93 protein-coding genes (2 of these 93 only partly in view) are annotated in these 115,343 nt (G+C 35.8%); 57 read left to right on the top strand and 36 right to left on the bottom strand.

The genetic code is table 11. The features are described from left to right. The 29 genes from nrdG to DEU39_RS05765 form a co-directional block, all read left to right on the top strand. Positions 1-337: the 3' portion of an anaerobic ribonucleoside-triphosphate reductase activating protein gene (nrdG, locus tag DEU39_RS05905; RefSeq protein ID WP_120231276.1), read on the top strand. Its footprint begins 134 nt before the window's first position; only the last 337 of its 471 coding nucleotides appear in the window; its start codon lies beyond the left edge, outside the window; the stop codon is at positions 335-337. A gap of 246 nt (positions 338-583) precedes the next feature. Continuing rightward, positions 584-1,639 carry an MFS transporter gene (locus DEU39_RS05900; RefSeq protein WP_120231275.1) on the top strand — a complete coding sequence of 352 codons (1,056 nt, stop codon included), beginning with the start codon at positions 584-586 and terminating at the stop codon, positions 1,637-1,639. A gap of 11 nt (positions 1,640-1,650) precedes the next feature. Continuing rightward, positions 1,651-3,882 carry a molybdopterin oxidoreductase family protein gene (locus tag DEU39_RS05895; protein WP_120231274.1) on the top strand — a complete coding sequence of 744 codons (2,232 nt, stop codon included), beginning with the start codon at positions 1,651-1,653 and terminating at the stop codon, positions 3,880-3,882. A gap of 14 nt (positions 3,883-3,896) precedes the next feature. After that, positions 3,897-4,472: a 4Fe-4S dicluster domain-containing protein gene (locus DEU39_RS05890; protein ID WP_042721862.1), complete on the top strand. Its 576-nt coding sequence runs from the start codon at positions 3,897-3,899 to the stop codon at positions 4,470-4,472. A gap of 10 nt (positions 4,473-4,482) precedes the next feature. Next, positions 4,483-5,004, top strand: coding sequence for a ubiquinol-cytochrome c reductase iron-sulfur subunit (locus DEU39_RS05885; RefSeq protein ID WP_042721863.1), 522 nt, complete (start codon positions 4,483-4,485; stop codon positions 5,002-5,004). 23 nt (positions 5,005-5,027) lie between these two features. Beyond that, entirely contained in the window at positions 5,028-5,309 is a 282-nt protein-coding gene (locus tag DEU39_RS05880) for a DUF6755 family protein (protein WP_120231273.1), read from the top strand. Further along, positions 5,293-6,291 (top strand): GTP 3',8-cyclase MoaA, encoded by a 999-nt coding sequence (moaA, locus tag DEU39_RS05875; protein WP_227942459.1) that lies wholly within the window; start codon positions 5,293-5,295, stop codon positions 6,289-6,291. The genes DEU39_RS05880 and moaA overlap by 17 nt, the downstream gene beginning before the upstream one ends. 82 nt (positions 6,292-6,373) lie before the next feature. Further along, positions 6,374-6,976 (top strand): molybdopterin-dependent oxidoreductase, encoded by a 603-nt coding sequence (locus DEU39_RS05870; protein WP_227942458.1) that lies wholly within the window; start codon positions 6,374-6,376, stop codon positions 6,974-6,976. A gap of 15 nt (positions 6,977-6,991) precedes the next feature. Further along, the gene (glp, locus tag DEU39_RS05865) at positions 6,992-8,188 is read left to right on the top strand and encodes a gephyrin-like molybdotransferase Glp (RefSeq protein WP_120232204.1); all 1,197 of its coding nucleotides are present in this window, start codon (positions 6,992-6,994) and stop codon (positions 8,186-8,188) included. A 12-nt stretch (positions 8,189-8,200) separates the two neighbouring features. Beyond that, on the top strand, positions 8,201-8,791 hold the full coding sequence (locus DEU39_RS05860; RefSeq protein ID WP_120231272.1) for a molybdenum cofactor guanylyltransferase: 591 nt from the start codon (positions 8,201-8,203) through the stop codon (positions 8,789-8,791). Continuing rightward, the gene (locus DEU39_RS05855) at positions 8,781-9,014 is read left to right on the top strand and encodes a MoaD/ThiS family protein (protein WP_042721872.1); all 234 of its coding nucleotides are present in this window, start codon (positions 8,781-8,783) and stop codon (positions 9,012-9,014) included. Before DEU39_RS05860 ends, DEU39_RS05855 begins: the two co-directional genes overlap by 11 nt. Positions 9,015-9,028: 14 nt before the next feature. Beyond that, positions 9,029-10,123: a ThiF family adenylyltransferase gene (locus tag DEU39_RS05850; protein ID WP_120231271.1), complete on the top strand. Its 1,095-nt coding sequence runs from the start codon at positions 9,029-9,031 to the stop codon at positions 10,121-10,123. After that, positions 10,110-10,550, top strand: coding sequence for a molybdenum cofactor biosynthesis protein MoaE (locus tag DEU39_RS05845; RefSeq protein WP_120231270.1), 441 nt, complete (start codon positions 10,110-10,112; stop codon positions 10,548-10,550). Before DEU39_RS05850 ends, DEU39_RS05845 begins: the two co-directional genes overlap by 14 nt. Before the next feature lie 3 nt (positions 10,551-10,553). Beyond that, positions 10,554-11,459, top strand: a complete 906-nt coding sequence (moaCB, locus tag DEU39_RS05840; protein WP_120231269.1) for a bifunctional molybdenum cofactor biosynthesis protein MoaC/MoaB — start codon at positions 10,554-10,556, stop codon at positions 11,457-11,459. Between the two features lie 115 nt (positions 11,460-11,574). Further along, positions 11,575-12,531, top strand: coding sequence for a DUF438 domain-containing protein (locus tag DEU39_RS05835; protein WP_120231268.1), 957 nt, complete (start codon positions 11,575-11,577; stop codon positions 12,529-12,531). Positions 12,532-12,610: 79 nt separating this feature from the next. Next, positions 12,611-13,042, top strand: a complete 432-nt coding sequence (locus DEU39_RS05830; protein WP_042721877.1) for an RrF2 family transcriptional regulator — start codon at positions 12,611-12,613, stop codon at positions 13,040-13,042. A 122-nt stretch (positions 13,043-13,164) separates the two neighbouring features. Next, entirely contained in the window at positions 13,165-14,199 is a 1,035-nt protein-coding gene (nirK, locus tag DEU39_RS05825) for a copper-containing nitrite reductase (RefSeq protein ID WP_042721878.1), read from the top strand. Between the two features lie 70 nt (positions 14,200-14,269). Continuing rightward, complete coding sequence (locus DEU39_RS05820; protein WP_120231267.1) at positions 14,270-15,091, top strand: formylglycine-generating enzyme family protein; 822 nt, start codon at positions 14,270-14,272, stop codon at positions 15,089-15,091. Positions 15,092-15,107: 16 nt separating this feature from the next. Next, positions 15,108-15,671 (top strand): SCO family protein, encoded by a 564-nt coding sequence (locus tag DEU39_RS05815; protein WP_042721880.1) that lies wholly within the window; start codon positions 15,108-15,110, stop codon positions 15,669-15,671. Between the two features lie 18 nt (positions 15,672-15,689). Beyond that, a complete protein-coding gene (locus tag DEU39_RS05810; protein ID WP_120231266.1) occupies positions 15,690-16,130 on the top strand; it encodes a c-type cytochrome in 441 nt (146 codons plus the stop codon). A gap of 64 nt (positions 16,131-16,194) precedes the next feature. After that, complete coding sequence (gene ric, locus DEU39_RS05805) at positions 16,195-16,911, top strand: iron-sulfur cluster repair di-iron protein (protein ID WP_042721882.1); 717 nt, start codon at positions 16,195-16,197, stop codon at positions 16,909-16,911. Positions 16,912-16,935: 24 nt separating this feature from the next. Then, positions 16,936-19,179, top strand: a complete 2,244-nt coding sequence (locus DEU39_RS05800; RefSeq protein ID WP_042721883.1) for a nitric-oxide reductase large subunit — start codon at positions 16,936-16,938, stop codon at positions 19,177-19,179. A 56-nt stretch (positions 19,180-19,235) separates the two neighbouring features. Next, positions 19,236-19,688 carry a hemerythrin domain-containing protein gene (locus DEU39_RS05795; RefSeq protein WP_120231265.1) on the top strand — a complete coding sequence of 151 codons (453 nt, stop codon included), beginning with the start codon at positions 19,236-19,238 and terminating at the stop codon, positions 19,686-19,688. Positions 19,689-19,712: 24 nt separating this feature from the next. Then, positions 19,713-19,937 (top strand): hypothetical protein, encoded by a 225-nt coding sequence (locus DEU39_RS05790; RefSeq protein WP_120231264.1) that lies wholly within the window; start codon positions 19,713-19,715, stop codon positions 19,935-19,937. 151 nt (positions 19,938-20,088) lie between these two features. Continuing rightward, positions 20,089-20,841 carry a molybdate ABC transporter substrate-binding protein gene (gene modA, locus DEU39_RS05785; protein ID WP_227942455.1) on the top strand — a complete coding sequence of 251 codons (753 nt, stop codon included), beginning with the start codon at positions 20,089-20,091 and terminating at the stop codon, positions 20,839-20,841. Next, positions 20,842-21,525, top strand: a complete 684-nt coding sequence (gene modB / locus DEU39_RS05780) for a molybdate ABC transporter permease subunit (protein ID WP_042721886.1) — start codon at positions 20,842-20,844, stop codon at positions 21,523-21,525. Then, positions 21,522-22,142, top strand: coding sequence for an ATP-binding cassette domain-containing protein (locus tag DEU39_RS05775; protein ID WP_120231262.1), 621 nt, complete (start codon positions 21,522-21,524; stop codon positions 22,140-22,142). The genes modB and DEU39_RS05775 overlap by 4 nt, the downstream gene beginning before the upstream one ends. Before the next feature lie 13 nt (positions 22,143-22,155). Then, on the top strand, positions 22,156-23,409 hold the full coding sequence (locus DEU39_RS05770; RefSeq protein ID WP_042721888.1) for a hypothetical protein: 1,254 nt from the start codon (positions 22,156-22,158) through the stop codon (positions 23,407-23,409). Then, positions 23,409-25,211, top strand: coding sequence for a hypothetical protein (locus DEU39_RS05765; RefSeq protein WP_120231261.1), 1,803 nt, complete (start codon positions 23,409-23,411; stop codon positions 25,209-25,211). The genes DEU39_RS05770 and DEU39_RS05765 overlap by 1 nt, the downstream gene beginning before the upstream one ends. A 10-nt stretch (positions 25,212-25,221) precedes the next feature. Here DEU39_RS05765 and DEU39_RS05760 read toward each other — a convergent pair whose 3' ends face one another. From DEU39_RS05760 to DEU39_RS05740, 5 genes are all read right to left on the bottom strand, one after another. Next, a complete protein-coding gene (locus DEU39_RS05760) occupies positions 25,222-25,659 on the bottom strand; it encodes an RrF2 family transcriptional regulator (protein WP_050009576.1) in 438 nt (145 codons plus the stop codon). A 161-nt stretch (positions 25,660-25,820) separates the two neighbouring features. Continuing rightward, on the bottom strand, positions 25,821-27,107 hold the full coding sequence (locus DEU39_RS05755; protein ID WP_042721890.1) for an alginate export family protein: 1,287 nt from the start codon (positions 27,105-27,107) through the stop codon (positions 25,821-25,823). 4 nt (positions 27,108-27,111) lie between these two features. After that, a complete protein-coding gene (locus tag DEU39_RS05750) occupies positions 27,112-27,582 on the bottom strand; it encodes a hypothetical protein (RefSeq protein ID WP_147367556.1) in 471 nt (156 codons plus the stop codon). A 19-nt stretch (positions 27,583-27,601) separates the two neighbouring features. Then, positions 27,602-28,933, bottom strand: coding sequence for an MFS transporter (locus tag DEU39_RS05745; protein WP_120231259.1), 1,332 nt, complete (start codon positions 28,931-28,933; stop codon positions 27,602-27,604). A 30-nt stretch (positions 28,934-28,963) separates the two neighbouring features. Further along, the gene (locus tag DEU39_RS05740) at positions 28,964-30,451 is read right to left on the bottom strand and encodes an MFS transporter (RefSeq protein WP_120231258.1); all 1,488 of its coding nucleotides are present in this window, start codon (positions 30,449-30,451) and stop codon (positions 28,964-28,966) included. A gap of 363 nt (positions 30,452-30,814) precedes the next feature. On the opposite strand from DEU39_RS05740, the gene DEU39_RS05735 reads away from it, so the two are divergent. After that, a complete protein-coding gene (locus DEU39_RS05735; RefSeq protein WP_183037382.1) occupies positions 30,815-31,237 on the top strand; it encodes a c-type cytochrome in 423 nt (140 codons plus the stop codon). After that, positions 31,234-32,628 carry a cbb3-type cytochrome c oxidase subunit I gene (locus tag DEU39_RS05730; protein ID WP_120231256.1) on the top strand — a complete coding sequence of 465 codons (1,395 nt, stop codon included), beginning with the start codon at positions 31,234-31,236 and terminating at the stop codon, positions 32,626-32,628. Before DEU39_RS05735 ends, DEU39_RS05730 begins: the two co-directional genes overlap by 4 nt. A gap of 32 nt (positions 32,629-32,660) precedes the next feature. Here the strand turns inward: DEU39_RS05730 and DEU39_RS05725 are convergent, their stop codons facing one another. The 7 genes from DEU39_RS05725 to DEU39_RS05695 all read right to left on the bottom strand — a co-directional run bounded on the left by DEU39_RS05725 (position 32,661) and on the right by DEU39_RS05695 (position 38,597). Beyond that, positions 32,661-33,671, bottom strand: coding sequence for an NAD-dependent epimerase/dehydratase family protein (locus DEU39_RS05725; RefSeq protein ID WP_120231255.1), 1,011 nt, complete (start codon positions 33,669-33,671; stop codon positions 32,661-32,663). Positions 33,672-33,802: 131 nt separating this feature from the next. Beyond that, positions 33,803-34,336, bottom strand: a complete 534-nt coding sequence (locus DEU39_RS05720; RefSeq protein ID WP_262696577.1) for a Crp/Fnr family transcriptional regulator — start codon at positions 34,334-34,336, stop codon at positions 33,803-33,805. 205 nt (positions 34,337-34,541) lie between these two features. After that, positions 34,542-35,180 carry a DUF2490 domain-containing protein gene (locus DEU39_RS05715; protein WP_120231253.1) on the bottom strand — a complete coding sequence of 213 codons (639 nt, stop codon included), beginning with the start codon at positions 35,178-35,180 and terminating at the stop codon, positions 34,542-34,544. Positions 35,181-35,187: 7 nt separating this feature from the next. Beyond that, entirely contained in the window at positions 35,188-36,567 is a 1,380-nt protein-coding gene (locus DEU39_RS05710; protein ID WP_120231252.1) for an MFS transporter, read from the bottom strand. 12 nt (positions 36,568-36,579) lie between these two features. Then, positions 36,580-37,059, bottom strand: a complete 480-nt coding sequence (locus tag DEU39_RS05705) for a DUF2938 family protein (RefSeq protein ID WP_120231251.1) — start codon at positions 37,057-37,059, stop codon at positions 36,580-36,582. 78 nt (positions 37,060-37,137) lie between these two features. Beyond that, complete coding sequence (locus tag DEU39_RS05700) at positions 37,138-38,004, bottom strand: AraC family transcriptional regulator (RefSeq protein WP_120231250.1); 867 nt, start codon at positions 38,002-38,004, stop codon at positions 37,138-37,140. A gap of 326 nt (positions 38,005-38,330) precedes the next feature. Then, complete coding sequence (locus DEU39_RS05695; RefSeq protein WP_120231249.1) at positions 38,331-38,597, bottom strand: hypothetical protein; 267 nt, start codon at positions 38,595-38,597, stop codon at positions 38,331-38,333. Between the two features lie 160 nt (positions 38,598-38,757). Between DEU39_RS05695 and DEU39_RS05690 the strand changes: the two genes are divergently transcribed. The 3 genes from DEU39_RS05690 to DEU39_RS05680 all read left to right on the top strand — a co-directional run bounded on the left by DEU39_RS05690 (position 38,758) and on the right by DEU39_RS05680 (position 42,703). Next, positions 38,758-39,039, top strand: coding sequence for a helix-turn-helix domain-containing protein (locus DEU39_RS05690; RefSeq protein WP_073174892.1), 282 nt, complete (start codon positions 38,758-38,760; stop codon positions 39,037-39,039). A gap of 98 nt (positions 39,040-39,137) precedes the next feature. Continuing rightward, a complete protein-coding gene (locus DEU39_RS05685; protein WP_120231248.1) occupies positions 39,138-40,595 on the top strand; it encodes a DUF3945 domain-containing protein in 1,458 nt (485 codons plus the stop codon). Positions 40,596-40,615: 20 nt separating this feature from the next. Continuing rightward, positions 40,616-42,703 (top strand): type IA DNA topoisomerase, encoded by a 2,088-nt coding sequence (locus DEU39_RS05680; RefSeq protein WP_120231247.1) that lies wholly within the window; start codon positions 40,616-40,618, stop codon positions 42,701-42,703. Positions 42,704-43,879: 1,176 nt separating this feature from the next. Here DEU39_RS05680 and DEU39_RS05670 read toward each other — a convergent pair. The 4 genes from DEU39_RS05670 to DEU39_RS05655 form a co-directional block, all read right to left on the bottom strand. Further along, entirely contained in the window at positions 43,880-45,430 is a 1,551-nt protein-coding gene (locus DEU39_RS05670) for a T9SS type A sorting domain-containing protein (protein WP_120231245.1), read from the bottom strand. A gap of 7 nt (positions 45,431-45,437) precedes the next feature. Continuing rightward, entirely contained in the window at positions 45,438-45,635 is a 198-nt protein-coding gene (locus DEU39_RS05665) for a hypothetical protein (RefSeq protein ID WP_120231244.1), read from the bottom strand. Positions 45,636-46,210: 575 nt separating this feature from the next. Next, entirely contained in the window at positions 46,211-50,128 is a 3,918-nt protein-coding gene (locus DEU39_RS05660; protein ID WP_120231243.1) for an N-6 DNA methylase, read from the bottom strand. Positions 50,129-50,480: 352 nt separating this feature from the next. Beyond that, positions 50,481-50,789: a helix-turn-helix domain-containing protein gene (locus tag DEU39_RS05655; protein ID WP_120231242.1), complete on the bottom strand. Its 309-nt coding sequence runs from the start codon at positions 50,787-50,789 to the stop codon at positions 50,481-50,483. Between the two features lie 649 nt (positions 50,790-51,438). On the opposite strand from DEU39_RS05655, the gene DEU39_RS05650 reads away from it, so the two are divergent. The 3 genes from DEU39_RS05650 to DEU39_RS05640 are packed head-to-tail and all read left to right on the top strand — an operon-like array spanning position 51,439 to position 58,433. Then, positions 51,439-54,459 carry a SusC/RagA family TonB-linked outer membrane protein gene (locus DEU39_RS05650; RefSeq protein ID WP_120231241.1) on the top strand — a complete coding sequence of 1,007 codons (3,021 nt, stop codon included), beginning with the start codon at positions 51,439-51,441 and terminating at the stop codon, positions 54,457-54,459. Positions 54,460-54,484: 25 nt separating this feature from the next. Continuing rightward, on the top strand, positions 54,485-55,888 hold the full coding sequence (locus DEU39_RS05645; RefSeq protein WP_227942430.1) for a RagB/SusD family nutrient uptake outer membrane protein: 1,404 nt from the start codon (positions 54,485-54,487) through the stop codon (positions 55,886-55,888). Further along, positions 55,878-58,433: a prolyl oligopeptidase family serine peptidase gene (locus DEU39_RS05640; protein WP_120231240.1), complete on the top strand. Its 2,556-nt coding sequence runs from the start codon at positions 55,878-55,880 to the stop codon at positions 58,431-58,433. The genes DEU39_RS05645 and DEU39_RS05640 overlap by 11 nt, the downstream gene beginning before the upstream one ends. Before the next feature lie 88 nt (positions 58,434-58,521). Here DEU39_RS05640 and DEU39_RS05635 read toward each other — a convergent pair whose 3' ends face one another. The 7 genes from DEU39_RS05635 to DEU39_RS05610 form a co-directional block, all read right to left on the bottom strand. Beyond that, the gene (locus DEU39_RS05635; RefSeq protein WP_047433487.1) at positions 58,522-59,643 is read right to left on the bottom strand and encodes an aspartyl protease family protein; all 1,122 of its coding nucleotides are present in this window, start codon (positions 59,641-59,643) and stop codon (positions 58,522-58,524) included. A 95-nt stretch (positions 59,644-59,738) separates the two neighbouring features. Beyond that, positions 59,739-60,125 (bottom strand): hypothetical protein, encoded by a 387-nt coding sequence (locus DEU39_RS05630; protein WP_047433486.1) that lies wholly within the window; start codon positions 60,123-60,125, stop codon positions 59,739-59,741. 192 nt (positions 60,126-60,317) lie between these two features. Then, positions 60,318-60,704, bottom strand: a complete 387-nt coding sequence (locus tag DEU39_RS05625) for a hypothetical protein (protein ID WP_120231239.1) — start codon at positions 60,702-60,704, stop codon at positions 60,318-60,320. A 377-nt stretch (positions 60,705-61,081) separates the two neighbouring features. After that, positions 61,082-61,345 (bottom strand): hypothetical protein, encoded by a 264-nt coding sequence (locus tag DEU39_RS05620; protein ID WP_047433484.1) that lies wholly within the window; start codon positions 61,343-61,345, stop codon positions 61,082-61,084. Positions 61,346-61,374: 29 nt separating this feature from the next. Further along, positions 61,375-62,886, bottom strand: a complete 1,512-nt coding sequence (locus DEU39_RS05615) for a MauE/DoxX family redox-associated membrane protein (RefSeq protein WP_120231238.1) — start codon at positions 62,884-62,886, stop codon at positions 61,375-61,377. Between the two features lie 9 nt (positions 62,887-62,895). Next, on the bottom strand, positions 62,896-63,069 hold the full coding sequence (locus DEU39_RS24305) for a hypothetical protein (protein WP_183037380.1): 174 nt from the start codon (positions 63,067-63,069) through the stop codon (positions 62,896-62,898). An 8-nt stretch (positions 63,070-63,077) separates the two neighbouring features. Next, the gene (locus DEU39_RS05610) at positions 63,078-63,281 is read right to left on the bottom strand and encodes a hypothetical protein (protein ID WP_047433482.1); all 204 of its coding nucleotides are present in this window, start codon (positions 63,279-63,281) and stop codon (positions 63,078-63,080) included. Positions 63,282-63,568: 287 nt separating this feature from the next. On the opposite strand from DEU39_RS05610, the gene DEU39_RS05605 reads away from it, so the two are divergent. From DEU39_RS05605 to DEU39_RS05595, 3 genes are all read left to right on the top strand, one after another. After that, positions 63,569-65,245: an AraC family transcriptional regulator gene (locus DEU39_RS05605; RefSeq protein WP_120231237.1), complete on the top strand. Its 1,677-nt coding sequence runs from the start codon at positions 63,569-63,571 to the stop codon at positions 65,243-65,245. 45 nt (positions 65,246-65,290) lie between these two features. Next, the gene (locus DEU39_RS05600) at positions 65,291-66,142 is read left to right on the top strand and encodes an RteC domain-containing protein (protein WP_120231236.1); all 852 of its coding nucleotides are present in this window, start codon (positions 65,291-65,293) and stop codon (positions 66,140-66,142) included. A 107-nt stretch (positions 66,143-66,249) separates the two neighbouring features. Then, entirely contained in the window at positions 66,250-66,537 is a 288-nt protein-coding gene (locus tag DEU39_RS05595; protein ID WP_120231235.1) for a helix-turn-helix domain-containing protein, read from the top strand. A 425-nt stretch (positions 66,538-66,962) separates the two neighbouring features. Here the strand turns inward: DEU39_RS05595 and DEU39_RS05590 are convergent, their stop codons facing one another. Continuing rightward, a complete protein-coding gene (locus DEU39_RS05590) occupies positions 66,963-67,328 on the bottom strand; it encodes a hypothetical protein (RefSeq protein WP_120231234.1) in 366 nt (121 codons plus the stop codon). A gap of 162 nt (positions 67,329-67,490) precedes the next feature. Next, positions 67,491-67,667, bottom strand: a complete 177-nt coding sequence (locus tag DEU39_RS24300; RefSeq protein WP_183037379.1) for a hypothetical protein — start codon at positions 67,665-67,667, stop codon at positions 67,491-67,493. 267 nt (positions 67,668-67,934) lie between these two features. Between DEU39_RS24300 and DEU39_RS05585 the strand changes: the two genes are divergently transcribed. Next, entirely contained in the window at positions 67,935-68,837 is a 903-nt protein-coding gene (locus DEU39_RS05585) for an SDR family oxidoreductase (protein ID WP_047433477.1), read from the top strand. Between the two features lie 46 nt (positions 68,838-68,883). After that, complete coding sequence (locus DEU39_RS05580) at positions 68,884-69,798, top strand: helix-turn-helix domain-containing protein (RefSeq protein WP_120231233.1); 915 nt, start codon at positions 68,884-68,886, stop codon at positions 69,796-69,798. A gap of 443 nt (positions 69,799-70,241) precedes the next feature. On the opposite strand, the gene DEU39_RS05575 is transcribed toward DEU39_RS05580, so the two are convergent. After that, positions 70,242-71,531, bottom strand: a complete 1,290-nt coding sequence (locus DEU39_RS05575) for a chloride channel protein (protein ID WP_228436662.1) — start codon at positions 71,529-71,531, stop codon at positions 70,242-70,244. 498 nt (positions 71,532-72,029) lie between these two features. On the opposite strand from DEU39_RS05575, the gene DEU39_RS05565 reads away from it, so the two are divergent. Both DEU39_RS05565 and DEU39_RS05560 read left to right on the top strand, forming a co-directional pair. Next, positions 72,030-73,523, top strand: coding sequence for a hypothetical protein (locus tag DEU39_RS05565; protein WP_228436660.1), 1,494 nt, complete (start codon positions 72,030-72,032; stop codon positions 73,521-73,523). A gap of 110 nt (positions 73,524-73,633) precedes the next feature. Then, on the top strand, positions 73,634-73,813 hold the full coding sequence (locus tag DEU39_RS05560; protein WP_047433473.1) for a hypothetical protein: 180 nt from the start codon (positions 73,634-73,636) through the stop codon (positions 73,811-73,813). Between the two features lie 606 nt (positions 73,814-74,419). On the opposite strand, the gene DEU39_RS05555 is transcribed toward DEU39_RS05560, so the two are convergent. The 4 genes from DEU39_RS05555 to DEU39_RS05540 form a co-directional block, all read right to left on the bottom strand. Continuing rightward, entirely contained in the window at positions 74,420-74,602 is a 183-nt protein-coding gene (locus DEU39_RS05555; RefSeq protein WP_002978681.1) for a hypothetical protein, read from the bottom strand. Further along, the gene (locus DEU39_RS05550) at positions 74,589-76,076 is read right to left on the bottom strand and encodes a recombinase family protein (RefSeq protein WP_120231232.1); all 1,488 of its coding nucleotides are present in this window, start codon (positions 76,074-76,076) and stop codon (positions 74,589-74,591) included. Before DEU39_RS05550 ends, DEU39_RS05555 begins: the two co-directional genes overlap by 14 nt. A gap of 340 nt (positions 76,077-76,416) precedes the next feature. Beyond that, the gene (locus DEU39_RS05545) at positions 76,417-78,102 is read right to left on the bottom strand and encodes a UvrD-helicase domain-containing protein (RefSeq protein WP_002978683.1); all 1,686 of its coding nucleotides are present in this window, start codon (positions 78,100-78,102) and stop codon (positions 76,417-76,419) included. Beyond that, a complete protein-coding gene (locus DEU39_RS05540) occupies positions 78,093-80,171 on the bottom strand; it encodes an ATP-dependent nuclease (protein ID WP_120231231.1) in 2,079 nt (692 codons plus the stop codon). The genes DEU39_RS05545 and DEU39_RS05540 overlap by 10 nt, the downstream gene beginning before the upstream one ends. Positions 80,172-80,496: 325 nt before the next feature. Between DEU39_RS05540 and DEU39_RS05535 the strand changes: the two genes are divergently transcribed. Beyond that, positions 80,497-82,803, top strand: a complete 2,307-nt coding sequence (locus tag DEU39_RS05535; protein ID WP_120231230.1) for an AAA family ATPase — start codon at positions 80,497-80,499, stop codon at positions 82,801-82,803. Positions 82,804-82,822: 19 nt separating this feature from the next. Here the strand turns inward: DEU39_RS05535 and DEU39_RS05530 are convergent, their stop codons facing one another. Continuing rightward, positions 82,823-83,257, bottom strand: a complete 435-nt coding sequence (locus DEU39_RS05530) for a hypothetical protein (RefSeq protein ID WP_120231229.1) — start codon at positions 83,255-83,257, stop codon at positions 82,823-82,825. Positions 83,258-83,772: 515 nt separating this feature from the next. On the opposite strand from DEU39_RS05530, the gene DEU39_RS05525 reads away from it, so the two are divergent. From DEU39_RS05525 to DEU39_RS05505, 5 genes are all read left to right on the top strand, one after another. Continuing rightward, the gene (locus tag DEU39_RS05525) at positions 83,773-90,228 is read left to right on the top strand and encodes an NACHT domain-containing protein (RefSeq protein WP_120231228.1); all 6,456 of its coding nucleotides are present in this window, start codon (positions 83,773-83,775) and stop codon (positions 90,226-90,228) included. After that, on the top strand, positions 90,182-90,883 hold the full coding sequence (locus DEU39_RS05520; RefSeq protein ID WP_034848630.1) for a hypothetical protein: 702 nt from the start codon (positions 90,182-90,184) through the stop codon (positions 90,881-90,883). The genes DEU39_RS05525 and DEU39_RS05520 overlap by 47 nt, the downstream gene beginning before the upstream one ends. An 83-nt stretch (positions 90,884-90,966) precedes the next feature. Continuing rightward, a complete protein-coding gene (locus DEU39_RS05515) occupies positions 90,967-91,878 on the top strand; it encodes a PIN domain-containing protein (RefSeq protein WP_120231227.1) in 912 nt (303 codons plus the stop codon). After that, entirely contained in the window at positions 91,865-94,807 is a 2,943-nt protein-coding gene (locus DEU39_RS05510; RefSeq protein WP_120231226.1) for a hypothetical protein, read from the top strand. The genes DEU39_RS05515 and DEU39_RS05510 overlap by 14 nt, the downstream gene beginning before the upstream one ends. Positions 94,808-95,703: 896 nt before the next feature. Then, a complete protein-coding gene (locus tag DEU39_RS05505; RefSeq protein WP_120231225.1) occupies positions 95,704-97,014 on the top strand; it encodes a site-specific integrase in 1,311 nt (436 codons plus the stop codon). A 72-nt stretch (positions 97,015-97,086) separates the two neighbouring features. On the opposite strand, the gene DEU39_RS24655 is transcribed toward DEU39_RS05505, so the two are convergent. Then, a complete protein-coding gene (locus tag DEU39_RS24655) occupies positions 97,087-97,269 on the bottom strand; it encodes a hypothetical protein (RefSeq protein WP_228436658.1) in 183 nt (60 codons plus the stop codon). A gap of 992 nt (positions 97,270-98,261) precedes the next feature. Between DEU39_RS24655 and DEU39_RS05490 the strand changes: the two genes are divergently transcribed. The 6 genes from DEU39_RS05490 to DEU39_RS24295 all read left to right on the top strand — a co-directional run bounded on the left by DEU39_RS05490 (position 98,262) and on the right by DEU39_RS24295 (position 110,521). Beyond that, positions 98,262-99,395, top strand: a complete 1,134-nt coding sequence (locus DEU39_RS05490; protein ID WP_120231223.1) for a hypothetical protein — start codon at positions 98,262-98,264, stop codon at positions 99,393-99,395. An 896-nt stretch (positions 99,396-100,291) separates the two neighbouring features. Next, positions 100,292-101,356, top strand: a complete 1,065-nt coding sequence (locus DEU39_RS05480) for a ComEC/Rec2 family competence protein (protein ID WP_120231221.1) — start codon at positions 100,292-100,294, stop codon at positions 101,354-101,356. Positions 101,357-101,358: 2 nt separating this feature from the next. After that, a complete protein-coding gene (locus DEU39_RS05475) occupies positions 101,359-105,765 on the top strand; it encodes a hypothetical protein (RefSeq protein WP_120231220.1) in 4,407 nt (1,468 codons plus the stop codon). Between the two features lie 321 nt (positions 105,766-106,086). Further along, a complete protein-coding gene (locus DEU39_RS05470) occupies positions 106,087-109,476 on the top strand; it encodes an ATP-binding protein (RefSeq protein WP_120231219.1) in 3,390 nt (1,129 codons plus the stop codon). 326 nt (positions 109,477-109,802) lie between these two features. Then, positions 109,803-110,198: a cyclic nucleotide-binding domain-containing protein gene (locus DEU39_RS05465; protein ID WP_120231218.1), complete on the top strand. Its 396-nt coding sequence runs from the start codon at positions 109,803-109,805 to the stop codon at positions 110,196-110,198. 182 nt (positions 110,199-110,380) lie between these two features. Beyond that, positions 110,381-110,521: a hypothetical protein gene (locus DEU39_RS24295; protein ID WP_183037378.1), complete on the top strand. Its 141-nt coding sequence runs from the start codon at positions 110,381-110,383 to the stop codon at positions 110,519-110,521. 142 nt (positions 110,522-110,663) lie between these two features. On the opposite strand, the gene DEU39_RS05455 is transcribed toward DEU39_RS24295, so the two are convergent. From DEU39_RS05455 to DEU39_RS05440, 4 genes are read right to left on the bottom strand one after another with little or no spacing between them, the layout of a single operon-like run. Beyond that, a complete protein-coding gene (locus DEU39_RS05455; RefSeq protein WP_147367555.1) occupies positions 110,664-111,197 on the bottom strand; it encodes a hypothetical protein in 534 nt (177 codons plus the stop codon). Between the two features lie 25 nt (positions 111,198-111,222). After that, complete coding sequence (locus DEU39_RS05450; protein ID WP_120231216.1) at positions 111,223-111,897, bottom strand: DUF6973 domain-containing protein; 675 nt, start codon at positions 111,895-111,897, stop codon at positions 111,223-111,225. Positions 111,898-111,920: 23 nt separating this feature from the next. Further along, complete coding sequence (locus DEU39_RS05445) at positions 111,921-113,120, bottom strand: LicD family protein (RefSeq protein ID WP_120231215.1); 1,200 nt, start codon at positions 113,118-113,120, stop codon at positions 111,921-111,923. Beyond that, a complete protein-coding gene (locus tag DEU39_RS05440) occupies positions 113,104-113,805 on the bottom strand; it encodes a 2-C-methyl-D-erythritol 4-phosphate cytidylyltransferase (protein WP_183037377.1) in 702 nt (233 codons plus the stop codon). The genes DEU39_RS05445 and DEU39_RS05440 overlap by 17 nt, the downstream gene beginning before the upstream one ends. A gap of 137 nt (positions 113,806-113,942) precedes the next feature. Between DEU39_RS05440 and DEU39_RS05435 the strand changes: the two genes are divergently transcribed. Continuing rightward, on the top strand, positions 113,943-115,343 hold the 5' portion of the coding sequence (locus DEU39_RS05435; RefSeq protein WP_120231213.1) for a peptidase domain-containing ABC transporter. The gene runs 816 nt beyond the window's last position; 1,401 of the gene's 2,217 nt are visible here — the first part of the coding sequence; it begins with the start codon at positions 113,943-113,945; its stop codon lies off the right edge, out of view.

Genomic DNA, 115,343 nt, shown 5'->3' with positions numbered 1-115,343 from the left:
AACAGAGCTTACTCATGATATTTTTCGGAATTTAATCACGAAATATAAAAAAACGATTACCTGTGTTCTTTTTATGGGAGGGGAATGGGTAGATTCTGAACTCATTGCTCTGATTTCCATGACAAAAAGAGAAAAGCTAAAAGTCGGTCTTTATACCGGATTGAACGAAAAACAAATGAAAAGGAAACATCCGATTTTACTGGAAAATCTGGATTACTTAAAAACAGGGAAGTGGATCGCAGACTTGGGAGGACTTAACAGCATAAGCACCAATCAGGTATTGAAAGATCTCACCACGGGAAGGATTTTGAATGGCTATTTCCTTAACAATAAATAAATCGAAAAAGTACTGTTTTACAGTACTTTTTTATGGATCTAGATTGGATTTTAGATCTATGATGTAAATCATGTTTGTATTAAATATTTGATTTTCAGTTGAATATAGTGTGTATTCTTCAAAAATTATTTTGAATGAATTAAAATAAGATATTTTTGTCTTATTTTAATATCTGATTACTGTATCTTTGTTACAGAGATTAATTCTGCATGCAACTAAGTGAATGACCATTAAAAACTTATACAGATGTTCAGCATTTTCACAAAGATCAATAAAAAAGCATTTATTAATGCCATCATTGCCACATTAGTGGTCATTGCCGTTACGGTAATAGGATCGGTAAATCTACAGAATTTTGATGCCGCTTTGATCATTTATTTCTTCGGAACGATCAGCATGACTTTCGGAGTTGTCTATCATCATTCGGTATGGAAACAGCGTCCGGCAACACAGAAATACTGGAAGCGTACCTGGGAATTTATTTTCAGTAAAGATTACCCGGTTTATGTAAAAGAAGTGATCCGTTTATCTGTTCGTAACATCATTTTTCAGAAATTCATCGCTCCAAGAGGTAAAACGCGTTGGTTAGGACATTTCCTTTTAGCTACAGGATGTCTCATCTCATTTATGGTCACATTCGGACTTACATTTGGATGGCTGCACTTCACCTTAAAACCAGGAACCATAGATCAGTATGAAACCCATATGATGGGCTTTACTGTGATGACATTTCCTCTCGATACTGCCATAGCCGTTTTCTTTTTCCATATTCTGGTTTGGACCTCGATCATGGTTATCGTGGGTTGTCTCATTATGATGCACAGAAGATTCGTGGATGAAGGTCTTATCGCTACCCAATGGTTTGAAAGAGACTGGCTTCCTTTGATCTTATTGGTAGCTGTTTCTGTGACAGGATTGGGAATTTGGTTTGATTATACCTATCTCGAAGGAAAAATGAGTCAGTTTATGGCTATTACCCATGCCATTACGGTAGCTATGTTCCTTATGTGGATCCCTTTTGGAAAGTTCTTTCACATCTTTCAGCGACCAGCACAAGTGGGAGCAAATATCTATAAAATTGAAGGAAAACGAAGGGGAATGCAGGTTTGTCCGCATACAGGCGACGAATACACCACAAAAATGCATATTGATGACCTGAAGGAAATCACAAAAAAAATGGGCTTTGATTTAGTACGCGAAGATGGCAAAAGCTATTTGGATTACAGCCCCGAAGGAAAAAGAGCAATGCTAGCCAAAGCGCACCTTAAAGCAAGACAAGAATCAGGAAAATATTTTGGTTAAAATAGAATAAAATGGCAAAATTACCCGTATCAGCTGACGAGATCATCAATATATTTGGCCCACATCAACACTATCCTAACAAAGGAACTGTACGATCAAATCCACAAAATCCCGATGCATTGATAAAAACGCATTGTTGTTTTTGCGGTTTGCAGTGTGGAATTCAACTAAAAGTAAAAGACAAAAAAGTTGTTGGCTTTGAACCCTGGAATGATTTTCCGTTCAATGAAGGAAGACTTTGTCCGAAAGGAGTTCAGCGATATATGCAGGACAATCACCCCGATCGTTTGCTTTCACCTTACAAAAGAGTGGATGGAAAAGGTTTTGTTCCGATCGAATGGGATGAAGCGTATGACGTAGTGGTGAAAGAGATTAGAAGAATCCAGGAACAATACGGAAAAAATTCTTTTGCTATGCTTTCCGGGGTATCCCTTACCAACGAGAAAAGCTATATGATAGGGAAATTTGCCCGTGTCGCTCTGAAAACTGCCAACCTTGACTATAATGGCCGCCTTTGTATGGTGAGTGCCGGAGCAGGAAATAAAAAAGCTTTTGGGATGGATAGATCTTCCAACAGTTGGGCTGATCTGGCTCATGCAGAAGTAATCATCATTACTGGAGCCAATGTAAGCGAATGTTTTCCTGTTTTAACACATAAAATCTGGGAAGCCCGCGATAACGGAGCAAAATTAATAGTGATAGATCCGCGTCAGATCCCGATTGCAAGAACTGCAGATATCCATTTGCCAATTAAACCGGGAACAGATTCAGCACTTACCAATACTATGCTGAAAGTTTTAATTGATAACAATTGGCTCGACCATGATTTTATCAATAATCACACTTCAGGATTTGAAGAAGCTGCCGAAGCCGTGAAAGACTGTACTCTGGAATGGGGAGAAGAAGTAACCGGTGTTCCTGCAGAACTGATCTACAAAGCTGCAGAAATGTGGGGAAAAGCTAAAACCAGTTTTTTGATGCATGCCCGTGGGATAGAACATCACTCTAAAGGTGTTCAGAATGTTTCCAGCTGTATCAATCTGGTGTTGGCAACCGGAAGGATCGGGAAACCGTATTGCGGTTACGGAACGATTACAGGACAGGGAAATGGGCAGGGCGGAAGAGAGCATGGTCATAAATGTGATCAGCTTCCCGGAAACAGAGACATTGAAAATCCAGAACACAGAAGATTTGTTGCTGATATTTGGGGCATCAAAGAAGAAGATATGCCGGGAAAAGGCCTGAGTGCTTATGAGATCATTGAAGCCATCAATCGTGGAGAGATCAAAGGTTTATTATCGATATGTTTCAATCCATTGGTTTCCTTACCGAATAACAATAACGTTCGTGCAGCACTGGAAAAACTGGAATTCTATGCAGGAATCGATTTCTTTTTATCAGAAACCTTACGTCACGCCAATATAATTCTTGCAGGCTCCTTGCAGGAAGAAGAAGAAGGAACCACTACATCGGCAGAAGGAAGAGTGATTAGAATTAGAGCTGTGGTAGCTCCTCCGGGAAAAGCTAAGCGTGACAGCGAAATCATTATGGAACTGGCACGAAGATTAGGTGAAGGCGATAAATTCAGCTATAAAAACAGCGAAGAAACCTTCAATGAACTTAGAAGAGCTTCCAAAGGCAGTGCGGCAGACTATTACGGAATCACGTATGGAAGAATAGAAAGAAATCTGGGGATTTTCTGGCCTTGCCCTAGTGAAGAACATCCCGGAACTCCAAGACTTTGGGAAGATAGACAATTCAATACAAATGATAAAAAAGCACATTTTAATCCGACTCCATACAAAAAACCAATGGAGGAGCCGGATGAAGAATATCCGATTGTATTGACAACAGGAAGAGTAGTAAGTCAGTATTTAAGTGGTTCACAGACAAGAAGAATTGGAAAGCTGGTAGATATTTATCCAGAACCATTACTTGAGATCCATCCTAAATTGGCTGCACAATATGGCATTCAGGAAAATGACCTGATCAAAGTGTCTACCCGAAGAGGAAGTGCCTTGTTCCCTGCAAATGTGGTGGAAACAATCAGGGAAGATACTGTTTTCATCCCCTATCACTGGGGCGGTGTGAATTCTGTCAATCAGTTGACCATTGATGCTTTAGATCCTGTTTCAAAGATACCGGAATTTAAAGTTTGTGCCTGCAAATTGGAGAAAACAGGGCGTAAAAAAGGAAAAAATTCAAAAGAATTGGCTAACCAAAGTAGAGATATTCAATATTAAATTTTAAAAAGATTATGGCGGAACAGTTTGAAAAATTTAATGATATGGAATTCTTCGTTGATATGCAGCGCTGCATCGGCTGTCACTCGTGTGAGATGGCTTGTGCAGAATGTGAGACTAACGGAGAAACCTCGATGATTCATATTCATTATGTAGACAGGGCAGAAACTGTTCAGACCACCGTGCAGGTGTGTATGCATTGTGAAGATCCCATTTGTGCGAATGTATGTCCCGCAGATGCTATTACAAAAGATGAATATGGTATTGTGCATACCGCAGATACATCAAAATGTATCGGATGTGCGAATTGTGTTATTGGTTGTCCGTTCGGAGTTCCGCAGATTCCGGATCAAAGTGCGATGCTAATGATGAAGTGCAATATGTGCTACGACAGGACCAGTACGGGTCTTAAACCTATGTGTGCAACAGTTTGTCCTAGTGGGGCCTTAACCTTTGATACCAGAGAGAATGTAGCGAAGAAAAGACCGAACAGCACACCTGTGAACCGCTTTATTTTCGGGAAAGAAGTCGTAAATACAAAAGTAAATATAATGATGCCGAAAGGCAGCGAAGAATTAAAAGTTTTTTAATCATACTAACATGTCAGAAAATCATAAAAAAATCCCCGCCTGGAAAGCCGATTTTCCTATTAAAAAACGTGAGGCAGCATATGTTTCCAGAAAAGAATTCATCAAACTGATCACTTTTTTCTCAGGCACTTTGGCATTTGCCAATGTAGCCGTTCCATTGTTTAATTTTTTCAGAAAAGAGAAAGAAATAAAACCCTATTTTATAGGATTAACGACCGATCTACAGGTGGGAGGAATGAGAACGTTCTATATCAATGAAGATCATCGTAATCCCTATATGCTTATCCGTCTCGCAGAAGATACATGGAAAGTTTTTGAACAAAAATGTACCCATTTGTCATGTTCTGTGCTATACAATCATAATGAACAGCTGATCGAATGCCCTTGTCACCACGGGTTTTTCAATCCGGATGACGGATCTGTTATTCAGGGACCGCCACCGAGACCGCTTCCGCAGTTAAAGGTCGTGATCAAAGAGGATAAAATATATGTGACGGATTTTGAAAAAGAAACCGAAGAAAGCCACGGATAAGTTCAACACAAAAAATTACCGAGATGTCAGTACGAAAGAAACCTATTAAAAAAGTAACATTCAGAATCAATGAAATGCTTGTTGCCATTATCAGCGTCTATATTCTGCTGGTAAGTCTGCAAATGTGGCTTTTGTTTGGAACGATCAACAAGGCTTTGGATAAAGAAAACCTGGACTTTGCAGCCTATTCGGCAATTGGATCAGTGGTTATATTTCTGTGTACACTTTTCTTTTTGAGATATGTACCGGATATTCCTACAGGACAGATTAAAAAATCAGAAGAGGAGAATGACAATGCCTATTGATTTGCTTGATTCTTTTGGCAGAAAACACGATTACTTGAGGCTTTCCATTACGGACAACTGTAATTTCAGATGTCTATACTGTATGCCCGATGAACCGTTCAAAAGTACATCATCCGTAGAACTGATGAGCAGCCGCGAAATTTTCGAAATTGCAAGGGTTTTTGTTCATCATTATGGGATTAACAAGATCAGAATCACAGGGGGAGAACCTTTGGTAAGACATGATTTTGAAAATATCATCCGACAGATTTCCAAGTTAAATGTCAATACAGGAGTTACAACCAATGGGGTTTTGCTTCATAAGTATTTTGATGCGCTGGAAGAATGTAACGTTAAAAATCTCAATATCAGTATTGATTCTCTGGATCGCGAAAAGTTTAAATACATTACCAAAAGAGACCTGTTTCAACCCGTTTGGGACAATATCAAAGAAAGCATCAGAAGAGGGTTTAATGTAAAACTGAATATGGTGGTAATGCGGGGTTTCAATGATGATGAGATCCCGGAATTCATTGCCTTATCCCATCATTATCCGATAGAGTTGAGGTTTATAGAATTTATGCCATTCACCGGAAATTCTTGGGAAAAAGCAAAAGTGATTCCGGTCGCGGAAATGCTTGATTTGGTTTCACAGCACTTTACGTTTGAAAAAATAACGGATCAGAAAAATGATACATCCAGAAAATATCGGATTAGTGAAGAAAGCAAAGGAGTTTTCGGACTGATCTCTACCATGAGCAATGCTTTCTGTGCTGGCTGTAACCGAATCAGGATCACTTCAGATGGGAAAATGAAAAACTGTCTTTTCGGAGCGGATGAATTTGATTTGCTGAAGGCTTTCAGAAACGAAGAAGACCTTCTGGAACTGATTCAATTAGGCATCACCAGAAAGCATAAAGAGAAAGGTGGACAGTTTTCTGAAATGGGAAGTGTAAAAAATCAATCAATTGTTAATCGGAGTATGATAAAAATCGGCGGGTAGTTTTATATTTGGAAAAAAATAAAAACAAAAATTAATAATAACTAAAAAACTGTAATCATTTTAAACACTAATAAATCAAACCGTGAGAAAATTTTTAAAATTCATTTGGGTGGTAGCGATGACCTACCCAATGTTGCAATGCAGTAAACCTGAAGCAGCAAAACCTGAAGTGCAAAGTATGGCTCATATTTCAGAAAACATTTCGGAAAAAGAAAATCATAAGCACGATGATGATGACTGGATCTATGTAAACAAAGAGATAACCGTAATGGGAGATGTCGTTAAGCCCTTGACACTCACTGTAGATTCTTTGAAAAAAATGAATGTAAAGGAAATTAAAGATTTTGATATTGTCTGTCAGTCGGGGATATCCAAAAGTCATATAGAATCTACTAAAGGTGTTCTGCTTACAGAAATTGTGGAAAAGGCAAAAATTGCACAGAAGGATCACACAGACAGGAATTTCTACATTGTTGCAAGAGCTTCAGATGATTACAAAGCTACCTTTTCATGGGCAGAATTGTTCAATAACCCTACTGGAGATAAAGTGTATGTAGTATTTGAACAGAACGGAAACCCCCTGAAAGAAAAAGGCGAAATGATCCTCGTGAGTCTGTCTGATACCAAAACGGGTCCTCGTCACGTAAAATGGCTGAAAAGCATAGAAGTAACAAGAGTGCAATAGCAAGGCATGATCAGAATGAATCAATACATAAGTGTTTCTGAAGCCAGAGAAATCATAGAGAACCATATTTTCCCGACAGAGAATATGATATTGCCTCTGTTGGAAGCTTTGGGTTTTTATACGGCAGAACCTATCATGGCGACCTTAGATGTGCCGTCTTTCGATAATTCTGCGATGGATGGGTATGGATTTCGTTTTGATGATTTGAAAGATTCTACCAAATTAAAAGTTACCAATACAATTCCTGCAGGAATTTCAACAAATGACCCTATTTTAGGTAAAGGAGAAGCTGTACGGATCTTTACTGGGGCAAAGGTTCCGGAAAGTATAGATACTGTGGTGATGCAGGAAAAAGTAGTCCGCAACGGAGATTATATCCAATGTAATACAGATGAAATTAAAAAAGGGGACCATATCCGTCTCAAAGCTTCACAAACCGAGAAAGGAACTGTGATTGTGGAAAAGAACACATTTATCAATCATTCAGTGATCGGATTTCTGGCAGGATTTGGAATAGAAAAAGTTAAGGTTTATAAACGGTTAAAGATCGGTCTTGTTTTTACCGGCAATGAACTGGTGGAAGTTGGGAAAACTTTATCCGATGGAGAAATTTACAATTCCAATACATACACTTTACAGGCTGCTTTAGCGGAGATCAATCATCAATTTTCCTTCATAAAACATACCGAAGACAGACAAGAAACAACTTTTTCTGCGATTAAAGAAGCCTTTGAAAATGCAGATATTGTACTGATTACAGGCGGAATTTCCGTGGGAGATTATGATTATGTAAAACCTGCTCTGGAAAAACTGGGTGTTACGGAATTGTTTTATAAAGTAAGACAAAAGCCAGGAAAACCTTTATTCTTCGGGAAATTTAACGAAAAATTTGTTTTTGCGTTACCGGGAAATCCAGCATCTGTATTTTCCTGTTACCATCAGTATGTAAAACCGTTTGTATTGGGATGTTTCGGAAGAAAGAACCTTAATGAAAGTCAGGATGTGGCGGTTTCAGAATCTTTCGTAATGAAAAGAAGCAGTGAGCAGACACAGTTTTTAAAAGCTTGGTATTCCCAGGGAAAAGTGCACATCCTCAATGGTCAGGAATCATACAAAATGAATTCTGTGGCACAGGCAAACTGTCTGGTTGAATTTCCTGAAAATATAACCGAAATAAATCCTGGTGAAAAAATAAAGATCTGGAGGATTTGAAAATGATCAGAAATGAAAGCAGTTGTTTTAGCGGGTGGTAAAAGTTCCCGAATGGGACAGGATAAAGCCCTCATGAAGATGAGTGGAAAAACGATGATACAACATGTTGTGGATAATTTGGCGAAAGTATTCGATGAGGTTTTTATTTCCGGAAACCGTTCAGGTGATCCTGTTCCAATGAATGTGATTAAAGATCGATATGAGCAAAAAGGTCCTATGGAAGGAATTCGGTCTGCTTTAGAGCACTGTCAGGAAGATATTTTCGTATGTAGCTGCGATATGCCTTTTGTTTCTACGGAATTGATGAAAGATATTCTTCAAAGAAGAGCAGAAAATAAGATCAGTATCGCGGAATGTGAAGGTAAAGTATATCCGGTTTTAGGCATTTATCCTTATGTGGTTCTTGATGTTTTAGCAAATTCAATTAAGAATGACCGCCTGAGAATGACCCGATTTCTGGAACAGCAAGATGCTCATTATATTCAGTATGATGAATCCTTTAGACCACAGTTTTTGAATATCAATACACCGGAAAGCTTTTGGGAGGCAGAACGTATGATAAATAAATTAGAATTACTTAAAATCAGGACAGATGAAACTTAAAATATTTGGCAAACTCACAGACATCTTTAAAGTAGAAGAATACGATCTTCCATTGCACAATACAGCCAGTGTTGCTGAACTCAGATCGCAATTGTTCGAAAAATTTCCTGAATTGGGGAAAACCACTTTTTTAGTCGTTGTGAATGGAGTGAAAGCAGAAAACCAGCACTTGATTTCAGGTGAAGCAGAAATTGCATTATTACCTCCCTACTCAGGAGGTTAAAAAAATACATTACCATGAATATAAACAGATATAGCAGACAGATTATACTTCCGAATTTTGGCGTTGAAGCACAGGAAAAGCTTGCCCGTTCATCAGTTTTAGTGGTTGGAGCAGGCGGATTGGGATGCCCTGTTCTCCAGATTTTGGTCTCTTCAGGAGTCGGAGTGATAGGAATAGCAGATTCTGATAAAGTAGATCTGCACAATCTTCACCGTCAGTTTTTATATGACGAGCAAGATGTGGGAACTCCAAAAGTCGTTGCAGCCCTCGAACATTTGAATACCATGAATTCTGAAACCGAAATAGTCGCTTTTCAGGAGCTGGTCACCACACAAAATGTTCTTTCATTGATCCATAATTTTGATGTGATCGTAGATTGTACCGATAATTTTATGACAAGATACTTATTGAATGATGCCTGTTTTCTTTTGAAAAAACCTTTGGTGTATGCTTCTATCTTCAGATATGAAGGTCAAGTGGCGGTTTTCAATGTTGAAAAAGTAAATTCGGTGACACAATACCGGGATCTTTTTCCGATACCGCCAAATCCTAATGAAGTTCCGAACTGTAATGAAGCAGGAGTTTTGCCGTCCCATTCATCCGTTATTGGTACTTTTCAGGCTAATGAAGTCATCAAATTGCTGATCGGCTCAGATGAGGTTTTGGTACATGAGTTACTGATCTTTAATACCAAAAATTACCAGTCGCTGAAAATGACTTTTACTGAAAATAAAGAAAGATCAGGACCGAAAACCATAGAGGAATTCAAAAATTTCAATTATGATGTATTCTGTAATATCCATAAAGGTGATGACATCAGCTCGCATTCAGCTTTAGAAGAATTTCTGAATCAGAAAAACAGTGTTCTTATTGATGTAAGAGAAACTGAAGAACAACCGAGATTGAAAGCTTTAAACGCTCTGGAAATTCCATTGGCATCACTTGAACAACATTTACAATCATTAAAATCCTATCAAAACATCTGTTTCATTTGCGCCTCAGGAATCCGAAGCAAAAAAGCGGTGGAGATCACAAAAACTTATTTTCCGGAAAAAGAGATCAGGCATTTCCCGACCGGAGCAAAATCAGTTTATCATGAAAAAAATTAAGAATATATTTATAGAAGGTCCTATTGATCCTGCATTCGTTGCCGAAAGTATTGCTAAACACACGGTAAAAACAAGTATTGGTGGTCATAGCATATTCCTGGGTCAGGTTCGGGAAGACAAAATCAACGATAAGAAAGTTGAATCTATAGAATTCACAGCTTATCAGGAGATGGCATTGGAAAAAGCCCATGAAATCCGTGAAGAGATCATAACCAAATACGGACTTACCTGCGCTCACATCTATCATTCATTGGGAAACATCAAAGTGGGGGAGATCTGTCTTTTTGTGTTTACTTCAGCTCCACATCGTAAGGAAGCCATCAATGCATGTGACGAAATGGTGGACAGGATCAAAAAGGAAGTTCCGTTGTGGGGGAAAGAAATTTTGGAGGATAAATCTCACTCCTGGAAAGAAAATAAACAATAAAGTATGGTTAATATCACACATAAAACAAATACACTCAGGAAAGCTATTGCAGAAGCCGTTGTCAGCGTCAGTTCACAGGAGACGATCGATGCTATTGTGAATCAAAAAGTTCCGAAAGGAAATGTTTTTGAAATGTCCAAAACAGCAGGTTTATTCGCAGCCAAAAAAACGAGTGATGTTATTCCGGACTGTCATCCGCTTCCTATAGAATATACCTCTATTCAGTTTGAGATCATGGATTTGGATATTCATATCACTTCAGAAATTCATACGATCTATAAAACCGGGGTAGAAGTGGAGGCGATGCATTCCGCTTCAATCGTTGCCCTTACCATGTATGATATGCTGAAACCGATCGATAAAAACATTGAGATCAAAAACATCAGGCTGCTTGAGAAAAAAGGCGGAAAATCCGATATCAAAGATTCCGGTGAAGGGATCACAGCATCTGTAATTGTGTGTTCGGACAGTATTTTTGAAGGTAAAAAAGAAGATAAAGCAGGAAAAGCCATTATTTCATCCCTTGAGAAAAATAAGGTAAACATTAATGATTATGTGGTTATTCCTGATGAAATTACTGAGATCCAGAGCAAGATCAGGCTGTATGCAGAAGACGGAATCTCGTTGGTAATGATTACAGGCGGAACCGGGCTTTCGAAACGAGATGTCACTCCCGAAGCTGTTCGTCCGTTGTTGGACAGAGAAATTCCCGGAGTTGCCGAAGCGATCAGAAATTATGGTCAGCAAAGAACTCCTTATTCGATGTTATCGAGAAGTCTTGCCGGGATGATCGGTGATACTCTGGTGATCGCACTTCCAGGCTCAACAAAAGGAGCCGAAGAGTCGATGGATTCTATATTCCCGGGGATTCTGCACATCTATAAAATACTGAACGGCGGAAAGCATTAAAGATTGCTGATAAAAATCAGTATATTAAAAGATAAAAAACTCTTTTAATTGAAGTTGAAATCTTACCTTTGTTCTATAAAAGACAAAAAGGTATTAATATTCTATTAAAACTAAAATGGATAAAAATCAATTAAAAGCAGGACATCCCGTTCACACTTATCTGGTGGAAGAGGAGCTGATCGATACATTACTGGAAGAATTGCTTCAAACAGATCCGAAGGAAGAATTTCAGAAATTTTATAACCTTTTCAACCACTTGTCAACCGTTGAGAGGAGATTTGAGCGAAAAGAAAATCAACTGTTTCCTTTTCTGGAGCAAAAAAGGTGGACCGGACCTTCCAGAAATATGTGGTCTTTCCATGATACGATCCGGGATATTTTCAGGATCATCAGAAAAAATATTGAAGAAAAAGATCTGGATTCCGCAAAACAAAACATAGAATATGCGGGTCAGAACTTAAGAAATCTGATGCAGGTGGAAAAAATGGTTCTCTTCCCGAATGCAATGGAGATCCTTACCGATGAAGAATGGATAAAAATGAGAGAAGGCGAAGATGAAATCGGCTGGATGCTGAGTCAGCCACCCGCAAAATATCCGGAAGAAGAGCAGTATGTACATCCTTCCGAAGATAAAACCATAAGAACCGATGTAAGTTTTGATGAAAATGCATCACACTTTGATGAAGGATATATGACAGTGGAACAGGTGAATCTTTTATTCAGAACATTGCCGCTGGATCTTACCTATGTGGATGAAAACGACAGAGTGATTTTCTATAACCGTGGAGACATTCGTGTTTTCCCGAGAAGTGCAGGAATTATCGGAAGAGAAGTGCGTTTTTGCCATCCTCCGAAAAGTGTGGATACCGTTCTGAAAATATTGGAAGCTTTCAGAAAAGGAGAGCAAAATGAAGCATCGTTCTGGTTCAATTATCGTGACAAGTTAATCTATGTACGATATTTTGCCGTAAGAGACGCACAGAAGAACTATCGAGGGGTTATCGAAATGTCTCAGGATATTTCGGAGATCAAAAAGATCGAGGGAGAAAGAAGACTTTTGGAATGGGAGTGATGATTATCATGAAAAATAAAATACCAAAAACTCTTTTATATAAATTCGAATATATATCTTTGTAATATAAAAATAACAAATGTTTTCTAAAACCTGTGAATACGCCATTCGTGCACTGATCTTCATCGCGCAGAAGTCCAAGGACGGAAGCAGAGTAGGGATCAAAGATATTTCATCAGGAATAGATTCCCCGGAGTATTTCATTGCCAAAATACTACAGGAACTCAGCAGAAAAGGTTTTGTACAATCTGCAAAAGGACCCAACGGTGGTTTTTATATGGATGAAAATAACCTCGAGCAATCTATAGCAGATATTGTAAGAGAGATAGACGGAGACAAACTTTTTTCAGGTTGTGGTTTAGGACTCAGAGAATGCTCGGAAGATCATCCTTGTCCTATCCATAATGATTTCAAACATATCCGTAAAGAAATAAGAGATATGCTGGAAAACTCCAAGATCAGAATGTTTGTCAAGAACTTAGATTTGAAACTGACTTTTTTAAAAAAATAAAATATTTATCAGAATCAATTAAAATCGAGTTTTAAGCAGTGACAAATAAAACACTAAAAGGTATTTATATCTTGTTAAATTGAATAAAATTATTTTAAGCCAAAAAACGTAAACCAATCAAAATGAAAAAATCCATCTTCATCACTGCCGTTTTGTCTGCGTTCATCAGTATGAATTCATGCAAACAAAATCCATCCGCTGCCACAGATAAAACAGCGGATGCCGAAAAAATAGCTACTGACGGTTCATCAGAAGAACAAAAACTGGTTGCTCCGCCTTATGTACCTGCTCCTGTAGGAGAGAGAGCTGCCAAAAAAGTCATTGTAAGACTGGAAATTATTGAAAAAGTCGGTGAATTGGCAGATGGAACGCAATATAACTTCTGGACATTCAACGGAACAGTTCCCGGTAGTTTTATCCGCGCAAGAGTAGGAGATGAGATCGAGCTTCACCTTAAAAACAATGAAAACAGCAATTTTCCTCATAACATAGACCTTCATGCCGTGAACGGTCCCGGAGGAGGAGCAGAAGCCACATTTGTAGCACCAGGAACAGAGAAAGTATTCAATTTTAAAGCCTTGAATCCCGGACTGTATGTCTATCATTGTGCAACAGCACCTGTAGGAATGCATATCGCCAACGGAATGTACGGTTTGATCCTTATCGAACCGGAAGGAGGTTTACCGAAAGTAGACAAGGAGTTTTACATCATGCAAGGAGATTTCTACACCAAAGGAAAATTCGGGGATAAAGGATTACAGGAATTTGATATGGACAAAGCCATTGCAGAACATCCTGAATATGTAGTGTTCAACGGACATACAGGTGCTTTGCTAGGTAAAGGGGAACTTCAGGCTAAAGTTGGAGAAACAGTTCGTTTTTATGTAGGAAACGGAGGACCCAACCTTACCTCTTCTTTCCACGTTATCGGTGAGATCTTTGACAAAGTATACATAGAAGGAGGAAGCAAGATCAATGAAGATGTACAAACTACTTTGATTCCACCGGGAGGAGCTACAATCGTAGAATTTAAAGCAACCGTTCCGGGAGAATATGTGATCGTAGACCATGCCATTTTCAGAGCATTCAATAAAGGAGCTTTGGGAAAAATAAAAGTGACGGGTCCTGAAAATCCGGCCATTTATAAGAAAAATTAAATTAAAGTAAATATATAGTTGAAAGGGTATTATTACTTAGGTCTCATTGGGGATTATAAAAAGGGAAATCATGAAAGGTGTATTAGTAATATTTTTTATAATTGTTATCAGTCAGGTTTCCTGTTCCGGTCACCGCGATGTTTCTGATACGAAGCCCCACGTTCAACACCATCCGAACAAAGTCTCCAGCTCAAAAAAAATGGTAAAAATAGATGGGGGAACGTATAAAGCCTTTATTGGTAAAGATTCAGGGAGAATCGTAAAAGTTAAAACATTTTATCTTGACGAAAGTCCTGTTACCAATGGAGAATATCTCGAATTCCTGAAGAAAAATCCCCAATGGGCCAAAAGTAAGATCCTAAGACTATATGCAGATACAACCTATCTGAAAAACTGGAAGAGCGATTTTGAAATTCCTGAAAACTTAGGTCCGGAAACGCCTGTCATCAATGTTTCCTGGTATGCCGCAAAAGCGTATGCCGAAAGTGTAGGGAAAAGACTTCCGACAATAGATGAATGGGAATATGTAGCACTTGCGGACAGAGATTCCAAAGATGCTTCCCAAAAGCCGGAGTTTACAGAATTTATATTGAAATCCTATCAGAAAAAAGATAAAAGCAAACAGCCTGTAAAGCATTCACAACCTAATTATTACGGTGTTTATGATATGTACGGAATGGTGTGGGAATGGACCTATGATTTCAATTCGGTGATGATGAGCGGGGAATCCAGAAAAGATAATACCACCAATGAATCTCTATTCTGTGCAGGCGCGGCAGTTACATCAGCGGATCTCAGAAATTATGCGGCATTTGTCCGGTATGCACTCAGAGGAAGCTTGAAAGCCGATTACTGTCTCAACAACCTTGGATTTAGATGTGCGAAAGATTAATTAAAGTTTAAATAAAATGAAAAGTCTATTATATTTTTTGTTGGCACTGGTTTTATTCTCCTGCAGCAAAAAAAACGAACCTTTGAAACCTGATTCCATATACAATCTGGCTTCTGAATGGGAAAAACAGGACGGAAGTAAAATAACCTTCTCCGACTTCCAGGGAAAAGTAATTGTTACCACCATGATCTTTACCTCATGCAAAACGGCTTGCCCCAGACTGGCTGATGAAATGAGAAACATTTCTAAAATGGTAGGAAAAGTAGACAGTGATGACATCCAATATGTTTTGATCTCTATCGATCCTGAAACAGACACGCCGGAAGTTATGAAAGCCTATATGGAAATCAATAAATTTAAGGATGATGAATGGACTTTCATCCGAAGTACAGAAGCAGAAACAAGGGAATTGGCTAATATCATGGCTGTGAAGTATAAAGAAATTTCACCGATAGAATTTTCTCACTCCAATATCATCAGTGTCTATTCTAAAGAAGGAATACTCGCTTTCCAGAAAGAGGGCTTAGGAAATGATAATGAAGCCCTTGTAAAAGAAATCAAAAAACAATTAGAATTATAATCCGAAAAGTATTTAACAATGAAAAAATTATTATTAGCAGCATTACTGTTATCACTTAGCATCACCGCTTGTTCAGACAAAAAAGAAACAGTAGCAACAGATACAACAAACGCTACAGAATCCAATATAATGCTTGATGAACCTAAACCGGCAGACTCTTCAGAGATTACATCCACAGCTGCAGCAAGCGGTCCTGAAGCTGAAATTGCAGAAGGAAAATCATTGGTGGAAGGTACAGACTGCCTTGGTTGTCATAAGCTAGACTCAAAGTTAGTAGGTCCTGCTTATCAGGAAGTGGCTGCTAAATATACAGAAGCAGATATTGATCAGCTTGCACAGAAAATCATTGACGGAGGTAAAGGCGTTTGGGGAGATATTCCTATGACACCACATGCCGGAATGAGTAAAGAAAATGCACAGAAAATGGTAAAATATATTCTTTCATTAAAAAAATCATAAGAATATAAATCCTTAAAAAAAACAAAAAATTTTAAAACAATAAAAGATAAAAAAGTATTAAATTATGAATATAAAGACAGATTTTATAGGCGAAATAGTGGCGGAAGATTTTAGAACTGCTGCAATATTCAAAAAGTACGGAATCGATTTCTGCTGCAAAGGAGGCAGAACCATCGAAGAAGCCTGCGAAAACAGAAAGATCGATACAGAACCCATCTACGAAGAAATAGAAAACCTTTCAAAAAGAGATGACAATTCTATTGATTTCAACAGTTGGCCATTAGATTTACTCGCAGATTATGTAGAGAAGACACATCACCGCTATGTGGAAGAGAAAACACCTGTTCTTCAGGCATTTTTAGACAAGCTTTGTAAGGTACATGGTGGAAGTCATCCCGAACTGTTTGAGATCAGAGAGCTGTTTGATGCTTCTGCACAGGATCTGGGAGCACACATGAAGAAAGAAGAACTTATGCTTTTCCCATTCATTAAAAACATGGTTAAAGCACAGATTGACGGAAGTGCAATTCCACAGCCGCCATTCGGAACAGTGGAAAATCCGGTGAACATGATGAAGCATGAACACACCGTAGAAGGGGAAAGACTGAGAAAGATTGCAGAACTTACTGATGAATACACTCCTCCGGCTGATGCCTGCAACACATATAGAGTAACTTTCTCAATGCTTCAGGATTTTGAAAATGATCTTCACAAGCACATTCATCTGGAAAATAACATCCTTTTCCCGAAAGCAATTAAACTGGAAAAAGAATTTCAGTAAAGTACAACATTAAAAATTGAGTATATGACACCTAAAAAATTATGGATCTGGCTCACGGCGGTCATTCTGGGTTCCTTTGCGGTACTTATTTTCTATGGCGTGGAGATCTACAGAAAGATTCCGCCGGTTCCCGACAAAATTGTAACTACAGATGGTACCATTATAGCAACCGGACAGGACATCAAAGACGGACAAAATGTTTGGCAATCTATCGGGGGACAGACCGTTGGAAGTATATGGGGACACGGAGCATACATCGCGCCTGACTGGAGTGCCGACTATCTTCACCGCGAATCACTTCTTCTTCTGGAAGAACTGGCTAAAAAAGATGGAAAAGTTTATAAAGATTTATCCGACGATGAACAGGCGAAATACAAGGTTCTTCTGAAAAAAGAAATCCGCAAAAATACGTTGGACGAAGCCACAAACACCATTGTGATCAGTCCGGAACGTGCTAAAGTACAGGCAGAACTGGCTAAGTATTATGCAAAAATATTCATGGATGATCCGGAAATGGCAAAGCTGAGAGATCAATACGCTATTCCGAAAAATACAGTTAAGACTCCCGAAAGAATGGCAAAAATGAATGCCTTCTTCTCATGGGCAGCGTGGGTTTGTATCACAGATCGTCCCGGCGATGAGGTTTCATATACCAATAACTGGCCTCATGATGAGATGATCGGTAATATTCCGCCGCCTTCATTGCACTTATGGTCAGGTTTCAGTGTCCTGATGCTGTTGGGTTGTGTAGGTTTACTCGTATTTTATCATGCCCGTCATAAAGAAGAAGAACTCAGCGAGAAACTTCCGTTGGAAGATCCTTTAAGAAATATGAAGCCAACTCCTTCCATGAGGGCTACGTTAAAATATATCTGGGTTGTTGCTCTTCTGATCCTGGTTCAGATGCTTGCAGGGGTAGTTACCGCACATTACGGGGTAGAAGGAAGTGCTTTCTATGGATTTCCGCTGGATGAGATCCTGCCACAATCCATTTCCCGAAGCTGGCATGTTCAGCTGGCTATTTTCTGGATTGCAACCTCATGGTTGGCAACAGGATTATATATTGCACCTGCCGTTTCAGGATACGAACCAAAATATCAGGTACTTGGGGTGAATGTTTTATTCGGGGCATTGCTGATCGTGGTTTTAGGTTCATTGGCAGGACAATGGTTCGGAGTAATGCAGAAATTAGGGTATGTTGATAATTTCCTTTGGGGACATTCCGGATACGAATATGTAGAATTGGGTAGAGTATGGCAGATTTTACTATTGGTTGGGCTTATTTTGTGGTTGGTATTGATGATCAGAGCCTTATTACCTGCCTTGAAGAAAAAAGATGCCAACAGACATTTACTACTTTTATTCACGCTTTCTGCAGTAGCGATCGCATTGTTCTATGGAGCAGGATTAATGTACGGAAGACAAACACACATGGCAATTGCCGAATATTGGAGATGGTGGGTCGTACACCTTTGGGTAGAAGGTTTCTTTGAAGTATTTGCAACCGTTGTAGCAGCATTCTTATTTACAAGATTGGGATTATTAGGATTAAAATCCGCTACCAATGCCGTATTGTTCTCTACCATTATTTTCCTTGCAGGGGGTATCTTAGGAACATTCCACCACTTGTATTTCAGTGCTACACCTACCGCAGTATTGGCTTTAGGAGCTACATTCAGTGCATTGGAAATTGTTCCGTTGGTATTGATTGGGTTTGAAGCATGGCAGAATTATAAGATCAGTAAATCCACAAAATGGATCAGAGCTTACAAATGGCCGATCTACTGCTTCATTGCTATGTGTTTCTGGAATTTCTTAGGAGCAGGGATCTTTGGATTTGCGATTAATCCGCCGATTGCGCTATACTATATTCAGGGCTTGAATACAACAGCTGTACATGGTCATGCTGCATTATTCGGAGTGTACGGAATTTTAGGAATCGGATTGATGATGTTTGTATTGCGTGGATTGTATCCGGACAGGCACTGGAATGATAAACTCATTGGATGGGCATTCTGGCTTACCAACATCGGCTTATTGGTCATGGTTACCATCAGTTTACTTCCTATTGGCATCATGCAGTCTGTTGCATCTATTAAAGAAGGATATTGGTATGCCCGTTCCGCAGAATTCATGCAAACCGATATGATGCATACCTTACGCTGGCTGCGCGTGCCCGGGGATGTGTTGCTTGCTGTGGGAGAACTGTTGATCGTCATTTTCATTATCGGACTTAAAACAGGATGGTCATTAAAAGAAAAGAGATAATATAATCAACTTGAGCTGCTGCTGAAAGGCGGCAGTTCTTTTTAAAATTTGAAGATATGAAAAGGAATGAAAATTTAGTACCACTATCAAGAGATCATCATTTCGGATTGTTGTGCAGCTGGAAGATCCGTGAAGGGGTAAGAAAGAATATTATTTACGACAGGATCAAAAAATATATCAACTATTTTTGGCAGGAAAGCCTGAGCAAACATTTTGAAATAGAGGATACCGTATTGCCGGAACCGGAAAATGAAAGCCTTCAGTTTCAGATGCAGAAAGAACATTCTGAAATAAGAAAGCTGATTAATACTGTGAATCAATCTCAGAATCCCAGACTTTTAGAAGATTTTGCAGATGCTTTGAGTGGGCATATACGTTTTGAAGAACGAATGTATTTTCCACATCTGGAAAACCATTTATCAGATGATGAAATGACGGAAATAGGAAACAAACTGAGCCTTATCCATCAGAAAGAGCAGGACAACTATCCGGATCAGTTCTGGAAATGATTTTTATCATTAATTTTAAACAGTATGACAACTTATAAACAGGCAGGAATAGGCGAGTACCTCTATTTGGCAATGGGGATCTGCAACGGCCATAAAGTGGTGATGGGAGTAGGGTATACCTACGAATATGCTGATAAAAAGGCAAAAGAGTTTGAATTGGCAAGCAAACGATTGGTAAAATATGTTGACATTTCTCTGATAAAAACAGGAGAAAAAGAAAAATGCAGGACCCTGAAAAAACTGGATTAATCTTCATTTTTCACGAAATGTTATTTGAATAATTCAACTTATACCCTTATCTTTGAAAAGAGATAAGAAAGTCTTATTATAAATATTTCTTTTCGTGCTACTTATGGACAGATTGATTCGATTCGGACATTTATTTTTTACCATTTTCACTTTGTTACTTTTTTTTGGCTGTAAAAAAGAATCTGGCCATCAGAAAAATAGCGCACAAAATTCATTTGTTTTTGTTGCAGCAGCGGCTAACCTCAGAGATGTTCTGGAAGAATTAAAAAAACTTTATATAACGGAAAATCCCGGTAAAAAAATAGAACTTACCTTCGGATCTTCAGGATTATTGACTCAGCAGATCGTCAATGGAGCACCCTTTGATCTCTTTCTCTCCGCAGATTCCTCTTTCATAGAGAAAATTAAAAACGAAAACAGGAATTTCGGTAAAGCCGAAATATATGCATTAGGAAAAGTAGCGATGTGGAGCTCGGCATTTGATCTTTCAGAAGGTTTGCAAACATCATTGAACCCCGAAATAAAAAAAATCGCAATTGCTGATCCTGAATTGGCTCCATATGGGAAAAATACCGTTCAGGCTTTGAAAAATACAGGAATCTATCCAAAGATCGAACACAAAATAGTCTGGGCGGAAAACATTGGTCAGGCTGCACAATTTGCCGCTACAGGGAATGCTGATCTCGCTTTTATAGCCCTTTCTACAGCTATGAGCAAAGAAATGAAAGCTAAAGGGAATTATTATCTCTTGTCGGAGAACGAAGCAGCTTCAATCCCACAAAGCGGCATCCTGCTGAAAGGAAAAAAACAGACAGAAGCCAAGCAGTTCTTTGATTTTATAAGAAACAGAAAAACAGCACAGATCTGGCAAAAATACGGATACCAAACTGAAATACGACACTAAATGCTAGATCAGGAATTTATCTACACATTATTCCTAACAGGAAAATTAGCATTGGTGACCACTTTGATACTGATCATCATAGGCATTCCTGTGGCATATTGGCTCACCTATTCCCGTTTCAAGCTGAAATTTGTTCTGGAAACTCTTATTTGTATGCCAATGGTACTGCCTCCTACCGTAATGGGATATTATCTTTTGGTGGCTTTCAGTCCGGAAAATGCGTTCGGGAAATATCTTCAGGAATGTTTCGATGTCCGGTTGGCTTTTTCGTTCAATGGAATTGTTGTGTCGAGTATTATTGCTAACCTTCCGTTTATGATCCAGCCTTTACAGAATGGATTTTCAGCGTTGCCTGATGAACTTAGACAAGCTTCCTACACGATGGGAAAATCAAAATTGGTTACCCTTTTCCGCGTGCTTATCCCCAATATAAAGACTTCCGTTATTACAGCTATTGCGCTCACTTTTGCGCATTGTATAGGGGAATTCGGGATTGTGATCATGGTGGGAGGAAATATTCCGAAGGAAACAAGAATTGCCTCAGTGGCTATTTACGATCAGGTTCAGGCACTTAATTTTGAAGCAGCCAATAAGTATGCATTTGTCCTTTTCATACTGTCTTTTTTAATCTTGCTTCTGATTTACAGTATTAACCGCAAAATTAACTTTACAACTTTCCGATGATTGAGATCCACCTAAAACATCAGATTTTTACCTCTTCGGGAAGTAAAATGTTAGAGGTTAATGAACAGCTGGAAACAGGTGGGATTATACACGTTTCAGGAGATTCGGGGATTGGAAAGACTGTGTTTTTTAAGATCATGGCAGGATTGCTTACACCGAATTTTGGGGCGATTAACATCAACAACGAAACGGTATTGGATACTGAAAACCGGATTTTTCTTCCTCCGCAAAAACGTAATACAGCATTGATGTTTCAGAATTATGCTTTGTTTCCGAATATGACGGTAAGACAGAATATTACTTTTGCACAGAAGGAAAAAAACACTGAAAAAATCGATCGTTTACTGGAAAAATTTAACCTTAAAAACTTTGAAAATGTTTTCCCATCAAAACTTTCAGGAGGGCAACAGCAGAGGATTGCATTGGCAAGAGCTTTGGTTCAGGATGCTGAGATCATTCTCCTTGATGAACCGCTTTCCGCAGTGGATCCTTTAATGAGAAAAATAATGATGACGGAGATCGTTGAACATCAAAATAATGGAGCGACGGTTTTTATGACCAATCATAGCGAAGAGGAACTCAGTGCTTTTCCGTGTAGAAAATTGATGATTAAATGAAAATAATGTAGTAATGAAAAACTTTAATTTCTGGCTGAAGCTTTGCCTGTTCAATTTCTTCATAGTATCGGTGGTCGGTGTTATGATGAGGTATAATCTCGCATTTTCACTTCCGGGATTTTCTCATAAATTCATGCAGGAATCGCATTCTCATTTTGCATTTTACGGATGGGTTTCGGCAGCGATTTATCTTTTTGTTACGAAATACCTGACTGAAAGTGATGCTGGAATTGCCGTTTCAAAGTATCAGTTTTTGCAGATTTTTAATCAGATCGGTTCATACGGAATGCTGATTACTTTTCTTTATGGAGGGTATTTCTGGCTTTCCATCGTGTTTTCTTCAGTAGCTTTATTTACCGGTTTTGCTTATTATCTATTTTTACTGATTGATCTTAGGAAAAATAAGAATCCTGAAACCATTTGGCTGAAGTCAGGAGCATTCTTTGCTACATTGTCGGCGATCGGAATTTTCGGGTTGGGATATTTTTCGGCAAGGAAAGACGAGTTCGATGTGCTGTTCAGAGCTTCTACCTATTTTTATCTTCATTTTCAGTATAACGGATTTTTCCTGTTTTCCTCCATAGGTTTGTTTTTGATCTCCCTGAAAAAATACGGCGTTCAAATTCAGGAAAAACTGAATAAAACCATTTTCCGCTTATTGGCTGTTGGATGCTTTTTCGGATATGGACTTTCCATTTTATGGATAGATATGCCGGAGCTCCTTCACATCTTTTTCGGTGTGATTTCTATCCTTCAGATTATAGGAGCAATTAAACTTTGGAGATGGTTCGAGCAAACCAAACTATTCAAAAAACAGCATGTCATACAAAAATGGCTTCTTGTGGTTGTAGGCTTTGCATTTTTAGGAAAATTCATTCTTCAGATCTTATCGGCAATTCCTGAACTGGGAATTTACGCTTTCAGCAATATCAATATCGTGATCGGGTATTTGCACTTGGTTTTACTGATGGGAGTGAGTCTTTTCCTGATCTGGAAAATGCTGCATCTGGAAAATATCAAGATCAACAAATTCCTTCAGACCAGTATTGTGATCATGATCTTCGGGATCATATGTAATGAGGTTATTTTGGGACTTTCGGGATTCTTTTCCATCGTTTACATTCCATTTTTAAGTGCAAAATACTGGCTGCTTTTTGCTTCGGTGGTCATTATGATCTCGATCGGGATGTTTATCAGAGCTTTAAGAATAAAGAATTACATCAATAAAGAATTTAAAAATATCAATCTAAACCAATTTAATAAATAATGAACAAAAAACCAGTACACAATTTTCATATTCCTGTAATGGGACTGGCTTATACCATAGACAGTCCGATCCGTGTTGCCCAGTTTGGAATTTCTTCCGTAGTGTCTATTATCGATGATGAGATCGTGGAAAGAATGAGAGATTTTTACAGTAAGAAATTCAATTTTGATTATTCTGCCATTTCCATAAAATCGGAAGATCACAGAGCGAGAAGAATCACGGCATATCTGGATATGATGGATGATATTGTTACGAAAAAATGTAAATATTTTAAAGAAGAAATTACCAAAAACACAGAAAGCTTAAAACAGTTTATCGGAATGTTGCCGAGTACTTCCGATTTCAAAAAAGGATTACAGAACATTCTCGATAAGAAAAACGATTTCGCAGCAGACATTAAAAAATTCATTGATGAAAACCTTTTTCCGGGCGAAATTGATGTCAACATCATGACCAAAGTAGATAAGGACAACTTCGTGAAGGATGTACAGCTTCCTACGATTTATAATGATGCCCATGCTTCTCTGCGTGGTTTTGCGAAGAGTAAACTGTCTTCATCTGTAGTGTTTTCAGCAGGGATGAATCCCAGATTATACAGCTATCTGGAGGAATTTGAACACTTTTTTCCTAATGAAAACGGAGAACTGAAAAAGAAGATCATCATCAAGGTAAGTGATTTCCGTTCAGCGATGATCCAGGGAAATTTTCTTGCAAAAAAAGGACTTTGGGTTTCGGAATACAGAATAGAATCCGGTTTGAATTGTGGTGGTCATGCTTTTGCTACGGACGGACTTTTGATGGGTCCAATCATGGAGGAATTCAAACAAAAAAAGAGTGAACTCCAGTTTTCGGCATATTCTTTATGGAGCGAAGCATTGAAACAAAAGGGTAAAACGGCTCCTTCCAAGCCTTTAGACATTAAAATTTCTGTACAAGGCGGTGTAGGAACTTCTGAAGAACACGAATTTCTTCTCTCAAATTATAATGCAGACAGTGTAGGATGGGGTTCTCCGTTTTTGTTGGTTCCGGAAGCTACTTCTCTCGATCAGGAAACAAGAGATCTTCTGGTGAAAGGAAAAGAAGAAGACTTCTATCTGAGCAACATATCACCATTGGGAGTTCCGTTCAATACAATCAAAGGAACAAGCAATGAGATCATCAAGGAAAAAAATATAGCAAAAAGTAAGTTCGGGAGTTCATGTCCTAAAAAACTTTTGGCTTTAAGCAAAGAATTTGATCCGAAAGGAACCTGTACCGCTTCAAAAAAATATCAGGATATCAAAATGGATGAGCTGGAAAATAACAGAGCAAATCTTACAGATAAACAATACGAAAAAAGCAGAAAAAATATCACCGATAAATCCTGCCTTTGTGTAGGTCTTGTCAATTCCGCTTATCTGGAACACGGATTGCCGATAAAAGGTGAGAAACAGGGAGTTGTTATTTGCCCGGGACCTAATCTTAGCTTTTTCGACAGAGAACTTTCACTTTCGGAAATGGTTCGCCATATTTACGGATACGAAAATGTTTTGCCGGACGAACGCCGTCCAAATGTCTTTATCAACGAATTGAAACTGTATGTGGATCATCTTAAAAACGAAATAGCCGATTTTTCTGAAGAGATCACCAAATCTCAGGTGAAAAAATGGGAGAGCTTCAAAGCTAATTTACTGAAAGGAATTGCTTATTATGAAGATCTTTTTGCCCATACAAACTATTTCAGATCAAAAGTAGACCGTATTTTTTCTGAACTGAAATCATACAGATCAAAAATTGATCAGATCCAGATTCCGCAGTTATAAGCTGTAGAATTTAAAATACTCCTGGCTCATTCATCAGCTTCATTACACTTCCAAGATCTTTCAGATCTTTGATCTTATATTGGAACATGATCATCACTTTTTCCTTTACAGCAACAGCAAGGTGATGAATGGGACAGGGATTTTCCCCATTACATAAGGATAACCCTAAAAGACATGAGGTAAGAACTTCCTTACCTTCAAAATTTTCATAGATGTCTTTGATTGTCAGATTCTCAAATTGTTCATCATCGAGATAAAAACCACCACCTTTTCCTTTTCCTGAAGAAATCAGTTTTTTTCTGGTCATATGCTGTAAAATTTTGGAAGTGAAAGGGGTAGGGGTGCCTATTTTTTCCGAAATATCTGCGATCCCAATCTTCCGCCTTTCAATGGCAAGTATAATACATGCTTTTATTGCATACTGACATGTATTCGAAAATATCAACATTTATTCTTATTAATGATTAAACTACTAACTTGGTTGTAAAAATACAAAAACCTCGCCGAAACCATAGATTTTAGGAGATTCATATTTGGTATAAAGTTGAAGTGAAGCTTAAAAAAATGAAAGCCACTAAAATTCTAATGACTTTCATCGATCAAGACAAATTATTTCAGTTTGAAATTAGGCGCAATTTTCAGAGCAAGCCACGTCCACGTTTGCAGATCTTTTGGTTCTGAAACATTTTTAAGGACTTTCATACTGTCACTTGCAAACATAAAGGAATGACCTAGGTTTACCGTGATCACTTTCCAGAATTTTTGGATGAGAACCAGATCCAGTTCGCTTCCTAAATAAGATGAATATTTTTTTTCCAGATTATTCTCACCCAGTTTTCCGTTTGTAGTGAAAATGTGCAGGTTACCCGTAATTATGGAGTTAGAATTAAACTTAAAAGTAGATTTAAGATAATAATCATTCAACCCGAAACCGTTAAAATGGCTTGTTCCAAAATAAAAATAATCCATAAACCCATTATGCAGGTGATTGGTTCCATACAAAGGGCTGAACGATCTGTTTTCTCCGGAATAAGTATCATAACTCCTACCGGAAAGCCATTCCGTCCCGGCAACAATATTAATCTTTGGATGAATCAGAAAATCTGAATTGATTGAAAACTGATAAGCAGACTTGGTCTGAGCGCTTGTGTTTTTACCCGTTTGATAATATGCTGAACCGAAAAAACCAATGTTTTCGAAATATTTTTTCGCATTGATTCCCATTGTCAACATATCATAATGGGTACCTGATGGATTTTGCAAAATATTATTCAGAGCGATGGCTGAGAATAGGAATTTGTTGTTTCCGGTAAATTGATAATGCAAAACCTGAAGTGATTTTGTGATTTCTCCACCCTCCGAAATGCTGTAAATCTCTTTTTCGGACAAATCATTGGTATCATTATCATCATTGTTGTAGGTGATTGCAGCTTCGATTTTAGAATTCGGACTTAGGGTATAAATACCTTTCAAAGTTTCAAAACTTCGTCCCTGCATCATCCAATCCAATGTCCCAAGTAAACGTTCGTTGTCGTAGGAAAGAATCTGTTTCCCTAGTTTCAAAGAAAATTGGCCTGAAAACTGATATTTTGCCCAGGCTTCATGAATGGTGAAGTTCTGATTTTTTCCTGTATTGGAAGCTGTTTCTCCCCATGTTCTTACATCCTGTGCACTGAGGTAAACTTCCAGGTTTTTATAATAATAATCTATTCCGACTCGAGCACGGGAAAGAACAGTTGTCTCTGCAGATTTCCCTTTTGGAATGAGGGTTCTTGCTCCATTATCCAGTTCTGCTCGTGTTCGCAGATCAATGTTCATTTTCAGACTATCCATTTGTGCATTGGCCAATCCGAAAGCGAGGCTTAAAATGCCTAAAGTAATTTTGTTCTTAAACATTTCATTAAGGTTCAGCGGTTATTTTATAAGTTTGATGACAAGCAACACAGTTGTTGAGAAGTTCATTCATTTTCACCTGAATTTCCTGTCTGTCGTATTTTTGCTTGGCCATTTTTGACATTACATCAAAAAGTTCATGGGTATGAAAGCCCATTTGTTTGAACTCATAGGGTAAAGATCTTACCAATCCCTGAGGAATGGTATTTATCTTACAGGCTCCGGATTGCTGACCAACACCGGCGACCATATTGGGATCGTTTTTAGCAATTCCGTCATTGATCTTTTGTACACTTTCCAAGAAACCCCGCATTTCTGCCATCACATATTCACGGTTTTCTTTGGTCATTTTTATCTCGGATCTGCTGTCTTTTTTAATGATCACTTTTTCGCCCTGATAAAAGAATTTATAGACCAGAACAACATTCAGAATGATGGATATCATCATCATCATCAGTAACATGAGGTTTTTTTTCATTTTTTTTAAGTTTTTATTATTAACAAGGTCTTTCACATCCCGATTTGGTATAGAAATGCCAGTTGACAGCTGTAGCCATTACGCAACCCACTACCAAAAACCAGAAAAAGAGCCTTGAATCACCTGTCATCATTCTGGATTGTGTGATCAAAACATTGAACACAAAAGGTCCGAAAGCGGCCACTGCTGCAGTCCAGCCTATAACTCCGGCTGCTTTTCTCGGAGAATCTGAGAAAATGACTGGGAATTGCTTGAACGTTGCTGCATTTCCAATTCCTGTGAAGAAAAAGATGGCTAAAACGATAAATAGGAAACCCTCGAACTGATCGGGAGAAGTAGGTGTTAAATATCCTCCGAGAATCAATCTGCAAATCAGGATGATCAATGCTATTCCGGTAACCTGTGTAAGTAATGCACCTCCGATCTTATCAGCAACTTTTCCAAAGATCACTCTGGATGCTGAACCAATAAGCGGTCCGTAAAATGCAAACTGTAGCGGATCAAGGTTTTTGTCTAAAGGAACATACAGGTTTTTGATCATCATAGGGAAGGATGCCGAAAATCCTGCAAAAATCCCGAAGGTCATGATATAGGTCATTGTACAGTACAGGGTATGTTTATCCTTGAAGATGTCCAATTGCTCTTTGAAAGATGCCTTTACCGGAATACTTTTTAATGAGAACCATGCCCAGATTCCAATGATAAATAGTGGAATAACATAGATGAACGCAATATTTTCCAAGTAGATGGTTTTACCTGTTTCCACAATGATCTCGCCACCTCCCATGAATGAAAAGATACTTAAACTGATCACAAGTGGTGAAAGCAACTGTACCAGGCTTACTCCAAAATTACCGATTCCAGCCTGAATACCGAGTGCGGTTCCGGCTTCTTTTTTCGGGAAAAATAAGGATGTTGAAGGCATAAAAGATGAAAAGTCTCCACCACCGATTCCCAACAAGAATCCAATCACCATAAAATAAGTAAAGGATGTCTCAGGATTCATAACGGCAAATCCAAGCATGACCACAGGAATGATCTTGATGAGTGAACTGACAGAAACTACCTTTCTGGTACCATAGATAGGAATTAGAAATGTATTGACAATTCTTAGAAGCCCTCCCGCTAATCCGGGCATTGCTCCCATCCAGAATAGCTGGTCATCTGTGAAGTGAAAGCCAATGTGAGGAAGTTTGATAACGATGACGCTGTATAAAAACCAGGTCGCGAAAGATAAGGTGAGAGCCGCAGTTGTAATGGTCAATGTTTTCCATGCTGTTTTTTTGCCGCTGCGTTTCCAGAATTCTTCGTTGGAAGAGTCATAGTTGGTGAGCCAATGTGAATCATTCATCTTTTTAGTTGTTTATTTTTGGGTTTAATGTTAATCTTTGTTGCAATTGACATGTTCAATTCTATCCTTAATGTGTGGTGCTTCTTTATGTGTCATTTTTTTGATTATTGTATTCATCCAGAAAAGAGATAAGGCTGAAACCAGGAACACGAAAATCCATGAGCTGGTCCATAATCCTGAAAAATCTAGGAGATAACCAAATAAGATAGGTCCAATGAAGCCTCCTAAACCACCGATAAGCCCTACCATTCCACCAACAACACCCACTTCATTCGGAAAGTATTCAGGGATATGTTTGTAGACGGCCGCTTTACCGATTCCCCACATAATGCCAATAAGAATGACAAGAATGGAGAAAACCCATATATGTGCTTCAAATTTGATGAGGGTAACGCCCTGTGCTAAAAGTTGTTTTTTCTGTACTTTTTCATTGTGTTTTACCAAAACTTCCTGCCATGAAAATGATTTGGGTAATACAGAGGTTTGCTGAGGTATTTCAGGTTTTGAACTGATGCTGAATTCCCCGTTATCAAGAATAATCTTATCTTTTTCAATGGTTTGAACTGTTCCTGTTTTTTTTGCAGTGATTCCTTTTCCCGGTGTCAAAATCTCCATTTTAGGAAGCATCAATAATCCGCTTAAGACCAGAGAAGAATAGAGTACCCAGTACATGACTTTTCTGGCCCCGAATTTATCTGAGAGATAGCCTCCAAATGCACGGATCACACCGCTCGGTAAACTGAATGCGGAAGTAAGAAGTCCTGCTAAAACCAATGTAGTTTGGTAAACACTTACATAATAAGGCAATAACCATTGCGAGAAAGCAACAAACAGGCCGAATACCAGAAAATAATACAGACCGAATCGCCAAACCCTGATTTTGCTTAAAGGATTAAGAAGCTGTTTTACTGATTTGTTCTGAACTGCTGCTTTTTTATTTTCAACAAAAAACAGGAATATAAATCCGATGATCGTTAACGTAATTCCGTAGATGATGGGAAGCATTCTCCATCCGTTTTCCGGATCATCAGCAGATAGATAATTGAGCAGAGTAGGAGCAAAAAATGTAGTAAGAGCAGCTCCTGCATTTCCCATTCCGAATATTCCCAATGCACGTCCCTGCCATTCTTTCGGGTACCAAGCAGAAGTGAAGGCAATACCTACGGCAAATGCTGTGCCCACCATTCCGAATAGGACACTTAATAACAAATAGATCCAATAAGAATCTGCAAAATATAATAAAAATAAAGGTATGCTGCAAAGTAAAAGTAAAGTTGAGAATACAGGTTTTCCTCCATATTTATCTGTTAAAATCCCTAAGGGAAGTCTCATGATAGAGCCTGAAAGAATAGGGATTCCCAAAAGCCAGCCTGTTTCTACCACAGACCAGTTGAAAATATTGTTGTCAACAAGATAAGTAACTAAAACACCGTTTAAAGTCCAACAGGCAAAACAGATCGTAAATGCCAAAGTATTCAGAAACAGAATTCTGTGGGCGGAAGATAAATTTGCGTTCATTGTTTCGGTTTTTTTTAATAATCTAGTTTACTTGCACAAAGATATTATAAATAAGACATTTTTGTCTTATTATAGATTTTTTTTCTATTTTTGTGTCATAAATCATGTTATTCTATACATAAAGCGATCAATGGAGTATATGATTCGAGGTTGTATTATCATCATTTCAAGTAATTAAAATATTCATTATGAGGAGTATTACGCGGATGGAAATTATCCTATATGTTCAGAAGCAGAAAAAAAGTACACATTTTTACTCAGCCTTATTCCGGCAGATCCCGGCACCTAACGTCCCCAATAGGAAGAATGTTTTATTTGGAGATCACTACAGACTTAGATTCATACAACATAATATCAATGAAGATGAATAAATACTACGCGGGCATCTTTCTTTTCATGGTTTTCATCTACGCATTCTACAATAGAGAAATTTATACTGAAAAGGCAGATTACGGTGATTTTAAGCTTTCAGAAAAAGCCTTGAACGGTGAGAGACTGTGGCTGGAAAATAATTGTAATGCTTGTCATCAACTGTATGGTCTGGGGGGATATTTAGGCCCTGATCTTACTAATGTTACGTCCAGGCCTGATAAAAGTGATGAATATCTAAAGGTAATTATGATCAGCGGGATCAAATCCATGCCCAAATTCGATTTTTCGCCTGATCAGCAGGACCAGATCCTACAATTTTTAAAAGAAGTTGATAGAACGGGGTATTATCCAACACAGAATGCTGTGATCAATTATGGCGGATGGGTAGAACTATCCACAAAAAGTAAAAAATGAAAAATAACGCTTATCCTTTCTATTATATACTGATCGGGCTGCTGAGCCTGGTACTGTGTCTTTTTGTTGGTTTTTTATCTGGTGTACAGTATGCGGTTCCGGATTTTGCTAAAACCATATTTCCATTTACTGTTCTTCGGCCGTTACATACTCTTTTTGCCCTTTCATGGATCTTTATGACAGCTATTGGCGGGATCATGTGGTATATCCAGAATGATAAGACAAGCTCAGGGATTATGAAGTGGCAATTTTGGGTATTTACATTTACGGGTATATTGATAGCGGCTTGTTATATATTCAAGAAATTTGAAGGAAAAGAATACCTTGAATTTCCTCATGGTTTCTATGTACCTATTCTTTTAGGATGGATCTTGTTCGGAATTTATTATTTTCGTGTGATGTGGCGTACTTTTTCCCGTTGGCCTGTATATTACTGGATGTGGGGAACGGGAATCGTATTGATGATTTTTCATTTTACAGAAGCTCACCTCTGGATCCTGCCTTACTTCAGAGAACACTATACTCAAAACCTTACGATGCAGTGGAAAGCAGGCGGTGCCTATGTAGGGGCATGGAATATGTTGGTATACGGTACCTCTATGTATGTAATGGAAAGAAACAGTGGAAAGTCAGGTTACAGCCATTCAAAAACGGGATTCTTTTTTTTCTTCCTCGGTCTTATTAATGTGATGTTCAATTGGGCACATCACATTTATCCCGTTCCGAATGCAGAATGGATCCGTTATTTAGCATATATCATCAGTATGACGGAATGGATCATCCTGCTAAGAATCATCTATCTTTGGAAAAAAGATATTCCGGCACAAAGTAAGAAACAGTTTTCAGTCTCTTACCGTATGCTGATGCTATCAGAGTTATGGATCTTTCTGAACCTGTTTTTAGCATTGTTGATTTCCATTCCTGCCATTAATCTTTTTACACATGGAACACACATTACGGTGGCTCATTCTATGGGAACTATCATCGGGATTAATACCACTATTCTGTTGTCTTCTGTAAGTTTTATCCTGGAAATTGTAAAAGGAATGAGACCAAAAGTTAAAAAGACTATTTTTCTGGGAAGCCGGATCTTTAATGCTTCATTCTTAGGATTTTGGCTTATATTGCTGGTGATGGGAGTTAAACGTTCAAAATGGATTTACTTTTCAGAGCAGATCTCTTTTGGTATGTTTCAGGATTCTATGCAAGTTTTACATATTATATTTGGCTTATTTGGAACTGGCTTAATCATAGGGATTTGTATTATAATCTATCCAATGATCAACCACACCATTGCTATACTCGTTAGGTATAAGACGAAAACTGCACAACAAAGAAGACTAGATGCTTTTAACCACCTGGGCAATGAGTCAATAAGGAAGAGAGATTGAAAAGTTTTAATGATGGCTGCTTCAGACAAAATTTATAGGCGATTTTCGTTTTCTCGCAGATAGTATATTGCCTCTTTTACTGCTTGCACTGGATTTTTAGGATCAAAACCAAGTTCTGTCCGGGCTTTTGAAATATCAAAATTTTGCTGAAGTCCCGAAAACATGGCAATGTCTTTATTAGTAAGCAATGGTGTTTTTGATGTAATTTTGCTTACTATTTCCATTAGCCATGCAATTGCGAAAAGTATGGGTTTAGGAACAGCAGTGGGTAATTTAATGTTCAGTTCAGGCAAAAGTTCTTGAGCAATTTTGGTTGTTTCTTTAATCGACATACATTGTTCGTTTGCTAAAATGTAGCGTTCGCCGGCTCTGCCTTTTGTTGCTGCGAGGTAGCATCCTTCGGCAACGTCTTTTACATCAATCCAATTAAGAGTAATATTGGTTTCTATAGGGATTTGTTTTTTCAAAATCAGGTTAATGATATTGTAAGATACATTTAGCGGTGCAAATGATTCACTACCAATCATGGCAGACGGCAATACGGCAACCAATTCTATATTGTGTTTTTTGGCCAGGTCAAAGGCCATTTTTTCACCGTCGTTTTTTGAGTTATAATACATATCCCTGCGATCGGGATTGTAACCGTTGCTTTCTTTTGTCGGAAGTTTGGTGTAGTTCAACGCAGCAATAGAACTTACATAAACAATGCGTTTTACGCCAGCTTGTGCAGCAGCTTCTATCTGAAGGCGGGTTCCTTCTATATTGACATCATAGATTTCCTTTTTAGGGTCTTTGGCCCAAAGTTTAAAAGCAGCACCGACCGCATAAAATGTTTGTATACCTTGCAATGCAGTGGTCAGAGATTGCATGTTTGTTATATCGGCTTGTACCACCTCGCACTCCAGCCCTGCAAAGGGTGCCGTATTTTTGATGTTGCGGACAGCCGCACGCACGGGAACGCCTTTTTTTATCAGCAGTCTCACAAGGTTATTTCCCAGATGCCCATTTGCACCTGTTACTAAAGCCAAATTTTTCTGTACCATAATTTTTAATTGTTTAATATATGAGACAAAATTCGGCAAAGCTTTTCTAGGTATACTTCACAAATGTTACTTAATGTCAATTGTGATTAAAATTTTTAATGCTACAAATTTGTCATGTTTATCACTTAAGTTTATAAATGTGATTCCTTTCTTATTCGGCTTAGACTCTTAGGGTCCATGCCAAGAAATGAAGCGATATATTGTAATGGGACATTCTGTAAAATATGCGGATAATCTTTTATAAATTTCCGGTATCGTTCTTTACCACTTAATGTCGCCAGTTCTTTTGATCTATTATCATTATAGACAAGCGATTGCTGAAAAACCGAAATGCTGAAGTTTTTAAAAAGGGTACTCTTTTCGGTCAATATATCCAGATTATTTTTGCTAATTCTCAACAGCTTACATTCTGTAATACATTCCAAATTTTCATTGGATTTTGTCTGATTAATAAAATTAATGTATGAGGTGATAAATCCAGGTGGACAGTTGATATGAGTGGTTACTTCATCTCCATAATCATTGTAGTGAAAAAGTCGTAGGTATCCCGAAACTACAAAGTACAAATACTTTGGTATCATGCCTTCTTCTTCAATCACTCGGTTTTTAGGAAAGAGTGTGGGCTCAAAATATTGTAAACACCATTTTCTCTCAGATGGCGGTATAACCGGTGAGATTAGTTTGAGTAATTTTCATGCATTTTACAAAATTAGAGAATCATTTTTAGATATTATTTTTGGATGATGTTTTCATTCATCAAATTAGTGAATGTTGTTATTTCTTAGTCAAATCCAAATAATGGTATAAAGAAATTATTAAAGTATGATTATTTTCTATGCGGTTTTTCGTTAAATAAATGCGATGGTTTAATTATCCTAGGCCTAGCGTAAGCGATTTGTCCAGGAAAATATCCGCTCCTCCATAAAGCCTGTTTTGTGCCAGATACTGATTCACCAATTGTTTGTCTGTATTCAATATCATCTGCTCATAAAAAGAGAGACCTATCAAAGATTGGTTCTGTTGTTTCCACACGGGAAATTTTACGCCCGTCTGTAATCGAATGCGGTGAGTTACATCAGTATTCAGAAAGCGATGTTCCGCTCTTACACTAGTACTTAGCTTGAATTTGCCTAACACAAAATCATGTTTTAATTCTTCATAAATCCGATGTTCCGCACGCTTTTTTGAAATAGGAAATTCTCCGTAAGGATAAAGGATTATCCATTCGTAACCCGCAGCAATTTTCCAATGCCTGTTAAACTCATAGTCGGCTCCTATTTTTAGTTTTGATTGTTGCCAGTTTCTAACGAAATCATTCCTATTCCACGAATACATTGTCTGCACGTTAATGCGGGGCAGTATCTTATACGTTCCTGTGTAATACCACCACGAATTAAACTCATTGACTGTTTGTGCGCAGACAGGCAAAGAGGATAAAAATAATACTAGAGTGAACGTTCTCAAAAAAGGGATAGCAATAGCGTGCAATAATGAGATTTTTGAAATCATTTTCTATTTACTTTTTATTTAACTTATATTTATGGACAAGACTTTTCAGGATTAACGGTATCAGAAGGAAAGCAACAAAAAGAAAGGTTATCTGAAGTCCGAAAAACATTCTTTCGGATTGACTCGCTGCTTCGGGTGCGGATTCTGTAGCCTTCATAAATAATGTGCCCATTAGCGAGGCTCCTGTAATAAGCCCGATATTACGGGATAAATTCAGAATACCAGAAACAGCACCTGTCTGCTTTTCACCTACTGTTGACATTATAGAAGTATTATTGGCTGCCTGAAACAGTTGATATCCCGGAGTTAGCAGGATGATTCCGATAACATATCCTACCCATCCAAAAATACCGGGCAGTAAGGCTAAACATAGTGTCCCGGCAAGCAATATAATCAAGCTTGTATTCATAGTAAGCTCAGTACCAATATTATCTACGATCTTCCCTGAAGGAATGCCAGTGAAAATGGAAATCATCGGGCCTATGGACATTATTCCACCTACCACGTCATTACTGAACCCTAAACCTGACGCAAGGAAAAAAGGACCGACAATCAGCGTAGTCATCATCAAGCATGAAACAATTAAATTTCTCAGTAATGAACTTATCAGGAGTTTATTTTTAGTGATACTGACATCTATCAGGCGATGTGTTCTGCGCTTCTGTACCAAGAAAAAAAGCATTCCCAAAAGAAGTGAAACCAGAAATAACAGAAGTGTGTATATATTGAAACTTTCTTTACTGATGGTCATTGCTAATGCATAGGTTCCTACCGTAAACGAGAGCAGTAGCATATCGGCAAAATGTATTTGTCCAGATCTGTATATAGGCTCTTCTTTTGTGAGAAAACGTTTTGCCAGAAAAAAAACTGTTATTCCCAAAAAAGTAAGCAGTAGAAAAATAGACGGCCATCCAAAATGGGATAACAGTAATCCTCCTGCTGAAGGTCCTATTGCAGTTCCGATGGCAGACATTGTACCCAGAATCCCCATAGCAGTTCCAGTTCTCTCCTTTGCTATATTCCTTTTAACCATTGCCATACTTACCGTCAACAATATAGCAGCTCCTACTCCCTGAATTGCCCTCATAACAATTAATAACCAAATATTAGACACATACGCCGACGCTAATGAAGAAAGCGTAAATACAACGATTCCGAAAAGTAACGTTTTTTCATGACCATGTTGATCTGCCAACTTGCCTGCAATGGCAACAAATGCAGTAATAGTAAGCAGGTAAGCAATAACAACCCATTGAATGGCCTGGAAGCTCGCCGCAAAAAAAGCAGTTAATGAAGGAAGTGCAATATTAACAATGCTGGTTCCCAAGGAGGCTAGCAATATGCATAGTGAAATTGTCGTTAACAATCCTTTATCAGTGTATTTCATATTCGGTATTTTTTATGTTTTTTGAGTTTTTGGACAATTAGCTATCATTCTTGCTGTACCGTATAATCCGATACAATACACAATATGAAACAAGGCTACTTTCAGGAGAATAATAGGCTGTCCGGTATATTCGGAAAATGCCACACCAAAATTTAGTATCGGCTGGATGATGAAAATACTGAACATGAATGTAGTCAGGCCTGTGATTAATGCGGTAGCAAAAGTAGGGCGATGCAGCCACTTCTGTCCATATAGCGCAATGGGTACAAAGGCGAATAGAATTCCAAGACAGTAATGCGCCGTCCAACCGAGATATAATGCTTTCCCCTCAAGTTCTTTTTGCGAGGATAGGCTTAAATGAGAAATTATCCATTGGCCTACAAGCAACAGTCCGTGAGAATGTACTCCAAAAACCTTTAGAATGATAGTCCAAATATCCGTTGAGAATGTTCCGACAATTCCCGTAAGTAGTATTTTTCGTATTATTTTCATACACCTTGCATGTTACAGCTGCAAAGGTATTATAGAGCTTTACCCAGATAATAGGACAAAAATGAAGTTGAATGGGACTTATTTAAAATTGTTTCTGAACGCTTCTGGAGAATAGCCTGTATGTTTTTTAAAGAAACGGATAAAATAAGAGACATCTTCATATTCAAGATGCCATGAGATTTGGTTAATCTGATTGGTCGTGGCCAAAAGATAGCGTTTTGCTTCAAGCAAGATATGATCGTTAATGAGCTTTGAACATGTTTTGCCTAAAGTTGCTCTTGTGATGGAATTTAATTGGTAGGTAGTCATATGCATTTGATCAGCATACCAAAAAATCTGTTTATGATCAGAGATGTTATCGGCTATCAACTCCTTAAATTCTTCTAAACGTTTTAACTGATAAGATTTTTTTTCATCAGTTTGAGTTGTAATAAGATTATGTTTTTGTCTTAATAATTCTACAAAAAGCAATTGAAGATTTACTTGTATGGCATATTCATATCTATATTTTTTATCAGATATTTCTTTTTTTATTGTTGCCATTAAAGACAATATTTTTTCAAAAGATTCAGGGGCAGCTGAATAGTAGCTATTCTGACTGATTTCCTTCAGTATCTGATTTGTTGTGATATCATAATTCAGGTAAAATTCATCCGTAAACTGTAAAAGATAGCCTTTGCTATTTGAGCTAAGCATAAGTTCATGAACTTGCCCCGGATGTATCAGGTAAATACATCGATCAACCAACGGATAAGAAATAAAATCAATAATGTGCTCGCCGGTACCGTTTTCTATAATGAGCAGGAAATAGAAACTGTGCCTGTGTAGTTCCTGCACCATATCTTTGCCAGCTAAAAGTTCACGCAAATTCCAGATAATAAATTCTCCCGAAGTACCAGGCTCTTTTATCCTTGAATGAATATTTCTAACAGGTATTATTTGCATTATAGTAATAATATTCAGTATCTGTCTACAAAATTAATTAATATTTCTTTCCATTATACTATCTAATCATTCGTTGATTGCGATTAAATCATTTTGGATATAATGTTTTTCCAAATTGATCTTCTCCCCAAGAAAACATCTGTATTTATTATCATATCATTGATACGGATATCCTTTTCCGATCCGCATGTAGAAAATATTTCAAAAGAGAATCACAATGAGTCAGTTGGTAGCCGTTTAAAAATGAGTAGTTCCGTCTGAATAAAGACTTAGCCATTGTGATATAGTTGTCTGTAAAAAAAAAACCATCAGAGAATATTTGCTTTTTAAATTGAACTTCTCATCTTATAGTCTAAAAGCTCGCCCTTGTCAGGGAATAGATCTTCGTTTAATTTCAAAAGTATGTCAGGTGATTCAACAATAATGCCTGATATTTGCGTATACTTAAAATTTTGAGTAGTTAATTCTAGATTTTTGTTCGTAGCAAAGTGTATAAACTCAAGAATTATTTTTTCATTGTCTTTTAATGCTTTTTCTGCCTCTCTTTCAAGTTGTTTAATATAATTTTCTCTAAAATCAGACATTTCACTCATAGTCGGTAGTCATTACTATTAAATAATTTGTAAGTTACAATCCTGTGGGTTAAGGTTTCTTATCAATCGATATTTTTTTTTATTACTATGAAAAAGTAGTGATTTTATATGATTTCTCTTGTTCAATTTTACATCACCAGCAATCATAAAAATCACAGTTATGAATATCGAAAGAACAGAATTTATAGCCTGGATGGAAAGAATCATGGAAAGATTTGACCTACTGAAAGAACAGATGATTAAGAACCAATCCAGATTTATAGAAGTAGACGGAGAGCAGCTTCTGGATAACCAGGATGTTTTACAGCTTTTAAAAATAAGTTCCCGATCATTACAGCGGTACCGGACTGATAAAAAGCTGCCTTACTATACTATCAGCGGAAAGCTGTATTATAAGCTTTCTGATGTCCATCAATTGATCCGGGAGTGTTTAAACTCTTGATAGTAGCAAGACATCCACCGCCAAATCATTCATCACCATTCCAATCTTTACGAGTCACTTAATTAAGCCTATACCTTCGTTCCATTAAATAAAATACAATGGAAGATGAATTGATAAAATTGATAAATTCACAGGAATCTGGTGGACTCAAACCATCAACAGACACTTTGATAGTGCTGAACATTCATACCAACCAGGTTGAAATGGTTAAAGGAATTGATCAGGATGGGAATCTGCAAAAGGTTCCTCCACAAGAAAAAAAGGATAATGAGCAGTTGATCAGGGTTGATAAACACGGCGATCTATTCTCCAATTTCTTTTCCAACTTTTACCGGCAGCTTAAAAACCCCACGCATTTCAACTTTTTCAAGGTTTCAGAATATGATGCTGTCAATACCGCCAAGGATCTTCAGAAGTATGTTGATCAGGCATCCCCCGAAGAAAAAGAAAAGCTGAAAGACTACGAAGTTTTACCTCAACACAATAATAATCCCAAAAATCAAAATACAATGGACAACAACACAGACAATCAGGAATATCGTTTTCAGCTTGAACAGATCGACTGGAAAACGATGGAGAAATTCGGCCTTAATCAGGAGAAGCTTGAAAAGATGAACGCTATGGATTCATTACTCAGAGGTTTTAAAACCAATACATTAATTCCCATCACCATTAATCTGGGAACGGCAGTGAGCAAGATGGATGTCAGGCTTTCCCTTCAGACAGGAGATACAGGACAGGTTGCTGTTCATTTGCATGGCATCCGCAAAGAGCCGAACCTCAATAATAAATTCTTAGGTCATCAGTTCAGTGATGAAGACAAAAAAAACCTGAAAGAAACCGGGAATATGGGCAGGGTAGTGGATCTGGTCAATCCTAAAACCGATGAAATCATTCCATCAGTCATCAGCCGTGATCGTCTCACCAATGAACTGGTTGCCTATCGAGCGGAGTACATGAAAATTCCTGATGAAATTAAAGGAATTAGGCTCAATGAACATCAAAAACAAATCTTACTGGAAGGAAAACCTTTATATCTTGAAGGCATGACCTCTAAAAAAGACGAGCTTTTCGATGCCACCGTACAATTCAACGCGGATAAGCGCTATGTGGAATTTCTGTTCAATAATAATCAGAATCAACAACAAAGTCAATATCATCATAACCAACAGCAAACTCAGCATACAGATAAAGAAGCACCTAAAGTATTCAGAGGAAAAGAACTGGACGATTCCCAGTATGAAAAGTTCAAAGCCGGGCAAACCATTTATATTGACGGCCTTACGGATGCCAAAGGCAAAGCCTATCAGGGGTATATTACCTTCAACAAAGAAACCTCCAAAACCGAATTCTCCTTTACCCATCCCAATAAACTTAAAGAGGCAAAACCTACAGAGGATCACAACACCCAAACCGCGGTTAACACCCAGGGTAAAACCAATGAAGCTACTAAAAATGTGAAGGAGCCTTTAGAATCAAAACAGCAGCAGCCTGCCAATCAACAGCAGGAAGATCAGCAAAAAAAGGTTAGAAAACCAAGGGGACAAAAACTATAATAATCATTTAAATCCATGATATGAAAGCAATCATCGCAGAAAAACCGAGCGTCGCAAGAGAAATTGCACATTTGTTAGGAGCTCATGAAAAAAAAGACGGTTACTTGTCCGGTAACGGATATTGTGTCACCTGGGCATTGGGACATCTGATCGCATTGGGAATGCCGGAAGATTATGGTATAAAAGGCTTTAACAAAACCTCTTTGCCTATCTTTCCAGACCCTTTTATTCTGACTCCTAAAAAACTAAAGAAAGTAAACGGCTATGAGCCTGATCCTTTCGCTTTAAAACAACTCAACACCATAAAACAAGTCATCAATCAATGCAGCAGTATTATTGTGGCAACAGATGCAGGAAGGGAAGGAGAGCTGATCTTCCGCTATATCTATCACTACATACAATGCAACAAACCTTTTGAGAGACTATGGATCAGTTCCCTTACAGAAAAAGCAATACAGGACGGATTTAAAAACCTTCAGCCAGGTGATACCTTTGACGGTTTATATGAAGCTGCTAAAGCCAGAAGCGAAGCGGACTGGCTCGTTGGAATTAATGCCACACAGGCATTAACTATCGCCGGAAACCAAGACGTTTATTCATTAGGCAGAGTGCAGACACCAACGCTTGCTCTCATCTGTCATAGATTCCTGCAACATCAAAACTTCACCAAGCAAAAGTATTTTCAAATCCAGCTGAGCCATAGAAAAGAATATACGGACTTCACCAGTATTTCACAATTACAGTGGGAAGAAAAAAAGCAGGCAGAACAAATCCAAAAATCCATAGAGCGGGAGGGTAGGGCTGTTGTAAAAGATATATCTGTTACAACAGTACAGGAACAATCTCCCTTACTTTTTGATCTCACAGAATTACAGAAAGAAGCCAACAGGAAGCTTGGCCTTTCTGCCGATGAGGTTTTACAGATTGCCCAAAGCTTGTATGAAAAGAAATTTATTACCTATCCCAGAACCGGCAGCAAATATATTCCTGAAGATATATGGCCTGAAATTCCTGAACTAGTCAGAATTCTCAATACAAACCATCAATTTAAATCAGCCATATCTACTTTAAAATTCGGAAACTTCAACAAGCGTATAGTTAATGATGTAAAAGTAACGGATCATCACGGTTTGCTTATCACTACGAAAATTCCATCCGCACTTAGTACTACCGAAAAAGCCATTTATGAGATGATTGCTTACCGCTTATTGGAATCCATTTCCCATGCGTGTATAAAAAAAATCAGCCACATTATGATAAAAGTACATCATTATGAATTCCAGGTCAAAGGCACAAAAATACTCAGTCATGGTTGGCGAGCCATCAAAGGACTTCTCACTGATAGTGAAAATTCCGATAATAAAAATGAAGTCCTTACAGAACTTCCAGAACTTAAAATCGGAGATGAGTTGAAGATCTCAAAAACAGAATTACTCGAAAAAGTAACGCAATCTCCCAAACTTTATACAGAAGCTGACCTCTTATCAGCGATGGAAAATGCAGGCCGATCTGTTGAAAATAAAGAAGAACAAAAAGCACTCTCCAATATCAGCATCGGAACCCCAGCTACCAGAGCTTCCATTATTGAAACCTTGCTCAGCAGAAACTATATTTTCAGGAAAAGCAAAACGCTGCATCCTACAGATAAAGGCCTGCAGGTTTACAACCTTGTTAAAGACAAAAAAATAGCCAATGTTCAAATGACCGCAGAATGGGAAATAGCACTTGATAAAATTGAAAAAGGTGAACTCAATAAAAACCAATTCATGAACGACATCCAAGCGTACACAGCAGATATCACCAGCGAACTTTTATCACTATATATTCCCCAAGAAAATATTCCACAATTAATATGCCCCAAATGCCAGCAACACAATCTTATTATCAAGGATAAAATTGTCAAATGCCCAGATGAACAATGCAGTTGGATTCTCTTCAGAATTATTTGCGGAGTACGACTTAGTATTAAAGATCTTACTTTGTTATTAACTCAAAACAAAACCTCATTAATCAAAAACATGAAAAGCAAAAACGGTAAAAAGTTTGATGCTTATTTGATTTTAAAAGAGGATTTCATTACAACATTTGAGCTTACAAAGAATTTTTAGTTAAATACAATTACATTTTAGATTTTATTTAACTATAGATTACGAATCCATTTCCAGTATAGGAGTATTAATAATGACACCTATCTACTGTGGATTTCAAACTGCTCAATAATGAGTTTAATTGTTAATGTTTACTTAAAAAATAAATAACATTTTATTTCCTCTCTTATTTTTATAATGTAATATTTTCGATTACAAAAAAAAACTAATGCGAAAACAATTTATCATTCTTACCATATTAATCATATCGTTTTTGATAGGGCGTTTCGCTCATATTTTAGGCTATCGTTATATTGTATTGTTAATCTTTGGTAACCTTGTATGGATTACAGTTGGATTATTAAAAAATAAAGATATCTCCTAATATAACTACTACAGTCATTTATATTTGAACTATATACCTTCCTGCTTCATAATTATTTTATAATTGTCAAAGAAATAGTAAACAGTAAAACGATCACTTAATATTTGGATGATGGTAAGCATATTATTAAAGAATTATATTGAGGTCATTAATCAATAATTAAGAACTAAAAATAGACAAAAGCATCTCATTGTTAACATGAGATGCTTTTTTTACGAATTTTCAGATACTAATGAAAATTTTACCGGCCAAGTCTTAAGAGACAGTTATAAGCTACAGATCACTTACAAAGTCAATGATATCAATAATAATGGAAAATATTAAAATACTAACAGTACTGTTAGTCTCAGTTGTTTTGTTTCAATGTCAAAAGAAAGCATCATACAGAGAACAGGTTTCTTCAACAGACAAGAAAAACGATCATCGTCTTGTTCTAAATATTGGTAAAGATCTTTTTTCGGCCAATGTACATTACATGAAACTATATAAGTATAATGAACAAAACAATTGTAATCAGAATAAGGCGGTTTCAGTAATTTATGATAATCAGCTATTTTCTTGCTTTGATTATGTTAAAACCACTAACGGAAAAGATGTTGAAGATTTCCTGGGAACTATTAAAAATCCAAAAAGCCTTCTGTGGGAAGGCTTTTGCTTTTGGAGTGAAAACAAGTGTTTAGGGGATTACAGTTTCAACCTTTATATTAGGGAGTTGTTAATTTTAAATAAGAGTACTTTTTTCTGATCTTTTTCATACTCTTAAAGTTAAAGAGTATAAGAATTGTGCCCTAACAAAGTTAGCAACTCCAATATTACTTCTTTATCAATTTCTGAACAGAAATTTCATTTCCTGAATTGATTTGTGACCAATATACTCCTTGCTTTGAGATCGGCAGTTGCAGCTGTTCCGTAGTTTGAGAGCATCTGAAATTTTCTTTTTCATAAATAAGTTTACCCGAATAATCAAAAATACCAACGCTTACTTTGGTCTCTTTTTCACATTTTATATTAATATTGTCTGAAAAAACTGTCGGGAAGATCTTGAAGTTATCTGCTTTTTTAGGCTCAACAATTCCTAAGTTATTGTATGTGTATTGTGCAAGTGCAAATTTGCTGTTGCTGGGAAAATCTGAAGAAGAAGCAAATCCTGCAAGAATTATTTTTGAATCAAAAACCAACGATGAATATGGAATATCCTGAAATCCTGAAAAATCTGTAATTACAACACCGGAATTTCCGAATTGTGTATCTAAAATCCCAGATAGATTAAATTTCATCATCGCAAAATTTTCATTACCATTGGTCGCCGAGTATGTAGAACCAACTGCGATAATATTATTTGAAGAATCTAATTTCATATTTCTCAGCTGACCTCCGATACTTGGAAGAAGTGTCTGTACAACACCGTTCGTTCCGAAAGAATTTTCAAAAGAACCATCCACATTGAATTTTATTATTGTAAAGTTAGATGAAACATTGTTATTGCTTGATGAGAATGATTCTCCGCCCAATAAAATACTTCCGTCACTTAAAACAATATTGGTGCTTGACAGTGAGCTACCTATATTCGTAACATTAAAATATCTGTATCCTACGGAGGCAAATGAAGTATCCAAAGTTCCGTTTGGTAACAATCTTAATATAAACATTCTACCTTGGTTGGAGCCTGTCGTCAGCAAAAGATAGCCTGAACAAACGATTGTTCCATTTGGAGCAATATTTACGGCATTTAAATAATGGCGGTGATTAACAGGTGCAATAGTGAATAGTCCGGTATTATTAAATGTAGTATCAAATTGGCCGTTCTGTAATAAACGCAAAACGTAACCTTCTGTAAATGCATTCGTGCCTCTTTTGTTACCGACCACAATTATTTTTCCGTCAGATTGCAGTTCACCGTTAAAGACATTGTCATCTGACTGAGCGCCAAAATTGATTTCCAGAATACCGTTTGTACCGAAATTTGTAACATAATTTCCATTTTCATCAACTTTACAGACGATGATGTTAAAATAGCCGTCGGTGGCAAGCTTAGTTCCGAGAATGATCATCTCGTTGTTGCTTGTCTTTAATATTTTTTCAATTGATTTAAACGGAAGCTGTTTGATTCCGTTACTCTGAAAAGAAGTGTCAAAAGAACCGTCAGAATTGTGTCTCACAAGATAAGCGCTGGTATTGTCAGTACCTCCAACCAGTATTTTACTGTTGCTCACAGCAATCATCGACCCTATTTTCTCAAGATTTGAGTTTGCATTGATGTCATAAACCATTTTTCCATTGGTTCCAAAATTATTATCAAGTACCTGAGCAAAAAAGAGGTGTACAGATGATAACAAAACGATAAATATCGCTTGGTATTTCATGATTATTTTATTTAACTAATTTCTGATATTTTACGATGGAGTTAGCGGTTTTATCCTGAAATTCGGCAGAATTAAACCACGCAAATATAGGTAAAAACTTCAATGAAAGAACATTAATCCCGCTTTTGAGAATACTACCTCTTTCATCATAAAGAAGGTTCGATAAAAATGTCTGAAAAATATCTGAATAAATTGATTCGTACATATTTCGTGCATATTCTAAAATACTTTGAGTATTTTTTATAATGAATTTTGAAGATATTAAAAAAAGCGTTAAAAATCAACGTTTTTGTAATCCAAGATGAACAATTATCGAATAATTAGTTGATGATTTGGAAATATTAGTAAAGGTTAAATTCTTAATGCTACTATTTCTTACCATAATTATTAATCTTACATTTTAGACCATTTGTCCATATAATGTAGCATAGATTATTCGGTGGTATTTTGAGATTTTTACAAAGGACTGATTATGGTCATTTTATTTACGGATTACCATAATTCAGGACATTGATTCATTTTAACTAAGTACTTTGCCGAATTTTAATTTTTCCTAAGAAAATTCAAGAAATTTCAAATAAAAAACTCCAAAGTTTTTGACTTCGGAGATGATTATTAAGAAATGAAAACAAATGAGATGTGTTACGTTTATTTGTCTTTGTGTATATTTATCTGCTGACTCATAAGTACTTTGTCAATTTTATGGTATAACTGTAAAGTATTAAAAATCGCAATTAAAAAAATCTAATTGTTAATTATCAAATCTTTTACTTGTACGCTTCACAAAAATCTGTTAATAATTTCTTGTTTTTTTAAATCTACAGTTTCGATTAATGCTTGTGCTATACTGATTTTGTTTTCTATTTTTTCGACTTCTTCAATTAGTTTCTTTTGTATCGACTTAGATGGAGCTTTTATAGAAATTGTACTTATACTATCCATAGATGCTCTATTAGCTCTTGAAAATCTAAGTCGTTCACCTTCAACCTTTAAAACCCAAGCCAAATATTTGGGATGAACATCATCCTTCTTAATTCTTATAACACCACAATGGTCAGTAGGATAAAATTTGTAATTTGCTGGCAAACAATTTACCATCCAATCACCATCAATACCCCAAATAACACTTGGGCTTGAAAAATCATCTAGTAATTGTTTATTAATAAATCCAAATTGTTGAAAAACATTCGCACTATATACTGGAATTCCTAATCCATCTCTATTAAGTTCTTTTTTCAAAACTCTTTTTCCAATAGAAATGGCAAAATAGTCAGTGTCACTGATTTTGTATATCTTGTCTGCTTTAAGATAAGCTTCATTATATAGTGCTTCAAGTTTTTCTTGTTCTCTGTCAATCGATTGTACAGCTTCAGAAAATTCTTTATCTATCTTAGTAAACTCTTTAATCAACTTTTTTTCAATTTCATCAGGCATTACAGGTATTTTTAAATTCGAATAAAAATCCTCTGGAACTCTTCTATGCCCGCTGGATCCAGTCATATTTTGTTCAGCTACTTTTCTGATATAAGGATTATTTAGAAGTGCAAAAATATATTTACTTTGCTCAGGATTATTACATCTTATAACATGAAATTCGGTACTTCCAAATCCAATTTTAGTTGGTAGATTGATTGCTAATGCACATTTTCCATTTTCCATGCAAGGTGTTATTTTTGCTATTAAAATATCTCCATTTTGAAAATAAGTATAACTTCCGTTTTTAATCTCTTTATATTCTTTCTTTTCTATTTTTGAAATAAACCCTCTATCACTTACTGCAGCCATATCAACAAAACTAATTGGCGTTATATCACTGATATCTCTAATCTCAGTTTTTGATGGATTTATAGTTGCAATACTACTTAGTTTCACAAGGTGCCATTTTGTTTCGAAATTATATGTTGTACTTGGAGTTAGTGTGATTGATTTATTGAAATTAATTTTTCTAAAATCTATCATTTCATATAGAGAAGATATTGATACGAAATTTTTAAGAGCTTCTGGAATAGCTATCTCTGCTTTTCCAAAGTTTTGCGCAATTAAAAAATTTATTTTTTCAGAGTTTTCATTATCTTGAGGATCATATAAGGGTGTATTTATATTATTTAAATTGTAAATATTACTTAAAACCCTTACATCATCTTCTTCTAAAAGTACATCCCCGTCCTCGTTTTCTTCGATATTTTCACCAATTATATCTTCTAACACAAAGTCGCTAATGTATTTTATTCCTTCCTTTCCTTTAGCACTGCTCCATTCATAACCCAAAAACTCTTTCATCTCAGTAATTTTAGAAGGACTTTTTACAATAAGGACTTTTTGAGGGTTTTGATAAGCTAATACAAAGTAGTATAACTTGTCCTTTTCACATTCCTGTAGATACTTTACAAATCTTAATTTTAATTCAAGTTCCTGTTCATCTTTAGATAATGATTTGAATGTAGATTGTTTTTTCCTGTTTTTAATCTCTGCCCAATTATTAAATTCTTTAAAATATTCGAGAAATAATTCTGATTCCAATAACTCGGAACTTGGGCTACCATTAAGTAAAGTTTTATAATGTTTCAGTGAAATTTCTAAGTGGATACAATAATGTTTTAATAAATGCTCATCCTCAAATATGTCATCTTTTGTTTCATCACTTTTAAACCATGAATCGATTCTATTTTTAAAATGATCAGCAGGTGCAGGTTCCTCTTTTTTTCTTCTTATAAAAAGGGTTACTGTATTGGTACCTGTTTTTCCAAAAGTTCCTTTTCCAAATTCTGCAATTGCGATGATATCAAAATATTTGAGTAATATTTCTCTAGTCGCCACAAAGATGTTGGTTGATTTTGATGTACTTTTTGTTTTTCCTTTTGTTAATATAGATGCGGGAACAATAATACCTGCCACTCCGTCGGGTTTTAATATTTGCTTCGCTCTTTCTATAAAAAATGCTTCAATACTATTATTATTGGGGAAACTCTTTTCTCCAACAGTTTTTATCAACTGAAATTTTTTTCTGTCACTTTCAGACAACGTTTCTAAAAATCCTTTTACACTATATGGCGGATTTGCGATTAAAATTGAAAAATCTTTTTCTTTTACGGATGGTACATTCCCTAAGGCATCAGCATAAACAATGTTTATTTCATCTTGTCCGTACATAAAAGCAGATACTTTTGAAACTTTAGAGAGTCTATATTCTTTCTCAATACCTAAAATTTGTGAAAAATAGTTACTAATCTCAGCATCTTTTATGTCTTTGATTATAGGCTTAATCTCTTGCGCATATTCATTTAAAAAATGTCCCGCTCCACAAGCATAGTCAATTACCTTAGGAATTGAATCACCTTCAATAATAATCTCTTCAAGGGGTAATGATTTTAATATAAATTTAACGATTGGCATTGGGGTAAAAAATTGACCTTCGGATTGTTTTACTCCTTGATCAAGAAATCCCTCAAACATATCACCTAAAAATTGATGCTCTTCGTCATCAGATTTAAGTTTAATATCTTGCAACATTTTTATAAGCGCGATTAAAACTTTAGTATTCTGGTGAAATAGCTTTTCATTATGAACATCTATGAATCCAAAATCGTTATTATTATAAAATTTTAATTCTTTAAAAAATTTTTTTATAGTTTCTTGTGTAGCATCAGGATCTTTTTTGAAAAATCTAAAAGCATCCTCAATTTGATTATTGCTGACATAAACGACATCTTCGCCCAAAAAACGCTGCATGCCTTCTTGGTAGAGCCTTTGAAGCCTATCAACTAACTCAAATGGACTATCATAAGCAATTCCTTTCCAGTAGAATTTTAATTCTTCAGGATTATTTGTTTCATCAACTATTTTACATAAAAATAAATTTACTAATTTATCAAACGCATTTTCTCTACCAGAAACATTATGCTGTCTTAATATAGTTGCAAACTGATGATATTTACCTTGAATATCTTTGCTACTGATTTTGTCTAAGTCTGCAATGGAGTACTTTTTTTTGCCAATCTCATAGGCAGGTATGTCATCTTCGAATAATCCCTTAGTGGCATAGTCTTGAGAATAAGTGTTTTTCCAAGCTTTAAAAATATCTTCTTTATCTAATAATTTAGCTTCTGAATATGTTAAAGGTTGCTGATCTTCACTTGAGAGTTCTTCTAAAAGCTTTACATTATCTTTTAATGTAAGAAGATAATAATTTGGATGAATTATTTCATCATCTATAAAGTCTGAGGTATATAATGCAACAAATTGTGTACTTCCAGCCTGTTTAGCGTAAGATAGTAATTGACCACCATTAATTAATGTTTTTTTCCATTCATCATCAAACTCTTTACCTGGTGTTTTACATTCAATAATTATAAGTGACTTTTCAGAATTATCTTTAATCATTATATCGGCACGACCTCCACTTGCACCATGCCCAACAATCCATCGTGGTTCAAGTTCAATATGTTGGGGCTTATAGCCTTTAGTGAAAAGTCTACTAACACATTCAAGCACAACAAAATTTTCTTTATTAGCGAATGTGGTAATAAAGTCACCGCTTAAAATAAGACCTTTGTCAAGAGGGTAATAAATTTTTTCCTGCTTAAAATCTACTTTGAGATAAGCATCTACATCTGGAAAAAACTTTTCAAGTACATATTTGCTTTTTTCAATAAACCCGATTTTTTTTAAAACCTTTTTTAAATTTTCCTTATCAATCATCTTATAGTCATCTTGATCTGCAAAAGTATCACTTTAATGAATGAAATTTATGAAAATTTTTAATATACACGGTAAATAGCTCCTACAATTGCGGATTTTTTGTGTAAAGATTTAGTAATTAAAAGCTTATAATTCGTAGAAAATGATTCTAAAAAAATACTTGAAGTCTGAAATCCTTAATGATAAAAGTTGCTTAAATATTTTATTTTAGTCGAGTCTTTAAGATAATTCTTATGAAGTATATACTAGAGAAAAAGCGACAAGAATCTCCACATTAATAAGATGTTCTTAAACAATGTTCTGAACGTTATTAAAAAATAATTGGTAAATAGAAAAAAGTCCTAACTAAATGTTAGGACTTTTTTCTATTATGATTTTTAAATTCTATTTGTAATTGCTGAATCTCTAGTTCCAGACTTTGTAACTCTTTCTCATTCAGCTTGGAGAATAAGTACAAAATATCAATTTCCAAAAAGTTACTAAGTTTTACAATGTTTTCAATTGTTGGATTAGTCAATCCTCTCTCAATTCTACCTACATGATCTTTAGAGATATTTAATTCCAATCCTAATTGGAATTGCGATAGTTCTCTCCTTAACCTATAGACTTGAATTAACTTACCAATTTGAAACTTTAAATCCTCTAACTCCCATTTATACATGTAGTAAAGTTTGATCTTTTAAATGCTTTTCATGAAGATATATATGTCGTCTATTGTTTTTTTTATTATATTTGTAAAATAGGTTACAATAAATGTAACTTTGCGATACTTCAAAGAAATATTAGAAGCTATTGCTTAGAATCTCGAAGCAGAAAACTGGTAATTTTCAAATAACAACGAGATGATAGGCTTGAAGCTCACGACCTAGGCGTGGGCTCTCTTATCTGTTGTTATGGGTATACCAGTGCCTCTGCTCGGATAATGTAGAGTTCCATGCCGTTTTTTATTTATGCAGTTCTGCTGTCCTACAATTATCTTTTTTATTCTAAGCCCGCTTCCTAAACATAGTATCAGACTACACGATACAATAGGAATGTACAACCTATTGCGGCTTTAAAAAGCTTACACGGGAACACAGATTTCATTCATATTAAATTCTTTCCGGTGCCTTGCGGTCACTGATTGCAGAACCTCACCAGTCTTTTTCATACCAAAGGGCATCAGGAAAGTCTTTATTAAAAAAAATGAATCAAAAACTACTCAACTTAAAAATCAGAAGAAAGAAAAAAGCCCTTTCCCATAAGTCGACTAAAACATCAGGAAAGAGCATAATTAAGTTATTAATTAAATTAAAAACCTTTACAAATCTATGAAAAATTCCTATTACAATATAGGAGGCATTTTCTTTGGGCTCATGTTTACCGCTGTAAGCATTGGTACAAAAGCTCAGACACGCACCATTTCCGGTACCGTAACCTCATCAGGTAAACCTCTTTCAGGAGTCATAATCTCCCAAGAGGGCAGTGATCAGATAACCATGACCGGCAACAACGGAACCTATACCTTACAGGTTTCAGCAGAAAATACCATCCTATTGTTCAGACACCCTGATTATGCAGAAGAAAAATTCACACTCACTAATCAGACCGTCGTTAATATCAGTCTAGAACAAAAAGTAAAGGGAATCGAAGAAGTTATTCTCAATGCTGGCTACTACAAGGTTAAAGACAAAGAAAGAACCGGTAGTATTGCCAAAGTTTCAGCAAAAGATATCGGAAATCAGCCCGTTTTGAATGTGCTCTCTGCGGCTCAGGGAAGGGTAGCGGGAGTGAATATTGTACAGAACTCGGGAATGCCGGGAGGTGGCTATGATATACAGATAAGAGGAAAGAACAGTCTGAGGGCTTTGGGGAATAATCCATTGTATGTAGTAGATGGGGTTCCGGTAGGAGGAGAAATGGCTTCCCAGTTTTCAGGAGCGGTACTGCCCGCCAGCAGTATCAATCCGCTGAATAGTATTAATCCTGCGGATATTGAGAGTATTGAGATTCTGAAAGATGCGGATGCGACCTCGATCTATGGATCTAGGGGAGCGAATGGAGTCGTGCTGGTCACTACCAAGAAAGGGAAGAATGGGAAAGTTGGTGCAGGTGCAGGAGGAGCAGGGAATCTGGGACTAAATGCAGGGACTTCCTATGCGGTGAGTTCTGTGATCAGTAATCTAACGATGATGAAGACTGAGGATTATCTAAGGATGCGGAGGCAGGCCTATCAGAATGATGGAATTTCTGCCTATCCGGCTAATGCCTATGATGTCAATGGAGTGTGGGATCAGGGGAGGTATACCGATTGGAGGAAAGAACTCATCGGAAATACCGCAGATGCTTTTACCGCGAATGTTTCCTTAAACGGAGGCAATGACAGAACAAGTTTTCTGGTAGGCTATGGGCACAATGAGCAGTCTACCGTGTTTTCAAAAGGGTTTAAGTATAAGGCGGATAATCTGGCTGCCAATATCAGCCACAGTTCTGAAGACAAACGTTTTCAGCTCAGTGTTTCCAGCAGGTTTTCCCTTCAGAAAAATAACGTACTGAGTGAGGATATTACCAGACAGGCTTACCTGATGGTTCCCTATGCTCCTGCTTTATATCTGCCGGATGGGAGCCTCAATTGGGAGAACAATTCCTTTAACAATCCGGCAGGGCTCTATAACAGCTCCTATTCCTATGAGAACAAGCAGTTTTTAACCAATATAAATGTACAGTATGAACTGCTGAAATATTGGTTTCTGAAGTTCAGTGGAGGGCTTAATTACCAGTCTTTTGATGAAAGGTCATTAAAGCCCAATACCATGTATAATCCTGCTTCCTATCAGGGGCAGTCCAGTGCAAGCTCGCAGTCATATAGAAGTAATCAGGACCGTTTTTCCTTTATTTTGGAACCTCAACTCAGTTGGCAGATGAAGAAGGGCAGACATGCCTTGGATGTGCTGGTAGGGACGACCTTTCAGCGGGATACAGGCAATCAGGGTTCTATGATCGGGATTGGATTTGAGAGCAATGCTTTTATAGAAAATATAGGAGCGGCAAGGACCAGGATTATTACCGATCAGATTAAAACGGAGTACCGATATGCCGCCTTCTTTGGAAGGGTGAATTACCAATATGCCGGAAGGTATATCCTGAATGTGACGGGAAGAAGGGATGGAAGCAGCCGCTTTGGTCCCAGCAATAAGTTTGCGAATTTCGGGGCCGTGGGAGCGGCATGGATATTCTCTCAGGAAGGATTTTTGAAAAATAAGAAATGGCTGAGCTTTGGGAAACTTCGTAGCAGCTACGGAACTACCGGAAGTGATAATATTGGAGACTATGGGTATCTGGATACCTATGATCTCTCGGAATACCTGTATAATAATACCGCAGGCCTCAATCCTTCAAGGCTGTATAATCCGGATTACAGCTGGGAAAAGACCACCAAGTTGGAAGCGGCTTTGGAGCTGGGATTTCTGAAAAACAGGATTAACCTGATCACAGCGTGGTACAGGAACCGTTCTTCGAGCCAGTTGGTGGGATATCAGCTTCCTTCCATAACTGGGTTTCCAAGTGTACTGGCGAATCTGGATGCCGTCGTGGAGAACTCGGGATGGGAGCTGGAACTCTCCGGGAGACCTTTTTCAGGTGGAGCTTTTCAGTGGGAATCAAACGTTAATATAAGTTTTCCAAAGAACAAGCTGGTTGCTTTTCCGGGTCTTGCAGGGTCTACCTATGCCAATACCTATGTCATAGGACAGCCTATTACTTCAGTAAAAGTATACCAGTATGAAGGAATTGATCCGGCTACGGGATTATACCGGTTCAAAGACTTTAATGGCGATGGCAAGATCACAGCGCCTGATGACAGGCAGGCTGTGGAGAATATAGGTGTACGTTATTTTGGAGGCTGGAACAATACCCTTCGCTATAAGAACTGGAACCTGTCGTTTCTTTTTCAGTTTGTGAAACAGAGAAACTGGAATTATAACAATATCATGCCGATACCGGGAACCATGAATAACCAGCCTCAGGAGGTACTGGATGTATGGTCTGCTGAGAATCCCGGGGGAAGCTATATGCCGTATTCTTCAGGCAGTAATGGGATCAGGAATCAGCTCCATGTGTTTTTTATGAACAGTACGGCAACGGTGTCCGATGCTTCTTTTATCCGCCTTAAGAACCTGGAGCTGGGCTATCAGGTTCCGGTAAAGGGCACATTTAAAAGTGTGAAAGTTTATTTTCAGGGACAGAACCTGCTGACCTTTACCAGATACTTCGGGCCTGATCCTGAGTTCAGGAACATTGGCTTCCTGCCGCCTTTAAAAACTTATTCCATGGGAGTGCTGATCACCCTGTAAATCTAAATGCTAAAAAAAAATAATAATGAAAAATTCTAAAATTAATATAAATCAATATCGTAAGGCGATGGTGTTCTGGAGGAATACGGGAATGATTCTGCTGTTTTGTATCCTTGCTTTCTCCTGTGAAAAGATGCTGGAAGTGGAAACGCCTTCCAATCAGATCGGAAAAGATAAGGTCTTTGCGGATGTTCAGACCGCTAATGCAGCGCTGGCTGGGTTATATGCAGGCTTAAGGGATAACTCACCGTTGTCAGGGGAGTCACTGGGACCTTTTCTGGGTGTCTATACCGATGATCTGGACTCCTATGCCTTAACCGATACCAATGGCGTACTGGCGCTGTATCATAACCAGCAGACCGATACCAATTCTACCGTGTATTCGGTATGGTCAACCGCTTACCAACATATCTATGCTGCCAATGCCATCATAGAAGGAATCAGAGCATCAGCTTTGCCGGGTAATGAAAAGAACAGGATAGAAGGGGAAGCTCTTCTGGTACGTAGCATGCTTTTGTTTTATCTTCAGCAGGTCTTTGGACCCGTTCCTTATCCGGTAACAACGGATTATAAGGTTAATCAGTCTTTGTCAAGGATAGAATCCGGGGAGGTGCTGTCAAGGCTGGAAACGGATCTTTCTTACTGTGCGGGGTTGCTCCCGGATCAGTACCGGGACGCGGAAAGGGTATATCCCAACCGGAAAACAGCAGAGCTGATGCTGGCCAAAGTGTATATGGTAAGGCAGAAGTGGGCAGAGGCAGAGCATGTGCTTAAGACCATTTTGGGGAGTCCGCTGTACAGTTTTCAGAATGACTTGTCAAAGGTGTTTCAGAAGGATTCAAAGCATATTATATGGCAGTTAAAGCCCGCGAATCCCGGTGATCCTGTGAAAGAAGCGATGGTATACTACTTTTCAGGAGCGGCGCCTACAGGATACGCGTTATCTGAAAGCCTCGTGAATTCATTTGAAGCGGGAGACCTTAGAAAACAGCAGTGGATGGCTGCGGTAACCGTGGGAGGGAATATGTGGTACAGAGCGGATAAGTATAAAAATATCACCATCAATGATACGGAAGATTCTATCGTCTTCCGTCTGGAAGAAGTCTATTTACTGCTGGTTGAAGCGCTGGCTCAGCAGAATAAGACTGGGGAAGCATTGCAGTATATCAATCCGGTGAGACAGCGGGCAGGCCTGAGTGCTTTAACATCAGTTTCAAAAGAGCTTTTACTGGGTGAAATCCTCTTGGAAAACAGAAGGGAGTTCTTTACCGAAATGGGACACCGCTTTCTGGACTTAAAACGCAATAACAGGCTCGCTGATCTGCAGGCGGTAAAGCCCAACTGGAAAACTTTTCATAGTGTATGGCCCATTCCGCAGAAAGATATTCTCCTTAATCCTAACCTTAAACCGCAGAATAATGGCTATTAACATCAATAAACTGATTATTCTCTTACTTATTCTGTTGGGAATGGTCTGTTATGGACAGGTCTTTAGGGATTCATTGGAAGATGAAAGTTCCCAGTATTACAACATTGCCGTTAATAAAGTGTCGGATGACAGCAAATGGATCGTAGCCACAAAAGTGTACAGGAATAATTATGATACCGCAGTGGTACTGGCTGCAGGAAGATCAGGAGTAAAATCACTGGTTGGAACGCTGACCAACAAATACCAGTACTCTTTTGTAAAAGGCAATCAGCTGCTGGCATTGGGGCAGGGAAAAGCCCTGTTATGGAATCTTGCTACAGGAATGCAGAAAGAAGTGAAAACAGGCCGGGAGGGCAGTGATTCAGGAAGTATTATACAGTGCGGGATCATGGAGAAAGGACAGAAATATTTTGTGCAGACCAGTGACAGTATTCTCCATATCTACAATGCAAAATCTGAACTGCTGGAAAGAGTAGAGCGGGTGCAGTATTTCAGATTGAGTGGTTCAGTATCTGCATTGTATATTGTGAAAAAAGAAGGCCGGGAAAACCAGCTCGTCAGGTATTCCGGTGATAAAGTGGAAAGAGTATATTCTACATCCGGTATGATACGGAGCATTGAGGAAACACCTTCAGGAAAATTGATGATTCTTAAGGAAGAAGTGTCAAGTGGCGGTAATGCTGGTACAGAAAGTAAGTCTCAGAAAATTGTTTTTGTGGATACGGCGGACTTAGAGCTGCTGTATCCGGATATCGGAGAAATAAAGCAGGAGGAATACCTGCGGTTTACGGAAATACAGAAAGGAAAAGCGGTTATGATTACGGGAATGACGCATATTGCGGCAGAAAAAGGAACGGTGGATATCTGGTATGGAAATGACGGGAATCTCGAGGCGAAGCAGGAAGGTTCCTTTGTAAAAAGATACTGGATATGGCAGAAAGATGAAGGCAAGGTGATCAAGGTTCCCTCTGACCGGTTTACAACGGTAGCAAGCCTGAATAACTCGGATTACTTTCTGATGTTTAACAGGGATGAACTTCAGAATTATTCCACCCTGTTTCCTCTGATTCATGGCTGGTTTTATAATATGAAAAAGAATACGTATGAAGATCTGGGCATCATGCAGGCGGAGGTTTCAGTATCAGATCGCGGAAATCATTTTGTGTATAAAAATAAGGAAGGAATATGGATATTGTTGGATACAGAAACGTTAAATAGGGTAGCTCTTGAAAAAAAGGACCTGACAAAAGCGTATTTCAGTAAAGATGGCAAAACGATCTACTTTGAAACCAGCAGTGATCTTTGGAGATATGAAATCAATAATGGAAAGTTTACGGCACTTACTATCGATAAGGAAAATGAAGTAAGGGTGGTCACTAAAGATGAAACGGATTTATATCCTGAAACAGGTTATAATTTCAGAAGAAGCATACTGGATATAAATGCTCCGGTGCTCTTGTCATTAACAAGGAAAGGAACCATAGAGAAGACTTTTTTAAAATGGCATAAGGGTAAGGTAGAAACACTCATGGCTTCTTCAGGCTCTAATATCACGTGGTATAAGACGGATGGAATGTTAAATAAAGCCATATATGTAGAAGAAAGCCTTCATAAGCCGCCGGGGATTGTTTATAAAGAGATCGGACACCCAAAAGGGGATGTTATCTTTCAGAGTAATCCACAGGATAAAACATCTGCTTTGATTAGTATGGAGATTATTAGTTTTAAAAATAAAGAGGAGATATCTTTAAAAGGGCTTCTGTATTATCCGATTGGATATACAGAAGGGAAAAAATATCCGATGGTGGTACATATCTATGAGGTGCAAAGCAGAAATCCTAACCAGTATTTGTCACCACTCAATAATTTTCCGGTAGGGTTTTCTATAAAGAAGCTTCTGGAAGAAGGATATTTTGTGTATCTGCCGGATATTGTAAACGGAGTATCCGGGGTAGGACTCTCAGCACTCGACTGTGTGGAAAGTTCTCTGGATGCTTTAGAGAATCATCCGGGCGTTGATCTTAGGAATGTAGGATTGATAGGTCATTCTTTTGGAGGCTACCGGACAAACTTTATAGCAGGACATTCCCACCGTTTTAAGACCTATATTTCCGGAGCAGGAGCCAGTGATCTGACCAGAATGTATTTTTCCTATAATGAAACATCATCGACTCCTTTTTACTGGCAGTTTGAAGAGGGACAGTATAATATGGATGCTTCTTTTGCAGAAAATAAGAAGCTGTATATGGATAATAATCCGATTGATAATGTACATCTAGTGAGTGCCCCGATGCTTTTATGGACCGGGATGGAGGATAAAAGGATTGTATGGGATCAGACGATTGAATTGTATATAGGATTGAAAAGAAATAAAAAGGATGTCGTGGCATTGCTTTATCCGGGAGAAGGACATGTTTTTACAACTGGTTCCTTGGCAGAGAAAGATTTGGAAATTAGGATACGGGATTGGTGGGATTATTTTCTGAAAGGGAAGAGGGGGATTCCATGGATAGAGAAACAAATGAAAAAAGATATACAGTTTTAAGAATTACTAAGTGGTAAATAAAACTAAAAGCTTCAGAAATATTCTGAAGCTTTTAGCATGATAAGTGCTGTTACGTGATTATATAATTCTAATGCAGATACTGTAAAACATCTTTTTTTTCTAAAGTGAATGTTTTATGAGATTCATTCTCTATGGTAATAGACTGATTTTGGTCAAGGAGTTCCTTTATTTTACAAAAGGTGTCGCCTGAGGCCTTTGTTACATCAGAGTTGTTGATTTTAATAATTTTATCCGTTAGTTTTATCTCTGATAATTGAGGAACTTCAAGTTTGTTAACAATAACAATGCTGTTGTCAACAGGAGCTAATGCGATTCCGAAACTTTGATATTGCGGTTTTTTCCCTTCATTGGCAAGAAGAATTTTTTTGCTGATAAAATCAAGGTCTACCAAGTAGTTTTCAATAAATTTTGTACCAATGAGATTAGGAGAATCTGAACTGCTGTCAATAATTTGAGGACCAAGTTGGGTATTATTAAGCTCGACTTCCATTAGATCAACCTGTCTTTGCCCTTTTACAATACTATTTAAGGATTGTGATAAGAGTCCTTCAAAAGTTATAAAGTCTTTATCTTTTATTTTATCATACACCTTTTGATTTACTGTAAAGCCCATTCCTGAGCCGGTATCAAAAATGAATTCTATATTTTGATTTCTTATTTTAGCATTAATTTTGGGAACACCCGTGAAGCTTTCTTCGGAAAAAGGGATTGCTGCAACAGTACCAGATTGTTCCTGAGGTTTATCAAAGACTGTAATAGTCTTTGCCTTAAAATCTAGCCGCCAAACCTTATCCTTCATCATATTGGCACCAAAAATCCCGCTGATCTTTTTGCATGCCCGGCCACTCATCCAGTTGATGTCAGCAAATGAAAAATTGATGTTTTTCATTTTCAGATCTGCTATTTGGATATAATCTGTTGAGAAAACCTCCATCTTAGACTTTGCGTTATTTGCATCTACGCCTTCGAAAACAGTTGTACTTTTTTTTTCATTCAGCTGGTTTTTTAGCTCAGCTGAAATGATGGTAAAAGCTCCCGAATCAAAAATAAAGCTATGTCTATTATTTTTAATACTCACATCAACAACAATTTTTCCATCGATAAGCTCAAAAGGTATGGTCGTAGCGTTAAAAAAGAAAGGGGTTAGTGTTAATAGTAATATAAATAAATGTGATTTAATATTTTTCATTTTCTTATTTATCGGGGTGTCAGGCAAATATAATTAAAAAAATAAATAAAGGCTGCCATATGGGGGCAGCCTTATTGTTCATAAGCCTTGGTAAATTACCAGGTCCACTTGATACCTACTGAACCTGTAACAGTAGTCGAACCGGTTTGTGGATTCGTTGTTGTACTTACATTGGTTGAAAGTTCTTTCTTTTTCTTTCCTCTTGCAGCAAAAGCTGAAGGAGGCGTTGTATCCTGCATCTCAACAGGTATTTGTCCTAAGAATCCGATTGCCAGGCTGAATCCTGTTACTCTGATATCGACTAATTCTACTTCTTTTAAATACAACAGCTGTTCATCAGACATTTCAAAGCTTTCTGAAATGAATTCAACCGGATTGCTTGCTACATATTCAGCAATTTTTAATCTCTCTTCAAGAGTTAATGTACTCAGTTCTTTTTGTTTTGCTTGCACTCCTTCAGGAGTAAATGGGAATTTGTTCATAATGATTTGGTTAGGTTAATTGGTTAATACTTAGTAAAGACTGGAAGAGCTCTTATTCTGTTTTCTTACTGAAACAAAGATAGTTTCGCATAGCGACAGAACTCGTCGTGTTAAAAATTAAATGAAAAAAATTAGTTTTTTTTTGATAAAGGCTGTCATGCAGACAGCCTTTATTACAATAACAGTCATAGATTACCAAGACCACTTGATACCTACAGAACCTGTAACAGTAGTAGTACCAGTCTGCGGATTGGTTGTTGTACTTACGTTAGCTGAAAGTTCCTTCTTTTTCTTTCCTCTTGCAGCGAAAGCTGAAGGAGGTGTTGTATCCTGCATTTCAACAGGAATCTGTCCTAAGAATCCAATAGCAAGGCTGAATCCTGTTACTCTGATATCGACCAGTTCAAGTTCTTTTAAATATACCTGCTGCTCGTCAGACATCTCAAAGTTTTCAGAAATGAATTCAACAGGATTGATTGCTACATATTCAGCAATTTTTAATCTCTCTTCAAGAGTTAATGTACTCAGTTCTTCTTGTTTTGCTTGTACTCCTTCAGGAGTAAATGGGAATTTGTTCATAATGATTTGGTTAGGTTAATTGGTTAATAATTTAAGTAAAGTTTGGAAGAGCTCTTATCCTTTTTCTTACTGATACAAAGATAGTTTCGTGTAGCGACAGAACTCGTCGTGTTAAAAATTAAATGAAGAAAATTTCATCTTTTTTTAAAAAAACTATCAACACGGCAGTACCGTAAAGTGGAAAGTGGAGAAAGGACATAGCGTAGATCATCGGTTGGGATTAGCAGCTATTCACTAAAAAAATTACCATACAATTCAGAAATAAAACCGCTGTTAAATGAAATGTGGCTGAATTATATTGTGATTCAGGCTTCTCAAAGTAATCCTAAATAATAAAAAGGATGCCTGTGGCATCCTCTTTTGTTAATTGATAGGGTTTACGGTAAAATTTCAAACAAATCTCCGAAGCACTGTGAGCCGCTCATTCTTTTTAAGTTGTGAGGGCCTGTGGCATCTGTGTACGTGCAGAGTACTCCTGTGTTAACTGTTTCACAGTTTTTAACGGCTACACAGGTAGGTTCTCCGAAATTGCCTACTCTGTATCCAATAGTAATCACTTTGGATGAACTTTCGATGGTTGATGCTAATGCACCTCCTGTGCCCATAATCACCAGGGCGGCAGGAATAAGAAACTTTTTCATAATAATTGAAGTTTTTGGTTAATGATTGCTTACTCTTTGTTCAGGTTTTCAGCTTCCCCTGCTGTAAAATATTTTACATTAGATGTTCGGTATCGGTAGCGGATCAGTTTTCTGCCGGCTATAGCATAGAGGTACTGATCGGTGACCATAATCTGAGAAACGGGTTTGTTATCAATACGATCTAAATAAAAGCTTCCGGTATATTCCTGTTTGTCCGTCCTGTAGATGTCAACAATCGTAGAGCTTTTCCAACGGTCTTTGCTTTCGTGTTTTCCCATGAGATGGGATTGATTAAAAAGGAAAGGACCATTAGCCGCTAAGGCAGCGTTAACCTTTTGAGGGCGGGATTTTAATTTTGTACTGCCATCCGCCAGAGTAACGGGCTCAACCTGCGCCCTTGAAATGGTATCAATGGTTTTGAATTTCTTGAGCTGAAGCTGGTCATTCATTACCAGGAATTGATTTCTGTAGGCATACATGTAGGTGATACGTTGGCTTTTTAAGTCAGTAACCAATTGGCCGTCCGCATCAAATATTCCATCAATCTGCTTTTCCAGCAACTGGTCATGTAAGGTAAATTTCGGATGACTATTGAGAGAAAGCAATCCTAATTCATATTCTCCAGTCTTACTGCTGCGTATTCTTACTGCGAAGGTTGAAGAATCAATAACGACAAGCTGATTAAAGTACACTTCGTTATAGCTGATGGTCCGGGCTGCCGGTTCTGTTAGTTTTCCTTTATAAATAACAGGAACACTTCCGTCATAGAGATAATAATCTGAATCTTTTACCCTTAATTGCAGGTTAGTGTAGGTGTGATCTGTCTGATCGGGATAGATATGCATGGTTTGTAATGCGTTAAAAAGATTATCCGTGGATGTCAGAGCCAAAGGGGTTGATTTGTTTCCCAGAAATACATTGAGTGTGTTATTTCCGGCAAAGTAATAATGTTCATTGTCAAGCTTTAATACTTTATCTTCAATCAGCGGATGGATAAGAAAACGACGGGTAAAATTATTTTCCTTTTTTATGGTGTATTCTGAACTGATATAAAGCAGAATGACTACAAAAGAGCTTGTCAGGATAGTCGCGCATAGTATTATATAAGCTTTATATCTGTTTTTTTGCTGGTTATGATAGATACAGATCAACGCAATAACTGCCAGGAGTACACATACAAGATTGAAAAAAAGATGCTCATCCCAGTCCATTTTTTCCAGAATACCCCCGCATGAACACGGAACAGACTCACTATAATGCAGGATCATATAGATATAAGCGGTGAAACTGGTCATTATCCCCAGAGAAAAGAATAAACCTGCAGGTCTTAAACGTGGAATCAGCAGCAGAATAACGATCAGTAATTCAATACTTATTACAGCGTAAGATAGCACTCCGGCATAAGCTGTCAGAATAGGAGACTGGGCAATCTGAACCTGAAAATTTTCAAAATCAAGAATCTTGCTTACCGATGCGTACATAAACAGCAGTACAAAAAAGTAAGCAGTTAATGTCGGTAGTTGTTCAACGAGCTTTCTCATGGTATTTTATTAGCATTGGTATAAAAGAATCCATACAACTTTTTGTCCGCAATATTCCGGCATTGTTGATTTCTCAGCAATAATGATTGTTGTGGTGAAAGTCCCCTTGTTTTTCCATAGCCCGCTGACCGGACACTTTTGTCCTGATCTTATTGTCAGGATTGGAATTGATGTATCATTCATTTCAATGGTTATTGGTTTGTAGGTTTCCAATGGTCGCGATCTTTAGGAGGATCGCTTTCCATATATTGTGTGCTGTCTGATTTTGCAGAAAGACTATTAATATTGAGATTATTCTCCTGAGGACCTTCGGCTGATACAGATTGATCCGGATGACAGGCATGCAGGATTATAGTGATGATAATTCCTGATGAAATGTAAATTAAGGTTTTCATATTCTGGGATTTAAAAATTAATGATCCCGGCCGGTTTTTATTAGAATTCTGAGAACGAATTTAGAACATCGACGGACTGAAAAAAATGATGTTTGGACTTGATTTATAAATTATTGAGGTATGTTTTGTAAATTAAATCAAAATATAATATTGATTTAATGTTTTGGAAATCAATTTGTTGTGTTGTGTTTTGATGATTATTAAATTCCCTTTCTGTTGAAATAATTTTATTCCTGTTTCAATTTGTGTACTTTTGAATAATAATCATTGTATTTGAAAAATTTGTGATGAAAACTTTTTCTGTTTTGAAAAAAGCAATATTTCTTTTCGTATTTATTAGCATTTTAACGGATGGTCAGAAGTTTTCAGACTACAGGGCACGTTATGATAACTTTGATGAAAATGATGCCCGTGCACTGGAATTTGTTAATCCCTATATTAAAGAAGCTGGAAAAACAAACAACTACAAAGAATTATCACAGGCTTACAGGGATGCAGTCTACTTTAGCAAAGACAGAAAACTTGTTTACGCCGATAGTACGATATGGGCTGCATTATTGTCAAAGGATTCTCAAACAATCGGAAATGCCTATCTCACTAAGGGCAGTATATATTATTTCACGTTACGTAAATATCAAAAAGCCTTAGATGAATATCTAAAGGCCTGGAAATATCTAAAAGATTCTGATAATTCGTATCTCTACTACAAAAATCTCTATCATATAGGAGTGGTTAAAAGCTATCTGGGATATTACGAGGAAGCCCTTAGTGTCTTTTTACAATGCAGCAGATATTATAATAAACCCCATACTTCGGAAACACTTCCCAATCTTCGATATAACAGAAAGAAGGGCTATCTGAACAGCCTTAATCAGATGGGCATTTGTCTTGTCCTGCTTGGCAGGTATCAGGAAGCAGCAGGGCTTGCAGAACAGGGCTTGGGACAATCATCAAATGATAAAGATTTTGATCTGGAAAGGAGTTATTTTTATAAGCTTAAAGCCGTCCTGGCTTATCTTAATAACAAGGATAAAGAGGCGCTGTCGGATTTTGATACTGCGATAGGAGCTATTGAAAAGATAAATGACTTTACGAATGCCTCAGTTATTTACTTTTTGAAAGGTAAAATTCTGTTAAGGAATGAAAAAGACAATGAAGGAATAGGTTTCCTAAAAAAAGTGGATTCTGTATTTCAGCAAAATAATTTTGTTTTACCAGCGACCAGAGAAACATATGAGCTGCTTATTGATTACTATAGAAATAAGAAAGATCACAAACAAGAGCTTTATTATACTACACAATTATTGAAATTCGATAAAATATTATCTGCAGATTTTAAGTATCTCTCAACCAGGATTCATAAAGAATATGATACACAAGATCTGATGGAGTCAAAGAAAAAATTGGAAAATACCTCGTACTACGTTTATACCATAGCACTGCTTTCGTTCATCAGTGTTTTAGTGTTTTCTGTAGCAGGTTATTACAGAACAAGGAAAAAAAGTAAAAAGGAAAAGGAGTATGTTCAACCAGATGAGGATGATCCTAAGCAGAGCAGTAGTGTCAAGACTTCCAGGCTGCCTGAACATTTGGTGGAAGACATTCTAAGTAAGCTGCGGCAAATGGAAGAGAAAAATTTTTATCTTGAAAAGGGACTGACACAAAACCAGCTGGCCAAGAAACTGAAGACCAATACAGCATATTTATCTGCCATTATCAATGAGCATAAAGGCTGCAATTTTAATGCTTATATTAACCGCTTAAGAATTATATATGCAAAAGAAAGGCTTATTCACGATTCTCTATGGCGAAAATATGCGGTCGATGACCTGTCTAAAGAATGTGGTTTTTCCAATAGATCAAAATTTTCTAAATTGTTTCATGAAATGACTTCAATGAGCCCTGTTGAGTTTATCCAGAATATCGAGAATAACAAAAATAATGATGGTACTGTTCAGGATTGATGAAAAAGAGGAGTTGATTAATTTTTGTACTTTTTAAACAAAAATATGGAAATACAGCTGTTTTTTAAAAAGTGCAAAGAATTACAAACAGAACTGGACAAAAAATTAGAGATGATTGATTCTGCTCATAGTGAAGATAGGATAGGAGCCTGCGAAAAATCTTTAATGGAAATTGATACAGCCATAAGACTCATCAAATCAATGGTGGGGAGACTTGAATTTTCATCCATAGCAGATGAAATTTACTTTTTTAAAGAACTCAAGCCGCTTTTTATTTCGCGCTTTATTTATTATTCAAATTTATTAGCTATTGAGGCGGCCAAACCGAATGCAGGACAAGCAAGTCTTAAAGAATATTATAATTGTGAATTGCAATTAATTAAAGATTTTTATCAGCAGCATATTGACTTTTATGAATATTACAGAAGGAAAGCTGCATTTCTGGACCAGAAATATTTTGTCAGGAATCAATTTGATCTCAAAACAAAGCTTCAATCTGGACTGTATAATTATGATGAAAAGTTTGCCACGTCGCATGATCACCTAATTGCTCAGATTCTTGCCAATGATCTTTTAGAGAAATATCTTTTAAAATCGATTAGCCAAACAGAAGGATACATTTTTGAGAAAGTCACTGACAGGTCGCCCCTGAACTGGTCCGCTTCAAAGTCAGGATTGGTTGAACTTCTCTACGCACTTCATCAAACCTGCTGTTTCAATGGCGGAAATATTGAATTCAGCGAGGTAATACGCTTTACCGAAAAATCACTGAATGTTAACTTAGGGAACTTTTATAAGACCCTCCATGAAATTAAAAGCAGAAAAATTAACAGGACTAAGTTTCTTAAGCTTTTAAACGACAATCTTAATCAGTTTTTTACAGATTGTGATCAATGAAGTGAACTTATGTTTTTTTGTGGATAATCTTTCGGTAGTTATGAGAACCTACCGAAAGAATTTCACAATAAAGTGTAAACTTTGCTTTATTCTTAAAAATAAATATCATGAACATTGACAGAACAGAGTTTATGGCATGGATGGAGCGTATTATGATCCGATTTGATATCCTTAGCGAAAAATTAAGTCGAAAGCAAAATGATTTAAACAGTATTGACGGAGAACAGTTACTGGACAATCAGGATGTTTTGCAATTACTTAAGATCAGTGCCAGATCATTGCAACGTTACCGCTCAGATAAAAGGCTGCCATATTATACAATAAGCGGAAAGTTGTATTATAAACTTTCTGATGTTCATCAGCTGATAAGAGATAGTTTTCGCCGGATTGAATGAAGAATATCGCAGATAGGCATCTTACAGTTATGAAATAAATAAGCCAATTAACTTTATTGGTTTAGATGGAGAGGTGTTAAGTCCGGGTTTGAAAGATAATTGGGATGGTGCATATACCCGTGTGACTGCCAAAAATGATGTTGATATAGAGTTATATTGTCGGGGAAAAAAGAAACGAGGATATGAACACAAAATTATTCATGCTATAATTTAAATTGATGTCTTATACATTTACATCCTGAGCAATGAAATCAAACCGATAAGGCAATGGTATTCAATCCAATAAAGCAATCTCTATATGAAAACATTGATTCTGATTCTCAACTACGATTCTTGTAGATCAAGAAGTATAATCAAAAGTTATCCTGGATTATTCGAAGCTGTTAGGGAAAGTAAAAATTAGATTTAGCCCCTTGGCCCGAGATCTAGGGTGCTGTTAGCAAGTATAGACTTTCAATCACGACCAACCAGTATTTTTTAGTTACTTCACGTTGACTTTCATTTTTTAAATTATCAACATGAATCGAAATTGTGGTCTTATCCTTATCTTTAGTTGGAATAAACCTGACCTGCAAATGGGCCCTTTCTTCAAAATCTTTATGCTTCCATGTAGTTCGGATGTGTGAATATTCTTTAAAAGTCGAAAAGTTCTGATCAACCCCCTCAGCCCAGTAGCCTAAGCCCCTGTCTGAAAAAAAGGTTTCCCAAAGTGTTTCCACGTTCGTTGGCATAGTTTTTCTGATTCCAAACTGCCAGCCGGCATCTTTCGTTAGTCCAATGTTTTTTGCCATGTTTAATTTTCTTAGTGTAATAAAGTTCGTATTCGAACTTAATGATTTTTTTCAATTGAAGCAAAAGTTCTTACCGGAAATGTCCCGACACCTTTAAATTTTGGTGGAGCGGCGGTGAAGGAAAAAACTCTTAGCCGGCAATTTATGTAAATTACAAAGATGTTAGACAATCAAAATCCCTGTACCCAGTAGCTCTGTGTGAACTGGTCTTGTTCTGTTAGCCTTGTCATCTATATCCCAGCCAGTCTGTATTAGCACAGTCTTATTTCTGATTTCTCTATTTTTAAGATGATCTTCCATGATTTTCCAAATACCTGTAATGGTATATGGATATAACATTTCCTTATCCTCGAAGTTTTTCTTACTTGGATTTGATGATAAATAGATAATTCAGGATGCACACAGTAGCAGGATTGCCGGAATTGATGATGTGGATTGCGTTTCGCCGGGGACTATACAGAGATATCTGCCAATTAAGAGACCCTTTAAAATCAAACATCTAAATCACTCTTAGTTAAATTGTAAGTTTTGGCTACAACAAAGCTATTTTTGGCTACATTTTGCGATATAAGAACCCCGAACTTTGCTTCATAAATAATATTAGAAATGAAAGTATTTGTTACAGGCGCTACAGGTTTCATAGGAACAGCTGTAGTACAAGAATTATTAGGAGCTGGTCACAAGGTTCTTGGGCTTGCAAGGTCGGAAGAATCTGCAAAGAAGTTAATTGAAGCAGGAGCAGAGGTCCACCAAGGTGACCTTACTGATTTTGAACGTCTGAAATCTGGGGCTAATGCAGCTGATGCAGTTATACACTTAGGATTTGTACATGATTTTGGGCGGTTTGAGGAAATGTGTGAATTGGATAGGGATGTAATCGGCGCCATAGGAGATGCTCTGGTTGGTACGGACAAGCCCTTTCTCATCACTTCCGGCACTGCACTTTTTTCAAAAGATGGCATCACAACTGAGAAAGACCGCAACGTCCATCACCCACATCCGAGGATTGCAACTGAAAATGCCGCGGACGATCAGGTTGCAAAAGGTGTGCGTGTCGCCGTGATTAGATTATCGCCATCTGTGCATGGTGAAGGAGATCAGATCGGCTTTGTTCCGCTATTTATCAAAATAGCAAAGGAAAAAGGTGTCTCTTCGGTTATTGGTGATGGAAATAACCGCTGGCCAGCTGTGCATCGACTGGATGCGGCAGGGCTCTACCGATTGGCGCTGGAAAAACCATTTGAAAATGGAACCAGATATCATGCAGTATCCGAAGAAGGAATTGAGCTCAAGACAGTAGCCGCTGAAATTGCGGATCGTTTAAATATTCCTTTTACCTCGCTGAATTCTCAGGAAGCTGGGCAGCATTTTTCCTGGTTTACGCATTTTGCAGAGCTGGATAACCCCACTTCAAGTGAATGGACAAGGAATGCGCTGGGATGGAATCCTGTACATCCAACTTTATTGGAAGATTTAAAAGGTTCGTATTATTTTTCGGAACTCCGATAATCTGTATTTTTGTTTTATCTATTTTAATATAAAAGCACATAATTCCATGTCCGATAAGCCTGTTCGAATTAAGACCATTTCAGACTTCCACAAACTACGTGGTCTGCCGGGGCCGAAGCACCCGCTTATTAATGTGATCAATTTTGAAGATATGACCGAGCATACAAAAGTCGGAAAACAGAGCCTTCTGTTTGATTTTTATATGATCTCGCTAAAACGTGATATGGAGCACAAGTACAGGTATGGGCAGAATGATTATGATTTTGATGAAGGAGTGATGTTTTTCATGGCCCCACATCAGATTTTAAGTGTGATACGTGAAGAACAAGGAAGAAATCCTTCCGGATGGATGCTAATGATCCATCCGGACTTTCTCTGGAATACGGCACTTTCCACTTCCATCAAAAGATATGAATTTTTTGATTATTCTGTTAATGAAGCGCTGTTCCTATCAGAAGATGAGGAACTGAAAATGAAGCAGATCATTGAAAATATCAAACAGGAATATCAGAGCAATATAGACCAGTTCAGCCAACACATTATTATTTCTCAATTGGAAACTCTATTTAATTATTCCCAACGTTTTTATCAGCGCCAGTTTATAACACGTAAGAAAGTCATTCATCAGTTTTTGGAGAGGTTGGAAAATTTTCTTTCGGATTATTTTGAAGGAAAAAATATAATAGAGCATGGCTTGCCTACGGTGCAGCTGCTTTCCGAAAAGCTAAATATATCACCCCAATACATGCGTGCAATGCTCAAATCGTTGACCGGACAAACCACGCAGCAAATCATCCATGAAAAGTTAATCGAAAAAGCCAAAGAGAGACTTTCCACAACTGAACTTACCATAAGCGAGATCGCCTATGAACTGGGGTTTGAACACCCACAGTCATTCAATAAACTGTTTAAAGCGAAAACTAATATTTCACCGTTAGAGTTCAGGAATTCATTCAATTAAGGAAGTGGTAGCGACTTCATCAAATAGTGTGCTGAATAAATTACGGCTGATATAATGGACAATATCATTGGCTCATTACATTATTAAATAACGTAAAAAATATAAAAGGGGCCCAAGCCGGAATTTAACAGGTTTTTATGTTGATGGCGATGGGTGTCGTGCGGTTTACGGAGACAGTGAAGAAGCCAGACCAAGCGTGGAGACATAACAACTTCAAACTTTTCAGAGTAAGATGAAAGGTTTGAAGATATGGAGATGCTAATGAACTTAGAATTACTTAAATTACACTACCTGTAGCTGTTAAATCGTATATGTATCCTTAATTAAGTATGATGTTTACAAATTATTGCGCTAGGAAAGCATTGATTTTGTGTTTGAAATTTGTTATAAAGTAGAAGATGTTTATTAAAATTAAAGTACTTAGATTTCTGCATATGTATTATTTATTTAGTGACAGCCTCTTCTTTATAAGTATATACGTTATAGGGAAAGAGATTTTTCGCTAGTACTTTTGAAACTAAACTGCTAATTAGTAATGGTAGCAGCAAAACATATCCACTGGGAACAAGACTTGAAATAATAAATATTGCTGTAAAAGGTGCATGGATTGCAGCAGAAAGCATTGCCGCCGCACCAAAAAGTGCAAAATTAATAGTCACAAGTTGAGTTCCGAGATAATGGTTACAAAGCTGAGCAAACAAAACACCTAATATTGCACCTGTTACGATACTAGGCGCAAAGACACCACCGTCACCACCAGCTCCTAATGTAAGTGAGGCTGCAAGGGGTTTTAACAGAACGAGCAGGATCAGCGGAAAGAAGTATAATAGATCAATAGATTTATCTAATCTATTTCTTAAAATTTCTTCAAGACCATGATAACTGTCACCATAGAGTGCTGGCAAGAAAAATATAAAAACTCCTACCGTTATTGCTCCAATATTAACTCGGATAAAGTTGTTTTTTATCTCTGCAAAATAAGATTTTGCATAGATAACAATCTTAGTAAAATAAAGTGCCAAAACTCCTCCTATCAATCCTAAAATAATCACAAAAGGAATTGCCTGCCACCGCCATTCTTTTACTGCAAAAGTAAAGAGGGGAGTGGAATCAAAATAATAAACAATAATTGATGCAATGAACATCGAAGTTAATGCACTAAGTAGTAAAGTCCTGCTGTATCTTCGTGCAATGACCTCAAATGCGAAAAACAAACCACCCAACGAACTTCCAAATAGCAGAGTTACGCCAGCAATAGCCCCTGCACATATCAATTCGGTTTTGTAAGCTCCTGCAGGTTGTAATCTCTTATAAGCTTGGTTACCTACTGTAGCGGTTGCAACAACGGTTGAGACTTCAACTCCCGTTGATCCGCCAAAAGCAACAGTTAAGAAGCCATTAATGTAGTGTGAAGGAATTTTAAAAAAGGGCAGGTGATCTTTCCTTGTTTCCAATGTCGTATAGATTTCTTTTATTCCCTTATTCTTTCTGCTTTGAAAAGCATATTTTCTCAGGAAATATATCAACGTAATACCAATACTTGGTGCGATAATATAAAATCTCGGATCAAAGCCGGAAATTTTTTCAGATAATTTTTCCTGTACATAAGCAGTACTATGCTTTAAGCTATAAGCCAGTACACAACAAATTATACTGACCAAAATTGAACAAGCAATCAATTTTAGATAACTATATCGAACTACTTTTTTTCTGTATATCGAAGTGCTTTCCATAATAATAAACATTAAACAACTGCAAAGATAAGTGATATTTCTTTTGAATTTTTCTTTTTGCGCCCAAGTGCAGGGGAAGTAGTAGATAATTCTTATATGTCTAACAGAGTGTTTCATTAGGATGTCTAAAAAGAAACAATTTTACCCTCAATTTATAGCAAGCAAATAAAAATCGATGGTAACAGAATCGGATTGCAGGCGTATGTTATCCTCATGTTCATAATTTATAATAAGAAGATCCTCATTCTTAGGCTTGGTAACATTAAGACTAGGATGCAAATTAATGAACCAAATAAAAACAAAACCTCTCAATAGGAGAGGTCGCATGATTAAGTAGTCGGCTTTCATAACAGACTTTAATCAAATATAATAAAATTTCTTGCAAAAACACAATCATTTTTACTCTGAGACCACCGGAAAACGCTGATTAGTGTTTTTCTGACTTACTGCTTACCCGAGACATAAAATTACCTTATCAAACCACCTAAATCTTTTAATATGAAAACAAAAAAAAATTCTTTTACAGGAAAGCTTTTTATGTTGTTGATGGCTTTTCTTATTTCATTTTCAATGAGAGCCCAGGTAGGGATAAATACAACAACTCCTCATCCCAGCTCTATTTTAGATCTCAACTCCACAACAAGAGGGCTGCTAGCTCCACGTCTGACAACAGCCCAGCGGATCGCTATTGCTTCACCTGCTGATGGACTCATCGTGTACGATACTAATTTCAAACAGCTTTACTATTATGCTTCCAATACGGCAGCATGGTTCCCTGTAGGAAGTAATGTCTCTGAAAGACTTAATTTTAAGCGAATAAAGTCTACAGATGTTTTAGCTACAGTGCTGGCAACGGAACTAAGTGCAGGAGGTGGAACAAGGTACCTTCTGAATGCAGATACATTGTATGAAATCAACGGACAGATAGTTTTTGACAGACCTATAGAAATTAATAATGCTTATATACACGGACTTGATACCAATAACGATATTATTGTCCGAACGACAGGAAATATTTTTGAGGGAGCAACAGGGGGAAGTATTAAGAGTGTTACCCTCAGTGCACCATCAGGAAATGTTTTTAATATATCAGGTGCCGCTACCCAGAATCTTATCTTCAGAGATAGTGTTGTAGCCAACTCGAGTAGTGTGGGAACCATTTCCGGGCTTGGACTGGTGTTTCTCAGTATCATCCAGTTTACCGGAAATACCAATGGTATAACCTATAATAATATCGGGCAGCTTCTGCTCAGCAATATGGGTTGGGCAGCTAATAATTCCGGCACCTACGAAAAGCTTACGGGAACCTTTACATCGGTTGAAAAACAGGGCGGGTTTAGTCAGGTCAACGGTTCGGCAATCGGTTTTGATGTTTCAACAAGCGGGCTTACCATTACAGGAGATGCGGTGATGGAATCCGTTGTATTTACAGGAACCAATACAGCTGGATATGTCAAGCCTTATACTACTGGGACGTATTCAGGATACAATTTTAATAACAGTTGGACCGTCAGGGCAGCAGGTCTTCTAACTGAAGCAGACACCAATGCTGTTGGTGACTTTTCAGTTGATTATCCAGTAGGAACCGGTATTGGGGTAAGTTTTAACAGCTCCAATCCAAGTAATATTGTAAAAATTGGCACTTCAACATCTGTTTCCACCTCATCAAACCTGTTCAGATTTACTACGGATGGGGTTCCTAACAGGTTGAAGTATGTGGGTAAAAAGAAAAGAATTTTTCAGGTCACGGGTTCTGTATCATTTCAGGTACCTGCAGCCGGTACTTATATCATCTATATTGCAAAAAACGGAACAGCCATCAGTCAGTATAAAGTATATGGACGTGGAGCTGCTTTAAATGATATTGTGGTATTGCCAATTAATGGCACAACTGAACTATCCACGAATGATTATGTTGAAATATTTGCACAACGTTATACAGGTTTAACAGGCGATATTGTAGTTCCTAACATGGCTGTAACCATTAAATAACAGTTATGTTTTGTTGAAAAGCCTGATATTTAAAGATCAATCTGAAAAAATTAATTATAGTTTATGAAGCGCTTGAAGAAACTACAGTGGGTTTAAAAAATCGCCTCAAAATGCTATCAGATCAGTGGGAAAATTTAAAAGGCTTAGAATCAAATTTAGGAGAAGATTTATTTACGAAACAGGATGATGAAAAGATTCAATTGCTGGAAAATTGTTTCGTTACTTTATTAACACATTTCAACTATCAAAGTAAAGATAAAAGCGCTATTCGCATATCCGGTGATAAGTAAATGCCAATAATAGAAGTAGCCCTTCCAAATGGAAGACTGAAATATTATGACTTACGGTTTGATTCTTCCGGAAGTGATCATATTCGCGCCATGTGGGCTTATTATATCGCACTTTTAGAGACTTCCTATGCTAAAGATAGGAGTCACCCGCTTTTGTTAAAAAGATTTTCATGAGTTCTTAAGAGAGCTGTCTTTGCAGCAAGAAGCACAAAGTATTGTCTTTGCCTCGTTTCAAAACTCTCAAGCAGATTTTAAAGCTGTAACAAGGGGATTGAACTTTCATGAGATAGAAGGCAATGGAAGGTTCATAGCTAAAATTGATAGTTCCAAAGTGGTAGATTAAAATAATCAAATATGAATTTTAAAATTTAACGACTCAAGCTCAGCTATTTTGTTCAAATCTTCTATAAAAGTGTTCGGAAAATGCAACTCTGCGACTTAAGGAGACAACTATTTATTAGTTATCTCCTTTTTTTATCCGTAAATGCTTAGTTATCAAATTTTTAAAATTTGACCTTTTGTGTTCGATGTTTTAAACGTAAAATACTTAGTCTGTTTGAAATAAACAGTCTGAAAGTGCCACAATAGGCTTGTAATCTACAATCATTAAGATTTCGAATTCTCCTTAAGGTTAGAGCTTTTTTTCTCTTTTGAATTATTGTAGGTTTTTGCTACTAAATATAGCAATTCTAATATATCCTTAGCTTCTTTCTCATTTACCTGAACACCATTCTTGGCCAGAATAATAATCGCTTGTTCTACTGAAACAGTTCTATCAATGAAATTCATTTTTCCTATTGTTTTTTCGATTACTTTTTTTTGACAATATTTTTGAAAATGCTGGCTTAAATTCTAATGAAAGGTCTCCAGTTTTATAATCAATATCAATAGGAGGAATAAGATTCACAAGATGCTTTTTATCTGAAGTATCAAACTCGACAAATTTTTGGAAAATCTCACGAAATGTCTTATTTTCCATTTGATTCATTTTATCGATTACTCTTAAATTAAGAGTAATGTCACGCTCTTCTTTCTTCAGATTTTTTGTGTTGATTTGACTTTCTTGTTTTAATTCATTATAATCATCGATCTTTAATATTCCTGCTATAAATAATTTCCTTCCTCGAGAAAGCGTTAATTTTTCCTCTTTTATCTTTCTGTCTACTAATTGTTGAGCATACAAATAACTCGCTTTCTGAGTCTTTATATTCTGATTTTCCAAAATATTCTTAAACAACTCCATCGTGTTATCTGCTAGTATTAATTCTTGAAGTTTATTTTGATAACTGTCATTAAGTAAAACTGCACCAATTCTAATTTTGCAACGATTGTCGCAATGGTAATAGGGATATCTATTCTGCTTACCTTTTGAAAAACTTCCGGTAAGTTTTCGACCACAAACAGGACAAGTCAAAAAGCCTCGAAGAAAAAACATTTCTTTTAAATCATCTCTTTTAGCTGTCATTTTTCTTTTTGTATTAATGACAGATTGAACTTGATCAAATAATGCCTCAGATATTAATGGTTCATGTAATCCCTTTATCATCTGTCTTTCATTAGAATTAAGTTTAACTGATATGATTCCACAATAAATTGGATTGCGCAAAATCCGGAAAAAGTATGATCGTGAGCATATCAATCCTTTCTCATTAGCTATTTTACTGATTTCAGATATTTTGTGATGATTTTGAACAGCTTGACTGAAAGCCCATTTTATAATTTCAGCTTCCGGTTCTTTAGGTACAATAGCTTTTTTACCATCAATTATCGTTACGTTGATAAATCCTATGGGAGCTTTATTTGGATATCTACCCATTAACTTAGCTCGACGAATACCATTAGAAGTATTTTGAGCTCTTCGAGTATTTTCTGCCTCTGGAACGGCTAAATATACAGCCAACATAACAGTACTTTCAGGCACGGAGAAATCAATAGGTTGATCGATAGCCATTGCGGTTGTCTTGTACTTCCGAAGCTTTCCAATCATTTCGTAAGCATATTCGACATTGCGACTAAATCGATCCCATTTAATAAATAATATATTTTTATCTTCTGATGACTTCTTTTTAATTTCGGAGAATAATTCTTTCCACTCTGGACGATTGAAATTTTTAGCAGAATAGTCTTCACGATAAATTCCTTTAACTTCGATATTGTTGTATTTACAATATTTCAATAATCTGTCTTCCTGCTCCGGTAGGGAGTAACCTTTTCTTTTTTGTTCGTCAGTACTTACTCTGACGTATAAGTAAGCTGTTTTCATAAATGTGACGTAATTAACACCTAATTTAAAAACATTTAAGTTAGGTTTTTATACGAAATATATGCTTCAGACCAAATAATGAAACTGACAAGAATATCTTTAAATTACGGTTACTATATATTTTAATGTACCAGATTTATTTTTACACTAAAAAGAACAATTTTATTTCTCTATGGATAGTATAATTTTAAAAACAAGTAGTATTTTATATATCTAACTTTGGTATATTATTGCCTTAATTTGCCTACTGATTTTAATGTCATTGGGCTAGCTTAGCTCTTCGAATAAATATGAATTATATGCTAAATGTTAAAAAAAATCGCATCTTTTAGAATATCGATTAAAATCTTTGAATATTTACCATATCTTTTATGATGTCTTCAACATTAACATCAAGTGTTGGAACTGAAATAAAAAGTTGATCTTTAGCACGACTTGCTCCAACATAATAAATTCTATGTTCTTCCTGCGTATAATTGTATAAATCTGGTTCATACATAAATTTTAAATCTTTTTCTTCTTTTAAAATTAATAGAACGTTATCAAATTCATCTCCTTTTGCCTTATGGACTGTTCTGTGATAGCTTAAATCTTCAGATATATTTACACACAAGTAGACGCTTTGGAATGTGTTGTTTTCATAAAAAATCTTTCCTTTTCCTTTTGTTGCTTTTGGAATACTATCGTTAATATTCAGTCTGATAAATTCTGAGAATTCAAGCATAGAAAGATCTTTATAGTCATTGAATTTTGCCATTAAGATCGTTAAGTAATGTAAAGCTTTCTTTTTTCCTTCTAACCTATTACGTCTATAATTTATTACGTTTTCTAAAACTTTTATGGCTTCTTTAAATTTAGATTGTTGCCCGAGAGCAACAGCAGTAATACACGCTGTTATTAGATCAGCCCTTTTTTTAGTCGAGTCTTCTAACTTGATTTTCCGTAAAAGCTTATCGTCCATTCCAGAGCCGTTTATTTCTGATTTCATAGCATTGGAAGTGATATTATTTCTAGATAATGTATATACATACCCATCAGGACAAGAGGTTTTAGCTCTTCTCAGAGCTTCGACCATATCACCCACGTAAAGTACTGGTTTTGATATAGAAACCGTTCTATGATAATCTTGAGGAAGATCTTGCCTGATAATATTTAGGAAATCAATGATTTCATTAGTGCTTCTGCGATTAAATTTTAAAAAATAATGCTCCATTTCAGGTAATGTAAACCCATCGAAAAGTGCAGGTGTTGCACCTTGAAATGCATATATGGATTGCGCTACATCACCGATGATTCCAATTGTAGAACCAGTTGATAACTTTTCGATTATGTTTACCTGTATAGGGTTGCTATCCTGAAATTCATCAATAAATACGTAAGGGAACTTCTTATTGATTATTTTAATAACAAAAGGAAACTTTTTGATAATCTGATAGGCAAAAAACAATACATCATCATGATGAAGTATACCCCTTTGCCAAGTCATTTTTTTGTAATCAAAATATGAGCTGTTTTTAATAGGATAACCCCCAAATCTGAAAGGATAATCTGTTCTGACAATCAATTCATCGTCTACTAGTAACCATCTGAGTCTTTCAAAGGCGTAAGTAATTAAATTATCATCGGTAATTCTTTTTTGACCGGTTAATGCCTTCCACTCCTGCAAAAATGAGTAATCAGAAACTATAATATCTGTATGACCATCTAGCGAGCTGACATCAAAATCATATTCTTCAGCAATGAATGATAGATAAGGTTTAATTATATGGGAATAAAAGAAACTGTGAATTGTCAATACTTCAACCTGAGTTGCCGAGCTTCCAAGCCTTGTTAAAACTGTTTCAGCTGCAATATTGGTATATGTAATGCAAAGAATCTTCTTTGCGCCGGAAATTAGTGTGGAATTTCTTGTAACATTTTTAATGTGCTCAACCAGCCAGTGCGTTTTACCAGCACCAGGTCCAGCCTTAACTTTAAAATGTTTATTAATCTCTATTAAGGAATCTGATGATATTTCTACTGGCATAACTTTTCTATTGCATCTTTAATATATTGAGGAACATTGAACTCTACATATTCTTCAGTACCTTTTTTTAATAAATTATCCTTTAGCACAACTGCCAATTCTAAAGCATTTTCGCCTTTACCAATGGAATTAAGATATCTTGCTGCAATTATTGATCTTTTCTTACCATCTAAATCAAGCGAGGTGTTGAGAGTAATGCCGGAAATTATTCTCTCATTCTCATCACTTTCACGTAGGATTTCAAAGAAATTTTCAAGTGTTGAATCTTCGTGATCGTACAAATCCATTAGACGTTCTAGCTCATTTCTATTTTTCATAGAATCCGTTAGAATTAGTTTTAATGATGGATTTGAAAATGCTATTTCATATTCCAATGTTTTTCCTAACTCCGAATCTTGAGAATATACTGTAATGTTCGGGTGAGTCTCCGGCTGATATTCGTTGCTAAAAAAATTTTGCTGGTAATCGAAGGTTTCAGCTTCACTATTATATTCAAATGGATAACACTTCTGAAAATTTGATCTTTCTACTGTTCTGTTTTTTCTTTCAGGATCCCTGTCAGTCATACATACGACAGGTTTTGATATTGAGAAATCTTTTTCAGAATCGAATAAATAAAGAAAATGTTTAAAATATCTTCCTCCAACATTAATGACACTTACATGATGGTCTTCTAAAGATTTATCTTCGTAACCTGCGAATACCGTCGCAAGGATTTGTTCGGCAAGTCCTTCAACAAATAGTACCTTTTGACTAAAAAGCATATCTGACTTACTTGCATCCAAAAATCTCTCAACATACTTCTTGCTATGATCTAAAGGTTGACCTTCCGCATTAACAAATGTTTTTCCGGGATATGCCACAATAGTTTCTCCTTCATTATTGTGCAGGCAAATAATTTCATCTAGCCCAACGGCGGATGTTATATGTGTTGAATGTGTTGTGACAAAGATTTGTCTTACTTTTCTTTTAGTTTTATTTTCATCGAGAAATTTTAAAAACTTGAATTGCATTGCCGGATGTAGATGAGCTTCTGGCTCTTCGATAGCCAGCATTGAAAATATTTTTGCATTGCTATCCAAATAATTAACGTCATTATTGACCTGCATTTTTGCTAAAAGAAGAGACATGTAAATTAAATTGTTGTAACCAAGACCATTGCGTGTTGCAGGAATTTTTATTCCTGTCTCATATTCTACAATTAACTTTAGAACACTATACAACTCTGTCTCTGATATTACTCCTTCAAAATCTGGAACAGCATTGTTAAATGACGCTCCCGTATCTTTTGCATAAGATAATATTTCTTCCTTTCCTGATGCAATTCTCCTGTGTAACAAACCTACTAATTCTTCAGCTTTTTCAGAAAACTCAATTTTTCTTTCTTTAATATCCATATGTTTCTCAGGTGCTGTTTTTGTTGGATGGATTTTGATATCATAATCCATGAAAAAATCAAAAACATCTCGCAGCAAAGTATTTCGCCCCGTCAGCATATCTCTCTCGACGTCCCTTATAGCATCTAAAAATTGAAAATCAAATTTTTGTAATGAGTCTACGTCTGCTGTGGATTGATTGACAACATTTCCTCCCCAAATCTTTACTACATAAAGTCTTAGGAAATCATGCTTAATCGTATTCCAAATATTTTTATTTTGGTTTTCATTCTCAGGAATTTCCCTAACTAAGGTTTGGTAATTCTCGACATGCTTTTCGGGAAGAAAGAATTCATATGTTAATTTTGCTTCGTAATCTTCCTCTAATCTGGTTAGCCAAGTTGAAACGGTTACTAAGTCATCCTCCGTTTCATAAGATCCTTTTTTGATTGTTATTTCAATGCTTACTTTTGGAGGAGAAGTCAATAAATGTGCGGTCGGAATAAGTTTGTAAAAGTCGTCAATATTAAGACGTTTTGACTTTGAATTATCCATAACTAAGGAAAGAGCGGAAACCAAATTTGATTTTCCGGCATTGTTATGACCTATTACTACATTGATGCCGTCATTAAAATCGACTGTAGTATTTTCAAAATTCCTGAAATTGGTAATTTTAATCTGAGATATGTACATGGTTAGTTAAGTTGAAATGTAAAAAAGTAAAATTATTAAATTTTATATACTTAATTTAAAGTCTTGAATAAGCTTTGCTAATTTATTTAATTTCCCTACTGAATTATTACGGTTTTCCATAATTTATAGAAAAAAAAGTTTTTAAATTTACAGCACTTTTTAGATGTTTAGACAAAATATAAAACAGCAAATTAAAAATTTGTAATAATTATTAAGTCACATTTTTTAAGTGAATTTTTAATTAGCTATTTTCATCGTTGATCATGCAGTTAAGACTCAGGGAAAGTCTTTTACTTTAAAAAGAAATTATAATAAAAAACTAATAATGAGATTAATAGACGTTCTTGGTCTTAAAAACTTTAGAATATTTGATGATGTAGAAGGATTTCAGGAGGAAATGTCTTCTATAAACATACTAACTGGAGCAAATAATTCAGGCAAAAGCTCAATTATTAAATTCCTTCAGCTTTTAAGAGATAGTATTAAAGAAGGGCAATCAGTGTTTGATCTTGATTTGAGTTTACAAGAACATTTATTAGGAGATTTTGACAATGTTTTGCACAATAGTAAGAATAATAGAATGCAAATTTCTCTTCCTTTTACATTTTTAGGATTGACTAATTTGTTTGTTTCATTATCTTTTGATGTACAATCTAATCAAAAATATAAAGCAAAATTAAGAGAAATCAAGGTACTTGATAATGAAGATGAATCACTTTTGTTTTCTTTTGCATATAAAAAAGCTACTGACAATGATTTAGCGATAGATGATATTGAGTACAAAAAAGAAAAAGAAGAAAACGAAAAAAAATTCGAAGCTTATAAGAAAAATTCTGAAGATGTTATTTTTTCACAATATGTACCAATTCTACCTTATAACCAGCTTCAAGGATTTGTCGAATGGACTATTAACTTTGGAAAGCTTAAGAAAGAATTAAAAAACGTATACAGATTCTATAAAATTTATGAAGATAATGACAATAGTGTAGAGTGGTTGGAGGATATGGATGGTATCGCATCTAAAGAACATGTTCCATTTGTTCCGTCCGTACTCATTAAATCCTTTAAAGACAATATTAATCTAAGTTCTTGGACTATATTTGTTGATGGATTGCAAGATAATATTGTTAGTGATAGGGCAGTAATCAGAGAGAGTGATTTTGAAGTAGATGATTTTACTCCACCTCCAACAGTAGAAGAAATTCTTTATCTGGCTTCTGTTAATATCATCAAGCAGAAAGTATTTTGGATAGAAACAGATAAAAATAATCGTCAATATAATGTAATTGAAAATTGTTTTAAAAGTGCTTGGGATCTTTTGCAGCAAAGGATTTTAACGGTTAACTATCTTTCAGCGGTAAAAGAAAAGAATGCTAGAGTTTATTCTGCATCTAGTAACTCTCCATTTATAAATTTACTTAAAGATTACCATGCATTTGAATCAAGTTTTCCTTTCATGGAAAAGTATTTAAAAAAATTCGAAATAGGATTAAATATTAGCATTGATTTTCAGGTAAAGCTTCAATTAATCTCTATTTCAGTTACTAATTTTGATGGAAGTCATCGTGAGCTAGTTGATTTTGGGTATGGTATTAAACAATTGATTTTGATATTAATTCAAATTTGTGTGCAGGCAAAACGAAATAGAAGGGAAAAAGAGGTTCCTGATAATGAATATGGTTATCATATGGAGATTTATTATCTTCCAAGTTTGCTTCTTATCGAAGAACCGGAAGCTAATCTGCACCCTAAGTGGCAGTCACTTCTTGCAGAAATGTTTTTAGAGGCCAATGACAAATTTAATATCCAATTAATAATCGAAACTCACAGTGAATATCTTATTCGTAATTTTCAGAACTTAGTAGCTGCAAAGAAGCTTAAAGGCAAAAGAGTAAAATTATTTTATCTTAGGAATAAAGCGAAGTCTAATACTAATATCGAACAAATGTCATCTTTAAGTATCTCTGATGACGGCAGTATCGATTATAATGTATTTGATAGTGGTTTTTTTGATGAAACAACCAGTTTAGAACATAGTCTCCTGAATATTCAATTTGTTAATGATTTTAATAATTTGAAAGAAAAAAGTGTCCAAGATGATGAAAGAATCAATGATCTTGAATTGCGAATTGATGAGTATGTTAATAAGTTAGATATCTCGGTTTATGAGGGAATTATTTCTAACAATTTTGATATCCATAAATTAAATAGTACCACTGTTAAATACCTATCTTCTGCTGAACTTTTGCTTGCTACGACAGATTTAAATAGTGATTTCTCGCCTGTTATTATCCAGTATGGAAGAGCAATCGAGAATGAGCTGCAGATTTTGTTTTCTCCACTGAGAATACCCGGCTTGACATTGGCAAAAATGCAGGGTTCGCTAGAAAAATTTAAATCAGGTAGAACACGTCGTGTGAGTTGCAATCCTTCTGAACTTAATAATTTGAGACAACATTTATCTACAATATTTAATAATGCAAATAATTTAAAAATTAATCTGCTTGAGCGCTTAAGAATTCAGAGGAATTCTGCGGCTCACCCTGGACAGACAAAATCTAAACAAGAAGCAGAGAATTATATTTTGATTGCAAATGAATTCTTAATAAGATGGATTTTAGAAAAAATATAATTTTTCTAAAAAAATTCATTCATTTAATTTTAACTTCTTCAAAAGCTTTAACAATATGTTTATTTCTGGGATTATTGTAGGATGGATTTTCTTGAATATATCTGTAATCCTGATGTAATGTAGGAATTGCAACACCTGATCGCATTATAGCATTTCTGGTTTGATAAGGAAGTTTAAAAAATGCAATGGCTGATTTCAATTCATTTTCAGATATTTCTTTTCTCATATTTGTTGCACTACAACCATTTCCTTTGTGGACAAATTTAACTGTGATATAATCGAAAAGAATCAGATCTTTAGTATTTATCCTAAATGCTCGTTTAGCTTTTTCAGGGTCATAGCCATTTTCTTTTATTTGCTTAAAGTGCAGCGGGAATTTCTTATCAGTGATGTCTACGAATCCATTATTTAGTAAAATCTGAGCAAGTTCCTCGGATGCGTAATAGTTTTTCATTATAATTTATGTTTCTAAATGATGCTTTATAAAAAAATATTGCTTTATTTAAAATTAAGTAAAATTTGGAAAATGACAAGCTATTTTGTTCTTAAAATAACTAAACGATAAGGTATACAGTTTTAAGTTGATTATTCTTTATGATAAACTCAAGAGTAATTCCTTGGCTCGTCTTACCTTTAAATTCATAAACATTAATCTATACTGTATTTGTTTAAGCAAGATAACATCCATTGGTTAACTTTTGCAAGCCCAGAAAAACGTGAAAAAACTTGTGGGTATCCAATTATGTTAAAGATTAGATCAACTTACCTCTTCCGTTTACAGACTTTGGAATACAATCAGAAGAAAAGTTCAAAGCTGAAATGTCTACTCATTTAAATTTCTTTAATCGAGGGACTCTTAAAGACTCATTTGATTTACTATTTTTTTTTTGGAATAGGAAAATTTGCGGTTACTTAAATAAAATTTGACAAATAATTTTAAGTAAATTAGCTATACAAATTATTAGTTAAATGGTTAATAAAAGGTTTATTCCCGATGCCGATTTATCAAGCGCCGGGGATGATTTTCATATTTTGTGGACAATCAAAAAATCTCTCGAATTACTAAACTTTGATAAACAAGGGCTAAAGGCTTTAACTATTGAAGGTTTTGAGAAAAATCTCTCGAAAAAACTTGATCCTACCGGAGAAATGTTCTTAGGGATTGATTTAACGGAATATTTTGGCGGAAAGGATTTCGACAGCGCCAATTCTATACTTATATCTCAATTAAAATACAGTACCAGAAGGGCTGATGAAAATTTTACTTTTTCCAAACTTTATGAAGGAAAAAAGAGTAAATCTTTTCATGGATCAATCGTTCTGCGTTTAGCTAATATTTTTAAAAAATTTGTGGATGAGTTTGGAAGGGAAAAAGTTCTGCAAAAAATAAAGATCAAACTTGTCAGTAACAGAAATGTTAATCAATCCCATCTCAATCAGATTCTTAAAGTTCAGGAATTTTTAAAGACTAATCAAAGAGCCTTAAGTTTCAACAAGGTTTTTTCCGAAATTCCAGACTTAAATAAAGATGCTTTCGGAAAACTGCATAAGGCTTCTGGTCTTAATCTTACAGAGTTTACGGATTTTGTGAGATTGCTGGATTTTAATGATTGTGGATCAAATTCAAGACAGCTACTAAAACTTGAATTGATAAATTCCATTTCAAAAAATAGCATAAAGTCTAAAGGACAGTTCAATTCATTATTTCAGCTGGTCTGGAATAAGATGATGCCTGAAAGTGAGGATGACCGCACCTTAGGCGTTACTGATGTGATTGCAAGTTTTGGATTTAGTGCGCTTGAAAATCTTTTTCCTGTTTCTCAAAATTTCGAAAAAAATATACGTACTGTTGAAAGAGAACAACTGAAGGATATTGTAAATGTTATTGATTCCAATGTTTCTTACCTACCCATCTGTTTACACGGTGGTGCAGGAATTGGTAAGTCAACCATTGTTCATCAGATAAAAAATGCTGTTCCCGACTATTGCCAATCTATTCTCTTTGATTGTTATGGTGCAGGTAAATATCAGAATCCGGAAGATAAAAGACATTTACATAGAAATGCTATTGTACAGTTGGCTAATGAGCTTGCCAAGTCATTAGGAACTGAGTTTTTGCTAGTACAAAATGAATCTGATGATGTTTATTTGAATGAACTAAAAAAGAGGATTAGAGCAGGCGTTGAAATTTTAAAAAGCAGAGATGCTAACGCTTATTTACTGCTCATTATTGATGCTGCTGATAATAGTGTAACAGCGGCAGAATCGTTTGGAGAAAGAAGCTTTGTCCAAGATCTTGTCAATATGGAAATTCCAGAGGGTTGTCATATTGTGGTAACCTCTCGTACGTACCGAAAAGATTCTCTCAAACTCCCGATTAAAAAACATTTGGAGTATGAACTACAACCATTTTCATTGGAGGAAACAACTCAATTTGCAAAAATCAATTTTAAAAATATTACGAAAAGAGAAATTTTAGAATTTCATCAATTTACCAATGGTATTCCAAGAGTACAGTTTTATTCAATGTCCCTACGAAATCAGGGAATAAAAGAGGTAATTAATTATCTTAAACCCAACGGTAAGCTTGTTGATAATTTGATACTCGATAAAATCGAAGATGCTATAGTTAAGCTTGGAGAGGATAATAGAGCTCTTGTCGATGAGTTTTTTAAGTTACTCATAATGCTGCCAAGACCGGTGCCAATTAATTACATTTCAGAAATTATGAATGTTCAAATTGCTTTGCTTCAAGATTTAGCATCTGACATTTGGAATGGACTTGTTCTTGAAAATAACCATTTTTATTTCAGGGATGAAGATTTCGAGAATTATGTAAGACAGACATATCCTTTCAGTCTGGAAGAACATCAGGATATTGCAAATTTGTTTTTATCCAATTCAACTAAAGATGAATACGCTTCTACAAATCTTGGAGCAATCTTATACTCATCGGGTTTGAAGAATGAATTGATTGATATTGTTCTAGATAGAAAATTTTTAGACTTCCCTACAGACCCGATACGCAATAGGGAAGTTTATATCAACCGTACGAAACTTGCTCTTAATGCCAGTGTTGAACATGAGAATGATATCAATTATTTTAAATTATTATTTATAGCCGCCGAAGAATCTAAAACAGATAAAGGTCTGACCAATCTTCTTATTAAATATCCGGATTTGGTTTTGAGATTTGGTGATCAAAATTCTTTGACAAGGCTTCAAATGAAAAGTGAAGAACGCTCTTGGGCTGGAGCTTTTCATCTAAAACTTGCTGGCATTAATTCCCGTAAACCCGAAAATAGAGAAATAGCCATCAAGCATCTTAAGACTGCTAATGAATGGCTTGTTTGGAGAAAAACAAAAAATGACGAAGAGCTACGGCATTATCCCATATCAAGTCTTGATATAGCATTTGAAGCTGAGGCTTTTTTGAAATTATACGGAGTCAGAAGAATGTTGGAACGCTTCAATAGATGGAGTCCTGTTGAGTCGAAAATTAGTGCAGGTAAACATCTTATCGAGAATATTGTCAGCAATTCGAGTGAAACTGAGATTTCAGAGTGGTTGAAATATGATAAATTTAGAATTGACGAAAAGATATATATATCTTGTAAACTGTTTCAATATAAGTTGCCAATCAGTTTTGATTTGACTCAGCTTGCTAAAGACCTATTAAGAGTATTTTCTCATAAGAAAAAGGAGTTCAGTCAATTATTTTATGAGTTTGCTGTAGAGTTTTGCGGAATTTTAAGCTATTACAGAGTTGATAGTGTTTTAATCATTGATTGTCTCAATCGAATTGATTCAAAACCTCTCGGTAAAGTACCTTTCTTTAATGACAGCCGTTTCGAGGATGAACCAAGATTGATGGAAATTTTTCTCAAAAAGGACTGTCTTATGTCATCACTCCAGAATGCAGACAAAAAACTAGAAGATTACTATCCTTCTAATTTTAGAAACATTGATAAAATTAAAGATTATGACCAACGTAAAATAATTGAAAGAGATAAGAGAGAGTTTGTAGCTTTTTTTAAATATGCTGTTCCAGTTTATCAGCTGCATTCCGATTTTTTAACTCACCGTTTTGAAGAGACTGAGCTTACGGAACGATTTCGAAAGATTTGCAGCGATATTCAAAATGATTATGATTTTAAACACCAATTTGGTTATTGGGCAAATTCCCGATTTATATTTTTGGCGGTTAAGCTCGCAAAAACCTGTAATCATTTTGATGATAAAGGTGAGTTGATGCAGTTAATTATCGATAGCTTTGACAAGCAGGCCGAAAAGTTGAAACTTAGGTTTGAGGTTTTAAAAGTAATCATCTTAAACAAAAGATATTTAAAGTTATCATTCAAACTTTTACATGAGGCAAAAGAAATTATTCAGGAATCTCATGTTTCTGCTAATGAATCTACAGAGAACTATCTACAGTGTTTACTGCTTAGCAGCAAGATTAATAATACTCTAAGTAAAGATTTTTTTGAAAAAGCAATTAAATCTGTTTCGGAAATTGATACTGAAGCTTTCGCACAAATAAGATGTATTTTTGAATTGTCACAGATAGGCATTGTTAATGATAATCCAAAGATGGCATATGATTTTGCTAGGTTTATTGAATATTGCGATATTAAATTAGGAAATTACGATAAAAAACATTTTCCTTATGCTGAAGGTTTAATGGGAATTGGAAACATTGATAAATCTTCAATGTTTCCGATCATGTGCCGTTGGCATCATCGAAACGTTCTAAAGTTAGGACGTCCAATAATTACAGTGCTTAAAAAAGCAATGGAAGTAGGATATATCGACCACATTACGGCAGCGTCGCTGATCAATCTTAAGACAAATTATAACTGGCGAAATCTGGAAGAATTATACAAGATGATTATCTCAGGAATTAATAATAGTGGAAAAACTGATATAAAGAATAGATTTATAAAATCTGAGTTCCGAGATTTAAAACTGCAAAAAGATAAACATTATTCAAAGGAAATATATGATCAGATAAAGTCACGCCAACTCATTGATGATAATTTAGTGAAGGAGATAAAAGAATATGTTGATTTTATAGATTCTTTAGAAACTAAACCTGAAAATTCGGAATCAAAATATATTGATAACGAAAAAAAACATCATAATATTGATCTCGCTTCATTGGATTTTACATCTGTTAAAGCATTAGAAAGAGTTCTTGATCATATCATAGTCAGCGGTGAAAGTTTTAACAGTAGATCAGTTATTAATAATTTTTTCGAAGATATAATTGAAAACTGTGAGGTTGAGGATCAAGTGTTTTTCCTTAATGCCCTTGTGGATGTTAGCAGTGATTTATTGGAATATCATACTTTGGAAAACATATTAGAAAAAGCTTTTGAAGAGTGGGAATTTTATCCAGATATAAAAAATTGGAAGAAAGATAACTTTGAAAAAGTATTGATAAGCAGACTCCATCAGCTTGACTATGGGAGTGCTTTGAGCATATTTTCTATCAAAAGCTTAGCAAAACTATTCTGCGTAGATGATATTATCTTGGAAATTACTATCAGAAAAATTTTGCCTAAGAAAATTGATCTTCTTTCGGATGAATCTATTTACAGTTCTTTTGAGCTTATCAAGAATACTCTCACCAAAGATAAAAACGAAGAATTATTAGAGTGGATAATCAAAAGATGGAACTTACCAATTCAACCTGATATAGCTGACGGTCTTTGGAGTGAAGAATTAAGACCTTCGAGTGACTGTATTGAAAATGTTGCAGATATGATGAGGTTTATTCTTGGTCATCCTGATAAGCGTCTACGTTGGCGGGCTATCCATTCATTACGGAAAATGGTAAACTTGGGTAGTACAGGTATATTTGATATACTTCTTAAAAAACAAAATGAAAAAAATTGTCTTCCTTTCCAAGAGAAAAACTATATGTTTTACTGGATGTCTTCTAAATTATATTTGTGGATTGCTTTAGACAGAATATCAAAAGAGAACCCAAAGAAACTTTTGCATTTGAAAGATGTTTTCTATCAGGAATTATTAAGTAATAACCTCCCTCATGTCCTGATCAGGCATTATATTAAGAAAAGTTGCCTTAACCTTTATTCATTTGATAACTCTGTATTTACAGATGAAGAGCTAAATTTTATTCTGCAAATGAATAATTCTAAATTTGAAATGGTTGAGGAAAAAAAATACGCCCGAAAGCAACGAAAATTTGCACGGAGTGATTCCGATAGTTGGCTTTTTAAATTTAGTAGTTTGGATACATTGCCGTATTGGTATGACAAGGTTGGAGATCCTTTCAACTTGTCGGAATATGATGTAGCAGACGTTGCAGACAAAATTATTGCTGAAGAATGGGGGTACGTTGGCAATCCTAACGAAGATGATTTTATAGGAAGCCAGCTTTATAATGGAGATTGGCATCTTACAAGAAATGACCACGGAAGCAACCCGGAAGTCGAAGATATTTCTATTTATTGGCAATATCACGCTATGTACTGCGCCGCTAATTTTTTGTTGGAAAATGAGCCATTCGTTAAAACTGATTATTTAGATGGTAAGGAGGATTGGGAGGATTGGTTAAAATCTGAAGCTAATGCTTTTGATAACTTCTGGCTATCGGATTTAAGAGATCCGCTTCCACTAAAAAAGAAATACTGGAAGAAAGGCGAAAACAAATTTGATTTGATTTGGCGTGATCAGATCCAAGAAGATGATTTTGATTCGGGAGTAGGCTTTTTGGATCAAGCCGATCCTTTTCTCTATGTATATGGTGGTATTACAATGTATATGGGAGCTAATCAAGAGTCAGTAAGTATTATATCAAATCTGGTCTCTCCAGATAAATCAGATGCTTTATTGAGGGCTTTGCATACGACAAAAGATAGCTACGATTATTATTTTCCTCTTGCTAAAGATGAAGATGATGATGAAGCAATAGATGAAAAAGATTTCCTTTTGAAAGGATGGATAGAAGAATTTAAATCGGAATACGAAGGTCTTGATTCACAGGATGAACTTTTTAACCGTAATCAACAAGGTTCTTTTGTTTTGGAAGATGGCTTGCAAAAAAAGTATGACGTAACTTATGATGAATACTATAAAATGGGTTATGCAAAAAATTCATTGATAAGTGTCTTCGAAAACTGGAATGAGGTTTCTAACGATGAACCGAGAAATAGAAAATATAATACAGGTGTTGAATCTTCTGGCAGTATTTTAAAAATATCGAAGAATTTTTTAGTTGAATTTTTAAAACAGGAAAAAAAGGATCTAATCTTAAGATGTATGATCGAAAGACAACTCGAAGAGAGGCACTACAGAAATAGAGACAGCGATAACAGATATCAAATAAAACTTTACCTAATAAAAGCAGATGGAACAGTCAAAACACTCAGAGGAGTCAATTATAAAATTGGGTGAGAAGCTCATTAAGGAACTAAACCTTGAATATTCTAGTAATACACTTGCTAGATGGATGTCCCACTATATAGCAGAACTTATCTCCGGAATCAATGCTGCTGAATCTGAAAGCGAAAAAAAACAATTAATGACCGAATGCTGTGATGTTATTCTTAAGTTATGGTCTAACAGAGATGATCTCCCAATCAAACAACCTTTGGAAGATTTAAAACCGGTTTTGGAGATATTGAAAATCTTACAGGAGGATAAAGAACCTATTATTATACCTCGATGGTTGGAATATAACGCAATGCCAAGAGATAATGAATGGACACAATTTGTTGATCTTGTAAAAAATAATTCTGAAAAAATTTTTAGTAAAGTTGTGCAAATTAACCTGCATAAAGATATTCTGCTGAAAGATCAGGAATGGATGAAGGAGAATAAAGAGTTTTTAACTCGGGAGCAAATCAGTTTCTTAGAGATGCTAGAAGTTTTTAGTGATTTTGATAAAAATATGGGCGTTGTTGATTTAAATAATTTTAAAATGTCGGATGATAATATTTCTAGAGTTGATCATATGTTCAAGGACTTAGAAGATCTACTGGAAGCACAAAAAAATGAATTGGCTAGAATTAAAGAAAACTTTTACAAAAAAAATGGTGAACATAAATAGTTTTTTGACTTGCAGTGTAAGATTTCTTTTATCTGTGGCGGATTTCTAATTTAATTATATTTGTATAAGTAGATATTTTAAAAATGATTTACCTCGCTATTGATACCTGTGTTTGGCTGGAATTGCTTAAAATTGACTTCTTAAATCCGGACAATTACTTCGATGAACTTCTCTTTTGGATAGAAAATGGTCATGTCATATTCGTGACTACGGAAAACTTGGAAAGGGAATGGAGGCGGAATAAAGATGTGAAAAAACAGGAGATTCTTAAAAGTTTTAAGGAGAAGAAAAGAGAAATTGCAGGGATGATGAGCGCCATCCATCAGCTAGATAATATGTACGAACCTGACAAAGTGGAAGCCTCTATCGATAACCGAATGAGTAGAATTGATATGTTATTTTCCAATAAGGCAATCATAGCGAAAGAAAGTGACAAAATCTATTTGGAAGCAACAAAAAGAAATCTTAATTGTTCACCACCAAATCACGCCAAAGATAGTTTTAGGGATACTATAAATCTGCTTACGCTAAAAAAGCACTCGCAAGATCAGGGCTATTCAAAATGCATATTCACCACCATTAATTATAAAGATTTTAGTGAAAGAACCCAGCCCTATACATTGCATAGTCAACTTGAGCAGGATTTTAAAGAAGGTAATTTGGAGTATGTATTTTTTGACACATCAATCAAAGCTTTTTCTGGGAAGTTGTTTAACATAGAATTGAGACCCCATCTTCCTTCTTTCTCCCAACATTTGCTGGAGGAAAAACGTAAACAAGAAAGCAGATTGCTTACAGAAAGAAAAATTCAACAAAGAAATAATATGGATTTGGAAGATGATGAGTTTGTTTCTAACACAGCACAAATAGACAGAATTATTCTATCTGGAAAACAAACAGCATTGGATAAGAAAATTTTAGATTTTTTATTCGAAATGAATCAGAGTTATCAATTATATTTTTTCAAAAAATTGGCAGAGAATGAGTTGGTTTAGTTATTTGAAAGAGCAAGGTTTTTTTAATCCGGAAAACAATCCAATACCCGTGCAAAAAGAAAGTGGATATCAAATTCCATCTTGGGAGGTTTTAGATTATCTGATTAGTATTGCTACAAAATTTGAGCGTTCGGAGCATTTGGAACTTGTTCCGGAAATTTTACAAATCATTAAGGATGTTTCGGAACATCCTGTCGACAATTACCACACTTGGTATCGCTTAATTAAGATATTGTCTTTGGTTCCAAACGAAAATGTAACAAATGAATATTTGGACTATATCCCTGTATGGGTAACCAGTCAATTTGATACAATGTTGCAAACGTCGGAAATTACAGATTCATTATTACCTAAATTTTTAACAGATAATCCAAATGATAGAGAGAAAGCTGAAATAATTCTTTATTATTTATTTGAGTTGCGAACATCAGATAATCTGGAGGATTTTAATAGATCATCTACAGTACAATACTATTCACCTTATTATTCATATACCTTAAATAATGCATTTCATAACGAGGGATTACTTGATAAAATAATAAATCTTTGTCATAACAAAACGATATACAGATTATTGGAGCAAATCAATTTCTTGTTACGCGATCACGTTATTGTTGCGGAGGGAAAAATTGGTGAAACAAATTATATTTTCAAAATATTTAGAATTTTTGAAAAAATGATAGTTCGCTTGGAAAAATCTTCAAATGGTGAAACGGTGATTATCGATGAGGTTTCACAAGAGAATTATTTAAAGCTGGATAAGGTTTGGTTTAATCAATTTTTAACTGATTTATTTGACAAAAATAGCCTTGATAAAGTAATCTATGAAGATGTTTATAATCGTCTGAGTTTTAATTTTTGGAGCGATTATACTTCTATAATTGGATATGAAGGAATTAAAGATTTGGATGAAAACTCTCATTACAATAATCCTATTTTAGGTGTATTTTCATTTAATTTAAGAGAATGGTTAACCAAATTAGTTACGCAGGATAGTGAGAGTTTACAAGATGTATTAAATGATTTTATTGAAGACGAAAAATTTAATCTTCCATACTTCAAGAGAATGTTGTTCTATATTGTTGCTGAAGATTGGAGTAATTTAAAATCTTTCTTTTGGAAGTTATTGGATGAAAAAGATAGTATGTCTTTATTTTCTACCTATGCCTATAGATTAGAGCTTCACTATCTACTATCTAAAGTTAGTACAGACTTAAATGAAGAGGAACAAAAGTTAATTTGGAAAATAATTGAAAATGGTCCAATAGGGGACAAACACTTAGCCTCAAATAAAGATGAATGGCAACACCGATGGTTGGACGCACTAAAGGAAAATTCATTTTTTAGTGCTAAGTTCTTGACGATTGAAGAACAGTCTAAGATTACTAAAGATTATTCTGAAGAAGGTAAAATTGTTGTTAGGATGGGCCATGTCACTCCATTTTCAAAAGATGAAATTCTAAAGATGTCCGATGAGCAACTATTGAATGAACTGGATTCTTTTAAAAGTAATTATGGATTTGATGATCCAACAATTGATGGATTTGCAGAAGCTATAAAGGAAGCAGTGGAAGAGGATCCAAATAGATTCGCTCATTTTGTTGAAGAATTGGTAGAGATTAAGTTTATTTATGCTTCTAATATTATATCAGGTTTTTCTAAAGCTTGGAGGTTAAATAGAGATTTTGATTGGGATAAGGTTATGAAATTTTGTTATGCATACATAACAAATGAGTCTTTTAAATCTAACAAGCTTCAGCTAGAAGATGATTTTAGGGTAACTAAAGATTGGATAATTGGAGAGATTGGTATGCTTATAACTTCTGGAGCACAAAACGAACAGCATAGTTTTGATAGTAAGTTATTGCCAAACTGTAAAAAAGTTTTGCTTCAATGCTTAGATGAACTACCTAAAGATGATTTTAGTACCATTCAGAGTGGTGATTTTATTCTTCATTCTTTAAATTCTACAGCGGGACATGTTTTAACAGGTTTGCTTAATTATTCTTTGAAGTATGCTAGAAATCTGCCGAATAATCAGAAAGTCGCTCGATGGGATATTGAAGCTAAATTGGCTTTCGAACAATCTTTCGAAAACCATATTGATTCCTATGTTCTCTTCGGAAAGTTTCTTTCCCAATTTATGTTCTTAGATAACACCTGGGTTAATGATAATCTTTCAAAAGTAGAAGATTATGATGATATTAAATGGGAAGCATTTATGTCTGGAATAGCTTTTAGAAATCCGTTAAATATTGATTTTTATAAAATACTTTATTCAAGTTATCAGCGTGCCATAGATTCAGATAAGATTCTTACTTTCTATAATCACGGTCTGTTAAGGCATTTTTTAGCCTATTATTTTTGGAATTATGAAAATAGCTTTGAAGAAAGTTTTCTTTATAAATCACTGAAGAATCCGAACATTCATGTTCTCCAAAAAATTATTTCTCTTTTAAGAGGGCAAAAATCAATTATTGATAATGATCAGATTGAAAATAAAGAGGATTTAATTAACAAAATTCTAAAAGTTTGGGGACTAATAAATCAGTCTATAGAAAAAATAACCGATAGTAATGATAGTAAGTTATTAGAAGGAGTTGTTTACCTCACTGATTTTATAGAAAAATTAGATGAAGAAAATGTCTTGTTGGTTGAAGAAAATATGAAGAAATTTCAGAATCAGATCGTAAATATTCATATTACAGAAGCATTATCTCGATGGATAAATAATAGCCCCGCTCATTTGATTAGCAGAATAGCTTTATTAATGAAAATAAATTATGTTTATAAGAAAGAACCTATTTTAAATGTTTTGGTATTCTTATACGAGAATCAACAGAATATTGTAGCTAATCACATCATCAATAGATTGGTGAAAGAGGGATATGATTATTTCAGACCCATCTATCAACAATACAACAAGTAAAACATATTTCATTAAAGAATTTTTACCTTTGATAGTCTGTGTTTTAGTGAAATTTTGCAATCAAAAATTGTCTTTTTTTTGGAAAAACAAAAAAGACATATATTTGACTAATAAAAACAAACGCTCTTAATCTTATTTAAAAAAGTGACCTAAAAATAAGAGAAGGATATAAAGCTTATGGATAGTTTTTCAAATAAGAACAAGTCCCGTCTAAATATAATTGACTATTACTTTTTAAAAATTTCCTATTTACATAATCATTCATAATATTAAAAGTATTTGTTGAAGTTAGTAAAAAATACAAAATTGGTGATTTTATATAACCAAATCAAAATAATGTATTTGCCACCAAGTCTTATAATGAACTACAACTTTCATCTAATTATTCTCTACATTTCAATCTGAGATAATGAATGACGAGAGTTTAGCAAGTTTATCCAAATCTTCTACAAAAGTGTTCGGAAAATGCACCGCTGAGGTCCCTTAAAAGGACTTTGTAGATATCATGAAAAGTTTTATTTTTGTAAAGGATTAAATTACTAAAAAGTTAAGTTTGATAATAACTGAAACTATGGCAGAATCATGGCAGTAGTTATTTGCAAAGATAGAAATATTAGGTAGAGTGCTGATTGTAGAATTTAGGTTCGAATCCCTCACTCTCCGCAAAATGGTGTTTTTAAAGTTTTTATAAACAATCAAAAAAAGTTAAATCTCGCAAAATCAACGATTTGCGAGATTTTTTTGTTTATGGCGATTCGCAAAATCTTCAAAAACAGCCTAAAAGTCTGTGCCACAGAATGTTGTTTAAGTGGTTGATTTTCAACTTGTAAATTACTTTAACGTCTTGATTGCTTTAAGTCTAGGTTCGACATTTATAACAATTAAAAAGTATTATTATGTTAGAACAAAGTTATGGACTGAATTTCTTCCTCAAGAGTCCGAAAAACAAAAAACAGGCAAAACGACTGATCTATATCAGGATCAGTGTAGATGGAGTGGCGAAGGAATCTTCGACTAAAAGAAAATGGGTAGCAGCGAGATGGAGCCAGCAGGATGAAAGGGCTACTGGCTTCAAAGAAGACGCGAGAGAGCTTAATTTTTTCCTAGACTCATTGACCACCAAAGTAAATAGCTTTAGGACTGAATTGCTGAATCAGGAACGACCGGTAAGTGCTGTTGATCTGATCGATTATGTGAACGGCAAGTACAAGCAGCGGAATAAAGTACTGGAGGAATTCCAAGAGCATAACGAAGAGGTTGCGGCTCTTGTGAAACAGGGAGATTATTCTGAAGGAACGCTTGAACGGTATACAACAGCACGTTCACATGTAAAAGAGTTTATCCGGTTTAAGTACAAAGTAGATGATTTACCATTCGCCGCGCTTAACTACGAATTCGTTAAAAATTATAACCATTATTTGCGGACTGTTCGAAATTGCTCTAATAATACTTCATTGAAGTATATCAGTAATTTTAAAAAGATTGTACTGAGAGCAGTGGCTAAGGACATCATTCCAAAAGATCCTTTTAAACTATTTACAGCTAAGAAGACGAAGATCAAAAAGAAACCTCTAACAAGAGCAGAATTGCAGAGAATTGAAGAAAAAGTATTTTCGTCCGAACGGTTATCCGTGATTCGGGATATCTTCGTCTTTCAGTGTTATACAGGTCTTGCATACATAGATGCGTTCCAATTAAAGTGGCGGGATATTAAAGAAGCAGACGACGGAAGTATGTGGATTATGTCCAGTCGGCAGAAGTCTAAATCGGGAACAGATATACCACTTCTGCCAAAGGCTTTAGAAATCATTGCAAAGTGTGATAGAGACCCACTTTGCATGCAGAGAGGAACTGTCTTACCTGTTCGGTCAAATCAAAAGATGAATGAATATTTAAAAGAGATAGCAGAACTATGCGATGTCAGCGAAAATCTTAATACGCACAAAGCACGACGTACATTCGCCAGCACAGTAACGCTCAACAATGGCGTGTCGATACACGTTGTCAAGGAAATGTTAGGGCATTATTCTGTTAAACAGACAGAGGAATATGCTTTAACAGAACAGGAGTCCATTAGCAGAGAAATGACACAGCTTAAAACAAAATTATCAGCGGCACAGGAGAAAGAACCACAAGATGATCTTAAAAACATCTTGCTGCAATTTAAAAAAGAGTTTGATGATTTTAAGAGATCTCAAGCCAATTAAATATTTGCTTAGCATGTTTCGGTATCAAAAGACACATAAAAAAGCCTCTATAATATAATTTATCAGAGGCTTTTACTTTGATCGCCGGAAAAATGGGTCAAGAAGTTCAATTGTACTTTTGTATCCTGGGTGGTATGAAGGAATATACTTGATATAACCAAATTCCTGCAACTGCTTAAAATATTTATGATAAGTGGGAGCTGTATCGATGTGTGACATCTGCATCAGTTTACTTCTGCTTATTCTAATGATCATTTTCTCATTTTGCCGGTAAGCAAGCCTCACAATAGCAAGTAGCAAACTGATATGCCAAACGTTTAGACGAGCATCTGCACATATATTATCAAGATATTCTAATCCATTTTTTGAAGCGTCACTTTTCATCGTTAAAGAGTTTTAGGAGGTCAAGTTTATTGTAGTAATATGAACCCATTACTTTTTTGAATCTAATTTTTCCAGATACTCTTAAGTTTTGTAGTGTTGCTGCAGAGATGTCCATCATTTTTCGGACGGCCTTACTTCTTAACCATTCAGGTTCGGCTGGGGAAGTGCTCAATTTTGTTTCCAGCAGTTGAGTAAAATCGGATTTTAAATCTTCTCTGAGTGATTGTAGATCTTTTTTTGTTTTTTAGTTATTTACAATCCTGTTACGTTTGTCTCTTTTTCAGTCCTGCTGAGCCTCGGGCCAAATCATTTTTTTCAAAAGAAAAAACAGGAAAAAAAAGAAAGTCAATCCGGGAATAGTGCATTGTAGAAGGCAAAAGGAAACGGAATAAAGGATGGGAATGTGCGACGGCATGTGTTTATGCCGTAGTCTTTTGCGGAATGTGGGTTGGATGCACTATGTACCTTTGAATGTCTTTTTCGACTGTTCTTTTGATAAAAAGTGATTCCCTAATTTTATTTTTATATTACTATTGTGATAAAACGCAATAATATTTTATAGCAATGGGACGCTCAAACAGAGCTAGGTATGAAAAGTTTGCAATTTATAACTGCACAGCGGTAAAAGATATAGCAAATCACTACTGGCTTAAATACAAGAAAACTTCAAACGAGTGCATGTCTCTTTATTATTTAAGTACGGAAAACCGTAATTTATATTCATCAAATTTTATTAAAATTGAAATGCTTTTTAGATCGATTAGTATTACTTGGAATTATTTCTAAGGTAGTGATAATCAAAAAGATGATTTTATTATATTTGTTTGACTAATAACAAGTTAAATCTTTTAAAACTTAACACCATGAAAACATTTACTTGTACATTTGCAATGTTCTTTCTAATTGCAATGCCTGTATTTTTAGCAGCGCAAAATTCAATAACCTTAAACGGAGAAAAAATTCTGGCAAAGGATTTTGTAGACAAAACGGGAAGCCCCTGGAATAAGTTGGGATATGGCAACGACGAAAATTTATACAGATCTCCATTTTTTGGGCAGAAAAATGCAATAAAATTTGAAGCAACTTCTGTTACGGAAATCGGATACAAGAGATTAGGATATTTGTGTCCCCAAGCCCGTAGAGGAGTTAATGTGGTTGATTATAATGCACCTAGCGAATTTTTACCACTTTTCAATAATGGGAGCAATGAGGATTCTTGGGACGATCTGATATTTGGATATTTTTCAAATCATTTGGTAGATGTGAAGCCAGAATTTGTGACTTTATGGAACTCACCACAATATGTGACAAACAAAGCTAAAAAGGCATTGCTATTGAGAGCCGAAAATAAAGATATCAGAGAGCACCTTTATAGTTTGTTCATTCAAGTAGAAAGCGTTTCTGATTATACTCAAAAAACAAAAAAGGAAACAGAATTAAATGCTCAGATCAAAGCTGATATCAAAGCCGATCTAGATCAATATTTTAAGAATAATTCAATTAATAATGAGACAGCCAACAAGATAAAAAGTGAAACACGGGTAACTATTGACAATAAACTTACTAATAACAATGTTGCTGAAATAAAATATTACCGACTTAAACTAAATGGTGATTTTTTGTCACTTATACAAAAGTACGCAAAATTCATATGTGAAAAAAAAGCGGCTAATCAAGCATTAGTTGGATTTGAAAATGATTTTTATAAACGGTATATGATTCCTGATAAAGTTTTTCTGATAACCAATCTTCAATACGTTTCTTACAAGATCGATAAAACAAGAAAGAATAATGCCGTTACCTCAATAGTTGAGGATATCAACGCAACGCTTGCAAAAAATCAGATACCAGGACTTGATGTTAGTTTTGGTGCGAAAATTACATATAAAATTGATAAGCAGGTAGACAAAGATTTTAAATCGTCGGGAGGGTATATTCTTCAAATAGCTGAGAATGACCAGGTCGGTGCAATAACCGGGGATTGTTCGAAGCTTTAAATAGTTTTCTAGCTCGGTCTGTAAAATCATTATGTAAAAATGTTTTGGTATCATTAAGAAACTTGAACTAAATTTTGATTCTTCTACCTATTATCTATATCCTTCCCCCTAATGGGGATCTACATCATAAGATGTTAAATCTATCTTTAACAAAATATTTTGTAGATCTGTCTCTGACCTTATTTTGTAACAAGTAGTTTTTAGTTTTTGACCAATTGTTATCGTCGTGCTATTACAGAAATAACCTGAGAAGTTTGTGATTATAATAAAAGTATACAGTCCTATTATGAATTTTGAGAATTTATTTTTACATATACGGTTTGGCGAGATACCTGAACACTTAGTTAATGAGTATAAATATTTGACTGAGCAACATATTTTAAAACTGAAAGCCTATAAAAAGCTACATATTGCCCCATCGCCTATACTTCATTGGAGCAATTTGAAGATAATCCACTGGCAGCCAGGAAATTTAAATAGATATGTAAAATAAAATATTTAAATTAGAAGTCATGTAATATCAATAGTGATATTAATAGCCATATAAAAAACTTTAACCATAAAACATGAGTGCCAATTATACTAGTTTACCTTCATTTTTCCTGAATTCGAAGTGATGACATTTTATTTTCTAAGAACAAGATTGAAGGAAAGTTTGTTGTCGACGATCTCTACGAGAAACCAATCAAAACCAATCAATTAATTTCCGGATTCTATTAACTTATTTAGTGTCATTAGCCGAAGTGTCCAAATAAGAAAATACAATCAAACTGGAATAGATGACCATTTAAATTAAAAACAGCACAATAATAAACAAAAATCTAAATTGCGGTTTTTAAAGTGAATATGAGTTGTCATAGCTGCATATTAATTCTGAAATTTAACAAAGCCTATTAATGAGTACTACACTTAAAATACTTCCTGTTGGATGCGGTGATGCCTTTGTGGTAACGCATAAAGACCAAAAGGGAAGACGCCGAAATATTTTTATCGATGGCGGATATATTAAATCTTATCCAAAGATAAAAAGAGAGGTCGAAACCATAAAATCAAATAAACAGTTAATAGACTTATGGATACTTACCCATTTAGATGCTGATCATATAAATGGAGCTGTAAAATATCTGAGAGAGGAGGAGAAGAAGGATAAGGGAAAATTAATAGGACGATTCTGGTTCAATTTTTTTGATGCTTTTAAGCTAAATGATGATTCTCCTTTTTTAAGTTTTGGCAAAGGCTTTAACCTGAGCAAGCAACTACAAAAATTTAATATCAAAGGTAGGCAGGATATTATTAATACCCTTAAACCCGTAAGGTTCGGGGATGCAAAAATAACTGTTTTGTCACCTGACCAAAAGACTTTTGATGAACTGAAAGAGAAGTGGAGGTGCGAATTTAGGCAATATGTAGGTGGTGATCCGCCAGTCTATATTTCTGATCCTTCTGCAAAGGATGCTAAGACTATAGAGGAGCTCTCAAAGGCAAAAGATGCAAAAGAGGATCTGGGCAAAAGTGGATTGATCAATAGAAGCAGTATTGCTTTTCTTTATGAAGAAGATGACAAGCGTTTACTTATGCTCGGAGATGCATACCCGAGTATTTTGCTGAGTATACTTGGCAAACAATATTCAAAAAAGAACCCACTGAAAGTAAAATACATGAAGCTTTCCCATCATGGAAGTAGAAAAAATTACCATACGGATTTACTAAATATTATCCGTTGCAGGCGGTTCATCGTTTCTGCTGATGGCGATAACCAACATGGCATACCGGATAAAGAAGTATTGGCCAAAATTCTTACGCATCCAGAACGTGATAAGACAAAAAAGATCATTTTTTATTTTAGCCATGATGATGCGCGTTTTAGAAAACTGTTTGCTGCCGACAAGGATGCGGAGACTCGTTTTAACTTCACATGTAAATATCCTAAAAAAGGTAAGGTCCTTAAAATCAATCTGTAATAATGACGTATAACAACATTTTAGCTTCGGTAACGGTCCGCATTAATTCAAAGGACGAAGAGACTGGCTCAGGTATCATTTATAAACCGGCTGGTTCGGATTTCGTCTATATCTTTACTGCCAAGCATTGCATTTACGGAAAAGATTTTGACAACCGAGCCAAGCGTAAGGATGTCAAGATTGATAAGATCAAAGTTGCAAACCAGACAAAGGAGTATATACTACAAAAAGGTGACAGAATCATATTGGATGATATCGATGATATCGTTGCGATTGTTATTAATGGAAAAAGATTTCCAGGATTTGATGATATTCCTCAAATTAAATTAGCAGGATTGAACATTGATCGTACAAACGTTTGGTTTAAAGGTTATCCATCGCTGACTTACACTGAAAATTTGAAATCCGTTCAGGGATTTTTACACGTTTCAGATATGGATGGAGCTAAGTTTCAGGTTGAGACAGAAAGGGCTTTTCTTAAATACTATAATAAAAGTAAAGCCCAAGGTTTATGTAAAGGATTTTCTGGTAGTGGTATCTGTGGACAGGTGGGAGAGTTGCCATATCTTCAGGGGGTTATTAGTCGATTTGATAAAGCTATTGGATTTGAATGCATCGCTTTGAGTAGTTTTATTGAAAAGAAATTACCTGATCTCCAATTATTGGACATTGGGGTTGAAAATTATTTATCAGATGGTCATTTTAGTAGTGGTCTAGAAAGGGCACTTAAAGAATTGAAACCCCGTTATCAGGAAATGAACTTCGCCTTACCAATTGAAGATTATTTCCAGCAGTTGGACGCACAAGAAAATTACAGGGAAAAAGTTATTGCGAATATTAATAAATTATTACAACCAATAAAAAATTTTTCAATTAATATAAACCTCCCTGAAAATGATTTTCTTAAGTTCTATGCTGATATCAAATTAGACACAAAGGCGAGTGGCAATAAAACATTTCAGGAAACCCATCAAGATTTACTAGCAAAAGCTGCTGTTTCCTGTCAATCTGTGAACTATGTTATCAATGATTTTGAAAATGTAGAGCATTGGAATCTAGCGCGTGATTCTTTCAATCAGCTACTAAAGTTAGTCAGTGATTTTGCCCTTGCTTTGCAGATTCGTATCGATATTGATGCAAGGAAGAAGGAGAAAAAGCACGAAGTAACATCGATTCGGAGCTATCATAAAGCTATCTCGGGATTTACCAGGGATTTAGATGCACTGTATAAATTTTTAGTTAGCAAGATATTTATTGGCAAGAAATATATGCTTATTAAAGGAGAAGCTGGAAATGGTAAATCTCAGCTGCTCGGTTTTATGGCCAAAAAGCGTATGAATGAGAATGCTTTGAGTATATTAATATTGGGCCAAAGTCTTAATGGAGAACAGAATATTTGGGGGCAGATCTGTCAATACTTTTGTAATCAACAGATAAATGAACTGAAATTTCTAGACCTTCTTGAAAAAAAAGGTAGAATGGTCGGAAGGCCGGTCATTGTTTTTATTGATGCTATCAACGAAGGTAAAGGGATCAGATTGTGGAACCGGGAATTTAATGATTTTATTGCCATCTTAGATCGATACAAATTTATTAAAGTTGTTCTAAGTTATAGAAATTCTTATGAAAGAGCTTTATTCAAAAACATAGAAATTGATCAATCGCATGTCCAAGAGCATATGGGCTTTAGGGGAGTAGAACGTGAGGCGGTTAAATTTTTCTTTGAAGATGCTAAAATGTCTGTTCCGATTATACCATTTTACAGTATGCAATTCAGCAATCCTTTGTTTCTTCGTCTGTTTACTTTACTTTATAAAAGTAGACGGGGGAGACTTGATGTGAACAGTTGGGTTGGAACTATAACAGTGTATAACCATTTTTTTGAACATATTAATGACCTATTAGGCCACGAAGATCAATTTAAATATGAATCTTATAAATTAGATATCGTTAATTTAGCCATAAAAAAATTTGTTAAAAAACAGTGGAAGAAACAATCACTCTATTTAAGATATCGAACAGCTTTTAAGCTTGTAGAAAAGGCTGTACAGTACTATACAAGTAAGAATGGTTTTTTTGCCGCGCTGATCAGCCATGGTTTATTCTATGAAAACCGTTATTTCATTGGAAGAGATGAAGATGAGCTGGGAGTTGATTTTGCATATCAAAAACTCGGAGAATATATAAAAATTCAGTTTTTGATAAGGTCGCTTTCTTGGGATGTCGCTTCATCTGCCGTCAAACCTGATGGTAAGTTGTTTTTCCTACACAAAGATTTTGACTTAGAGGAACAATATGCAGGTTTGATTGAAGCAACTGCGATTATGGTGCCTTTCTATTTTGATAAAGAAATTTTTGAACTGTCTCCGGATCTGATTGAAAAAGAAAGCGTTATTCAGGCATTTATTTCATCGTTAAAAGACCGGTCACCGGCGTCTATTACTGAAAAGACACGTAATTATTTAAGAGAAATTCTGAACAATAACCCACAAATGGTCAGCTTATTCTGGACTAATGTACTAGAATTTAGTTTTCAGCCTGCTAATGCTCTGAATATTGATTTTATTCACACCTATCTTTCAGGATTAACCTTAGCACAGCGAGATGCCAGCTGGACAGTGTTTATTAATAATAATTATGAGGAGAGGGGATCGGGTGTGTTAATAATGATACGGTGGGCTCTAGACTACAAGAACAAGGGTATTATTGATCAATATTCAATAAAGGCAATAGCCAAGACTTTGTTCTGGTTTTTCGGTAGTACCAACCGGGAGTTGCGAGATTATGCTAGCAAGGCAGCAATTTTTCTGTTTACAGAGAATATTTCTCTACTCAAATCTGTCATGATAGATTTTGAAAATGTGAATGATCCTTATATCACCCAACGAATTTATGCGGTGGCATTTGGTGCTACTGTACGAAATAAGAATAGCCAAGCTCTTGCAGAGCTAGCAACTTACATAATCAGGCAAGTATTTATTGACCAACGGGTCGGACCTGATATTTTAGTTCGCGACTATGCAAGACTAACATTTGAGTATTGCCGGTATCTAGGGATAGAATTTCCATTTTTCGAAGGTGTAATGAGATCGAATAAAAGTGCAATTTTGCCTGATGCTCCAACTGATGAACAAATAAATAAGTATTCAAATGAATTAAGCACGAATAAAAAGGGTTATACAGGTATTGACTATATTTTAAATTCTATGGTCACTGAACATAGCTCCAGAGGCAATATGTACGGTGACTTTGGACGGTATACTTTTGGTGCAGCAGTAAGTCATTGGAAAGATTACCCAGATAACTTGTTAAGTAATCTAGCTATTAAAATGATTGTTGAAGAATTGGGTTATAATCAGGTTCTAAGTGATATTGACAGTAATCCAGATTATGTTGGCAGGAATCCTCCAAAAGTTGAACGAATAGGTAAAAAATATCAGTGGATCGTGTTTTATCAGATATTGGCAAGATTGGCAGATAACTACGATTACTATGAAAGATATTATAGTGATGAAAAAGCTGAGTTTTCAGGTGCCTGGGCTCCTTTTGTCCGAGATTTTGAACCTACTACAGCTTTAAGGGAAAGCAGGACGCTTCCCAAATCTGCTTCATGGTTGAATTACTCATACGAATTACCAAAAAAAGCAATGGCTAGTTGGTTGCAGGACACAGAGGATTTTCCAGATTTCAGAAAATTGATTGAAGTAAAAGATGAAAGAAATGTAGATTGGCTAGTATTACAATTTTCTCGCACCTGGAGAGATGGTGACAGAGATCTCTGGTACCAGCTCCGAAGCTATCTTATGCCTAAGAAACAGAAAAATAAAATTACAAATTGGCTTATGCAGCAGAATTTTAGGGGGCGTTGGATGCCGGAATCACAAACCCGAACCGAACTGTATTTACGGGAGTATTTTTGGTCACCTGCAACAAGTGATTTAACTCAACCTTATTATGGAGGAAGAGAGTGGCATGAGCTTAGGGGAGAAAATGGTGGAATCAAAATTGGAGAAATTGCAGTGACCTGTTTGGAGTATCTGTGGGAAAGGGATGCCATAGATCAGGATAATGGATCTACCAATCTACTTTTACCCAATAAGATTTTATTTGATCTTTTGAAGCTTAAACATGGAGATATTGATGGGCAGTTTGTTAATGAGTCAGGCGAAGTAATTGCATTCGATCCATCCGCGATATACAATGTTTCTTCACGTTTACTTGTGAGAAAAAATGAATTGCTCGCAGCGTTAAGAAAGAATAACCTCGAAATTTTTTGGACAGGACTTGGAGAGAAATTAAATATGAGTCGAGATGACGGCAAGAATGACGGGCAGCGTCGACATTTAGAAATATCGAGTGTTGCTTTTTATAATAATAAGAAACTTTCGGTTTCTTTTCTAACTGAATAAAATTTTGTTAAATAACCACAAAAATTACGAGAAGTTTGCAAACGGGTTTACAGCTGTTGTCATATATAGGGGGTAAAAGTTAATTAGAACTTGTGTTTACTAAGCTTTCTATATAGGTTTAACTAATAGACCAATATTACTAGTTGAAGATTAATATTCGGACATATAGATTTGATAACAAAGATTTTATCCAGGTTCAAATGTATTATTCACCATTAGGTAAATCAGTGTATGAAAATATCGTAAAAGAAAATATATTGCAATTTGTAGTGATAATGGTGGATATTTAGTTAAATTTATAGATATAAAGTAACCTTGAGAATGAATAGATTAGACGCTGTTATTATTTCAGAATCCACGCTTTTAACGGCACTCCAGACCAAGTCAATGGAAAAACTAGGCTGTAATGATTACATGGATATTTTTTTAGCTTTTAAAAATAGAGTCAGCCAAGACACCAAGTTCATTGTAAGAAATTTTCCTGAGTATACACCCCATGATGAAGAGCATCATTTACGTAGGCTTATTTTTCTTGCTGATGAACTTTTGGGAAAGGAACTTATACATTCTCTCAATGCTACTGAACTACTTGTGTTGTGTCTCTCGATCTTCGGACATGATTGGGGTATGGCCGTTTCAGATGGGGAAATGAAAGCAATTTCAGATAATTCTGCGGAAGGTACATGTAATTTTGCATTGATAAATTCGGAACACAGTAGATTCTTACGGTATTTGTCCAAACTCAATAAAACCATCGATGATGTAAATGCCTTTGACTGGCAGGAATATATTCGATTAACGCACGCCGAGCGAAGTGCGCAAAGGGTTAGAAGCTATTTTAAAAACCTTGATAATGGGATTGGGGAGGCTGCGGCAAGAATATGCATAGGGCACTGGTTGGATTTTAAGAATATCAGGGATACGAATATGTATCCAGTGAATTATGCGGTAAAAAATGAGCGTATAAATCTTAGAGCTGTAACTTTATATCTGCGTTTAATTGATCTATTTGATATATCAAATGAGCGGACTCCTTATATAATTTATAAATATACAGCGCCACAATCTTATCGTTCAAAAATGGAATGGGCAAAACATTATTCGATAAACTCATTGGCAATTGTTGACTTTCAGGGTGGAAGAATGATCCAGGTTGACGGTCAGACGGACGATTATGTTGTTTATGCTGAATTGGAAGACCTCAGGAATTTTTGCAAGGAGCAACTTGCAGGATGTAATGACCTTCTTCATGAAGTGCATGATAAGAGATATCACCTTAATATATTTGATTTACGATGGAATGTTATAGCTAATGGATTCGATCCAATTTCTATAAAGTTTCAATTTGATAGATCAAAAATGTTTGATGTGCTCAGCGAGGAGATTTATAAGGGTGATAAATATGTTTTTATTAGGGAGCTTTTGCAGAATTCGATCGACGCTATCAAATTAAGAAAAGAATGGATTGAGCTGAGGACAAATTCGGAACTGGCCAACTTTGGTAAGATAGAAATACATGTGGATAACGTTGATGAAGATACAATCAATATTACAGTAAGCGACGACGGTATTGGTATGGATCTCTATGTAATAGAAAACTATCTAAGTATTGCGGGGAAGAGCTATTACAGCAGTGAAGAGTTTAAACGACTTGGTTTGAAAATGGATCCTATCTCCAGGTTTGGCGTGGGTATATTAAGTTGTTTTATGGTTTCCGATAAGATTCAAATTAGAACTTTAAAAGATCCTATTATTAATAAAGAGGCTAAATTTCTAACAATAGACATACCATATGTAGATCATCAGTTTCGTGTTGTGGCAACAGATCCTTTTAATGAAAAAATAGGGACCTCCATATCGGTAGCTGTATCTAGAGAGAAAATAAAAAATAGACTTAATGAGGCCACAGAATTGGAGGTAACGACGTATCTGAAAAATTTAGTAGGACAAATTGATTTCCCAATAGTGGTTACTGAAAATAACAAGCAAACCATAATTATTTCTCCTGATCAAAATCTAGAGTTTATCTCAAAAAGATTTCCAGATGCTGATATTCATAAGTTGAACACTGTAATAGACTTTAGTCAGGTATTTTTTCCGCAAAGTTTGAAATTAGCAAAAAAACATTTTAGGATTGAAGAGTTCGATATTTCAAAATTAACTGGGCTAAAAAGCATTACAGGAAAAATTAGTTACGTAATTCCTCACGATCCATTTTTAAAAGTTAGGAGCCGACTTAACAGGCATCGGGAAACAGATTTGTTCCTTATCTCTCAAGGAAAACGTTCGCAGGATCGAAGAATAAAAGTATTTCCTAAATGGACGGAATATGAATTTGCCAATATGCCAGGAAACTACAAGTATGGAGCTAGTTCGTATTCAACCGAGCCTTATAAGGTTTATTTGGATGGCATAATTATACCGAAAGCCGTTCCTCCTGCCCATATTGAAGGGGCTTATGATTTTGTTGAATCTCGCTATTTTCCGCATTATACTCCGAAGGATAGGTTTGCGGTTCCTTATACTGTTGTTCAGTTTACTAAAAATGCTTTAAGACATACAGATATTTCTCGAACAGAAATGGTACAGGATAGTTACTTATGGGATGAGGCTCTAGCTAAATCTTTATTTGATCAAATTATCGAAGACCATCGCGAGAAGTTGATGGACACAGATCTTAAAAAAAGGCTGATGTACATGATCTATCTAACCTATTTTTTTAGAGTTCCATTGTTTGAAATAACATCGAATATTGGTCTTGAGAACTGTCCTTTTTTAATGATTAACGATAAAGGAGCCGTAGTTATAGAGATTTGGGGAAACTTTAAGAATAACAAGGTATTTTTTCAACCCTTATTTACCTATTGGTTTAAACAGATGGTTTTAAAAGAGCTTGATGAAAATTATACAAACGAGGGACCTACATATGACTGGCAAGGTGATGAGTTTGTTATTGGTGAAATCGATTATCCTTATTTTCTTGATGTTACTACTTCTTCTCAAGCAATATTGGCAAGTAAGATCGGGCAATTATATTTGACACAAACACATACATTTCACTCTTATCGCTTTTTGGAGTCTCCCTGGGTAGATGGTCCTCCTATGATTCAGGCGGTATGGATTCCAGATCATGAGGTTATAAAATCTGAAGAAACTGATTTTATACAACTTGCAGCAAATGATATTAAGTCGCTTGCAGCATATTCTGTAGGTGATCTTGTTGATGACCTTTTTTCTTTACTTGAAGATAACTATTTTGATGTTTTTCCGACTATTGCTGTCTTCCAAGAACCCTACAGTACATCCATAGCCTATGGTATTGGTATATTAAACTTTAACCATGATCTAACCAAAGGATTGTTGAGGATTTTAGCAAACATTCAGCTTTATACATCTAAGAAGACGATAGTTTCAGCTGAATGGGGACAACTTATCGACAAGGTTTTAGAGCTGCCGTTTTTTGATCCAAACACCTACTTTGACGAAGAATTTTCATTAGATGAGATTAATCTTATCATAAGTGAGATCAATAAAATGATCTCTTCAAGCAATCTTATTGAAAACTATCAAGATCTTCCTAAAATTTCTCTGGAATCCTTTGTAGATGAAACTATATTAAGAATTGATGATGACCGATATTGTCAATTTTTTAATAATGCAGATTATTTGGATTACGGTCCAAAGTCCAATTATTCAAAGGTGGTTAAGTAGGTCAATTTATATCATAATTTAGCAAATAACTGAGTTTATCTTGATTTACGATAGACTCAGTTGCTTTGATGGGTTATATTGCCTTTAACAAACGAAGTGGAAACCTATTACTAATTTATAAAGTCAAAAGCTACGGATTATTAATTGTATTTATTTACTCACATTGACTTCGTTAATTGCAGTATATTTACAGGATTTGGCATTTGGTAATAAAGTATTTATTTGTTTATTTAATTCAATTTACTGGTTTTAAATGGTTTAATATTTGTATTAAAAATTGACCGATTTTATTCTAAGATGTTTATAACCCAATAAATATTGTTAGTATGATCACTGATGAAAATGTATTGCTCCAGCTTGGAGCATTTTATGAACACTATCCTGCTAAAGAGATTATTTTTCAGAATGGAGACATACCGCATTTTTTTATTCAGATCTGTAGCGGGACAGTAGAATTGAACAACTATCATGATGATGGCCGAGAGTTTACTTTAAATATCCTTTCCGAAGGGGACAGTATCGGCGAATCACTCTTGTTTGGAGACAAAAATTATCCGATGAATGCCGTAGCAAAGACCGACTGTACAGTTATTAAACTGGCTAAAAGTAGTTTCTTGGAGCTGGTCAATAGTAATAGGGAAATTTCTTCCCAGCTCCTGGAACACCTTTCGGACCGGCTTTATTACAAATATACCATGCTGTTTAACAGATATTCAGAATGAGGATTGGAACCAGAGCGATAGGAATTACATTCATAGCACTAAATCCCCGCTTTCAGTCAGGAATAAACTTTAATGCTGTGTTTGAGCAGTATCTAAGGACTTCTCAAATTCCGGTATTGGAATATTTTATAAAAGACCATAAACTACAGTACCGATTTACAAATTGTATTAATAATTTTACAATGCCAATTAAGCTTATTGGTATTGAAGACTGGCTTTCACCAAGTACTTCCTGGCAGTCATATGATATGAAAAATACTCCTATTAATCAAATTGATATTGATCCTAATTTCTATATAAAGACCTTAAGAGCAAAAGAGTAAATTTACGGAGCCTACGATCTTAAGTCAAAATATTTTATTAGAATTAGTAGAGCTTAATGTTAAAGCGGAATGAATGGTTGAAAAAGGCTGTCCATAGGACAGCCTAATAAAACAAAAAGAATGTGAGTAATTTGTTGTGGTTCTAACTTTTCACCCTTATTCCAAGACCAAATTTTGGGTTGCTCGTCTTTTGACCTTTTGCATCATGATAATAGATTTGATAGGTTTCAAAAACAGCTTTCTCCTTTGGAATTTTTGCGTATGCATTATCTCCGGAGTTGTTCACCAGTTTCAGAAAATCATATGCCTTGATTGACTGGGCAGCGTCAAATGTCTGCTTATCAACGGTAGGCTTCTGAAGAATATAGTGGACAACAGTGTTGCCTTTTAAAAATAACAGCATTGCTGTATTATCACTCTCCCAACTGTAGTCGTAGTTTTGTGGAATTTTAATGCTAAGCGCTTGCTCAGTCATTTCTTTAGGGTTTATTGCCATTTGTACGACTAATGTGTCCCAGTCGAAACAGTTAACTTCATCTCGAACGTTTATTATTTCACCTACTTTGTTATTTGTATTAATTTTAGGAGAAAGTTTTTGTTCAAGCTTTGTTAAGCATTCCGTGTTGGTCTGTGCATGGCAGGAAAATGTAAGAGATGCTAATAGTATTAGAATCAAAAAATTTAGCCTTTTTATTCTCATTTTATGGGTGGGTTTGTATTTGTCCGCTTGCTACTGCTGCATTAAAGTCATTTATGAACTGCTGCATGTTGTTATCAGGATTTCCGTGCTGTGAAAACCAATTGAACCCCCAATCATTATTATGCAGATCCATTGTATTATCGTTTCCTGGATTTACGGTTTCATGAAGGGTGTGAAATTCTTTAGCTTTATCCAACCCGATATCTGCGGCATCCATTGCTGACCACATCGCATGTCTTAATGCATCATAGACATTGTCAACCTGTCCTTTTCCATATTGAGCTGCCAATGCTGCATTATGGCGCATCTTATCACGATCTGCCCCTGATGTGTTTAAAAGTAGCCACAGGACTTCTCTGGCTGTAGGGGTTTCTAGAATTCCATCAGCCTCACTTGGGTTACTGCCATCTGGATCACCGCCTCCATCGGGAGGAAACGGGTCATCACCATCACCCCCATAAGGAGGATCATCATCATCCCAGGTTGGAGGGTTGCCATCGTCGTTCCCGCCGGGATCATTACCGCCGCCATCATCTCCTCCGGGAACAGTAATAATGACTTCCGGAATTTCATGTTCGCTCTGTCCGCCTTCAAGACCTCCCTTGAATGCATACAATTCATTTTCTGTCAACAGTTCCAATGTACTGTTGAGCTCGAGTACTTTCGAGTTTCTCATGTATTTAAATTTTAAAAAGGTTATTAGTTTTGGTTAATAATCCGGCCCTTGCCGTCAGTATGGATAGGGGCAATAATACTATCAATGCAGTTTTCTTTTTTGCGGTGAGACCATGAGAAAACTTTAATGTATTTGTCCCAATTTTTATACATTTTTTGTAGAATCGATTCATGATTATGGGGAACAAGGATAGGAGCTTTATAAAGTTCATAAGCCTTTCCTGGAAAGTAATCGGTAGTTAATACCTCATACCCGTCTGAAGTCATATATAAATTTTCTCCTCTCCGAAAAAGCAGCCAGATGTCCACAAATGGGAATGTGTAATCATAACCTTCCTTGTATTCACCATCTTTATAGAAAAATTTGTAATACTCAGATCTTGTTTTATGCCAGATACGCTTTGTAAATTTGATCATATTGTCATTTTCCACTGCACGAAGTAGAAGCTCAATTTCATTCTCATCCATGCATAAGTCTATATCATCATCCCATGGCATAATATCATCATGTCTTATGATCCCCAGAAGCGTTCCTGCATGAGCAAAAAGGCTCAAATCAAGTTCCTTTGCTTTTTCACCCAGGTATTTGAGTATTTCTACTGCCTGTTCTTTATGTCTTTCTTCCCATAGATTAATCTTCTTTATTTTCTCAATAAAAAACGATCCTCTACTTTTATAGACAGGGCAGTTCACCTCATCATATTCAAACCAGCCGGTGTCAATCACAAGTGTTTTTAAAGAGTTGTTAAAGGAACACTCCAGTATTTCTTCATCGATTGGCTGTTTAATACTTTTTAAGCAGTCCATCGATGTGATTTTTTCTCCATTGATGACGTAGATATAACTGCCCCAATAATAGCCCAGTCTGCTGGGGAATATCTCGTTTCTGGGGATGGTATCCTCTTGCAATTTATTGTATGGGATGATTAGATCCCACTCATTGTCAAGGGAATTGATGTCTGTACAGAGTTCTTCGTATGTATGCTTAAGTTTAACATCATTCTCCAGAATAATGCAGGGTGTTGTTATGTCATTTTTTAAAATATAGTCCCAAATAAAAATGTGGGCGGCGTAATTCTTAATGTCTGTCGGAGACATTTCAAACCCATATTTATCTTTGTGGAAATTTTGATTATAAGGTGATTCCGTTATATCGGAACTGATTTTAACTGTCTCATTGCCGGAAGTGGAGTATACGGCTCCTTCTTTAATTTGAAATATCATGTATTAGTTTTGTTTTTTGTAAGGCTTTTGCAGTAAGGTAATCGATGGGAAGTGTTATTTTTATGTTTTCATCATTGCCTTCAATAAGTTTTATGGTATATCCTTTAAACTCAACCACTGTGGCATCATCAAAAAAAGTTGATTGATAGGGCGTCTGATAAGCTCTTTTTATAATTTCAGACCTGAAGACCTGAGGTGTTTGAACAACTTTGAAATCGGTACGGTTCATGCTCCGGTTATTTTCACCATCTGTCATTCTTATAGTAGGAATCATGGGCACAATGGGAACAACAGCATCATGTTCAATTACTTCTGAGAAAGCGCGCTCAATTACCGTTTCGCTTACGAATGGTCTGACACCATCATGAATTCCGATATAGCATTCATGATCGGTAATGGTGTCAATTGCATTCTTCACGGAGTGAAACCTTTCCCTACCTCCGATGACAATCTTAATGGGCTTGAGATAATAGTATTGTTGGCATAAATTGTCCCACATTTCCAAATGAGAGTTATTAAGAACCAGGATTATGTCAAAGATAAGAGTGGGGTGGTTTAAGAAAGCATCGATGGTATGGATTAGAATTGGCTTACCATCAAGGGGAAGGAACTGTTTTGCGATTTCAGCGCCCATTCTGTTACCCTCACCAGCTGCCACAATTATAATGTATTTCTTCGTTCTCATCAATCGTTTCATTTAACTGATGTCAAAACTAGAACATAAAAATTGCACGGGTGTGAATGGATTGTGAACATTCTATTAATTGTTGAGTTATGGTTTTTTTTATATTCTTAGAGGTTATTATTTTGCAAAAAAAACTAATGATCAAAAGCTTTCCGCACGAAAGGCAGTATGATAAAATGGATTGTGGTCCAACATGTCTGAGGATAATAGCCCAACATTACGGAAGATATTATTCGTTACAATTTCTGAGGGATTTATGCAGCATAACAAAGGAGGGAGTCTCTCTGGCTGACCTGATATATGCCTGCGAAAAAATCGGAATCAAGTCTCACGCAGTACGTTGTACTTTTCAGGAATTAAAATCACAGGTTCATCTACCCGCGATTCTTCACTGGGGTGAAAGTCATTTTGTTGTTATCTATCGAATTAAGGGAGGTAAGATTTATATATCGGATCCGGCAAGGGGGAAGGTTGTGTACAGGCTGGATGAATTTCAAAGGAAATGGAAAAAAGACAATGAAAAGGGGATTGCCCTTTTGATTGAACCTGCCCATAATTTTAAAACTGTCCATATTGAAGAAGTCATTGAGCAGAGGAATACGCTGTTCGATTTCCTCAGGTATTTTTCAAACTACAAAAAAATACTGTTTTTATTACTTGTAGTAATGACTATAATTACGGGATTGAATTTATTTCTTCCGTTTATCTCCAGATCTGTAATCGATATCGGAGTGAACAAAAGGGATTTACAATTTATTAAGATGATCCTTATTGCTAATCTGGCGCTTATTATCTGTTCTTTTTTTTCAACGATTATACGGGACTGGATCATCCTGCAGGTTTCAAACAGAGTAAGCGTTAATATTATTTCAGATTATCTATCGAAGCTTTTAAAACTGCCTTTCAGTTTTTTTGAGAATAAACATCCGGGAGACATTCTGCAACGGGCCCATGACCATGAAAGAATAAGAAGTTTTATTATGGGAAATTCTTTGAATATTATTTTTTCTCTTTTATCATTTTCTGCTTTCATTTTTGTTCTTGTGATTTACAGCATTCCCGTTTTCCTCATTTTCATAGCGGGTACTGCAATTTATCTTACCTATATATTTCTTTTTTTTAAAGCCAGAAAACAGGTTGATATGAATTATTTTGCTTTAATGGGCAAGGATCAGGGATTCTGGATTGAAACGATTAATAATATTCAGGAAATTAAGATCAATAACTATGAGGTTTCCAGAAAACTGAAATGGGACGAAATACAGGCCAAAATCTTTAAGCAAAATCTACAGATGCAATCCATTACGAACAGACAGAACGTGGGAGCGCAGGTTATTGATAATCTTAAAAATGTATCAATTACTTTTTATTGTGCAGTGCTTGTGATTAATGCTAAAATGACCCTTGGAGAGCTTTTGTCCATTCAAATGATACTGGGAATGTTGAATGGTCCGATTCAGCAACTGGTTCAGTTTTTTCTGGGTTTCCAGATGGCGAAATTAAGCTTTAGTCGAATTCGCGAGATCAAGAGTTTGCCC

Source organism: Chryseobacterium sp. AG363 (genome assembly GCF_003610675.1).
Lineage (GTDB): Bacteria > Bacteroidota > Bacteroidia > Flavobacteriales > Weeksellaceae > Chryseobacterium > Chryseobacterium cucumeris.
This window is presented reverse-complemented; position numbering and strand designations above follow the sequence as displayed.

Bases quoted from the DNA above. Each gene is read 5' to 3' on its own strand.
- DEU39_RS05450 (WP_120231216.1), bottom strand. From the start codon at position 111,897: ATGAGAAACTCGAAAGTACTCGAGCTCAACAGTACATTGGAACTGTTG.
- DEU39_RS05530 (WP_120231229.1), bottom strand. From the start codon at position 83,257: ATGAAAAACTATTACGCATCCGAGGAACTTGCTCAGATTTTACTAAAT.
- DEU39_RS05665 (WP_120231244.1), bottom strand. From the start codon at position 45,635: ATGTACGAATCAATTTATTCAGATATTTTTCAGACATTTTTATCGAAC.
- DEU39_RS05540 (WP_120231231.1), bottom strand. From the start codon at position 80,171: ATGTACATATCTCAGATTAAAATTACCAATTTCAGGAATTTTGAAAAT.
- moaCB (WP_120231269.1), top strand. From the start codon at position 10,554: ATGGTTAATATCACACATAAAACAAATACACTCAGGAAAGCTATTGCA.
- DEU39_RS05770 (WP_042721888.1), top strand. From the start codon at position 22,156: ATGAAAAACTTTAATTTCTGGCTGAAGCTTTGCCTGTTCAATTTCTTC.
- DEU39_RS05710 (WP_120231252.1), bottom strand. From the start codon at position 36,567: ATGAAATACACTGATAAAGGATTGTTAACGACAATTTCACTATGCATA.
- DEU39_RS05880 (WP_120231273.1), top strand. From the start codon at position 5,028: ATGTCAGTACGAAAGAAACCTATTAAAAAAGTAACATTCAGAATCAAT.
- DEU39_RS05545 (WP_002978683.1), bottom strand. From the start codon at position 78,102: ATGCCAGTAGAAATATCATCAGATTCCTTAATAGAGATTAATAAACAT.
- DEU39_RS05520 (WP_034848630.1), top strand. From the start codon at position 90,182: ATGGAACAGTCAAAACACTCAGAGGAGTCAATTATAAAATTGGGTGAG.
- DEU39_RS05585 (WP_047433477.1), top strand. From the start codon at position 67,935: ATGAAAGTATTTGTTACAGGCGCTACAGGTTTCATAGGAACAGCTGTA.
- DEU39_RS05625 (WP_120231239.1), bottom strand. From the start codon at position 60,704: ATGAACAAATTCCCATTTACTCCTGAAGGAGTACAAGCAAAACAAGAA.
- DEU39_RS05810 (WP_120231266.1), top strand. From the start codon at position 15,690: ATGAAAAAATTATTATTAGCAGCATTACTGTTATCACTTAGCATCACC.
- DEU39_RS05565 (WP_228436660.1), top strand. From the start codon at position 72,030: ATGAAAACAAAAAAAAATTCTTTTACAGGAAAGCTTTTTATGTTGTTG.
- DEU39_RS05850 (WP_120231271.1), top strand. From the start codon at position 9,029: ATGAATATAAACAGATATAGCAGACAGATTATACTTCCGAATTTTGGC.
- DEU39_RS05555 (WP_002978681.1), bottom strand. From the start codon at position 74,602: ATGAATTTCATTGATAGAACTGTTTCAGTAGAACAAGCGATTATTATT.
- DEU39_RS05820 (WP_120231267.1), top strand. From the start codon at position 14,270: ATGAAAGGTGTATTAGTAATATTTTTTATAATTGTTATCAGTCAGGTT.
- DEU39_RS05505 (WP_120231225.1), top strand. From the start codon at position 95,704: ATGTTAGAACAAAGTTATGGACTGAATTTCTTCCTCAAGAGTCCGAAA.
- DEU39_RS05620 (WP_047433484.1), bottom strand. From the start codon at position 61,345: ATGAAAAAGTTTCTTATTCCTGCCGCCCTGGTGATTATGGGCACAGGA.
- DEU39_RS05510 (WP_120231226.1), top strand. From the start codon at position 91,865: ATGAGTTGGTTTAGTTATTTGAAAGAGCAAGGTTTTTTTAATCCGGAA.
- nirK (WP_042721878.1), top strand. From the start codon at position 13,165: ATGAAAAAATCCATCTTCATCACTGCCGTTTTGTCTGCGTTCATCAGT.
- DEU39_RS05725 (WP_120231255.1), bottom strand. From the start codon at position 33,671: ATGGTACAGAAAAATTTGGCTTTAGTAACAGGTGCAAATGGGCATCTG.
- DEU39_RS05610 (WP_047433482.1), bottom strand. From the start codon at position 63,281: ATGAAAACCTTAATTTACATTTCATCAGGAATTATCATCACTATAATC.
- DEU39_RS24295 (WP_183037378.1), top strand. From the start codon at position 110,381: ATGCCAATTAAGCTTATTGGTATTGAAGACTGGCTTTCACCAAGTACT.
- DEU39_RS05890 (WP_042721862.1), top strand. From the start codon at position 3,897: ATGGCGGAACAGTTTGAAAAATTTAATGATATGGAATTCTTCGTTGAT.
- DEU39_RS05790 (WP_120231264.1), top strand. From the start codon at position 19,713: ATGACAACTTATAAACAGGCAGGAATAGGCGAGTACCTCTATTTGGCA.
- DEU39_RS05630 (WP_047433486.1), bottom strand. From the start codon at position 60,125: ATGAACAAATTCCCATTTACTCCTGAAGGAGTGCAAGCAAAACAAAAA.
- DEU39_RS05830 (WP_042721877.1), top strand. From the start codon at position 12,611: ATGTTTTCTAAAACCTGTGAATACGCCATTCGTGCACTGATCTTCATC.
- DEU39_RS05795 (WP_120231265.1), top strand. From the start codon at position 19,236: ATGAAAAGGAATGAAAATTTAGTACCACTATCAAGAGATCATCATTTC.
- DEU39_RS05550 (WP_120231232.1), bottom strand. From the start codon at position 76,076: ATGAAAACAGCTTACTTATACGTCAGAGTAAGTACTGACGAACAAAAA.
- DEU39_RS05490 (WP_120231223.1), top strand. From the start codon at position 98,262: ATGAAAACATTTACTTGTACATTTGCAATGTTCTTTCTAATTGCAATG.
- DEU39_RS05755 (WP_042721890.1), bottom strand. From the start codon at position 27,107: ATGTTTAAGAACAAAATTACTTTAGGCATTTTAAGCCTCGCTTTCGGA.
- modB (WP_042721886.1), top strand. From the start codon at position 20,842: ATGCTAGATCAGGAATTTATCTACACATTATTCCTAACAGGAAAATTA.
- DEU39_RS05705 (WP_120231251.1), bottom strand. From the start codon at position 37,059: ATGAAAATAATACGAAAAATACTACTTACGGGAATTGTCGGAACATTC.
- DEU39_RS24300 (WP_183037379.1), bottom strand. From the start codon at position 67,667: ATGTTATATCCATATACCATTACAGGTATTTGGAAAATCATGGAAGAT.
- DEU39_RS05635 (WP_047433487.1), bottom strand. From the start codon at position 59,643: ATGAAAAATATTAAATCACATTTATTTATATTACTATTAACACTAACC.
- DEU39_RS05660 (WP_120231243.1), bottom strand. From the start codon at position 50,128: ATGATTGATAAGGAAAATTTAAAAAAGGTTTTAAAAAAAATCGGGTTT.
- DEU39_RS05750 (WP_147367556.1), bottom strand. From the start codon at position 27,582: ATGAAAAAAAACCTCATGTTACTGATGATGATGATGATATCCATCATT.
- DEU39_RS05815 (WP_042721880.1), top strand. From the start codon at position 15,108: ATGAAAAGTCTATTATATTTTTTGTTGGCACTGGTTTTATTCTCCTGC.
- DEU39_RS05525 (WP_120231228.1), top strand. From the start codon at position 83,773: ATGGTTAATAAAAGGTTTATTCCCGATGCCGATTTATCAAGCGCCGGG.
- DEU39_RS05465 (WP_120231218.1), top strand. From the start codon at position 109,803: ATGATCACTGATGAAAATGTATTGCTCCAGCTTGGAGCATTTTATGAA.
- DEU39_RS05595 (WP_120231235.1), top strand. From the start codon at position 66,250: ATGAACATTGACAGAACAGAGTTTATGGCATGGATGGAGCGTATTATG.
- DEU39_RS05680 (WP_120231247.1), top strand. From the start codon at position 40,616: ATGAAAGCAATCATCGCAGAAAAACCGAGCGTCGCAAGAGAAATTGCA.
- DEU39_RS05690 (WP_073174892.1), top strand. From the start codon at position 38,758: ATGAATATCGAAAGAACAGAATTTATAGCCTGGATGGAAAGAATCATG.
- DEU39_RS05700 (WP_120231250.1), bottom strand. From the start codon at position 38,004: ATGCAAATAATACCTGTTAGAAATATTCATTCAAGGATAAAAGAGCCT.
- DEU39_RS05535 (WP_120231230.1), top strand. From the start codon at position 80,497: ATGAGATTAATAGACGTTCTTGGTCTTAAAAACTTTAGAATATTTGAT.
- DEU39_RS05475 (WP_120231220.1), top strand. From the start codon at position 101,359: ATGACGTATAACAACATTTTAGCTTCGGTAACGGTCCGCATTAATTCA.
- DEU39_RS05845 (WP_120231270.1), top strand. From the start codon at position 10,110: ATGAAAAAAATTAAGAATATATTTATAGAAGGTCCTATTGATCCTGCA.
- DEU39_RS05715 (WP_120231253.1), bottom strand. From the start codon at position 35,180: ATGATTTCAAAAATCTCATTATTGCACGCTATTGCTATCCCTTTTTTG.
- DEU39_RS05860 (WP_120231272.1), top strand. From the start codon at position 8,201: ATGAAAGCAGTTGTTTTAGCGGGTGGTAAAAGTTCCCGAATGGGACAG.
- DEU39_RS05645 (WP_227942430.1), top strand. From the start codon at position 54,485: ATGAAAAATTCTAAAATTAATATAAATCAATATCGTAAGGCGATGGTG.
- DEU39_RS05575 (WP_228436662.1), bottom strand. From the start codon at position 71,531: ATGGAAAGCACTTCGATATACAGAAAAAAAGTAGTTCGATATAGTTAT.
- DEU39_RS24305 (WP_183037380.1), bottom strand. From the start codon at position 63,069: ATGAATGATACATCAATTCCAATCCTGACAATAAGATCAGGACAAAAG.
- DEU39_RS05600 (WP_120231236.1), top strand. From the start codon at position 65,291: ATGGAAATACAGCTGTTTTTTAAAAAGTGCAAAGAATTACAAACAGAA.
- DEU39_RS05605 (WP_120231237.1), top strand. From the start codon at position 63,569: ATGAAAACTTTTTCTGTTTTGAAAAAAGCAATATTTCTTTTCGTATTT.
- DEU39_RS05655 (WP_120231242.1), bottom strand. From the start codon at position 50,789: ATGTATAAATGGGAGTTAGAGGATTTAAAGTTTCAAATTGGTAAGTTA.
- DEU39_RS05775 (WP_120231262.1), top strand. From the start codon at position 21,522: ATGATTGAGATCCACCTAAAACATCAGATTTTTACCTCTTCGGGAAGT.
- DEU39_RS24655 (WP_228436658.1), bottom strand. From the start codon at position 97,269: ATGATCATTAGAATAAGCAGAAGTAAACTGATGCAGATGTCACACATC.
- DEU39_RS05695 (WP_120231249.1), bottom strand. From the start codon at position 38,597: ATGAGTGAAATGTCTGATTTTAGAGAAAATTATATTAAACAACTTGAA.
- DEU39_RS05560 (WP_047433473.1), top strand. From the start codon at position 73,634: ATGCTATCAGATCAGTGGGAAAATTTAAAAGGCTTAGAATCAAATTTA.
- DEU39_RS05470 (WP_120231219.1), top strand. From the start codon at position 106,087: ATGAATAGATTAGACGCTGTTATTATTTCAGAATCCACGCTTTTAACG.
- ric (WP_042721882.1), top strand. From the start codon at position 16,195: ATGAATATAAAGACAGATTTTATAGGCGAAATAGTGGCGGAAGATTTT.
- DEU39_RS05745 (WP_120231259.1), bottom strand. From the start codon at position 28,933: ATGAATGATTCACATTGGCTCACCAACTATGACTCTTCCAACGAAGAA.
- DEU39_RS05445 (WP_120231215.1), bottom strand. From the start codon at position 113,120: ATGATATTTCAAATTAAAGAAGGAGCCGTATACTCCACTTCCGGCAAT.
- DEU39_RS05900 (WP_120231275.1), top strand. From the start codon at position 584: ATGTTCAGCATTTTCACAAAGATCAATAAAAAAGCATTTATTAATGCC.
- DEU39_RS05895 (WP_120231274.1), top strand. From the start codon at position 1,651: ATGGCAAAATTACCCGTATCAGCTGACGAGATCATCAATATATTTGGC.
- DEU39_RS05885 (WP_042721863.1), top strand. From the start codon at position 4,483: ATGTCAGAAAATCATAAAAAAATCCCCGCCTGGAAAGCCGATTTTCCT.
- moaA (WP_227942459.1), top strand. From the start codon at position 5,293: ATGACAATGCCTATTGATTTGCTTGATTCTTTTGGCAGAAAACACGAT.
- DEU39_RS05640 (WP_120231240.1), top strand. From the start codon at position 55,878: ATGGCTATTAACATCAATAAACTGATTATTCTCTTACTTATTCTGTTG.
- DEU39_RS05615 (WP_120231238.1), bottom strand. From the start codon at position 62,886: ATGAGAAAGCTCGTTGAACAACTACCGACATTAACTGCTTACTTTTTT.
- DEU39_RS05835 (WP_120231268.1), top strand. From the start codon at position 11,575: ATGGATAAAAATCAATTAAAAGCAGGACATCCCGTTCACACTTATCTG.
- DEU39_RS05440 (WP_183037377.1), bottom strand. From the start codon at position 113,805: ATGAGAACGAAGAAATACATTATAATTGTGGCAGCTGGTGAGGGTAAC.
- DEU39_RS05480 (WP_120231221.1), top strand. From the start codon at position 100,292: ATGAGTACTACACTTAAAATACTTCCTGTTGGATGCGGTGATGCCTTT.
- DEU39_RS05730 (WP_120231256.1), top strand. From the start codon at position 31,234: ATGAAAAATAACGCTTATCCTTTCTATTATATACTGATCGGGCTGCTG.
- DEU39_RS05670 (WP_120231245.1), bottom strand. From the start codon at position 45,430: ATGAAATACCAAGCGATATTTATCGTTTTGTTATCATCTGTACACCTC.
- DEU39_RS05590 (WP_120231234.1), bottom strand. From the start codon at position 67,328: ATGGCAAAAAACATTGGACTAACGAAAGATGCCGGCTGGCAGTTTGGA.
- DEU39_RS05650 (WP_120231241.1), top strand. From the start codon at position 51,439: ATGAAAAATTCCTATTACAATATAGGAGGCATTTTCTTTGGGCTCATG.
- DEU39_RS05685 (WP_120231248.1), top strand. From the start codon at position 39,138: ATGGAAGATGAATTGATAAAATTGATAAATTCACAGGAATCTGGTGGA.
- DEU39_RS05855 (WP_042721872.1), top strand. From the start codon at position 8,781: ATGAAACTTAAAATATTTGGCAAACTCACAGACATCTTTAAAGTAGAA.
- DEU39_RS05735 (WP_183037382.1), top strand. From the start codon at position 30,815: ATGAATAAATACTACGCGGGCATCTTTCTTTTCATGGTTTTCATCTAC.
- DEU39_RS05800 (WP_042721883.1), top strand. From the start codon at position 16,936: ATGACACCTAAAAAATTATGGATCTGGCTCACGGCGGTCATTCTGGGT.
- DEU39_RS05740 (WP_120231258.1), bottom strand. From the start codon at position 30,451: ATGAACGCAAATTTATCTTCCGCCCACAGAATTCTGTTTCTGAATACT.
- DEU39_RS05515 (WP_120231227.1), top strand. From the start codon at position 90,967: ATGATTTACCTCGCTATTGATACCTGTGTTTGGCTGGAATTGCTTAAA.
- DEU39_RS05765 (WP_120231261.1), top strand. From the start codon at position 23,409: ATGAACAAAAAACCAGTACACAATTTTCATATTCCTGTAATGGGACTG.
- glp (WP_120232204.1), top strand. From the start codon at position 6,992: ATGAATCAATACATAAGTGTTTCTGAAGCCAGAGAAATCATAGAGAAC.
- DEU39_RS05580 (WP_120231233.1), top strand. From the start codon at position 68,884: ATGTCCGATAAGCCTGTTCGAATTAAGACCATTTCAGACTTCCACAAA.
- DEU39_RS05760 (WP_050009576.1), bottom strand. From the start codon at position 25,659: ATGTTGATATTTTCGAATACATGTCAGTATGCAATAAAAGCATGTATT.